This window comes from Jannaschia marina (genome assembly GCF_013404595.1).
GTDB lineage: Bacteria > Pseudomonadota > Alphaproteobacteria > Rhodobacterales > Rhodobacteraceae > Jannaschia > Jannaschia marina.
The window spans coordinates 336,909-449,858 of record NZ_JABVAX010000003.1 but is presented as its reverse complement, the minus strand read 5'-3'; the positions used below and the strand labels follow the sequence as shown (position 1 = coordinate 449,858).

Annotated in this window: 103 protein-coding genes, 1 tRNA gene, 1 pseudogene and 1 riboswitch (2 of these 106 running past the window's edge); of the genes and pseudogenes, 61 read left to right on the top strand and 44 right to left on the bottom strand. The window is 68.9% G+C overall.

Features of this window, described 5'->3' with window-relative positions; genetic code table 11:
* From HSX43_RS08575 to HSX43_RS08565, 3 genes are all read left to right on the top strand, one after another.
* Nucleotides 1–118, top strand: the 3' portion of a protein-coding gene (locus tag HSX43_RS08575) for a nucleotidyltransferase family protein (protein WP_179379685.1). 467 nt of this gene lie to the left of the window's left edge; the window shows 118 of its 585 coding nt (coding positions 468–585); its start codon lies beyond the left edge, outside the window; it ends in the stop codon at nt 116–118.
* 163 nt (nt 119–281) lie between these two features.
* A complete protein-coding gene (locus tag HSX43_RS08570; protein ID WP_179379684.1) occupies nt 282–1,460 on the top strand; it encodes an ammonium transporter in 1,179 nt (392 codons plus the stop codon).
* A 103-nt stretch (nt 1,461–1,563) separates the two neighbouring features.
* Nucleotides 1,564–2,400, top strand: a complete 837-nt coding sequence (locus HSX43_RS08565; RefSeq protein WP_179379683.1) for a hypothetical protein — start codon at nt 1,564–1,566, stop codon at nt 2,398–2,400.
* Here HSX43_RS08565 and lipA read toward each other — a convergent pair.
* On the bottom strand, nt 2,386–3,339 hold the full coding sequence (gene lipA / locus HSX43_RS08560) for a lipoyl synthase (RefSeq protein WP_179379682.1): 954 nt from the start codon (nt 3,337–3,339) through the stop codon (nt 2,386–2,388). The two genes, HSX43_RS08565 and lipA, sit on opposite strands and share 15 nt — an antisense overlap.
* Nucleotides 3,340–3,472: 133 nt before the next feature.
* On the opposite strand from lipA, the gene HSX43_RS08555 reads away from it, so the two are divergent.
* Nucleotides 3,473–3,898 carry an excinuclease ABC subunit B gene (locus HSX43_RS08555; RefSeq protein WP_179379681.1) on the top strand — a complete coding sequence of 142 codons (426 nt, stop codon included), beginning with the start codon at nt 3,473–3,475 and terminating at the stop codon, nt 3,896–3,898.
* A 3-nt stretch (nt 3,899–3,901) separates the two neighbouring features.
* Here the strand turns inward: HSX43_RS08555 and speB are convergent, their stop codons facing one another.
* Entirely contained in the window at nt 3,902–4,864 is a 963-nt protein-coding gene (speB, locus tag HSX43_RS08550; RefSeq protein WP_179379680.1) for an agmatinase, read from the bottom strand.
* Between the two features lie 96 nt (nt 4,865–4,960).
* Between speB and HSX43_RS08545 the strand changes: the two genes are divergently transcribed.
* On the top strand, nt 4,961–5,461 hold the full coding sequence (locus HSX43_RS08545; protein WP_179379679.1) for a flavin reductase family protein: 501 nt from the start codon (nt 4,961–4,963) through the stop codon (nt 5,459–5,461).
* Between the two features lie 47 nt (nt 5,462–5,508).
* Here HSX43_RS08545 and HSX43_RS08540 read toward each other — a convergent pair whose 3' ends face one another.
* The 3 genes from HSX43_RS08540 to cysS all read right to left on the bottom strand — a co-directional run bounded on the left by HSX43_RS08540 (nt 5,509) and on the right by cysS (nt 9,332).
* Nucleotides 5,509–6,264 carry a squalene/phytoene synthase family protein gene (locus HSX43_RS08540; RefSeq protein WP_179379678.1) on the bottom strand — a complete coding sequence of 252 codons (756 nt, stop codon included), beginning with the start codon at nt 6,262–6,264 and terminating at the stop codon, nt 5,509–5,511.
* 10 nt (nt 6,265–6,274) lie between these two features.
* On the bottom strand, nt 6,275–7,876 hold the full coding sequence (gene cimA, locus HSX43_RS08535) for a citramalate synthase (protein WP_179379677.1): 1,602 nt from the start codon (nt 7,874–7,876) through the stop codon (nt 6,275–6,277).
* 100 nt (nt 7,877–7,976) lie between these two features.
* A complete protein-coding gene (gene cysS, locus HSX43_RS08530) occupies nt 7,977–9,332 on the bottom strand; it encodes a cysteine--tRNA ligase (protein ID WP_179379676.1) in 1,356 nt (451 codons plus the stop codon).
* Between the two features lie 209 nt (nt 9,333–9,541).
* Between cysS and HSX43_RS08525 the strand changes: the two genes are divergently transcribed.
* The 4 genes from HSX43_RS08525 to HSX43_RS08510 all read left to right on the top strand — a co-directional run bounded on the left by HSX43_RS08525 (nt 9,542) and on the right by HSX43_RS08510 (nt 14,652).
* Nucleotides 9,542–10,729: a pyridoxal phosphate-dependent aminotransferase gene (locus HSX43_RS08525; RefSeq protein ID WP_179379675.1), complete on the top strand. Its 1,188-nt coding sequence runs from the start codon at nt 9,542–9,544 to the stop codon at nt 10,727–10,729.
* Complete coding sequence (locus HSX43_RS08520) at nt 10,726–11,529, top strand: isocitrate lyase/PEP mutase family protein (protein ID WP_179379674.1); 804 nt, start codon at nt 10,726–10,728, stop codon at nt 11,527–11,529. Before HSX43_RS08525 ends, HSX43_RS08520 begins: the two co-directional genes overlap by 4 nt.
* Complete coding sequence (locus HSX43_RS08515) at nt 11,526–12,908, top strand: pyridoxal phosphate-dependent decarboxylase family protein (RefSeq protein WP_179379673.1); 1,383 nt, start codon at nt 11,526–11,528, stop codon at nt 12,906–12,908. The genes HSX43_RS08520 and HSX43_RS08515 overlap by 4 nt, the downstream gene beginning before the upstream one ends.
* A gap of 217 nt (nt 12,909–13,125) precedes the next feature.
* Nucleotides 13,126–14,652: a trimethylamine methyltransferase family protein gene (locus HSX43_RS08510; RefSeq protein WP_179379672.1), complete on the top strand. Its 1,527-nt coding sequence runs from the start codon at nt 13,126–13,128 to the stop codon at nt 14,650–14,652.
* 99 nt (nt 14,653–14,751) lie between these two features.
* Here HSX43_RS08510 and HSX43_RS08505 read toward each other — a convergent pair whose 3' ends face one another.
* The 3 genes from HSX43_RS08505 to HSX43_RS08495 all read right to left on the bottom strand — a co-directional run bounded on the left by HSX43_RS08505 (nt 14,752) and on the right by HSX43_RS08495 (nt 18,010).
* Entirely contained in the window at nt 14,752–15,381 is a 630-nt protein-coding gene (locus HSX43_RS08505) for a bifunctional 4-hydroxy-2-oxoglutarate aldolase/2-dehydro-3-deoxy-phosphogluconate aldolase (RefSeq protein WP_179379671.1), read from the bottom strand.
* Nucleotides 15,382–15,451: 70 nt separating this feature from the next.
* The gene (gene edd, locus HSX43_RS08500; protein ID WP_179379670.1) at nt 15,452–17,257 is read right to left on the bottom strand and encodes a phosphogluconate dehydratase; all 1,806 of its coding nucleotides are present in this window, start codon (nt 17,255–17,257) and stop codon (nt 15,452–15,454) included.
* Between the two features lie 84 nt (nt 17,258–17,341).
* Nucleotides 17,342–18,010: a TenA family protein gene (locus HSX43_RS08495; protein WP_208454515.1), complete on the bottom strand. Its 669-nt coding sequence runs from the start codon at nt 18,008–18,010 to the stop codon at nt 17,342–17,344.
* 40 nt (nt 18,011–18,050) lie between these two features.
* Nucleotides 18,051–18,145: riboswitch (TPP riboswitch) on the bottom strand.
* Nucleotides 18,146–18,215: 70 nt separating this feature from the next.
* Between HSX43_RS08495 and HSX43_RS08490 the strand changes: the two genes are divergently transcribed.
* Complete coding sequence (locus HSX43_RS08490; RefSeq protein ID WP_179379669.1) at nt 18,216–18,647, top strand: GNAT family N-acetyltransferase; 432 nt, start codon at nt 18,216–18,218, stop codon at nt 18,645–18,647.
* 4 nt (nt 18,648–18,651) lie between these two features.
* Here HSX43_RS08490 and hisI read toward each other — a convergent pair whose 3' ends face one another.
* Nucleotides 18,652–19,011 (bottom strand): phosphoribosyl-AMP cyclohydrolase, encoded by a 360-nt coding sequence (hisI, locus tag HSX43_RS08485; RefSeq protein WP_179379668.1) that lies wholly within the window; start codon nt 19,009–19,011, stop codon nt 18,652–18,654.
* Between the two features lie 67 nt (nt 19,012–19,078).
* Between hisI and HSX43_RS08480 the strand changes: the two genes are divergently transcribed.
* Nucleotides 19,079–19,534, top strand: coding sequence for an iron-sulfur cluster assembly scaffold protein (locus tag HSX43_RS08480; RefSeq protein WP_179379667.1), 456 nt, complete (start codon nt 19,079–19,081; stop codon nt 19,532–19,534).
* Between the two features lie 42 nt (nt 19,535–19,576).
* Complete coding sequence (locus HSX43_RS08475; protein WP_179379666.1) at nt 19,577–20,986, top strand: methyl-accepting chemotaxis protein; 1,410 nt, start codon at nt 19,577–19,579, stop codon at nt 20,984–20,986.
* Nucleotides 20,987–21,190: 204 nt separating this feature from the next.
* Here HSX43_RS08475 and HSX43_RS19805 read toward each other — a convergent pair whose 3' ends face one another.
* The 5 genes from HSX43_RS19805 to sciP form a co-directional block, all read right to left on the bottom strand.
* On the bottom strand, nt 21,191–21,316 hold the full coding sequence (locus tag HSX43_RS19805) for a hypothetical protein (protein ID WP_268884041.1): 126 nt from the start codon (nt 21,314–21,316) through the stop codon (nt 21,191–21,193).
* Nucleotides 21,317–21,417: 101 nt separating this feature from the next.
* A complete protein-coding gene (gene recG, locus HSX43_RS08470; protein WP_179379665.1) occupies nt 21,418–23,502 on the bottom strand; it encodes an ATP-dependent DNA helicase RecG in 2,085 nt (694 codons plus the stop codon).
* Nucleotides 23,499–25,709 (bottom strand): NAD-dependent DNA ligase LigA, encoded by a 2,211-nt coding sequence (gene ligA, locus HSX43_RS08465; protein WP_179379736.1) that lies wholly within the window; start codon nt 25,707–25,709, stop codon nt 23,499–23,501. Before ligA ends, recG begins: the two co-directional genes overlap by 4 nt.
* A gap of 173 nt (nt 25,710–25,882) precedes the next feature.
* Nucleotides 25,883–26,590, bottom strand: coding sequence for a response regulator transcription factor CtrA (ctrA, locus tag HSX43_RS08460; protein WP_179379664.1), 708 nt, complete (start codon nt 26,588–26,590; stop codon nt 25,883–25,885).
* Between the two features lie 92 nt (nt 26,591–26,682).
* Entirely contained in the window at nt 26,683–26,961 is a 279-nt protein-coding gene (gene sciP / locus HSX43_RS08455) for a CtrA inhibitor SciP (protein ID WP_179379663.1), read from the bottom strand.
* A 139-nt stretch (nt 26,962–27,100) separates the two neighbouring features.
* Here sciP and mnmA point away from each other — a divergent pair, with 139 nt between their 5' ends.
* From mnmA to HSX43_RS08425, 6 genes are all read left to right on the top strand, one after another.
* Nucleotides 27,101–28,243, top strand: a complete 1,143-nt coding sequence (mnmA, locus tag HSX43_RS08450) for a tRNA 2-thiouridine(34) synthase MnmA (protein ID WP_179379662.1) — start codon at nt 27,101–27,103, stop codon at nt 28,241–28,243.
* A gap of 125 nt (nt 28,244–28,368) precedes the next feature.
* Nucleotides 28,369–30,243 carry a PhoX family protein gene (locus HSX43_RS08445; RefSeq protein ID WP_179379661.1) on the top strand — a complete coding sequence of 625 codons (1,875 nt, stop codon included), beginning with the start codon at nt 28,369–28,371 and terminating at the stop codon, nt 30,241–30,243.
* A 348-nt stretch (nt 30,244–30,591) separates the two neighbouring features.
* Nucleotides 30,592–31,005 (top strand): hypothetical protein, encoded by a 414-nt coding sequence (locus tag HSX43_RS08440; RefSeq protein ID WP_179379660.1) that lies wholly within the window; start codon nt 30,592–30,594, stop codon nt 31,003–31,005.
* Nucleotides 31,002–31,517, top strand: a complete 516-nt coding sequence (locus HSX43_RS08435) for a Hint domain-containing protein (RefSeq protein WP_179379659.1) — start codon at nt 31,002–31,004, stop codon at nt 31,515–31,517. Before HSX43_RS08440 ends, HSX43_RS08435 begins: the two co-directional genes overlap by 4 nt.
* A 231-nt stretch (nt 31,518–31,748) precedes the next feature.
* Nucleotides 31,749–32,180, top strand: coding sequence for a universal stress protein (locus HSX43_RS08430; RefSeq protein ID WP_179379658.1), 432 nt, complete (start codon nt 31,749–31,751; stop codon nt 32,178–32,180).
* 12 nt (nt 32,181–32,192) lie between these two features.
* Nucleotides 32,193–33,749, top strand: coding sequence for an alanine/glycine:cation symporter family protein (locus HSX43_RS08425; RefSeq protein WP_179379657.1), 1,557 nt, complete (start codon nt 32,193–32,195; stop codon nt 33,747–33,749).
* Nucleotides 33,750–33,796: 47 nt separating this feature from the next.
* On the opposite strand, the gene HSX43_RS08420 is transcribed toward HSX43_RS08425, so the two are convergent.
* Both HSX43_RS08420 and HSX43_RS08415 read right to left on the bottom strand, forming a co-directional pair.
* Nucleotides 33,797–34,126, bottom strand: coding sequence for a DUF6525 family protein (locus HSX43_RS08420; RefSeq protein WP_328795208.1), 330 nt, complete (start codon nt 34,124–34,126; stop codon nt 33,797–33,799).
* Between the two features lie 13 nt (nt 34,127–34,139).
* Nucleotides 34,140–34,782, bottom strand: a pseudogene (locus HSX43_RS08415) (ZinT family metal-binding protein).
* A 303-nt stretch (nt 34,783–35,085) separates the two neighbouring features.
* Between HSX43_RS08415 and HSX43_RS08410 the strand changes: the two are divergent.
* The 3 genes from HSX43_RS08410 to HSX43_RS08400 all read left to right on the top strand — a co-directional run bounded on the left by HSX43_RS08410 (nt 35,086) and on the right by HSX43_RS08400 (nt 37,000).
* Entirely contained in the window at nt 35,086–35,520 is a 435-nt protein-coding gene (locus tag HSX43_RS08410; RefSeq protein WP_179379656.1) for a DUF2852 domain-containing protein, read from the top strand.
* A 62-nt stretch (nt 35,521–35,582) separates the two neighbouring features.
* Nucleotides 35,583–36,041 (top strand): RDD family protein, encoded by a 459-nt coding sequence (locus HSX43_RS08405; protein WP_179379655.1) that lies wholly within the window; start codon nt 35,583–35,585, stop codon nt 36,039–36,041.
* Between the two features lie 125 nt (nt 36,042–36,166).
* Nucleotides 36,167–37,000 (top strand): arginyltransferase, encoded by an 834-nt coding sequence (locus HSX43_RS08400; protein ID WP_179379654.1) that lies wholly within the window; start codon nt 36,167–36,169, stop codon nt 36,998–37,000.
* 122 nt (nt 37,001–37,122) lie between these two features.
* Here the strand turns inward: HSX43_RS08400 and HSX43_RS08395 are convergent, their stop codons facing one another.
* Nucleotides 37,123–38,787: a divergent polysaccharide deacetylase family protein gene (locus HSX43_RS08395; protein ID WP_179379653.1), complete on the bottom strand. Its 1,665-nt coding sequence runs from the start codon at nt 38,785–38,787 to the stop codon at nt 37,123–37,125.
* Nucleotides 38,788–38,917: 130 nt separating this feature from the next.
* Here HSX43_RS08395 and HSX43_RS08390 point away from each other — a divergent pair, with 130 nt between their 5' ends.
* The 6 genes from HSX43_RS08390 to lexA all read left to right on the top strand — a co-directional run bounded on the left by HSX43_RS08390 (nt 38,918) and on the right by lexA (nt 43,771).
* Complete coding sequence (locus HSX43_RS08390; protein WP_179379652.1) at nt 38,918–39,511, top strand: anthranilate synthase component II; 594 nt, start codon at nt 38,918–38,920, stop codon at nt 39,509–39,511.
* Nucleotides 39,508–40,527, top strand: a complete 1,020-nt coding sequence (gene trpD, locus HSX43_RS08385) for an anthranilate phosphoribosyltransferase (protein ID WP_179379651.1) — start codon at nt 39,508–39,510, stop codon at nt 40,525–40,527. The genes HSX43_RS08390 and trpD overlap by 4 nt, the downstream gene beginning before the upstream one ends.
* Nucleotides 40,524–41,333 carry an indole-3-glycerol phosphate synthase TrpC gene (gene trpC, locus HSX43_RS08380; RefSeq protein WP_179379650.1) on the top strand — a complete coding sequence of 270 codons (810 nt, stop codon included), beginning with the start codon at nt 40,524–40,526 and terminating at the stop codon, nt 41,331–41,333. The genes trpD and trpC overlap by 4 nt, the downstream gene beginning before the upstream one ends.
* Nucleotides 41,330–41,812 carry a cyclic pyranopterin monophosphate synthase MoaC gene (gene moaC / locus HSX43_RS08375; protein ID WP_179379649.1) on the top strand — a complete coding sequence of 161 codons (483 nt, stop codon included), beginning with the start codon at nt 41,330–41,332 and terminating at the stop codon, nt 41,810–41,812. The genes trpC and moaC overlap by 4 nt, the downstream gene beginning before the upstream one ends.
* Complete coding sequence (locus HSX43_RS08370) at nt 41,809–42,981, top strand: molybdopterin molybdotransferase MoeA (protein ID WP_179379648.1); 1,173 nt, start codon at nt 41,809–41,811, stop codon at nt 42,979–42,981. The genes moaC and HSX43_RS08370 overlap by 4 nt, the downstream gene beginning before the upstream one ends.
* Nucleotides 42,982–43,072: 91 nt before the next feature.
* Entirely contained in the window at nt 43,073–43,771 is a 699-nt protein-coding gene (gene lexA / locus HSX43_RS08365) for a transcriptional repressor LexA (protein ID WP_179379647.1), read from the top strand.
* Nucleotides 43,772–43,775: 4 nt separating this feature from the next.
* On the opposite strand, the gene HSX43_RS08360 is transcribed toward lexA, so the two are convergent.
* Nucleotides 43,776–45,827: a ComEC/Rec2 family competence protein gene (locus tag HSX43_RS08360; RefSeq protein ID WP_179379646.1), complete on the bottom strand. Its 2,052-nt coding sequence runs from the start codon at nt 45,825–45,827 to the stop codon at nt 43,776–43,778.
* 113 nt (nt 45,828–45,940) lie between these two features.
* Between HSX43_RS08360 and gltX the strand changes: the two genes are divergently transcribed.
* Both gltX and gltA read left to right on the top strand, forming a co-directional pair.
* Nucleotides 45,941–47,341 (top strand): glutamate--tRNA ligase, encoded by a 1,401-nt coding sequence (gene gltX, locus HSX43_RS08355; RefSeq protein ID WP_179379645.1) that lies wholly within the window; start codon nt 45,941–45,943, stop codon nt 47,339–47,341.
* 112 nt (nt 47,342–47,453) lie between these two features.
* Nucleotides 47,454–48,749, top strand: a complete 1,296-nt coding sequence (gltA, locus tag HSX43_RS08350) for a citrate synthase (protein ID WP_179379644.1) — start codon at nt 47,454–47,456, stop codon at nt 48,747–48,749.
* 64 nt (nt 48,750–48,813) lie between these two features.
* Here gltA and HSX43_RS08345 read toward each other — a convergent pair whose 3' ends face one another.
* Nucleotides 48,814–49,911 (bottom strand): DUF6456 domain-containing protein, encoded by a 1,098-nt coding sequence (locus tag HSX43_RS08345; protein WP_179379643.1) that lies wholly within the window; start codon nt 49,909–49,911, stop codon nt 48,814–48,816.
* A gap of 209 nt (nt 49,912–50,120) precedes the next feature.
* On the opposite strand from HSX43_RS08345, the gene HSX43_RS08340 reads away from it, so the two are divergent.
* Nucleotides 50,121–50,408 carry a DUF6477 family protein gene (locus tag HSX43_RS08340; RefSeq protein WP_179379642.1) on the top strand — a complete coding sequence of 96 codons (288 nt, stop codon included), beginning with the start codon at nt 50,121–50,123 and terminating at the stop codon, nt 50,406–50,408.
* Between the two features lie 22 nt (nt 50,409–50,430).
* Here the strand turns inward: HSX43_RS08340 and HSX43_RS08335 are convergent, their stop codons facing one another.
* On the bottom strand, nt 50,431–51,981 hold the full coding sequence (locus tag HSX43_RS08335) for a trimethylamine methyltransferase family protein (RefSeq protein WP_179379641.1): 1,551 nt from the start codon (nt 51,979–51,981) through the stop codon (nt 50,431–50,433).
* A gap of 147 nt (nt 51,982–52,128) precedes the next feature.
* On the opposite strand from HSX43_RS08335, the gene guaA reads away from it, so the two are divergent.
* Nucleotides 52,129–53,694 (top strand): glutamine-hydrolyzing GMP synthase, encoded by a 1,566-nt coding sequence (gene guaA / locus HSX43_RS08330; RefSeq protein ID WP_179379734.1) that lies wholly within the window; start codon nt 52,129–52,131, stop codon nt 53,692–53,694.
* A 128-nt stretch (nt 53,695–53,822) separates the two neighbouring features.
* Here the strand turns inward: guaA and HSX43_RS08325 are convergent, their stop codons facing one another.
* The gene (locus HSX43_RS08325) at nt 53,823–54,308 is read right to left on the bottom strand and encodes a GNAT family N-acetyltransferase (protein WP_179379640.1); all 486 of its coding nucleotides are present in this window, start codon (nt 54,306–54,308) and stop codon (nt 53,823–53,825) included.
* A 76-nt stretch (nt 54,309–54,384) separates the two neighbouring features.
* Nucleotides 54,385–55,941 carry a helicase HerA-like domain-containing protein gene (locus HSX43_RS08320; RefSeq protein WP_179379639.1) on the bottom strand — a complete coding sequence of 519 codons (1,557 nt, stop codon included), beginning with the start codon at nt 55,939–55,941 and terminating at the stop codon, nt 54,385–54,387.
* Between the two features lie 389 nt (nt 55,942–56,330).
* Here HSX43_RS08320 and HSX43_RS08315 point away from each other — a divergent pair, with 389 nt between their 5' ends.
* Together HSX43_RS08315 and HSX43_RS08310 are read left to right on the top strand one after the other, a co-directional pair.
* The gene (locus HSX43_RS08315) at nt 56,331–57,032 is read left to right on the top strand and encodes an invasion associated locus B family protein (protein ID WP_328795203.1); all 702 of its coding nucleotides are present in this window, start codon (nt 56,331–56,333) and stop codon (nt 57,030–57,032) included.
* 198 nt (nt 57,033–57,230) lie between these two features.
* Nucleotides 57,231–57,974 (top strand): leishmanolysin-related zinc metalloendopeptidase, encoded by a 744-nt coding sequence (locus HSX43_RS08310; protein WP_179379638.1) that lies wholly within the window; start codon nt 57,231–57,233, stop codon nt 57,972–57,974.
* 9 nt (nt 57,975–57,983) lie between these two features.
* Here the strand turns inward: HSX43_RS08310 and HSX43_RS08305 are convergent, their stop codons facing one another.
* The 4 genes from HSX43_RS08305 to HSX43_RS08290 are packed head-to-tail and all read right to left on the bottom strand — an operon-like array spanning nt 57,984 to nt 62,067.
* Nucleotides 57,984–59,195, bottom strand: coding sequence for a beta-ketoacyl-[acyl-carrier-protein] synthase family protein (locus HSX43_RS08305; protein WP_179379637.1), 1,212 nt, complete (start codon nt 59,193–59,195; stop codon nt 57,984–57,986).
* Nucleotides 59,192–59,458, bottom strand: a complete 267-nt coding sequence (locus tag HSX43_RS08300) for an acyl carrier protein (protein ID WP_179379636.1) — start codon at nt 59,456–59,458, stop codon at nt 59,192–59,194. Before HSX43_RS08300 ends, HSX43_RS08305 begins: the two co-directional genes overlap by 4 nt.
* Nucleotides 59,448–60,548: a UDP-3-O-(3-hydroxymyristoyl)glucosamine N-acyltransferase gene (locus tag HSX43_RS08295; protein WP_179379635.1), complete on the bottom strand. Its 1,101-nt coding sequence runs from the start codon at nt 60,546–60,548 to the stop codon at nt 59,448–59,450. The genes HSX43_RS08300 and HSX43_RS08295 overlap by 11 nt, the downstream gene beginning before the upstream one ends.
* Before the next feature lie 40 nt (nt 60,549–60,588).
* On the bottom strand, nt 60,589–62,067 hold the full coding sequence (locus HSX43_RS08290) for a L,D-transpeptidase family protein (RefSeq protein ID WP_328795201.1): 1,479 nt from the start codon (nt 62,065–62,067) through the stop codon (nt 60,589–60,591).
* 365 nt (nt 62,068–62,432) lie between these two features.
* Between HSX43_RS08290 and HSX43_RS08285 the strand changes: the two genes are divergently transcribed.
* Nucleotides 62,433–63,014 carry a YcbK family protein gene (locus HSX43_RS08285; protein ID WP_328795200.1) on the top strand — a complete coding sequence of 194 codons (582 nt, stop codon included), beginning with the start codon at nt 62,433–62,435 and terminating at the stop codon, nt 63,012–63,014.
* 162 nt (nt 63,015–63,176) lie between these two features.
* On the opposite strand, the gene HSX43_RS08280 is transcribed toward HSX43_RS08285, so the two are convergent.
* From HSX43_RS08280 to ypfJ, 5 genes are all read right to left on the bottom strand, one after another.
* Complete coding sequence (locus tag HSX43_RS08280; RefSeq protein WP_179379632.1) at nt 63,177–64,250, bottom strand: ABC transporter ATP-binding protein; 1,074 nt, start codon at nt 64,248–64,250, stop codon at nt 63,177–63,179.
* A gap of 60 nt (nt 64,251–64,310) precedes the next feature.
* Nucleotides 64,311–64,742, bottom strand: coding sequence for a hypothetical protein (locus HSX43_RS08275; RefSeq protein WP_179379631.1), 432 nt, complete (start codon nt 64,740–64,742; stop codon nt 64,311–64,313).
* Between the two features lie 126 nt (nt 64,743–64,868).
* Complete coding sequence (locus HSX43_RS19800; RefSeq protein WP_179379630.1) at nt 64,869–69,515, bottom strand: Hint domain-containing protein; 4,647 nt, start codon at nt 69,513–69,515, stop codon at nt 64,869–64,871.
* A gap of 829 nt (nt 69,516–70,344) precedes the next feature.
* Nucleotides 70,345–70,429, bottom strand: a tRNA-Leu gene (locus HSX43_RS08265).
* Between the two features lie 59 nt (nt 70,430–70,488).
* Complete coding sequence (ypfJ, locus tag HSX43_RS08260; protein WP_179379629.1) at nt 70,489–71,337, bottom strand: KPN_02809 family neutral zinc metallopeptidase; 849 nt, start codon at nt 71,335–71,337, stop codon at nt 70,489–70,491.
* Between the two features lie 68 nt (nt 71,338–71,405).
* Between ypfJ and HSX43_RS08255 the strand changes: the two genes are divergently transcribed.
* A complete protein-coding gene (locus HSX43_RS08255) occupies nt 71,406–71,984 on the top strand; it encodes a YqaA family protein (protein ID WP_179379628.1) in 579 nt (192 codons plus the stop codon).
* Nucleotides 71,981–72,457, top strand: a complete 477-nt coding sequence (locus tag HSX43_RS08250; protein WP_235962563.1) for a disulfide bond formation protein B — start codon at nt 71,981–71,983, stop codon at nt 72,455–72,457. Before HSX43_RS08255 ends, HSX43_RS08250 begins: the two co-directional genes overlap by 4 nt.
* A 10-nt stretch (nt 72,458–72,467) precedes the next feature.
* On the opposite strand, the gene HSX43_RS08245 is transcribed toward HSX43_RS08250, so the two are convergent.
* Nucleotides 72,468–72,731: an usg protein gene (locus HSX43_RS08245; RefSeq protein WP_179379626.1), complete on the bottom strand. Its 264-nt coding sequence runs from the start codon at nt 72,729–72,731 to the stop codon at nt 72,468–72,470.
* 203 nt (nt 72,732–72,934) lie between these two features.
* On the opposite strand from HSX43_RS08245, the gene gyrA reads away from it, so the two are divergent.
* The 4 genes from gyrA to gluQRS all read left to right on the top strand — a co-directional run bounded on the left by gyrA (nt 72,935) and on the right by gluQRS (nt 78,982).
* On the top strand, nt 72,935–75,697 hold the full coding sequence (gene gyrA / locus HSX43_RS08240) for a DNA gyrase subunit A (RefSeq protein WP_179379625.1): 2,763 nt from the start codon (nt 72,935–72,937) through the stop codon (nt 75,695–75,697).
* A gap of 172 nt (nt 75,698–75,869) precedes the next feature.
* Nucleotides 75,870–76,724: a LysR family transcriptional regulator gene (locus HSX43_RS08235; protein ID WP_179379624.1), complete on the top strand. Its 855-nt coding sequence runs from the start codon at nt 75,870–75,872 to the stop codon at nt 76,722–76,724.
* Between the two features lie 87 nt (nt 76,725–76,811).
* Complete coding sequence (trmFO, locus tag HSX43_RS08230) at nt 76,812–78,161, top strand: methylenetetrahydrofolate--tRNA-(uracil(54)-C(5))-methyltransferase (FADH(2)-oxidizing) TrmFO (RefSeq protein ID WP_179379623.1); 1,350 nt, start codon at nt 76,812–76,814, stop codon at nt 78,159–78,161.
* On the top strand, nt 78,158–78,982 hold the full coding sequence (gene gluQRS / locus HSX43_RS08225) for a tRNA glutamyl-Q(34) synthetase GluQRS (RefSeq protein ID WP_179379622.1): 825 nt from the start codon (nt 78,158–78,160) through the stop codon (nt 78,980–78,982). Before trmFO ends, gluQRS begins: the two co-directional genes overlap by 4 nt.
* 73 nt (nt 78,983–79,055) lie before the next feature.
* Here the strand turns inward: gluQRS and HSX43_RS08220 are convergent, their stop codons facing one another.
* Complete coding sequence (locus HSX43_RS08220) at nt 79,056–80,216, bottom strand: M20 aminoacylase family protein (RefSeq protein ID WP_179379621.1); 1,161 nt, start codon at nt 80,214–80,216, stop codon at nt 79,056–79,058.
* Nucleotides 80,217–80,272: 56 nt separating this feature from the next.
* Here HSX43_RS08220 and mazG point away from each other — a divergent pair, with 56 nt between their 5' ends.
* From mazG to HSX43_RS08170, 10 genes are all read left to right on the top strand, one after another.
* A complete protein-coding gene (gene mazG / locus HSX43_RS08215) occupies nt 80,273–81,106 on the top strand; it encodes a nucleoside triphosphate pyrophosphohydrolase (protein ID WP_179379620.1) in 834 nt (277 codons plus the stop codon).
* Between the two features lie 191 nt (nt 81,107–81,297).
* Complete coding sequence (locus tag HSX43_RS08210; RefSeq protein ID WP_179379619.1) at nt 81,298–82,236, top strand: nucleoside hydrolase; 939 nt, start codon at nt 81,298–81,300, stop codon at nt 82,234–82,236.
* Nucleotides 82,237–82,257: 21 nt separating this feature from the next.
* Complete coding sequence (locus tag HSX43_RS08205; RefSeq protein WP_179379732.1) at nt 82,258–83,646, top strand: protein adenylyltransferase SelO; 1,389 nt, start codon at nt 82,258–82,260, stop codon at nt 83,644–83,646.
* A 36-nt stretch (nt 83,647–83,682) separates the two neighbouring features.
* Nucleotides 83,683–84,090 (top strand): Fur family transcriptional regulator, encoded by a 408-nt coding sequence (locus HSX43_RS08200; RefSeq protein WP_179379618.1) that lies wholly within the window; start codon nt 83,683–83,685, stop codon nt 84,088–84,090.
* Between the two features lie 75 nt (nt 84,091–84,165).
* Nucleotides 84,166–84,447 carry a PilZ domain-containing protein gene (locus HSX43_RS08195; protein ID WP_179379617.1) on the top strand — a complete coding sequence of 94 codons (282 nt, stop codon included), beginning with the start codon at nt 84,166–84,168 and terminating at the stop codon, nt 84,445–84,447.
* Nucleotides 84,448–84,610: 163 nt separating this feature from the next.
* Entirely contained in the window at nt 84,611–85,489 is an 879-nt protein-coding gene (locus HSX43_RS08190; protein WP_179379616.1) for a DMT family transporter, read from the top strand.
* A 53-nt stretch (nt 85,490–85,542) separates the two neighbouring features.
* Nucleotides 85,543–86,820 (top strand): phosphopyruvate hydratase, encoded by a 1,278-nt coding sequence (gene eno, locus HSX43_RS08185; protein WP_179379615.1) that lies wholly within the window; start codon nt 85,543–85,545, stop codon nt 86,818–86,820.
* An 88-nt stretch (nt 86,821–86,908) separates the two neighbouring features.
* The gene (locus HSX43_RS08180) at nt 86,909–87,763 is read left to right on the top strand and encodes a DMT family transporter (RefSeq protein ID WP_179379614.1); all 855 of its coding nucleotides are present in this window, start codon (nt 86,909–86,911) and stop codon (nt 87,761–87,763) included.
* Nucleotides 87,760–88,188 (top strand): cupin domain-containing protein, encoded by a 429-nt coding sequence (locus HSX43_RS08175; RefSeq protein WP_179379613.1) that lies wholly within the window; start codon nt 87,760–87,762, stop codon nt 88,186–88,188. The genes HSX43_RS08180 and HSX43_RS08175 overlap by 4 nt, the downstream gene beginning before the upstream one ends.
* 7 nt (nt 88,189–88,195) lie before the next feature.
* The gene (locus HSX43_RS08170; protein WP_179379612.1) at nt 88,196–89,119 is read left to right on the top strand and encodes a hypothetical protein; all 924 of its coding nucleotides are present in this window, start codon (nt 88,196–88,198) and stop codon (nt 89,117–89,119) included.
* Here HSX43_RS08170 and HSX43_RS08165 read toward each other — a convergent pair.
* From HSX43_RS08165 to HSX43_RS08145, 5 genes are all read right to left on the bottom strand, one after another.
* A complete protein-coding gene (locus HSX43_RS08165; protein WP_179379611.1) occupies nt 89,092–89,709 on the bottom strand; it encodes an HNH endonuclease in 618 nt (205 codons plus the stop codon). The two genes, HSX43_RS08170 and HSX43_RS08165, sit on opposite strands and share 28 nt — an antisense overlap.
* Nucleotides 89,710–89,890: 181 nt before the next feature.
* The gene (locus tag HSX43_RS08160) at nt 89,891–90,547 is read right to left on the bottom strand and encodes an alpha/beta hydrolase (protein WP_179379610.1); all 657 of its coding nucleotides are present in this window, start codon (nt 90,545–90,547) and stop codon (nt 89,891–89,893) included.
* On the bottom strand, nt 90,544–91,215 hold the full coding sequence (locus HSX43_RS08155; protein WP_179379609.1) for a DNA-3-methyladenine glycosylase family protein: 672 nt from the start codon (nt 91,213–91,215) through the stop codon (nt 90,544–90,546). Before HSX43_RS08155 ends, HSX43_RS08160 begins: the two co-directional genes overlap by 4 nt.
* Entirely contained in the window at nt 91,142–91,861 is a 720-nt protein-coding gene (locus tag HSX43_RS08150; RefSeq protein WP_179379608.1) for a precorrin-6A/cobalt-precorrin-6A reductase, read from the bottom strand. Before HSX43_RS08150 ends, HSX43_RS08155 begins: the two co-directional genes overlap by 74 nt.
* 1 nt (nt 91,862) lies before the next feature.
* A complete protein-coding gene (locus HSX43_RS08145) occupies nt 91,863–92,876 on the bottom strand; it encodes a cobalt-precorrin-5B (C(1))-methyltransferase (RefSeq protein ID WP_179379731.1) in 1,014 nt (337 codons plus the stop codon).
* Between the two features lie 84 nt (nt 92,877–92,960).
* On the opposite strand from HSX43_RS08145, the gene cobA reads away from it, so the two are divergent.
* The 3 genes from cobA to HSX43_RS08130 are packed head-to-tail and all read left to right on the top strand — an operon-like array spanning nt 92,961 to nt 96,399.
* A complete protein-coding gene (cobA, locus tag HSX43_RS08140; RefSeq protein ID WP_179379607.1) occupies nt 92,961–93,815 on the top strand; it encodes a uroporphyrinogen-III C-methyltransferase in 855 nt (284 codons plus the stop codon).
* Nucleotides 93,816–93,857: 42 nt separating this feature from the next.
* Nucleotides 93,858–95,126 carry a cobyrinate a,c-diamide synthase gene (locus HSX43_RS08135; RefSeq protein ID WP_179379606.1) on the top strand — a complete coding sequence of 423 codons (1,269 nt, stop codon included), beginning with the start codon at nt 93,858–93,860 and terminating at the stop codon, nt 95,124–95,126.
* 52 nt (nt 95,127–95,178) lie between these two features.
* Entirely contained in the window at nt 95,179–96,399 is a 1,221-nt protein-coding gene (locus tag HSX43_RS08130; RefSeq protein WP_179379605.1) for an MFS transporter, read from the top strand.
* A gap of 3 nt (nt 96,400–96,402) precedes the next feature.
* Here HSX43_RS08130 and HSX43_RS08125 read toward each other — a convergent pair whose 3' ends face one another.
* Together HSX43_RS08125 and HSX43_RS08120 are read right to left on the bottom strand one after the other, a co-directional pair.
* The gene (locus HSX43_RS08125; protein ID WP_179379604.1) at nt 96,403–97,050 is read right to left on the bottom strand and encodes a LuxR C-terminal-related transcriptional regulator; all 648 of its coding nucleotides are present in this window, start codon (nt 97,048–97,050) and stop codon (nt 96,403–96,405) included.
* A 3-nt stretch (nt 97,051–97,053) separates the two neighbouring features.
* On the bottom strand, nt 97,054–99,240 hold the full coding sequence (locus HSX43_RS08120) for a sensor histidine kinase (RefSeq protein ID WP_179379603.1): 2,187 nt from the start codon (nt 99,238–99,240) through the stop codon (nt 97,054–97,056).
* A gap of 202 nt (nt 99,241–99,442) precedes the next feature.
* Here HSX43_RS08120 and HSX43_RS08115 point away from each other — a divergent pair, with 202 nt between their 5' ends.
* Nucleotides 99,443–100,150: a hypothetical protein gene (locus tag HSX43_RS08115; protein ID WP_179379602.1), complete on the top strand. Its 708-nt coding sequence runs from the start codon at nt 99,443–99,445 to the stop codon at nt 100,148–100,150.
* A gap of 1 nt (nt 100,151) precedes the next feature.
* Complete coding sequence (locus tag HSX43_RS08110; RefSeq protein ID WP_179379601.1) at nt 100,152–101,387, top strand: surface lipoprotein assembly modifier; 1,236 nt, start codon at nt 100,152–100,154, stop codon at nt 101,385–101,387.
* Between the two features lie 53 nt (nt 101,388–101,440).
* Here HSX43_RS08110 and HSX43_RS08105 read toward each other — a convergent pair whose 3' ends face one another.
* The 3 genes from HSX43_RS08105 to HSX43_RS08095 all read right to left on the bottom strand — a co-directional run bounded on the left by HSX43_RS08105 (nt 101,441) and on the right by HSX43_RS08095 (nt 104,600).
* Nucleotides 101,441–102,712 (bottom strand): ABC transporter permease subunit, encoded by a 1,272-nt coding sequence (locus HSX43_RS08105; protein ID WP_179379600.1) that lies wholly within the window; start codon nt 102,710–102,712, stop codon nt 101,441–101,443.
* Nucleotide 102,713: 1 nt separating this feature from the next.
* Complete coding sequence (locus HSX43_RS08100) at nt 102,714–103,517, bottom strand: taurine ABC transporter ATP-binding protein (RefSeq protein WP_179379599.1); 804 nt, start codon at nt 103,515–103,517, stop codon at nt 102,714–102,716.
* Nucleotides 103,518–103,595: 78 nt separating this feature from the next.
* A complete protein-coding gene (locus HSX43_RS08095; protein WP_179379598.1) occupies nt 103,596–104,600 on the bottom strand; it encodes a taurine ABC transporter substrate-binding protein in 1,005 nt (334 codons plus the stop codon).
* Between the two features lie 545 nt (nt 104,601–105,145).
* Between HSX43_RS08095 and HSX43_RS08090 the strand changes: the two genes are divergently transcribed.
* Nucleotides 105,146–106,531 carry an aminotransferase family protein gene (locus HSX43_RS08090; protein ID WP_179379597.1) on the top strand — a complete coding sequence of 462 codons (1,386 nt, stop codon included), beginning with the start codon at nt 105,146–105,148 and terminating at the stop codon, nt 106,529–106,531.
* A gap of 99 nt (nt 106,532–106,630) precedes the next feature.
* Here HSX43_RS08090 and HSX43_RS08085 read toward each other — a convergent pair whose 3' ends face one another.
* A complete protein-coding gene (locus HSX43_RS08085) occupies nt 106,631–107,662 on the bottom strand; it encodes an NADP-dependent oxidoreductase (protein ID WP_179379596.1) in 1,032 nt (343 codons plus the stop codon).
* Between the two features lie 121 nt (nt 107,663–107,783).
* Between HSX43_RS08085 and pdxR the strand changes: the two genes are divergently transcribed.
* From pdxR to HSX43_RS08060, 5 genes are all read left to right on the top strand, one after another.
* Nucleotides 107,784–109,259: a MocR-like pyridoxine biosynthesis transcription factor PdxR gene (gene pdxR, locus HSX43_RS08080; RefSeq protein WP_179379595.1), complete on the top strand. Its 1,476-nt coding sequence runs from the start codon at nt 107,784–107,786 to the stop codon at nt 109,257–109,259.
* A complete protein-coding gene (locus tag HSX43_RS08075) occupies nt 109,256–109,915 on the top strand; it encodes a phosphotransferase (protein WP_179379594.1) in 660 nt (219 codons plus the stop codon). Before pdxR ends, HSX43_RS08075 begins: the two co-directional genes overlap by 4 nt.
* A gap of 117 nt (nt 109,916–110,032) precedes the next feature.
* Nucleotides 110,033–111,811, top strand: coding sequence for a sulfoacetaldehyde acetyltransferase (gene xsc / locus HSX43_RS08070; RefSeq protein ID WP_179379593.1), 1,779 nt, complete (start codon nt 110,033–110,035; stop codon nt 111,809–111,811).
* A gap of 31 nt (nt 111,812–111,842) precedes the next feature.
* Complete coding sequence (gene pta / locus HSX43_RS08065) at nt 111,843–112,829, top strand: phosphate acetyltransferase (protein ID WP_179379592.1); 987 nt, start codon at nt 111,843–111,845, stop codon at nt 112,827–112,829.
* A 48-nt stretch (nt 112,830–112,877) separates the two neighbouring features.
* Nucleotides 112,878–112,950: the 5' portion of a YeiH family protein gene (locus HSX43_RS08060; RefSeq protein ID WP_179379591.1), read on the top strand. 944 nt of this gene lie beyond the right edge of the window; 73 of the gene's 1,017 nt are visible here — the first part of the coding sequence; it begins with the start codon at nt 112,878–112,880; its stop codon lies beyond the right edge, outside the window.

Genomic DNA, 112,950 nt, shown 5'->3' with positions numbered 1-112,950 from the left:
AGCCCTGATCGCGGCGCGGGAGACCGAGGTCTGCCCCCTGCCCGGCCGGGCCGCGACGACCGACCTCGACACGCCCGAGGACTGGGCCGGATGGCGTGCCGCGCGGACCGGACATTAATTTTCGGAACGCCCTCATGATAGGCAAATCATCCGGAAACTGCTCACCCAGAAGGCACTTCATGAAGTGCATTGAAATTATGCAGCGTAATCCGCCCCTGCCGCTTTTCCGCGCAAACGACAGTCGCCACTCCGCCCCCTGACCAACAGGGGAGGGAATCGAAATGGTCGGAGCGGATACCGCCTGGATCCTCGTCGCGACGGCACTCGTGCTGTTCATGACGCTGCCGGGGCTTGCGCTGTTCTACGGAGGGCTCGTGCGATCGCGCAACGTGCTCAGCGTCTTCATGCATTGCTATGCGATCGCCTGCCTGATGAGCGTGCTCTGGCTCGCCGTCGGCTATTCCATCGCCTTCGGCGACGGCAATGCCTACTGGGGCGGCCTCGGCAAGGCCTTCCTCGCCGGCATCGACGGCGAGACGCTCTCGGGCACGATCCCCGAGGTGCTCTTCTTCGCCTTCCAGATGACTTTCGCCGTCATCACGCCCGCGCTGATCGTAGGGGCCTATGTCGAGCGGATCAGCTTCGGTTTCGTCCTCGCCTTCTCGGCCGCATGGATGCTGCTCTGCTATGCGCCGGTCGCGCACTGGATCTGGGGCGGCGGCTTCCTCGCCGACGGCGGGCTCTTCGGCGAGACCGGCGTGCGTGACTTCGCCGGCGGCCTCGTCGTGCACGAGACGGCGGGCATCGCGGCGATCATCGTCTCCGTCTTCCTCGGACCGCGGGGAGACGCGACAAAGCCGCCGCACAACCCGGGCTACGTGATGATCGGCGCCGCGATGCTCTGGGTCGGCTGGTTCGGCTTCAACGGCGGCTCGCAACTCGCGGCCGACGGCGGGGCCGCCATGGCGCTGACCGTGACGCATATCTCGGCCGCCGCCGCCTCGCTCAGCTGGGCCGCATGGGAGAGGATCCGCTTCGGCAAGGCCTCTCTCGTGGGCATCGTGACCGGAACGATCGCGGGTCTCGCCTCGATCACCCCGGCCTCGGGCTTCGTCGGCCCCGTCGAGGCGCTCGTCATCGGCCTCGTCGCCGGTGTTCTCTGTCAGGAAGCGGTCAACGTGATCCGCAACGTCCTCCGGATCGACGATACGCTCGACGTCTTCGCCGTCCACGGCGTCGGCGGGATCTTCGGGTCGATCATGATCGCGGCCTTCGGCGCGGGCAGTTGGGCCGCGCAGCTCGGTGGGCTGGCCATCGTCGGGGTCTTCACCGTGGCGATGACGCTCGCCATCGTGCTCGTCCTGCGGCTCGTCTTCCGGATGCGGGTCGACGCCGACACCGAGCAGGAGGGTCTCGATCTCGCGGTTCACGGCGAGCAGGCCTATCCGTCGCACAGCTGACCGCCGTCGCATCGAGTGACGAAGGGGCACCTTCGCGTGCCCCTTCTGCGTTTCCGCTGCGGGGCAGCTTGTGCCCGCGAAGACCGTCCGCCACCCTGCCCCGATGACCGACCCGACGTTCCAGACCCGCTTCGACGCTCTCAAGACCGACCTCGACGACCCGGATACACGTTTCATCGGCGGCGACATGGTGGAGGCGCTGGAGGCGCTGCTGCCGCTCGCGGGTGACGGAACAGCTGCCGAGACGCGCCTCCGACGGGAGCTGGCCGTACTCGAAGGCAAGCGAGGAGACGTGGCCTGCATCGCCCATGCCGCCCGCGCCGCTGCGCTGAATGCGACCCATGACGTGCTGACCGGGGCCGAGCTCTTCTGGATGCACTACGTGACCGCAGATACGGCCAACATGTGGGGCACCGGGGCGCAGACGCTGGCCCATGCCGCAGGGGCACGGCCCCATCTGGACGCCGCCGAGACCACCGACATGCACCGCGACTCTCTCGATCTCTACGAGGCCTCCGGACGGATCGCGGCGGGAGACGTTGCTGCGGGGCACTCGGCCCTGATGGCTCTGGACACGCGCCTTCTTGCGCGCGACGGGCCGACATATGCCGGGCGGATCACCGTCCTGACGCGCCTGACCGATGCCTGCAACTCGCTGGGAGATCATACGGGGCGGATCGAGGCCGGGCGCACGATCATAGAGACCGCTCTTGCCGCGGGTGACCCCGGACGCGCGACGAGCGGCAGCATCTCCCTCGCGCGCATGTGTCTCGACGCGGGCGACACGGCGGGGGCCAGGGCCGCGACGGAGGGTGCCGCCACATATGCCCAGGCGGCCAGCCCATCGACCCGGACCTGGGCCGCAAAGGAACGTCAGGACCTCCTCGCCGAAATCGCCGCGAGCCGTCCCTGGTGGCGTCGCCTGCTAGGCCTGTCCTAGACGTTGCAACCGGGCTTCGCGCAGGCGCGCGAAATCGTCGCCCGCATGGTAGGAGGAGCGCGTGAGCGGTGTGGCAGAGACCATGAGGAACCCCTTGCCGTAGGCCGCCTTCTCGTAGCCGGCGAATTCCTCGGGTGTCACGAACCGGTCGACGGCGTGGTGCTTCGGCGTCGGTTGCAGGTACTGGCCGATGGTCAGGAAGTCGATGTCGGCCGCGCGCATATCGTCCATCACCTGCACGACCGACTTCCGGTCCTCCCCCAGGCCGACCATGATGCCCGACTTGGTGAACATGCTCGGATCGAGCTCCTTCACGCGCTGCAACAGCCGCAGCGAATGGAAGTAGCGCGCGCCAGGGCGCACCTCGGGGTAGAGGCCGGGCACCGTTTCGAGGTTGTGGTTGAAGACGTCGGGCTTGGCCGCGACGACGACCTCCAAGGCCTCGGGGCCGCACTTGATGAAGTCGGGCGTCAGGATCTCGATGGTCGTCTCGGGGCTGCGCTTGCGGATCGCGCGGATCGTCTGCGCGAAATGCTCGGCCCCGCCGTCCGCCACGTCGTCGCGGTCGACGCTCGTGACGACGACGTGGTTCAACCCAAGCTTCTGCACCGCGTCCGCCACGCGCCCCGGCTCGAAGACGTCGAGCGCCTCGGGCGGCTTCCCAGTGGCGATGTTGCAGAAGGTGCAGGCGCGGGTGCAGACCTCGCCCATGATCATCATCGTGGCGTGGCCCTGGGACCAGCATTCGCCCACGTTCGGGCAGCCCGCCTCCTCGCAGACAGTGACGAGCCGATGCTCGCGCATGATCTTGGCGGTCTGCTTGTAGCCCTCGCCGACGGGGGCCTTAACCCGGATCCACGCGGGCTTCTTCGGCTGCGGGTTGTCCGGCCGGCGGGCTTTCTCGGGGTGGCGCTGCTCCGGGATCTTAAGGTCGCGCATGTCGTTGCCTCCCAAGGCTGTTTCACTTCACCTAGCAACTTGCCCCCCTGCGATCCAGTGCGGCCGCGTCGCGGCATGACGGCCTTGCGGCCCGCGCATGGACCGAAGGACGCGCGCCCGCTAGGTTCGTGCCATGCGCACGCTCGTCCTCTTTCTGCTCTGTCTGCCGCAGGCGGTCGCCGCCTGGACCTTCGCGCCCGAGCCGATCTGCACGGTCGCCGACACGCAGGACGCGGTGACGATCGAGGTGACCTTCGATCCGGCCACGGCGCTCTACGCCATCGCCTTCACCCGCGCCGCGGGCTGGCCCGACACGACGACGCTCGCCCTGCATTTCGATCGGGGGATGGGCGATCTCACGATCACGACCGACCGCCATGTGGTCGAAGGCCCCCGCCTGTCGGTGACGGATCGGGGTTTCGGCAACGTCTTGCGCGGGTTGGAGTTCTTCGGACGCGCGACCCTCCTGATGGACGGGCTGACCCTCGGCTTCGACACCACGCAGGCGGGCGAGCCGGTGCGCGCCTTCCGCGACTGCCCCGCAACGCCCACGGCCTGACCGTCAGCCGCGCCGCGTCCAGCCCCAGAGGCAGATCAGCTCCATCAGCACATGCGCCCCGGCGATGGCCGTCGCCCCGGTCGTGTCATAGGGCGGCGAAACCTCGACCACGTCGCCGCCGACCATGTCGATCCCCGCCAGATCCCGCAGGATCGCCGCTGCCTGCCCCGAGGAGAGCCCGCCCCAGACCGGCGTGCCCGTACCCGGCGCGAAGGCGGGGTCGAGGCAGTCGATGTCGAAGGTCAGATACGCCGGCCTGTCGCCGACGATCGACTTGATCCGCTCGGCCACTTTCCCGGGTGCCGCCTCGTGCACGGCGCGGGCGTCGATGGTGGTCACGCCGAGCGTGTCGGGGTTCACCGTGCGGATGCCGACCTGCACGCTCGTCGCCGGGTCGATCACCCCGCTCTTCACCGCCTTGTAGAACATCGTGCCGTGGTCGATGCGATCCATGTCGTCGTCGGGCCAGGTGTCGGAATGGGCGTCGAACTGGATGAGCGAGAGCGGGCCATGCTTCTCCGCATGGGCCTGCAGGATCGGGAAGCTGACGGAGTGGTCGCCGCCCATGGCAAGGCAGCCCGCGCCCTGCGCGAGGATGCCCGCCACGTGGTCGCGCAGCGCGGCGGGGAAATCCGCGACCTTCGCATAGTCGAAACCCACATCGCCGTAGTCGGCGATCGCGAACTCCTCGAGGGGCGAATAGTCCCAGTAGTAGGGCGGATCGAAGACCTGCAGGCTCGACGCCTCGCGGATGGCGCGCGGCCCGAAGCGGGAGCCGGGCCGATGCGTCACCGCCTGATCGAAGGGCACGCCGGTGATGGCGAGGTCGAAGCCCGTCAGATCCTTGGTATAGCGCCGGCGGAAGGCCGACGTCGCACCGCCGAAGGCATTCTCGAAGTTCAGACCCCGCGCGTCCCGCCGCGTGAAAGCCCCGTCCACCTCGTCACGCGCATCCTGCAATGCCATCGGCCCCTCCCTCTTCGGTCCGGCGCGATAGGATCACGGGACGCGGCCGCGCGAAAGCCCCTCGACACCGGCGACCGATAGGTTACGTGACAGGCCATGTCCGAGACCGACCTGCGCCAGGAATTCATCCACGCCATGAGCCGCGCCGCCGCCACGGTGAGCGTCGTGACGACCGACGGGTCGGCCGGCCGCGCGGGCGTGACCGTTTCGGCCATGACGAGCGTGTCGGCCGACGGCGACGCGCCCACCATCCTTGTCTGCGTGAACGAAGGGGCCTCTGCCGCCGCCCCGATCTTGGAGAACGGGCGCTTCGCGGTGAACGTGCTGTCGTCCGAGCAACAGGAGGTCGCCGACGTCTTCGCCAGTCGCATCGCGGCCCCGGGCGGCGACAAGTTCGCGGTCGGGCACTGGTCGACGCTGGCGACGGGGGCCCCGGTGCTCGACGCTCTGGCGAGTTTCGACTGCGCGGTGCAATCGGCCTCGCTCGTGGGCACGCATCACGTCATCATCGGGGCGGTGCGGGCGGTGCGCGTTTCGGAAGAGGGGTCGCCGCTGATCTACGGGATGCGGTCATATCTCAGGGCGCATCCGGCCTGAGCGCGGCGCGGCTGCTCTGATATTTTTGAGTATTTTCGGCAGGAAGATCAGGCACGCAGGCTGGCCCAGGCCAGGCGCAGACGGCTCATCGCGGGATTGAGCGCCGGCGATTGGCCGGGATGCGCCGCGATGGCGCGGAGTTCTGCGCGCGTGTCGCTGAGCAGGAGCAGGACGGGGCGCGCAGGCGGCTCGATCCGGGCCTGCCCCAGCCGGTCGAGCGCGGCAAGGCCAGCCCGCGCGAGGCGTTCGAGAACGGCGTGAGGCTCTCCGGGCGGGAGCGGGTTTCGCGCCTTTTCAACGAGATCCGGGACGGCCTTCAGATAACTTGCCAGCCCCTGCGCAAGGCCCGCATCGCGGATCGCCGGTGCATCCGTCGCCCCTGCAAGCCGCGCCGCCGTCCAGAGGAGCGTGCCGGAGGTCCGGTCTATATAGCGCAGAAGCGTGTCGTCGTCCGCGGGGGCGGTGCCTTCGATGTCGGCCCGGCGGGCGGCGACGAGATCGTCGAGGTCGCGCGCGCCCTGCGCATCGAGGACGGCGGCGAGCGGGGTCACGACCTCGTGGCGACGGACGCGGCCGCCGCTGGCGATCTCGTCGAGCGCGTCACGCCACCATTGCAGGCGCATTTCCGCGATCATCGGCTCCTTCGTGACCCAGGGCGCGCGCGCGACCTCGAGGTTGAAGGCGTAGAGCGGGAAGAGCATCCGGCGCAGCGCGACGGGCGCCGCCATGACGGCGCGAAAGCGGGCGGGGTCGCCCCGCGCCACGAGGCCCGCGCAGGCCGCGATCTGGTCGTCGATCTCCATGGGAATGAGCCTAGTCCGCCTGACAGAGTTTCCAGCGCACCGCGTCGAGCAGCGCCTCGAAACTCGCATCCACTATGTTGGGCGAAACACCCACGGTCGACCAGCGGCGGCCGGCGTCGTCCTCGTGGTCGATGATGACGCGGGTGACGGCCTCGGTCCCGCCCTGCATGATCCTCACGCGGAAATCCTTGAGCCGCATGTCGGCGATCCGGTCCTGCAGCGGGCCGAGATCCTTCGCCAGCGCCTTCGAGAGCGCGTTGACGGGCCCGCGGTCGCTGCCGGTGTCGTCGAGGCTCTCGGAAACGGAGAGCCGCTTCTCGCCATCGACCTTCACCACGACGACAGCCTCGGAGACGGTGACCATCTCGTTGTACTTGTTCTTTCGCCGCTCGACGGTCACGCGGTAGCGCTTGACCTCGAAGGCCTCGGTCAGCTGGCCGAGCTCCGCCCGCGCGATCAGCTCGAAGCTCGCCGGGGCCATGTCATAGGCGTAGCCCGCGTCCTCCCGCGCCTTGACCACCTCGAGGATGCGCCGCAACTGTGTGTCGTCGGCCGCGAGCCCCAGGTCGCCAAGCCGCTTGCGCAGGTTCGACAGGCCCGCCTGGTTGCTCATCGGCACGATGCGCGCGTTGCCGACGGCCTCGGGCGGGACATGCTCGTAGGTCGTCGGATCCTTCAGGATCGCGCTGGCGTGGAGCCCGGCCTTGTGCGCGAAGGCCGAGGCCCCGACGTAGGCCGCCTCGCGTCGGGGCACACGGTTCAGGATGTCGTCGAGCCGGCGCGAGACCTTCATCAGCTGCGGCAGGGTCTCCCGCGCCACTCCGGTCGTGTAGCGGCTGGCATAGGGCTCCTTGAGGAGGAGCGTCGGGAGGAGCGACGTCAGGTTCGCGTTGCCGCAGCGCTCGCCGAGGCCGTTCAGCGTGCCCTGGATCTGCCGTGCGCCGGCCTCCACGGCAGCGAGGGAGCCAGCGACGGCCTGTTCGGTGTCGTTGTGGGTGTGGATGCCGAGGCGCGCGCCCGGAACGCCGGCGGCGATCACGGCGCGCACGACCTCGGCGATGCGGCCTGGCATTGTGCCGCCGTTCGTGTCGCAGAGCACGACCCACCGCGCGCCCGCATCGAGCGCCGCGCGCGCGCAGGAGACCGCGTAATCCGGGTCTTCGGCGTAGCCGTCGAAGAAATGCTCGCAGTCGAAGAGCGCCTCGCGCCCGCAGGCCACCAGATGCGCGACGCTCTCGCGGATGGCTTCGCGGTTTTCTTCCAGCGTGACACCGAGCGCGGTGCGCACGTGGAAGGGATGGGTCTTGCCGACGAGGCAGACGGCGGGCGTCCCGGCGTTGACGACCCCGGCCAGCACGTCGTCGTTCGCGGCAGAGCGACCGACCCGCTTCGTCATGCCGAAGGCCGTCATCGTGGCGCGGGTCTTCGGGGCGACCGCGAAGAACTCGCTGTCGGTTGGGTTCGCGCCGGGCCAGCCGCCCTCGATATGGTCGAGGCCGAGCGCGTCGAGCATCTGCGCGATCTCGATCTTCTCGGCCGCCGAGAAGAGGACGCCCTGCGTCTGCTGCCCGTCGCGCAAGGTGGTGTCGTAGAGGTAGAGGCGTTCGGTCATAGGTGACCCCGTCCTTGGGTCTGTTTCGCGCCGGGGCGACGGCTGGCAAAAGAGCGCGGCCTGCCTGTGCCTGACGGACGGGAGAAAACGGACGGAACGCTCACACCAGACCCTCCAGCTTCGCGGGGTCGAAGCCCGGTCCGGCCTCCCAGCCCCGCCCCTTGCCGTCGGTCACCACGACGCCCGCGGCCAGAAGCCCGTCGCGCAGGGCATCGGCGCGGCCCCAGTCCTTCGCGGCGCGGGCCTCGATCCGCGCGGAGAGCACGGCCTCGACCAGCGCATCGTCGCCGCTGTCGACCCAGGCCCCCATTTCGTCGCCCAGAAGCCCGAGGAGCGCGGCGGAGGCCTTGAGCGACGCCCCGTCGCCCGCTTTGGCCAGACGGTGCAGCTCGGCGATGGCCCCCGGTGCGTTCAGGTCATCGCGGAGGGCCGCCAGCACCGCCGGATCGGGCGCACCGCCCTCCCCGGCCAGCGCGCGCCACTTGCGCAGCGTGCCCTCGGCCTCCCGCGCCTTGGCCTCGGTCCAGTCCATGGGCTTGGCATAATGGGTCGAGAGGAAGACGAAGCGGATCACCTCGCCCGGGACGCCCTTGTCGAGCAGATCGCGGACGGTGAAGAAATTGCCGAGGGATTTCGACATCTTCCGGCCCTCGACCAGCAACATCTCGTTGTGGAGCCAGACCTGCGCGAAGCCCGCGCCCGGGTCGGCGCAGCAGCTTTGGGCGCGCTCGTTCTCGTGGTGCGGGAACATCAGGTCGTTGCCGCCGCCATGGATGTCGAAGGAGGTGCCGAGAAGCGCCTTCGACATGGCCGAGCATTCGATGTGCCAGCCGGGGCGGCCATGGCCGAAGGGGCTGTCCCAGCCCGGCTCGCCCTCGGCCGAGGGCTTCCAGAGGACGAAGTCCATCGGGTCGCGCTTGAAGGGCGCGACCTCCACGCGGGCCCCGGCGATCATGTCCTCGACCGTCCGGCCCGAGAGTTTGCCGTAGCCCTCGTAGGAGCCGACGGAGAAGAGCGCGTGCCCCTCGGCCACATAGGCGTGTCCCGACGCGACCAGCCCCTCGATCATGGCGATCATGTCGCCGATGTGGTCCGTCGCCCGGGGCATGTGCGTGGGCGCAAGCGTGCCGAGCGCGGCCATGTCGTCGAGATACCATTCGGTCGTCTCTCGGGTGATGTCGCCGATCGCCCGCCCGGTCTCCTCCGCGCGCGCGATGATCTTGTCGTCGACGTCGGTGAAGTTGCGCACGTAGGTCACGCGATCCGCGCCGTAGTCGTGCCGCAGGAGCTGGAACAGCAGATCGAAGAGGATGACGTTGCGCGCGTTGCCGAGGTGGGCGCGGTCGTAGACGGTCGGCCCGCAGAGATAGAGGCGCACGTCCTCGGGGTCGAGCGGCGCGAAATCCTCGACCCGGCGGGTGAGCGAATTGCGAAGGCGGATCGTCGGCGCGGCCATGCGCACGTCTCCTCTCAGGGGCGGACGCGGGGCGGACCGGGCGGACACGGCAAGCCCCGGGGCCCGCCGAAGTCACATCAGCGGGCGGAAGCGATGCAGATAATGCAGATCGTCGTGCCCATGGGCGGGGCCTAGCACGCCGCCCCGGCCCTGCCAAGGGCGGCGCATCGGGGTTTACAGTGCCCCGCGCCCCGTGCCCCATGCGCGCCATGACGTCCCTTTCCGCACGCATCCGCTCCCTTGCGCAGACCGGTGACGGTTGGGCCGTCTACTATCGCGCACGCGCCCTGCGGGAGGCCGGGGCGCAGGTCATCGACCTGACGGTGGGCGAGCCCGACCGAGGCACGGACCCGGCGATCCTCGATGCCTTGGTCTCTGCGGCGCGGAACGGGCAGACGGGCCATGCGCCGCTCACGGGAACGGACGCGCTGCGCGATGCCATCGCCGCCCGCGTGGCAGCGCGCACGGGCGTCGCCACGACCCGCGCCAATGTCGCCGTCACCATGGGCGGACAGTTCGCGCTCTTCGTGGCCTGCATGGCGGTGGCCGACCCGGGCGCGGCGCTGCTTTACCCCGATCCGGCCTACACGAGCTATGCCGCGACGGCCCGGGCCGCCGGCCTCGTGCCCGTCCCGGTTCCCGCACGTCCCGAAGACGGTTTCGCCCCGCGCGCCGCGGACCTGGCGGCGGCGGTCACGCCCGCGACGCGCGCGCTTCTCGTCAATTCGCCCAACAATCCGACGGGCGCGGTCTACGATGCCGACACCCTTGCCGGGGTCGCCGAGGTCGCCACCGCCAACGATCTCTGGGTGATCTCCGACGAGGTCTACGACTCGCAGGTCTGGACCGGGGACCACCTGAGCCCTCGTGCCCTGCCCGGCATGGCCGAGCGTACGCTCGTCGCCGGGTCGCTCTCGAAGAGCCACGCCATGACCGGCAGCCGCCTCGGCTGGCTTATCGGCCCGGAGGCGGCCATCGCCGCCGCCGCCGACCTCTGCAACACCACGACCTACGGACCGGCGGGATACATCCAGAGCGCCGCGCTCCATGCGCTGTCGCTCGGGCCGGCCTTCGAGGCCCGTCTCGCCGCGCCCTTCCGGCGGCGGCGCGACGCCTGCCTCGACCGGCTTGCCGCGCAGCGGATCGTGAGCGTCATCCCGTCGGGCGGGGCGATGTACCTGATGCTCGACATCCGCGCGACCGGCCAGAGCGGCACCGCCTTCGCCCATGCGCTGCTCGACGCCCATCGCATCGCCGTCATGCCGGGCGAGAGCTTCGGGCCGGCGGCGGCGGGCCATGTCCGCCTCGCCCTCACCCGCCCCGATGCAGAGCTTCTCGCCGCGCTCGACACGCTTCTGACCTTTGCCCAGCACCTCTCACAGGAGATGACGCCATGACCGACTTCCGCGCCCTGCACCGCCCCGGCTCGCCCTTCATCCTCGCCAACGCCTGGGACGTGGGCTCCGCCCGGATGCTGCGGGCGCTCGGGGCCGAGGCCATCGCCACCTCCTCGGCAGGCTTCGCCTTCACCCGCGGCTTGCCCGACGGCGGCAAGATCGGCCGGGCGGAGGCCATCGCCCATGCGAAAGACCTGTCCGATCACCTGAACTGCCCCGTCTCTGCCGACCTGGAAGACGGCTACGGCCCCGAACCCGCGGATGCAGCCGACACCGTGGCCGAGGCGGCGCGCGCGGGCCTTGCCGGATGCTGCATCGAGGACGTCGCCCCCGACGGCAGCGCCTATGCGCTCGAGGCCAGCGTCGCCCGCGTGACCGCCGCCGTGGCCGAAGCGCGGCGGGCGAGCCAGGACTTCGTCTTCACCGCCCGCGCCGACGGCGTGATGACCGGGGCCTACGATATCGATGAGGCCATCGCCCGCATCCGCGCCTTCGAGGCGGCCGGGGCCGATGTGCTCTACGTGCCGATGCCCGAGACGATGGAGGGCCTCGCGCGCATCTGCGCCGCCGTCGAGGCGCCGGTGAACGCGCTTGCCGCCGGACAATGGACGCAGACCACGCAGGCCGATTTCGCCGCCGCGGGCGTCGCGCGCATCTCGCTCGGCTCCGCGCTCGCCCGCGCGACGCATCAGCTCATCCGCGACGCCGCGCAGGAGATGTTCGGCGCGGGCAGCTTCCAGAAACTCGGCGGCATCGGCTCGGGCGAGGTGGACGGCTACCTCGACGCAGGCGCGCGGTGAACCACGACGACCTGAACGCCTGGTCGAAGCGCGCCGCCGACTGGGTGACGGCCTATCACCGCGATCTGCGGGACCGGCCCGTGCGGGCCCAGGTCACGCCGGGCGCGTTGCTCGACCGCCTGCCCGCGACCGCCCCCGAGGCGGCCGAGACGCCCGAGGCGATCTTCGCCGATTTCGAGGCGCTGATCCCCGGCGCGCTGACCCATTGGCAGCACCCCCGCTTCTTCGCTTATTTCCCGGCCAACGCCTCTCCGGCCTCGATGCTGGCCGAGCAGCTCGTGAACGGCATCGGAGCGCAGGGGATGCTCTGGCAGACAGCCCCGGCCGCGACCGAGCTGGAGCAAGGGATGATCCGCTGGCTCCTCGCCGCGCTCGACCTGCCCGCGGACTGGACGGGTACGATCCACGACAGCGCCACGACGGCCACGCTCTGCGCCGTGCTGACGATGCGCGAACGGGCGCTCGGGTTCCGCGGCCTGACCGAGGGGCTGCAGGGGCAGCCGCGTCTGCGCGTCTATGCCTCGGCCGAGACCCACTCCTCGGTCGACAAGGCGGTGCGGCTCGCCGGGCTCGGACAGGAGAACCTCGTCAAGATCACGACCCGCGCCGACCTGTCGATGGATCCGGCGCAGCTGCAGGCCGCGATCGAGGCCGACCTCGCCGCCGGCCACCGGCCCGCCGGTGTCGTCTTCTGCGCCGGTGGCACGGGTGTGGGGGCCTTCGACGACATCGCGGCCTGCCTGCCCGTCGCGCAGACGCACGGGCTGATGACCCACGTGGATGCCGCCTGGGCCGGCAGCGCGGGCGTCTGCCCCGAGTTTCGGCCCCTGATGGCCGGTGCAGAGGGTTGCGACAGTTTCGTCTTCAACCCGCACAAGTGGATGGGCGCGCAGTTCGACTGTGCCGTGCAGCTGATGCGCGACCCGCTCGACCAGATCCGCACGCTGGGCCTGCGGCCGGATTACCTTCAGACGCTCGAAGGCGAGGAGGTCACCAATTTCAACGAATGGACGATCCCGCTCGGCCGGCGGATGCGGGCACTGAAGCTGTGGTTCGTCATGCGCGCCTACGGCCTCGACACGATCCGGGCGCGCATCCGCGATCACGTCGCCTGGACGTCGGAGCTCTGCGCGGCGCTCCGGGCGGAACCGGGCCTCGAGATCACGTCAGAGCCGCGCCTCGCGCTCTTCTCCTTCGCGCTTTCGGAGGGGTGCACGGCGACCGAGGCGCTCTTGCAGCGCATCAACGCCGATGGTCGGATCTACCTGACGCAAACGACGCATCGGGGCCGTCTCGTGATCCGCTTCACCTGCGGCACATGGGATGCGACCCGCGCCGACGTGATGGAAACCCTCAACGTCATCAGGGAATTGCGTTAGCGCCGCCCGCCTCGTCCGGCTGCGGATGCCTCTCCCGCGACAAGTCGCAAACAGGCGCGACAGCGTCGCAGGCGCGCGCCACGCTCCTCCCATGGTGCCGAGGACCCATCATCTTCTGACCCTGCGCGTGATCGGTGCGCGGCGCGGGCGTGCGGCCCGGGGGCGGCCGGCGGCGGCCTGAGCCCGCCCCGCACCCGAGACAACCGCAGGACAGACCATGAACCGACCCCTTCGCACCGGAGGACGCGCCGCCCGCAAGGCCGCGCGTGCCACCGCCCTGCCCGACCACCTTCGCCCCGTGCGCCCGGGCCTCCAGGGCGGGCGCTACCGTCCTCTCGCCGACGCCGACGTCACGGCGATCCACGAGGCCGCGCTCACCGCGCTCGAAGAGATCGGCCTCTCCGGCGCTCCGCCCTCGGGCGTCGAGGCCATGACGCGCGTGGGCGTCGTGTTGGGGGACGACGGTCGCCTCCGCTTCCCACGCGCGGTCGTGGCGGAGATGCTGGCCCTCGCGGCCCGCGACATCACCCTGCCGGCGCGCGATCCGGCCTTCGACCTCGACCTGAGCGGGGCGCGCGTGCACTTCGGCACCGCCGGGGCCGCCGTCAGCGTGGTCGATGCGGTGACCGGAGCCTATCGCGACAGCACCCTCGCCGACCTGCACGAGGCCGCCCGGCTCACCGAGGCGCTCGACAACATCCACTTCCTGCAACGCCCCATCGTCGCCCGCGACATCGAGGGCGAGCAGTCGCTCGACCTCAACACGCTGCACGCCTGCCTCACCGGGACGCGCAAGCATGTGGGCACGAGCTTCTGCACGGCCGGGACGGTGCCGATGTGCCTCGACTACCTCTACATGGTGGCCGGCGGCGAGGAGGCATTCCGCGCACGCCCCTTCGTGCTCAACACCAATTGCTTCGTCGTCCCGCCGCTGCGCTTCGCGACCGAAAGCTGCGAGGTGATGGAGGCCTGTATCCGCGGCGGGCTGCCCGTGCTCCTGCTCTCCGCAGGTCAGGCGGGTGCCACGGCGCCCGCGTCGCTTGCCGGGGCGATCATGCAGGCGGTGGCCGAGTGCCTGGCCGGGGTCGTCTACGTCAATTCGATCGCGCCCGGTCACCGGGCGGTCTTCGGCACCTGGCCCTTCGTGTCGGACCTGCGCACCGGCGCGATGTCCGGCGGCTCGGGCGAACAGGCGCTCCTGACGGCGGCCTGCGCGCAGATGGCGCGGTTCTACGGGTTGCCCGGCGGCGCGGCCGCGGGGGTGGCGGACGCCAAGCTGCCGGACATGCAGGCCGGGTGGGAACAGGGCATGTCCGACGTGATGGCGGGCCTCGCCGGGCTCAACATGGTCTACGAGGCGGCGGGGATGCATGGCTCGCTCATGGGCTTCTGCCCCGAGAGCCTGATTCTCGGCGACGACATGATCGGCGCGGCCCTGCGCTGCGTGCGCGGGGTGGAGGTGAACGAGACCACGCTCTCGCTCGACGCGATGCGCGCGGTCTGCCTCGACGGGCCGGGCCACTACCTCGGGACGGAGGAGACGCTGTCGGTCATGCAGTCGGAATACGTCTATCCCGCGCTCGGCTGCCGGGTGAGCCCGAAGGAATGGGCCGAGGCCGGGCAGCCCGACCTCGTGGCGAAGGCCCGCGACCGCCGCGCGCACCTTCTGGCGGGGCCCAACACGGCGGCGTTTCCGGTGGACCTGGAGCGGGCGCTGCGGGATCGATTCGATCTCTTGGTGTGAAGGTTGGCGTCATGGCCGGGCTGGACCCGGCCATCCATGATGGTGCACCGCGCTCGTCCTACGGTGGATCGTAGGGTCAGGCCCGACGATGACGGCGTATCAGTGCGCCGCCTTCGCCAGCGCCTCGATCCCGTCCCAATCCCCGGACTGCATCATCGCCTTCGGAGCAACCCAGCTGCCGCCGACGCAGAGGACGTTCGGGAGCGACAGGTAGTCGGCCTTGTTCTGCGGGCTGACACCGCCCGTCGGGCAGAAGGCGATCTGCGGGATGGGCGCGCCGATGGCCTTGAGGGCGGGCGCGCCGCCCGAGGCTTCGGCGGGGAAAAACTTCAGCATGTCGTAGCCCTTCTCGAGGAGGGCCATGGCCTCCGTCGCGGTCGCCGCGCCGGGCAGGAGCGGCAGGCCCTCGTCGACGCAGGCCTGAACGAGCGTGTCCGTCGCGCCCGGCGAGACGCCGAAGGTGGCCCCTGCTGCCTTGGCAGCCTTCACGTCTGCCGGCGTCAAGAGCGTGCCGGCCCCGACAATCCCGCCCGGCACCTCGGCCATGGCGCGGATGCAGTCGAGCGCCGCGGGCGTGCGCAGCGTCACCTCCAGCGCCGGCAGGCCGCCGGCGACGAGCACCTCGGCCAGCGGTGCGGCGTGGGCGACATCGTCGAGCACGAGAACGGGGATGACGGGAGCACGTCCGGCGATGTCGCGGGCGGCCTTGGACTGGTCTGCTGGGGTCATGGGTGGATCTCTCGGTGGTGTGTCATCCTCGGGCTCGACCCGGGGATCTTAGGCGGGCGCGGCGGTCAAGTCAGACCACCACCCCCGCTCCGGTATCGGCGCGGCCGGCGGTGGCGCGGAACAGGCGGAACATCTCGCGCCCGAGCCCGTGATCGTTGGCCGAGAGGTCGGGCACGGCGACGGTGCGCTCGGCCACGCCCTCGGTCAAGACAGCGAGCGTCCCGGCCGTCGCGTCGACGCGGATCAGGTCGCCGTCCTCCACCTTGCCGATGAGGCCCCCATCGAGCGCCTCGGGGGCGACGTGGATGGCCGCGGGCACCTTGCCCGACGCCCCCGACATCCTCCCGTCGGTCACGAGCGCGACCTTGTGGCCGCGTTGCAGCAGCACCGTCAGGACCGGCGTGAGGCCGTGCAGCTCGGGCATCCCGTTGGCGCGCGGGCCCTGGTAGCGGACGACGACGACGCAGTCTCGGTCAAGCTCGCCGGCCTTGAAGGCATCCTTCACCGCCTGCTGGGTCTGGAACACGCGCGCAGGTGCCTCGACGATGCGGTGCTCCTCGGCGACGGCGGAAATCTTCATCACGCCGAGGCCGAGGTTGCCGCGCACCTGCTTCAAGCCGCCGGTCGTGGCGAAGGCATCGTCCGGCGCGCGCAGGATCCTGTCGTTCTGCGTCTCCGTCGGCCCCGGGGCCCAGGCGATGCGGCCGTCCTCGAGTTTCGGCTCGCTCGCGTAGGCCGAGAGCCCCTGCCCCGCGACGGTCGACACGTCGTCGTGCAGAAGCCCCGCTTCCAGGAGCCGCCCGATCATGTAGGGCAGCCCGCCCGCCGCGTGGAAATGGTTCACGTCGGCAAGCCCGTTCGGATAGACGCGCGCCATCAATGGTGTCGCCTCGGAAATCGCGTCGAAATCGGCGCAGGTCAGCCGCACGCCCGAGGCCCGCGCCATGGCGATCAGATGCAGGACGAGGTTCGTCGACCCGCCCGTCGCCATCAGACCGACGAGACCGTTCACATAGGCCTTCTCGTCGAGGATGTCGCAAACCGGCGTATAGGCGTTGCCGAGGCCGGTGATCTCGGTCGCGCGCACGGCCGCCGCGTCGGTCAGCGCATCGCGCAATGGCGTGCCGGGGTTCACGAAGGAAGCCCCCGGCAGGTGCAGGCCCATGAACTCCATCAGCATCTGGTTGGAATTGGCGGTGCCGTAGAAGGTACAGGTGCCGGGCCCATGGTAGGAGGCCATCTCGGCCTCCATCAGCTTGTCGCGGCCGATCTTGCCTTCGGCGAAGTCGCGGCGGACCTTTGCCTTCTCGTCGTTCGGAAGGCCGCTCGTCATCGGACCGGCGGGCACGAAGATGCCCGGCAGGTAGCCGAAGGTGGAGGCGGCGATGACGAGGCCCGGAACGATCTTGTCGCAGATGCCGAGGTAGAGGGCGCTGTCGAAGGTGTTGTGGCTGAGCGCGACGCCGGTGGCGAGCGCGATCACGTCACGCGAGAAGAGGCTGAGTTCCATCCCCTGCTGCCCCTGCGTGACGCCGTCGCACATGGCGGGCACGCCGCCCGCGACCTGCGCGGTCGCCCCCGCGGCGCGGGCGGCGGCCTTGATGCGGTCGGGGTAGTCCTTGAACGGCTGATGCGCGCTCAGCATGTCGTTGTAGGCGGTAACGATACCGATATTCGGGGCACGGTCCCCCACCAGATCACCCTTCGCCTCGCCCATCGCGGCATAGGCATGGGCCTGGTTGCCGCAGTCGAGATGGGCGCGACGTGGCCCCTGCTGCGCCTGGGCCCGCATCCGAGAGAGGTAGTCGGCGCGACTGTCGCGCGAGCGTTCGCGGATGCGGTCGGTGATGGCGTCGATTCGGCTGTCGAGTGGCATATCGGGCCTCCTTGGGGGACGACATGCACCGTTAGCGCTAACGGTTCAAGGGCCTTCCCCGAGATTTCACCGCATTCGACCGCCTCAGGCCGGCGCGGGCCAGCCTTCGCGGTCGTGCGCGCTCTGCCAGAACATCCACTCGTGCCACGAGGATTGCGCGAAGGCCCGGTGCATCGCCGCGCGCGTCGGCGCATCCGCAGCCGCTCCGAGCCGGTCGGTCAGGTCGAGCATCTTCTGCACCGCCTCGCCGAACTCCTCGCCCGCATAGGTATCGATCCAGGCACGATAGGGATGGTCCGCCGCGGCCTCCGCGTGGATGTGATCGCCGACCACCTTGTAGATCCAGAAACAGGGCAGGAGCGCACAGACGGCCACCGCGAAGGGCGAGACGGCCGCGTGACGGATGAGCGAGCCAACGTAGTGGTCGCAGCTGCGGGACGGCGGCGTGGCGGCGAAGGTCTCGGGGCTGATGCCGTAGAGCGCCATGTATTCGCCGTGCAACTGACGCTCGACGAAGATCGCGCCGCTCGCCGAGCCGGCCAGCTGCGCGATGGTCTCGGGCTCCGGCCCCCGGCTCGCCGAGAGTGCCAGCGCCCGTGCGAACCCTTCGAGGTAGTGCGCATCCTGCACGATGTAGCCCTGGAACACCTCCACGGGCAGGCTGCCGTCGGCAAGGGCACGGTTGAACGGCATATCCAGAATCTTCTGCTGGAGATCCCCCGTTGCCTGCCACAGGTCTTGTGTGAATGTCATCTCGCATCCCTTTGTTTTCACGGGCGGAGACGCGGGCCGGTCCGACCCTTGCGCAACTTCCTCCGCCGGTATGAGCCGGTTCAGGTTCGAAGGGTACCTCTCAACCCGGTCGCCCGGATGCCCCTGTCGCACGGGCTTGGTCCCATGGGGCGGGGGCAAAGTCAAACGGGCTGGACAGCGGCGGCCAACGCGCCGACAGAGGGCCATGGAAATCGCGCCCCTGACATCCGCCGACGCTGCGGCGCTGTTGCCGCTCGTCGAGGCGCTGGCCCGTCACCACGGCGACGCCCATGGGGCCACCGCCGCGACCCTTGCGCGCGATCTCGACGACGGCTGGCTCTGGGGCTTCGGCGCGGGCAACCCGCTCCTTGGCTACATCCTCCTGATGCCGCACGCGCAGGCGCAGTTCGGGCGGCGCGGGGCCGACATACACCACCTCTTCGTCCGGCCGGAAGCCCGCCGCCGGGGCCTCGCACGGGGTCTAATCGAAAGAGCCGAGGCGGATGCGCGCCGGCGCCAATGCAGCTATCTCGTGATCGGGGCACACCGGGGCAACGACGCTGCCCGGGCAACCTACGAGACCGCCGGCTATACCTGGACCGAGCCGACGTTCTGGCGCTTCCGCAAGATGCTCTGAGCGCTCAGATCATCGGCTTCGACAGCTCGACCTCCGCCCCGTCACGCAGGGCCGTGTAGAAGCAGCTCCGCCGGTTGGTGTGGCACGCCGGACCCGTCTGGTCGACGAGCGCCAGCAGGCAGTCGCGGTCGCAGTCGACGCGCAGGTCGATCAGACGCTGGACATGGCCCGAAGTCTCGCCCTTGATCCAGAAGGATTGCCGCGAACGCGACCAATAGGTCACGCGTCCCGTCTCCAGCGTACGCGTCACCGCCTCGGCGGTCATCCAGGCCATCATCAGCACGTCGCCGCTCTCGTGGTCCTGCGCGATGCAGGGGATGAGGCCGGCGGCATCGTATCGCAGGGTTGCAGGGTCGAAGCTCATGTCGCGCACCTTTGCTTTGCGGGGTCGGGTCGCTACCTATGGGGGAGACGCCGACGAGGGAAGCCCGATGTCCGACACCGACCTCATCAAGCTCTACTCGGGCCGTATCCTGGCGCTTGCGGCCGACATGCCCGCGACGGAGCCGCTCGACGATCCGCAGGTGACCGTGCGCAAGCGTTCGCCGCTCTGCGGCTCCACCGTAACGGTGTCGCTCGACATGGAGGACGGGCGGATCGCCCGCTACGCGCAGGACGTGAAGGCCTGTGCCCTGGGGCAGGCGTCGGCCGCCGTTTCGGGAGCCGCGATGATCGGGCGGACGCCCGGAGAGGTCCGGCACGCGCGCGACCAGCTTCACGCGATGCTCAAAACCGAAGGGCCGGTGCCCGACGCGCCCTTCGACGGCCTCGAAGTCCTGACGCCTGCGCGGGACTTCAGGAACCGCCATGCCTCCATCCTCCTCGCCCTCGACGCGACGGTCGAGGCGCTCGAGCAATCGGAGGGTGCCGCATTAACCGGCGGGTAACGGGAATGGGCTAATGCGGTGCAAATCGCCACCAGAGCGCCGATGACCGCCCTGTCCCGCCCACAGCCCGAGAAGGCCGATCCGACCGCGCGCAGCCTGTCGGACGACCTTACGCCGCTGGGCTTTCTTGCCGCAGACCTCGCCGCTTTCGTCGAGGGGATCGACGACAACGCGCAGGGCACGCTCAAGCAGATGGAAGGGTTGGCCCGCGTCTCCGACCGCCTGTCCGGTGGCATCGCAGCGTTGCAGCAGGGCTTCGACGCCCTCGACCAGTCGGCGCGGCAGATCCTCGGGGCCGCCACCGACCGGCTCGACGCAATTCGCGAGAACGGGGCGCGCTACGAACGGCTGACGGCCTGGGGGTCCGCCATGGTTCCGCGGACGGAGGTGCTGGCCGAGGCGCTCGGGGAAGTCGTCGCATCGAACGCGGAGATCTCGCGCATCGCACGGCAGGTGAACATCCTCGCAGTCAACGCCTCGATCGAGGCGGCACGGGCCGGCGAGGCCGGTCGCGGCTTCGCCGTGGTCGCCGAGGCGGTGAACGACCTGTCGCGCAAGACGGCGGCCGCCGCCGGTGGCATCCACACCGCGATCCGTGCGCTCGACGCGGGTCTCGTCGAGATGCGCGACGATGTGCGCAGCCTCGCTCCGGAATTCGCCCTCGGCCTGCAGACGGCGCGCGAAACCCAGGATGCGGTCGCGTCGATCGCCACCGACATCACCGATGCCGCGGCCCGGATCGAGGGAATGACCGGTGCCGTCCGCGAACTCTCGGCCGCCGAAACCGAGGTCGGGACGGTGCGCGACACGATCGCCGGCGGGGCCCGGCAGATCGCCCTCGACGTAGCCGAGGCGCGCGGGCGGACCGTGCGGATGACCGACAGCACCGAACGGCTCCTGCAGCGCGCCGCCGAGGTCGAGGAAAACACAACCGACAGCCCGCTCATCGCCCTGGCGCAGGAGACCGCGGCGAAGGTCGCCGCCGCTTTCGAGGACGGCATCATGCGCGGGGCGATCAATCCCGAAGACCTTTTCGATATCGCGCATGTGCCGATCCCCGGAACCAACCCGCAACAGCACATGTCCCGTCACGCGGCCTTCACCGACATTGTCGTGCCCCCGATCATCGACGCGGCGCTGGCGAGCGATCCGCGACTTCTCTTTCTCTGCCCCTGTGACCGAACGGGTTATGTCGCGGCGCACAATGCCCAATTTTCCCGTCCGCAGTGCGACGATCCGAAGACGAACGCGATATACTCGCGCAACCGGCGCATCTTCGACGATCGCACCGGGCGGCAGGCGGGCGCGAACAGGGCCCCGTTCCTGATGCAGGTCTACCGCAGGGACATGGGCGCGCAGGGCATGGTCGTGATGAAGGACGTCTCCGCCCCGATCCATGTGCAGGACCGCCATTGGGGCGGGCTGCGCCTCGGCTACCGCGGCGATCTCTAGAAAAAACCGCCGCACTCCGTCGGGCGGAGGCGGCGGTCAGGTGCATTCCAGGCCATCGGGCAGAGGCCGTCGTTCGGGGCAGAACGGGACGGTCCGCGCCTCCGGGACGGGGGGAGTGGAGGCGCACGCCGGATGCGCATGGGGAGACGCGAAACCGGCGGAAGAGGTCGGGAATGTAGGCGGGAAACTCGTAAAAAACGGGCGTCAGGCGACAAGGGCCGGGAGGTGAAGCAGGCTCAGCATGAGCGTCACCAGCCAGATACCGCCGAGAATGTCGGTCAGCGGCGCGTTCTCGATCCGGGTCAGTGTCTGCTTGATCTTCTGGGCCATTGTTCAGCCTCCTTACTGCTCTTGTTGCACCTTTGTTCTCATATGGTGAACGCGAAGTAAAGAACTTTTTAAGAACATTTGAGAACAAACTGCGTTTGTTCCTATCCAACGGACAGAAGCCGCAGCGCGCGGTCCTGCTCCGTCATCCAGAGCAGAAGGCGCACGGCCTGGCCGCGCGGGCTATCGAGCGCGGGGTCGGCCTGCACCAGCGCGCGCGCGTCTCGGCTCGCCAGCTCCATGAGGCCAGTCTGCCGCTCGAGGTCGGCCACGCGGAACCGGGGCAGGCCCGATTGCGCCGTGCCGATCACATCGCCCGCACCGCGCAGGGCCAGGTCCTCCTCGGCGATGCGAAAGCCATCCTCGCTCTCGCGCAGGATGCGCAGCCGGGCCTCGGCCGTTTCCGACATCGGGGCCTTGTATATCAGCAGGCAGGTCGAGGCCGCCGCCCCGCGCCCGACCCGGCCGCGCAGCTGGTGGAGCTGCGCGAGGCCGAAGGTCTCGGCCCGCTCGATCACCATGATCGAGGCATTGGGCACGTCGACGCCGACCTCGATCACCGTGGTCGCCACGAGGATGCGCGTGCGCCCTGCGACGAAATCGGCCATGGCGGCGTCCTTCTCGGCGGGCGGCATCTGACCGTGGACGAGGCCGACGACGCCCTCGCCGAGCGCGGCGCGCAGGCTGCGGAAGCGCTCCTCCGCGGAGGTCGTGTCGACGACCTCCGATTCCTCCACGAGCGGGCAGACCCAGTAGGCCTGACGCCCCTCTCCCACGGCCGTGCGCAGCTTCGCGACCACGTCGTCCATGCGCGACACCGGCACCGTCGCCGTCGTGACCGGCGTGCGCCCCGGCGGCTTCTCGTCGAGGATGCTCAGGTCCATGTCGCCGTATTGCGTCAGCGCCAACGAGCGCGGGATGGGCGTCGCCGTCATCACCAGAACGTCGGTCGTCGCCGCCTTCCCGCCCAGAAGCATCCGTTGGCGCACGCCGAACCGATGCTGCTCGTCCACGACGGCGAGACGCAAGTCGGCGAAGGTCACGTCGCGCTGAAACACCGCATGGGTCCCGATCAGGATCTGGATGTCGCCCGCCGCCAGAGCCGCGAGCTTGGCCGCGCGCTCCCGCCCCTTGTCGCGCCCCGTCAGCAGCTCGATCACGACGCCCGCCGCCTCGGCCAGCGGTTTCAGGCCGCTCGCGTGCTGCCGCGCGAGGATCTCGGTCGGGGCCATCAGCACGCCCTGCCCCCCCGCCTCCACCGCCGTCAGCAGCGCCATGAGCGCCACCAGCGTCTTTCCCGCACCGACGTCGCCCTGCAGGAGCCGGTTCATCCGGTGCGGACGGACCATGTCCGCGGCAATCTCCTCGACCGCGCGATGCTGCGCGTCCGTCGGACGATAGGGCAACGCGTCGAGCACGCGGCGGCGCAACCGTCCGTCGCCCTCGGTCACGACGCCCGCGCGCTTGCGCTCGGTGGCCCGCGCCAGCGCCAGCGTCACCTGATGGGCCAGCAGCTCGTCATAGGCCAGCCGCTGCCGCGCGACCGTACCCGGCGCAAGGTCGCCCGGCACCTCGGGCTGATGCGCCTGCCGCAGGGCATCGGCAAACGCGGGCCAGCCCCGCTCGCGCAGAAGCGCTGGGTCGATCCACTCCGCGACGGGCGGCACCCGCGCAAGCGCCCCCTCCACCGCGCGGCGCATCACCTTGCCGGTCAACCCGGCCGTGAGAGGATAGATCGGCTCGAAGGCCGGCAGGCGCTCGCCCTCGACCAGCACGTGATCGGGGTGTGCCATCTGTGCGATCCCGTCGTAGAGCTCCGCCTTGCCCGAGAGCACTCGACGTTCGCCGGTGGGCAGCGTCCGCGCGTGCAACTCGGCCGCGCCCCGAAAATAGACCACCTGAAACGAGGTCTTCGCGTCCTCGACCTCGACGCGATAGGGCCGCCCCCGCGCAGCCGGCGGGATGTGACGGCCCACGGTGACCGGCACGGTCACGACGCCCGGAAGCTCCGCGTCGCGCACCGAGGCCACGGGCGTCCGGTCCACCCCGCCCGTCGGCAGCGTGAAGATCAGGTCCTTCGGCGTGGCGACCGTCAGGTTTGCCATCAGTTTGGCCATCTTCGGCCCGACCCCCGGCAGCGTCTCGAGGCTGGCGAAGAGCGGGTAGAGGACTTCGGGACGCCCGCTCACGGCGCGCCGATCAGCGCGAGCCAGGCGTCCTCGTCCATCGTCTCGACGCCAAGTTCCGCCGCCTTCGTCGCCTTCGAGCCGGCCCCCGGCCCGGCGATCAGGATGTCCGTCTTCTTCGAAACCGACCCCGAGACCTTCGCGCCGAGCGCCTCGGCCCGTGCCTTGGCCTCCGCCCGGGTCATCCGCTCAAGCGTGCCGGTGAAGACGACCGTCTTGCCGGCAACCGGGCTTGCCTCGGCCACGGCCGCCGGCGTCTCGGGCGAAAGCTCCGAGAGGAGCGCGTCGATCGCTCGACGCTCGCCCTCGGCCCCCATCGCGTCGCAGAGGGCGAGCGCCAGCGTCGCGCCGATGCCGTCGATGCCGGTCAACTCCTCCCAGGCGGCGCGCGCGGCCTCGGGCACTTCGGCCCAGATCGGCGTGCGCACATCAGCCAGACGCGCACGGCGGTCCTCCGCGGCAGCGGCGGCGCGTTCTGTGACGACCGCCGCCTCGGCCGCACGGTGGGCCTCGGCCGCGGGCAGCGCCGCGTCGACCGTCTGAACGAGCGCCTCCCAGCTTCCGAAATGCCGGGCCAGATCGCGGCCCGCGACCTCGCCCAGATGACGGATGCCGAGCCCGAAGAGCACGCGGCCCAGCTCCTGCCCACGGGATGCGGCGATGCCGGAGAACAGGTTGCCGGCCGAGGTCTCGCCCCAGCCCTCGAGGTTCGCCACCGTTTTCAGACCGCTGCCATGACGGGCCTCGAGCGTGTAGATGTCGGCCGGCTCCTTGACCCAGCCGAGCGTGTGGAAGCGCTCGACCTCCTTGTCGCCGAGCCCCTCGATGTCCATCGCGCCGCGGGCCACGAAATGCTTGAGCCGCGCGACCCGTTGCGCCGGACAGATCAGGCCGCCGGTGCAGCGCCGCACGCTCTCGCCCGGCTCGCGCACGGCGGGGCTGTCACACTCGGGGCAGCGGTCGGGCATTTCGTAGGGCACCGCGTCGTCGGGCCGTGCCTTCGGGTCCACGTCCCGCACCTTCGGGATGACGTCGCCCGCGCGGTAGATCTCGACCCGGTCGCCCGCGCGCAGGTCGCTGCCGCGGATCGGCTGGCCGGCGTTGTCGACGCCGGCGATATAGTCCTCGTTGTGGAGCGTCGCGTTCGAGACGACGACGCCCCCGACCGTCACCGGCTCCAGCCGCGCCACGGGCGAAAGCGCACCGGTGCGCCCGACCTGGATGTCGATGCCCAGGAGGCGGGTCCAGGCGGTCTCGGCCGGAAACTTGTGCGCGACCGCCCATCTCGGCGTGGTCGAGCGCATCCCGAGACGGGATTGGAACGTCAGGTCGTCGACCTTGTAGACGACACCGTCGATGTCGTAGCCGAGGCCCGCGCGCGCCCGGCCGACCGCCTCGTAGCGCTCCAGCAGGGCCGCGACAGTCTCGCAACACCGCGTCTCGCCGTTGGTGGCGAAGCCGAGCGCTTCGAGCCGCGCGAGCGCCCTCCATTGTGTCTCGGCCAGCGGCTCCGACAATGCGCCCCAAGCATAGGCAAAGAAGCGCAGCGGCCGGGCGCGGGTGATCTCGGGGTCGAGCTGGCGCAGGCTTCCGGCGGCGGCGTTGCGCGGGTTGGCGAAGACCTTGCCGCCGCTCTCCGCCTGCCGTTCGTTCAGGGCCGCGAAATCGGCGTGGGACATATAGACCTCACCGCGCACTTCCAGAATGCGGGGCGCGTCCGCGAGCGTCACGGGGATGTCGTCGATCGTGCGGGCGTTCGCCGTCACGTCCTCGCCCACCGTCCCGTCGCCGCGCGTCGCCGCATGGACGAGCGCGCCGTCCTCGTAGCGCAGCGACAGGCTCAGCCCGTCGATCTTGGGCTCCGCCGTGTAGGCGAGCGGCGCATCGGACGGAAGGTCGAGGTAACGGCGGATGCGGGCATCGAACTCGGCCACGTCCGCAGCGTCGAAGGCGTTGCCGAGCGAGAGCATGCGTTCGGCGTGCCGGATCTTGCCGAAGCCCTCCGCCGGGGCGGCCCCGACCTGGTCGCTGGGGCTGTCGGCGAGCTTGAGGTCGGGGAAGCGAGCCTCGATCGCCGCGTTCCGGCGCTTGAGCGCATCGTAGGTCGCGTCGTCGATCTCGGGCGCGTCTTCGGCGTGGTAGGCTTGGTTCGCGCGGCCGAGCGCGGCGGCGAGACGGTCGAGCTCCGTGCGGGCCTCTGCCTCGGTCAGATCGCCGATATCTTTCTCGGTGGGGTCCGTTTCAGGGGCCACGGGCGCGTCCTTCGTGCATCACTGCGCCTGTGATAGGGCCGGCCCCGGTCCCTTTCCACCGGTTTTCGCGATCCGGTGGCGTCTCTCCCGTGGCAGGTTGAGCCGCCTCTCGGGGGACGGCCTTGCGCGCGTCAGGCGTGCATGAGCCGCTGAGGCGCGCTCGCCTCTGGGTCACGCAGGACATAGCCACGGCCCCAGACCGTTTCGATATGGGTATCGCCCCCCGTCGCCTCCGAAAGCTTCTTGCGCAGCTTGCAGATGAAGACGTCGATGATCTTCAGCTCCGGCTCGTCCATGCCGCCATAGAGATGGTTGAGGAACATCTCCTTCGTCAGCGTCGTGCCCTTGCGCAGGCTCAGAAGCTCCAGCATCTGGTACTCCTTGCCCGTCAGATGCACGGTGCGGCCGTCGACCTCCACCGACTTGGCGTCGAGGTTGACCGACACGCGGCCCGTCCGGATCACCGACTGCGAATGCCCCTTGGAGCGGCGCACGATCGCATGGATGCGGGCGATCAGCTCGTCGCGGTGGAAGGGCTTCGTCATGTAGTCGTCCGCACCGACGCCGAAGCCCTTGATCTTGTTCTCGGTGTCGTCGGAACCCGACAGGATCAGGATCGGCGTTTCGATCCGGCTGAGGCGGAGCTGCTTGAGCACGTCATGGCCGTTGATGTCGGGCAGGTTGAGGTCGAGCAGGATGAGGTCGTAGTCGTAGAGTTTCGCCAGATCTATGCCTTCTTCGCCCATATCGGTGGAATAGACGTTGAGGTTCGCGCTGCCGAGCATCATTTCGATGCTCTTGGAGGTCGTGGGGTCGTCTTCGACGAGCAGGATACGCATCTCTATCTCCAGGACGCTGCGGGATGACCTCATCCTGTCGCCCAATTGGTTAACTTATCGTTACCATTCGGAGAGGAGCATATCCAAACAGCTTAGGATTGTCTGTATTTTTGCAGCAGCGTGGTCTTGAGACCATTCGTCCCATGGGCGGTCATGGCCTGTTCCCAGCCCTCGAGCTCCTCCTCCGACAGGTCGTAGCGGTCGATCGCCTCGCCCCGGTCGATCAATCCGGCCTGCACGCCGCGCACCACCGCCTCCTTGCGGCGCGCGACCCAGCGGGTCGTGCCCGCCGGAGGCAGATCGGCGCGCGACATCTGTGTCCCGTCCGGCAGGGTCACGACACGCGGCCCCGCGCCCTTTCGCAGATACATGGCGAACTCCTTTCCTCTCGCCCGGCCTTCCTGCGCGCAGGGCGTTAATCGAGGGTGAAGCCGCCGCTTGTGAATAGATCGCATTTTCCTATATGTGGCGGGTTCCGATGCCCCCTGCCGGCCCGCAAGGAGAGCCGCGATGCCCCTCGACCAGCCCAAGCTCAACTCGCTCGGCCTGCCCAAGGCTCCCGCCGACACCCGCGTCGTCGTGGCGATGTCCGGCGGCGTCGACAGCTCGGTCGTTGCGGCGCAACTGGCCGAGGAGGGCTACGACGTAGTCGGCGTCACGCTGCAGCTCTATGACCATGGTGCCGCGCTCGCCAAGAAGGGCGCCTGCTGCGCGGGGCGCGACATCCACGATGCCCGCAGGGTCGCGGAAACCATGGGGTTTCCGCATTACGTGCTCGACTACGAGAACATGTTCCGCGAATCGGTGATCGACGAATTCGCCGATGCCTACCTCGGCGGCGCGACCCCGGTCCCCTGCATCCGCTGCAACGAGCGGGTGAAGTTCCGCGACCTGCTGGAGACGGCGAAGGACCTCGACGCCGACTGCATGGCCACGGGCCACTACATCCAGCGCCGGATGGGCCCGGCGAAGGCCGAGTTGCACCGCGCCGCCGACCCGGTGCGCGATCAATCGTACTTCCTCTTCTCCACCACCCAGGATCAGTTGGATTTTCTGCGTTTTCCTCTTGGCCACCTGCCGGACAAGGCGGCGACGCGGGCGCTCGCGGCCAGATACGGCCTGCCGGTGGCCGACAAACCCGACAGCCAGGACATCTGTTTCGTGCCGAACGGCGACTATGCCGCGGTCATCGAGAAGCTGCGGCCCGGCGCGGGCGAACCGGGCGAGATCGTCGATATGGAGGGACGCGTATTGGCGCGCCACGAGGGCGTCATCCACTACACCATCGGGCAGCGCCGGGGCCTCGGCATCGGCGGGCTCTCGGAGCCGCTCTACGTGGTGAAGCTCGACCCCGGGGCACGGCAGGTCGTCGTCGGGCCGAAATCGGCGCTCGCCACCCGCCTCGTGCCGCTGCGCGAGATCAACTGGCTGGGCGATGCACCGCTCGCCTCGCGGCCGGAATGGCATGTCGGCGTCAAGGTCCGCTCCACCCGCCCCCCGCGTGAGGCGATCCTGCGGCCCAAGGCCGACGGGCTGGCCGAGGTCGAGCTTCTGACGCCAGAAGAGGGTGTGAGCCCCGGTCAGGCCTGCGTCTTCTACGATCTCGACAGCCCCCGCGTCCTCGGCGGCGGCTGGATCTGGCGCGGCTACTGACGGCCGCGCCGGCACGTCTGCCAAACTGTCATACTTCCGTTGCCCGAGTGTCATACTGGGGGTCTAGCCGCGGCCGCACGCGAACCGGCCACGGCCGGACGTCTGCCACAGCTACGGAGAGAGCCATGAACGACCTCAGCCACCTCAGCGCCGACGATTGGGACGAGCACCACTTTCCCCGCCCCGAAACCAACGATTTCGACCGCGTGGTCGAGGCCGCGCTGACGCGGCGAGGCTTCCTGCGCGGCGTGCTGGCCGTGGGCTCGGGCGCGGCCGTCATGGGCTCCGGCCTCCTGACCGGCACCTCGGCCCGCGCGCAGGCCGCGGCCACCTTCCCCTTCGAGGGCATCGCCATCCAGACCGACGCCACCATCCACGTGCCCGACGGCTATGAATGGGACGTCGTGGCACGCTGGGGCGATCCGCTCTTCTCGGATGCGGAGCCCTTCAACCCCGCCACGGGTGTCACCCTCGGGTCCTCCGACAAGGTCTTCGGGGAAAACACGGACGGCATGGAGGCTTTCGTCGTCGACGGCAAGCAGCTGATCGCGGTGAACCACGAATACGTCAACGTCGACACCAATCTGCCGCAAAAGGGCGACGCGGCCTTCACCGCCGAGGACGTCCAGATCCTGCAGAACCTGCAGGGCGTGACCGTCATGGAGGTGGCCGAGGGTGCCGACGGCTGGTCGATCGTCGTCGACAGCCCGATGAACCGCCGCATCCATCACAACACGCCGATGACCATCGCGGGCCCGGCCGCCGGGCATGACCTGCTCAAGACGACGGCCGACCCCGAGGGGCGCACCGCGCTCGGCACGCTCAACAACTGCGGCTCGGGCAAGACGCCCTGGGGCACGTATCTGACCTGCGAAGAAAACTTCAACGGATACTTCGGAGCCTCGGACCCGGCGTCGGTCGAGACGCCCGGCTTCCAGCGCTACGGCGTGAAGGCAGAGGGCCGCTATGGCTACGAGCTGCACCAGGACCGCTTCGACGTCACGAAGGAGCCGAACGAGCCGCACCGCTTCGGCTGGATCGTCGAGATCGACCCCGCCGATCCCGACAGCACGCCGGTCAAGCGCACGGCCCTCGGCCGCTTCAAGCACGAGAACGCCGCCGCGGTGGTCGCCGCCTCGGGTCAGGTCGTGGTCTATCTCGGCGACGACGAGCGGGGGGAATACCTCTACAAGTATGTCTCGAACGGCACCTACACCGAGGGCGGCTCGACCGAAGGGCTGCTCGACGACGGCACGCTCTACGTCGCGAAATTCCATGACGACATGACCGGCGAGTGGCTCGCGCTGACGCCCGAGACGACCGGAATGGATGCGGGCGAAATCCTGATCCACACCCGCATGGCCGCCTCCGCGGTCGAAGCGACGACGATGGACCGGCCCGAATGGGTGGCCGTCAACCCGGTCTCGCCCCAGGGCTATGTCGCGCTGACGAACAACAAGAACCGCGGCGTTAAACCCAACGCCGGCGGCGACCCGACCCCTGTGAACGGCCCGAACCCGCGCGCCGAGAACAACTACGGACAGATCGCCCGCTGGATGCCCGACGGCGGCGACCACGCGGCGACGGGCTTCGCCTGGGATCTCTACGTGATGGCGGGCAATCCGATCGTCGGTCAGGGCGACTATGCCGGCTCCGACAACGTGACCGAGGGCAACCTCTTCAACTCGCCCGACGGGATGCAGTTCGACACCACCGGCACGCTCTGGATCCAGACCGACGGGGACGATTCGAACGAGGGGCCGTTCACCGGGATGGGCAACAACCAGATGCTCGCCGGAGACCCCGAGAGCGGCGAGATCCGCCGCTTCCTCACGGGACCCGTCGGCTCGGAGGTGACGGGCCTCACGTGGTCCGACGACCTGGCGACGATGTTCGTCGGCATCCAGCACCCCGACGCCCCCTTCCCCGACGGCGAAGGTGCCCTGCCCCGCTCGTCGATCGTGACGGTGAAGCGCAGCGACGGTGCCACGGTCGGCTGAGGCCCGCGCCGAGAGATCGAAAGGGCGCGCTCCGGCGCGCCTTTTTGCGTTACACGGTGGTTGCCCTGCGCCGTCGAATGATTGCCGAAGGCGGCCGCCGCCAGACAGCGGCACTTGACATCCCGAGGTGGCACTCGCCACCCTGAGTGCCAGACTGCCCCGTTCCTCGTGCTCGCTCATGGAGTAACCACGATGGCCTTCATATCTGAAATTCACTACTAGAATACCTACGCAGCCAACTCCGGCGTTTCGGAGTTCGTCGAGATCACACTCGCGCCCGATGAGATTTCCCGGGCGGGTGAATTCCAGGTCGCGACCTACGACATCGACGGAACGGTCGAACAATCGGTGTCACTCTCTTCGGTTACGCCTGTCGTCGATCCGGATACGGGCTACGCGACCTACGTCGTGCCTGCACTTGTCACCGCGCCCAATGCCGCGACCGAGGCGGAAGCGGTGGCGCTCGTGGACACCGGCACAGGTGGCGGGGTCATCAATTTCTACGATATCGGCGGCGGGGCTTCGAACATCCTGGCGACCGAGGGTCCTGCGGCCGGTGAGACGTCCGAAAACATCCCCGGATCGCCGCTCAACACCTCGATCCAATTCGACGTCTTCGGAAATCGGGTCGATGGCCCCCTGACGACGAACAGCTCCGTGGTCTGTTTCGGCAACGGGATGATGATTGCGACGTCGAAAGGCTCGGTCCCGGTCGAAGACCTGCCGTCGGCGATCGGGTCCGGACGCTGGACGCGGGCTTGAAGCCGATACGATGGATCGGTTCGCGCCGGATCGGCACGACTGAATTGATCGCGAACCGGAACCTCCGTCCAATCGTTTGTCCCGGTCCGAACCCTCTGCGCCTGTCGCGCCAACATCGACTGCTCGTCAGGGGTCGGATCGCGCGACGCATGTTCGGCGAGGACGAAGTGCTCGTGCCTGCAAAGGACCTCGTCGGTCACTGTGGCATCCGGGTGGATCAATCGTGCCGCGCGATCGGTTACTATCACATTCTGCTGGACGCCCATCATATCGTCGATGCGAACGGGATCGCCGCGGAAAGCCTCTACCTCGGAAAGCAGGGACTAGGGGCAATGTCGCCCCTCGCCCTGAAAGAGCTGGAGACCATCCTTCCTCGGATCGCCGACCCCGAGCAATTCGATCCGTCGCCGCTCTGCCGCCCGGAACGGACCGGTCGGCGCGCGAGGAAGCTTGCAGAGAGACACCACAAGAACAGCAGACCGTTGGTCTCGGGCTTCGCCGGGCCGGATTGAGGAGACATCTGTAGATCGGGTCCGGTCGGTGCCTTCTCCACAGGTGACGACTGCGCGCCTCTCTGAGGGTGTCTTGTTGCGGCGTCTTCCCGCAGCCCCGCGTCACGCCCCGTAGACGGACGCGCCCGAATGCCCTAGCGTCACCCGAAGGCCGACCGACCCCCGAGCGCCTTGCACGCGCCGCCGGGCGCGCGGCCCAAAGGCCACCACACCGTCACGGGGGATCTCATCATGAAACTGGTCATCGGCCTCGACGGCCACAGTTCGGGGGAGAGCGCGCTCGCCTTCGCGAAGGATCTCGCGGGGAAGACCCCGCTCTGCGAGCTGATCGTCGTCTACGTGATCGAATGGTCGCCCTTCTCCTTCCAGACGGCCGAGGAAAACGCCCAGCGTCACAAGCGGCGCGAGGAGGAAATCGCCCTCGCGCGCGAGCGGGTGGTCGACCCCGCCGTCGCCGCGCTGCGCGACGCGGGGCTCGAGGCGCGCGCCATCGTCCGCCACGGCGACGTGGCCGACACGATCGACAACATCGCCCATGCGGAAGGGGCGAGCCAGATCATCGTCGCCCGCAACAGCGCGGGCGGCCTCACCTCGCGGCTCTTCGGCAGTTCGACCGCGAACCTCGTGATGACCGCCCGCGTCCCCGTCACCGTCGTCGCCTGAAGGAGTGCGCAGATGAAAACCTCGATCCAGACCCTCTTTGCGGCGGCGCTTCTCCTTGCGGGCACACTTCCGGCGCAGGCGCAGGAGGCAGCCCCCTCCATCGGCGACCGCGTCAACGATGCCTTCGCCACCTTTACCGGCCCATTCGTCAGCTTCATCTTCGCGCCCATCCCCGGCACCGGCTTCCCGTGGATCGTGATGTGGCTCGTCATCGGCGCGACGGTCTTCACCGTCTATTTCTCGGCCGTGCAGTTCCGCTTCTTCGGCCATGCCGTCGCGCTCGTGAAGGGCGACTACTCCGATCCGAACGACGCGGGCGAGGTCAGCCACTTCCAGGCGCTCGCCACGGCGCTCTCGGGCACCGTGGGCCTCGGCAACATCGCGGGCGTCGCGGTGGCCGTGGGCATCGGGGGGCCGGGGGCGACCTTCTGGATGATCCTCGCGGGTCTTCTGGGCATGGCGTCGAAGTTCACCGAATGCACGCTCGGCGTGAAATACCGGAACGAGTACGAGGACGGCACCGTTTCGGGCGGGCCGATGTACTACATCTCCAAGGGCTTCGACGAGCTTGGCCTGCCCGGCGGCAAGATCCTCGCCGTGCTCTTCTCGGTCTTCTGCATCCTCGGGGCCCTGGGGGGCGGCAACATGTTCCAGGCCAATCAGGCGCATGTGCAGATCACCCAGATCACCGGCGACTATCCCGGCCTCATCACCGGCTTCATCTTTGCGGCCGTCGTCTTCCTGGTGATCGTCGGCGGCATCAAGTCCATCGCCCGCGTGACCGAAAAGGTCGTGCCCTTCATGGGGCTGATGTATGTGGGTGCGGCCCTCATCGTCCTCGTCGTCAACTACGACCTGATCGGCTGGGCCTTCGGCCAGATCTTCGCGGGGGCCTTCACCGGCCTCGGCGTCGCAGGCGGCTTCGTGGGCGCACTGATCCAGGGCTTCCGCCGCGCGGCCTTCTCCAACGAGGCGGGCGTCGGCTCGGCGGCCATCGCCCACTCCGCGGTCAAGACGAAGGAGCCGATCACCGAAGGCTTCGTCTCCCTCTTGGAGCCGCTGATCGACACCGTCGTCATCTGCACCATGACCGCGCTCGTCATCATCATCTCCCAGCAGCTGATGATCGACCAGGCGACGGGCAACTACATGCTCAACGAGGCGGGCGACGCCATCGCCACGGTCGACGGCAACTCGGGCGTGGCCCTCACCTCGGCCGCCTTCGGCTCGGCGATCGGCTGGTTCCCCTACGTGCTGTCGCTCGCGGTGGTCCTCTTCGCCTTCTCGACGATGATCTCCTGGTCCTACTACGGCCTGAAGGCCTGGACCTACCTCTTCGGCGAGGGCAAGACGACGGAGCTAATCTTCAAGCTGATCTTCTGCGTCTTCATCGTGATCGGGGCCGCGGCGAGCCTCGGACCGGTCATCGACTTCTCGGATGCGGCGATCTTCGCGATGGCGGTCGTCAACATCTTCTGCCTCTACTTCCTGATGAAGGTGGTGCGCGCGGAGCTGAACAACTACAGCGCGCGCCTGAAGTCGGGCGAGATCCGGAAGTTCTCGCACTAGGGTCGGGGAAAGACCGAAAGAGGCCGCATCGGCGGCCCCTTTCGCATTCAGGTGGGAGCCGACGCTCTCTCGTCCTGTCGCGGGGCGACGACCGCCTTGTCCCGGAGCAGCATCGCGCGTTCGATCCGGTCGAGCCGGTCCCGGGCCGCAACGGGGTCGCCGCCGCACCGGCGCAGGGCGCGCCGCCAGGCCCGGAGGGCCGACCGCGTCGACCACGGCAGCGCCGCCTGCGCCAGCCAGACCCGCAGATCGGGCGGCAGGCGATCGTAGGCGGCCATACCGTCCCCGCGTCCGGGCCGGCCGCGCAGGCTGCTGCGCAGGTTCCTGCGCGGGCTCACCCGCGCCATCGGGTCGGCCCATTCGGCACTGAGAACCACATAACGTTCCGCCTCAATGCGCCATCATCTCGGCGGCGATCTCGTCGCCGGCAAGCTCGGACGGATAGTAGGTCGGCCAGTTCGTCAGCTCCGCGAGCAGCGCTGTCCGGTCGTCGCCCCAGTAGAGATGGTAGTGCCCGGCCTCCTTGGGCGCGATCGCGTGGTCGCTGAACTGGATATAGGCCGGGGCCGCCGCGTCGCCCTCGGCCTTCTCGAAGACATAGCGCACTCCCGCTCTCGTAGGTCAGGATCTCATAGCCGTCCGCCTCGTATCGGCCCTGCGCCGGCGTGCCGTCGGTGTGGAACGTCACGGTGTCGTCCTCGATGACGATCCGGTCGGTCTCGGTCGCGTAGCCGACCTCGTAGTAGGCGCGGTACTCCGCGGCCGTCCTGTCCCCGTCCGCGGCCTTCTGCGCCATCACCGGATCGAGCGTCCCGTCGAGCAGCAGCGGATAGACCGATTGCCAGTCGCCCGCCCAGTCGGAAAGCGCCCGGGCCTCGATCTGATCGTCCTCGAAGTAGCCGTTGTAGATGTCTTCGTCGGAGTGATCGTGGCCGTGATCGGTCTCGCCGCTTTCGGCAAGGGCAGGTGCGGAGAGGCCGACGAGGAGGGCGAGGACGAGCGGAGGGAATTTGGCCGTAGGGGAAGCGAGCATGGGATCCGGATCTCGATTGTTGGATTGAGTGTAATGTTATAACATTACAATCCGCCCATGACGCAATCCCTTCCTGGACGTTCCATCACCTCGGCAACCCATCGCGCATGGCTCTGCCCTCCTGAATAAATCGCATTCAGCCGACCGATCCTGCACCGCAAAAGCCGCATCCGCGCCTGCGAGATTCCCGGATGTAAAAGGTTTTAACTTTTTTCGCCCCACCCCCTTGCAGGCCCCGGCCGGCCTTCCCATCTCCTCTCATGTGAAAAGCATTCACATTCAATCAACCCAAGGAGAGACGAGATGACCCCCGCCCCCGCCTATGCCGGATCGACCGCCGCGCAGTCCTGGTTCACCCGCACGACCGACTGGCTCGACGCCCGTGGCCGGGGTGCCTGGATCGCGGTCATGGTCCTCGGCTTCATCTTCTTCTGGCCCGCAGGCCTCGCCATCCTCGCCTATATGATCTGGAGTAATCGCATGTCGTCCAAGACGTTCCGCACGCCCATGAAAGCCCGCCGCATGGCCCCCGCCCGCTTCCGCAGCTCTGGCAACATGGCCTTCGACAACTACAAGGCCGACATGCTGCGCCGCCTTGAGGAGGAGCAGGAAGCCTTCGAAACCTTCCTGCAGCGCCTGCGCGAAGCCAAGGACAAGGCCGAGTTCGACCAGTTCATGGAGGACCGGGAGAAGCGTGCCAAGGCCGACACCGACGGCGACGACAAGGACGCCGCTTGATCGTCCCCACCTGCCCCGCGCCCGTCGCGCGGGGCCCTTCCCCTTCCACATACAAGAGAGCCATGACCCACTGGATCGACACCCCCCGCGCCACCGCCCTGCCCGACCCGATCGCCGAGCCGCAGTTCTATGACGGCGTGCTCCCGAAGCGGGCCTTCGCCTGGGTCGTCGACGTGGCCATCATCACCTTTCTGACGGTCCTGGCCGGCATCGCGACGCTTACACTTGGCTTCTTCCTCTGGCCGCTCTTCTTTGTCGCGATCGGCGCGCTCTACCGCATCTCGACACTGGCGAACCGCTCCGCCACCTGGGGCATGCGCCTCGTCGGGATCGAGCTGCGCGACCATGATGGCGAACGGTTCGACACGACGCGATCGGCCCTCCACGTCGCCGGCTACTACGTCTCGATGATGTTCGTCCTGCCGATGCTGGCCTCGATCGCGGCCATGCTCGTGACCGACCGCCGGCAGAGCCTCACCGACCTCGTGCTCGGAACGGCGGCGATCAATCGACCGGGCTGACACATCCCGCCTTCGAGACGAATTGTCTCGAAATTCGCACCACATTGGCCCGGCCGGTCTTTTTCATTGACCTGCCGGGCCTTGCGGCTACGGTCGAGCCAGAGCGAGACAGGATCCTTCACCCCATGCGACACAGCCTTCCGCTGACGCCGCAGTTCTATGTGACTGCGCCTCAGGCCTGCCCCTACATCGACGGGCGGCGGGAACGGAAGCTGTTCACCGCGCTCCAGGGGTCGGGGGCGGGCGCGCTCAACGACAAGCTCTCGAAGCAGGGGTTCCGCCGGTCGCAGAACGTGCTCTACCGCCCGAGCTGCGCCGATTGCACCGCATGCCTGTCGGCCCGCATCCGCGTCGCGGGCTTCGCGCCGAACCGCTCGCAGCGCAAGACGGCAAGGCGGAACGAACATCTCCGACGCGAGATCACCTCGCCCTGGGCGACCGAGGATCAATACGCGCTCTTCCGCCGCTACCTCAACGCGCGCCACGCCAACGGCGGCATGGCCGATATGGACATCTTCGAGTTCGCCGCGATGATCGAGGAGACGCCGGTGCGCACCCGCGTCATCGAATACTGGGACGACGGCCCGACGGCGACGGGCGGCACCCCCGTCCTGCGCGCGGTCTGCCTGACGGATGTGCTCGATGACGGGCTCTCGCTCGTCTATTCCTTCTACGACCCGGATCTGCCGCAGGCCTCCTTCGGTACCCATGTGATCCTCGATCACGTCGACATCGCCCGCGAGGCGGGGCTGCCCTTCGTCTACCTCGGCTACTGGGTGCCCGGCTCGCCCAAGATGGGCTACAAGGCCCAGTTCGAGGCACTGGAGATCTTCAAGGGCCGCGACTGGCAGCCCATCGGTGTCCCCGCGGACCACATGTCGGAAACCCACCCGCTCTCGGTCGAGCCCATCGCCGAGCAGGTCGCCCGCATCGAACTCCCGGACATCCCCGGAAGCTGACGCCCCCTCGCGCGCGCGTCGTGGTCGGGCCTGACCCGACCAGCGGAGGCAATGTCGCGCTCCATCGGTTGGAGATCCTCGGGGTGGGCCCGTGGATGACGGGTCGCAAGGCAGCCGGGGCTCTACCCGCCCGTCGGCACCGCGCGCAGCACGGCCGACAGGGGTGCGGGGGCGATCTGCTCCGCGCGGTTGCCCTGCCGCCAGGAGTAGAGCGCCGTGACCGTCTCGGGCGTCGTGCGGCCAACCACCACCGTCGCGCCGTTCTGCGCCGCCTCGAAGGTCGCGCGATCGAGGTAGCGCACGATCCGTGGCGCGCGCTCGCCGTCACTGTCGAGCCGGCGATAGAGCGTCGCCGCCGGCACCCCCTGGGCGCGGGCGGTCGTCACGCCGGAATTCAAACCGTTCGGATAGGCGAGGAAACCCATCCCCGCCTCGTCGAGCACCGGCAGGAGCGCATCGAGCGCGGCACGGTCGCCCGCGATGCCCGCGCTCGCCCGGTCCATCATCCCGATCGCCTGCGGCAGCGACAGGCGCAGCGCGGCCATCGCGACTTCGATGTCCTGCGCCGAGGCCCCCCGCGGCAGCCCGTCGGCCAGCGCGACGACCTCGTGCCCCGCTGCCCGGTAGGCCGCGGCGGCCGCCTTGGCGTCGGGGCGCGTCGGGTCGAGCGCGAAGGTGACGGGGAAGTCGAAGGCCGCAAGGCTCTCGCGATCCACGCCGCCGGCCGGATCGTCGATCAGCACGACGGACATGAGCGGCAGCCCCTCGGGGTTGTCGAACTCGGCCGCGTTCCGGTCGAGCGCCCGGAGCGACGCCAGCGCACGCGGCGGGCCCTCGGTCTCCCCGTCGTCGGTCGCTTCCGCGGCACGTTCGCTGTCGAGGACCAGGCGGCGCGGGAGCGGAGCATCGTCATCGGCTTCGGGGCTTTCGGTCTCGACCTCGGGGGTCGGCACGCGCAGCGGCGTCTCGACCAGGGTGATCTCGCCCTCCCGCGGCAGGGTCGCGGGGGCCCCGGCCGTCTCGGCCCCCTCCGGAGCTTCGGGCGCGGCGGGCGCATCGGCCACCGCCTCGGGGACGGGCGCGTCGTCGGCCTCGGGCTCGACAGACGCGGCAGCCGTCTCCCCGCCACCGGCGATTTCGGTTTCGACCGCGACCTCGTTGTCCTCGGGGGTGGCCGGCTCGTCGGCCTCCTCCGCAGCGGCGTCGGCCGGTCCCTCCGCCTCGACGACGACGTCGTCCTCCAGGCTCTCCGCGATCTCTTCCGACACCGCGCCGAAGGTCTGCGGCGCGCGCTCCGCCGGAGGCACCGGCACCGCCGGCGCGTCGCCCGCCTCCGGAACCGCGCCGAAGCCCGAGATGACGACAGGCGCGGGCTGCCCGGCGCTTTGCGTCTGGGGGGCAGGTGCGGCCGCCGGGGCCGTCGCCCGGGCCAGCCCCTCGCTCGTGCCCGCGCGCGCGACGCGATCGGTCCCGGGAAGGCGCGCCGCGCCATCCTCGGGCGGGCGGTTGAACTGACTGCCCGCCGGCAGCTCGACCCCCTGCCCTACCGTGTCGCTCCGGGTGGTGCGGGCCTCGTCGACCTCGGCGACGGTCGCGCGCGGTGCCGGGGGCTCGGGCACGCGCGGCGTCGCCTCAGCCTGGTCGCGCAGCACGGGGGCCGCCGGCTGCTGCTGCGCGGCGGGGCGGGCGCTTCGCTCGGGCGGCGGCACGATCAATGCGACGGACACGATGAAGAGAGCGGACAGCGCCAGGGCGCTTGCCGACCCGAGAAGAATCCCCTTGAGCATCCCCGATCTCCTTGCCCGTCCGATCCCCGCGGGATCGCTGCCCTGGCCCCTTTTCCCGGGCCTTGCGTCCTGTATAACCCGATGGCCGGGCTTTGATAGCCCCACACATCCGCGACCGGGAGGGACTGGCTTGCTTTTGCTGATCGACAATTACGACAGCTTCACCTGGAACCTCGTCCACTACGTCGCGGAACAGGGGACCGAGGTGAAGGTCGTGCGCAACGACGCCATGGACGTGCAGGCCGCCATGGGGCTCAACCCCGCCGGCGTCCTGCTCTCGCCCGGCCCCTGCACGCCCGATCAGGCCGGCATCTGCCTCGCCATGGTCGAAGCCTGCGCCGAGACGCGCACGCCGCTTCTGGGCGTCTGCCTCGGGCATCAGGCGATCGGTCAAGCCTTCGGCGGCAAGGTGGTGCGCGCGGGCGAGATCGTGCACGGCAAGATGGGCCGGATGGAGAACGACGGTACCGGCGTCTTCACCTGCCTGCCCGCCGCCTTCGAGGCTACCCGCTATCACTCGCTCATCGTGGAGCGCGAGAGCCTGCCGGAGGACCTTGTCGTGAACGCGGAGCTGGCGTCCGGCATGATCATGGGCCTGCGCCACCGGGAGCTGCCGATCCACGGGGTTCAGTTCCACCCCGAGAGCATCGCCTCCGAACACGGCCACGCCCTCATCCGCAACTTCCTCGACCTGATGCCGCAGACGACAGCCGAGCCCGCATGACCGACCTCAAGCCGCTTCTCGATGCCGCCCCCGGGCGGCCGCTCACCCGCGCCGAGGCCGAGACGGCCTTCTCCGCCTTCTTCGACGGGGCCGCCACCCCGGTCGAGATCGCGGGCCTCCTGATGGCGCTGCGCACCCGGGGCGAGACCCCCGAGGAAATCGCCGCCGCCGCCGCCGCCATGCGCGCGCGGATGAACACCGTCGCCGCCCCCGCGGGCGCGATCGACATCGTCGGCACCGGGGGCGACGGCAAGGGCACGCTCAACATCTCCACGGCGACGGCCTTCGTCGTCGCCGGGGCCGGCGTGCCGGTCGCGAAACACGGCAACCGGAACCTGTCGTCGAAATCGGGCGCGGCGGATGTGCTGACGCAGATGGGCGTCGAGGTGATGGTCGGCGCGGAGGTGGCCGAGCGCGCCCTGACCGAGGTCGGCATCTGCTTCATGATGGCCCCGATGCACCACCCCGCCACGCGCCACGTCATGCCTGTGCGCGCCGAGCTCGGCACGCGCACCGTCTTCAACGTGCTGGGCCCGCTCACCAACCCCGCCGGCGTGCGCCGGCAGCTGACGGGAGCCTACGACCCCGCGCTCCTGCGCCCCATGGCCGAGGTGCTGGGCACGCTCGGCTCGGAGGTGGCCTGGCTCGTCCACGGCTCCGACGGCACCGACGAGATCTCGATCGCCGGGCCTACGGCGCTCGCCGAGTTGCGCGACGGTGCCGTGACCGAGCGGCAGATCACGCCGGACGACGCGGGCCTGCCCACGCATCCCTTCGAAGCCATCCTCGGCGGCACGCCCGAGGAGAACGGTACGGCCTTCCGCGCCCTCCTCGACGGAGCGGCCGGGGCCTATCGCGATGCGGTGCTGCTCAATGCCGCGGCGGCGCTTCTTGTCGCCGGCCGCGTGAATGATCTGCCCGAGGGCGTTGAACTCGCGGCGAAATCCATTGATGAAGGAGCGGCGTGGGGCAAGGTCCGCGCGCTGGCGAAGCTCACATCGGAGGCCGCGGCATGAGCGAGACGATCCTCGACAAGATCAAGGCCTACAAGCTGGAAGAAATCGCCGCCCGCAAGGCCGAGCGCGATCAGGCCGCCATCGAGGACGCCGCGCGATCCGCCGACCCGGTCCGCCCCTTCGCGGACACGCTGCAGGCGGCGACGCACGCGGGCTACGGCCTCATCGCCGAAGTGAAGAAGGCAAGCCCGTCGAAGGGCCTGATCCGCGCCGATTTCGACCCCGAGGCGATCGCCACCGCCTATGCCGCCGGCGGCGCGACCTGCCTTTCGGTCCTGACCGACGGCCCGAGTTTCCAGGGGCACGAGGACTACCTCGTGGCCGCCCGCGCCGCCTGCGACCTGCCGGTCCTGCGCAAGGATTTCCTCTACGATCCCTGGCAGGTAGCGGAGAGCCGGGCGCTCGGGGCCGACTGCATCCTCATCATCATGGCCAGCGTCTCCGACGCGCAGGCCGCCGAGATCGAGGACGCGGCGACGGAATGGGGCATGGATGCGCTCGTCGAGGTGCACAATCGCGAAGAACTCGAGCGCGCGGAGGCGCTCTCCTCCCGCCTGCTCGGCATGAACAACCGCGATCTCAACACCTTCGTCACCGACCTCGGCACCAGCCACGATCTGGCCCGGCGCGCGCCCGCCGACCGCATCCTCGTCTCCGAGTCGGGGCTGAACACTCCCGAGGATCTGGCCGCTATGGCGCAATACGGGGCACGCTGCTTCCTGATCGGCGAAAGCCTGATGCGGCAGGACGACATCGAGGCCGCGACGCGCAAACTCCTGGCGAACCCCATGGTTTCGGGCCGGTGAGCGGGCTCAGCCATTTCGACGAGAGCGGCGCGGCGCATATGGTCGACGTCTCGGGCAAGGCGGAAACGACCCGCGTTGCCGTGGCCGAAGGTTGGGTGAAGACCAACCCGGAGACCCTTGAAATCATTCGATCGGGCACCGCGAAGAAGGGTGATGTCATCGGCATTGCCCGCCTCGCCGGCATCATGGGGGCGAAACGGACCGCCGATCTCATCCCGCTCTGCCATCCGCTGCCCATCGCGAAGGTCGCCGTGGACCTCACCGTCGACGAGACCCTGCCGGGTCTGCGCGTGACGGCGACCGTCGGCACCGCCGGGCGCACGGGCGTCGAGATGGAGGCGCTGACCGCCGTGACCACCGCCTGCCTGACGGTCTACGACATGGCCAAGGCGGTCCAGAAGGACATGGAGATCGGCGGCATCCGCCTGCTGTCGAAGACGGGCGGCAAATCGGGGGACTGGACGGCCCCGGCCCCGTGATCTCGGTCGAGACGGCGCTGGCGCACCTCCTCTCGCTCGTGGAGCGCCTGCCCGGCGAGAACGTCGCCCTGCGCGCCGCATCGGGCCGCGCCCCGTCCGCCCCGCTCGCCGCGCGGCACGACCAGCCGCCCTTCGCCGCCTCCGCGATGGACGGCTACGCGATTGCCGGTGACGCGGCCCGGGGCGACAGCTTCGATGTCATCGGAGAGGCCGCCGCCGGCCATCCTTTCGACGGCGCGCTCGCCCCCGGCAAGGCCGTCCGCATCTTCACGGGCGCCCCCCTGCCCGCCGGAGCCACCCGCGTCCTGTTGCAGGAAGACGTCGCGCGCGCGAGCGACCGTGTCACCCTCACGGCCGAGCCCGGCGTGGGCACCCACATCCGCCCGGCCGGCGGCGACTTCACCCTGGGCACCCCGCACCAGCCCGACCGCCTGCTCGGCAGCCGCGATATCGCGCTCCTCGCCGCCATGGGATACGGCACGGTGACCGTCACGCGCCGACCCATCGTCGCGATCCTGATGACAGGTGACGAGCTGCGCCCCCCGGGCGAGCCGCTCCGACCCGGCCAGATAACGGCGTCGAACGGCTACGGCCTCGCCGCCATGGTCGAGGCCGCGGGGGCCGAGGCGCGGCTCCTGCCCATCGCGCGCGACACGGCCGAGAGCCTGCGCCACGCCTTCGACCTGGCGCAAGGTGCCGACCTGCTCGTCACCATCGGCGGGGCCTCGGTCGGCGACCACGACCTGATCGCGCAGGTCGCGGGCGACGCCGGGCTCGACCTGTCCTTCCACAAGGTCGCCATGCGACCGGGCAAGCCGCTGCTCGCCGGCACGCTGTGCGAACAGCCGCTTGTCGGCCTGCCGGGCAACCCGGTGTCGGCCATGGTCTGCGGCGTCGTCTTCCTCCTGCCGATGCTGCGCAGGATGCTCGGCCTGCCCGCCGCCGCGGCACCAGAGCACCTGCCCCTCGCCGCCCCGCTGGCCGCGAACGGCCCGCGACAGCACTACATGCGCGCCACGCTCGGGCCGGGCGGCCTCACCGTCGCGGAGCGGCAGGACAGCAGCCTTCTGACCGTGCTGACCGACGCGACCCACCTCGTCGTGCGTCCCCCGGACGACGCCGCGCGCGACTCGGGCGAGACCGTCGAGGCCCTGCCACTGCCGCCTTGAGTCGGCATTGCATCGGCGTTGACACAAAACAGGAACTTTTATAGAACATATCGTGACAGCCGCCCGTCGCGGCACGATATGAGGGACAGATATGCTCACCCGGAAGCAACGCGACCTTCTCGCCTTCATCCACAAGCGGGTTCAGAGGGACGGCGTGCCGCCCTCCTTCGACGAGATGAAGGACGCGCTCGACCTGCGCTCGAAGTCGGGGATCCATCGGCTCATCACCGCGCTCGAGGAGCGGGGCTTCATCCGCCGCCTCGCCCATCGCGCCCGTGCCATCGAGATCACGCGCCTGCCCGAGGACATGGCCGGCGGTGCCACCTTCGTGCCCCAGGTCATCGACGGCTCCGCCCCGGCCGCGAAACCGCCCGCGCCGGCCCGTGCGATGCCCGTCGAGGTCCACGCGACCGAGCTGCCCGTGATGGGCCGCATCGCCGCCGGTGTGCCCATCGACGCGATCAGCGAGGTCTCGCACCACGTGGCCGTACCGGGCCAGATGCTCGACCGCGGGGGCGAACACTACGCGCTCGAAGTCAAAGGCGACTCGATGATCGACGCGGGCATCAATGACGGCGACGTCGTCGTGATCCGGGATCAGAACACGGCCGACAACGGCGACATCGTCGTCGCCCTCGTCGAAGGCCACGAGGCGACGCTCAAGCGCTACCGCCGCACCAAGGGCATGGTCGCGCTCGAAGCGGCGAACCCTGCTTATGAGACTCGCCTCCTGCGGGAGGATCAGGTGCAGGTGCAGGGCCGTCTCGTCGGCCTTATCCGCAGCTACTGAGCCGTCAACCGCCTCCCGCCCACGGCCGCGCGCCCTGAACGTCGCGCGCGGTCCGCATCTCGACCCGGCCGTCCCGGAGAGAGAGCGCGATCGCCCCCGTCCGTGACAGGCTCTCCGGGTCGATCAGCCGGCATCCGCGCGGCACCGCGTCGGGCGTCACCGCCACCACCAGCCATCCGGGTTCGGCGGCACAGGCTCTCACCGCGTCGTCGAGGCCGCGCTTGCCCGCTGCATGGTGGATCGGCAGGGGCATCGCGACGTCCCGCGCCGCCGCGGCCTCCTGCGAGGCAAGATCGCCGTCGTTCTCCAGCCAGGACGTCGCGACGAACGCGACCCCGCTGTCGCGGCTGAGCCACCGCCCCTCGGGCGTCGCCACTCCGATAAGCCGCGCGTCGTAGGAGATCAGCACGTCGGGCCGCCCGCTCATCCCCCAGACCGTCGCAGCCCCGATCCCGGCGGCCACGGCGACAGCGCGCGCCGCCGCCCCCCGCGCCGCGGCGAAGACGCCGAAGCCCAGCCCAAGGAGCGGGAGCGCCACCCAATGCGGAGCCGGCACCGCGCGCACCGCGCCCGGCAGCGCCGTCACCCGCTCCGCGACCATCAGGATCCACTCGATCCCCCAGCCCGCCACCGCAAGCGGCAGCGCCTCCAGCCCGAGCGGCATCAGAAGCAGGCCAAGGAACAGCAGCGGCATGACCGCCGCGCCCATGACAGGAACGGCCAGGAGGTTCGCGATCAGCCCGAAATGCGCGATCCGGTTGAAGTGGAGCGCCGCGATGGGCGCCGTCGCCAGCCCCGCCACGGCCGAGGACACCACGAGCGCGAAGACGCTCCCGCGCCAACCGCTGCGCCAGGCGGGCCGTTCCATTTGGTTGAGCGCCCCGAAGGCCAGCACGAGCGCGCCGGTCGCCGCAAAGGACATCTGGAACCCCGGACCGGTCAGGCTCTCGGGCCGCCAGAGCAGCACGAGGATCGCCGCGATCGCGACCGACCGGATCGAGAGCGCCCGCCGCCCGAGCACCACCGCGCCCAGCATCACGGCCGCCATGATGAAGGCCCGCTGCGTCGCCACCCCGCCGCCCGACAGGAACAGATAGGCCACCGCGAAGGGAAAGGCAGCAAGCGCGGCCCAGGCCCGCGTCGGCTGCGTGAGCGCCACGCGCGGGATCAGGGCGAAAGCTCCGCGCAACGCCCAGAAGACGAAGCCGACGAGAAGCCCCATGTGCAGCCCCGAGATCGCCAGTAGGTGTGCCAGGTTCGACGCCCGCAGGGTTCCCGTCACCTCGGGCGACAGGCCCGAGCGGTCGCCCGTCGTGATCGCCGCCGCCACCTCCCCCGCCTGCCCCGGCATCCGCGCGCGCAGGGCCGCGGCCACGGCAAGACGGGCGCGCTCGACGGTCGTGGCCCAGCCGGCCTCGCCCGGCCCGGCCAGCAGAACCGGCACGCGGGTATAACCGACAGCCCCGAGCTTCAGAAAGAAGGCGTGGCGCTGAAAGTCGAAGCCGCCGGGCTCCGTCGGGCCGGATGGGGGAAGCAGATGCGCCGTCGTCATGACGCGGGCGCCGGGCTCCAACGGCATTTCGGGCGGCGTCTGCAAGGAAAGGCGCACGCGGCGGGGCGTGCGCTCGGGGGCCATCCGGTCGAGCCGCACCCGGTCGAGCGTCACCCGCACCGCGCCCGAGGCGGACCGGTCGATCGCCACGACCCGGCCTTCGACCGCGCCGTAGTAGCGAAAGCCCAGCACGGGCCCGGCAACGGACATCGTGCGCAGCTGTGCGACGAGCGCGCCCGCGAGAAGGACGGCGAGGAGAAGCGGTACGATCCCGACGCTTGTGCGCAGCCACCACGCAAGCCAGCCGAACATGAGGACGAGCCACCCTCCGGCCATCAGCGTCGCGCGCCCGGGCTCCACCGGCAGCGCGAAATAGGCCCCGACGCCCGCGCCGAAGGCGACGGCAAGCCACGGAAGCCGGTGACCCCGAAGCGCCCGGCAGCCCTCGACCAGCCGCGTCGAGAGGGCCGGGCGGACGAGAGGCGCGGCGTCGGCCTGGTGCATCCTTGCCCTCCTCCGCCGGGCTGAATATCAACCCCACGACCTTGCGGGCCGCGGGGTTTACAAAACGTTAACCCTGCCCTGCAACACCGCCGTCAGCCCCGAGGACCACGCCCATGACCACCCCCGTCGTCACCCGCATCGCCCCTTCGCCCACCGGCACGATGCACATCGGCACGGCGCGCACGGCGCTCTTCAATTGGCTCTTCGCGCGCCGGCACGGGGGGCAGTTCCTCCTCCGGATCGAGGACACCGACCGCGCCCGCTCCACCCCCGAGGCGACCGAGACGATCCTCAAGGGGCTCGAATGGCTCGGCCTCGACCATGACGGCACGCCGGTCAGCCAGTTCGCGCAGGCGGCCCGCCACGCCGAGGTCGCGCAGGCGATGCTGGCGAACGGCACCGCCTACAAGTGTTTCTCCACGCAGGCGGAGATCGAGGCGTTCCGCGAAGAGGCCCGGGCCGCGGGCACCTCGACGCTCTTCCGCTCGCCCTGGCGCGACGCCGACCCTGCAACGCATCCCGATGCGCCCTTCGTCATCCGCCTGAAGGCCCCGCGCGCGGGCGAGACCGTGATCGCCGATGCCGTGCAGGGCGACGTCACCTTCCGCAACGATCAGCTCGACGACATGGTCCTGCTGCGCTCCGACGGCACGCCGACCTACATGCTGGCCGTCGTCGTGGACGACCACGACATGGGCATCACCCACGTCATCCGTGGCGACGACCACCTGAACAACGCCGCCCGACAAGCGCAGATCTTCGACGCCATGGGCTGGGCGCAGCCGGTCTGGGCGCATATTCCGCTCATCCACGGGGCGGACGGCAAGAAGCTCTCGAAGCGCCACGGCGCCACCGGGGTCGAGGAATATGCGGCGATGGGCTTCCCGGCGCGCGCATTGCGCAACTACCTGGCCCGCCTCGGCTGGGCCCATGGCGATGCCGAGTATTTCACCGATGCCGAGGCCCGCGCCTGGTTCGACCTCGAGGGCATCGGTCGCGCCCCCGCCCGCCTCGACCTCAAGAAGCTCGAAAACCTCTCGGGTCAGCACCTGAGCGCGATGGAGGACGCCGAGATACTCGCGGCGGTGCAGGACTGGACCGCACGGACGGGCGCGCCGGCGGTCGAGGCCGACCGGCTTCTGCCCGCGATCGGGATCGTCAAGGAGGCAAGCCGCACCCTGCCCCAGATCGTCGAGCGCGCCCATTTCGCGCTGACCGACCGGCCGGTCACGCCCGATGAGAAGGCTGCAAAGGCGCTCGATACGGTATCCCGTGGCATACTGAAAGAATTGACGCCGCACCTGCAAACTGCTAGCTGGACGCGCGACGTGCTGGAGGGTGTCGTGGGTGATCTGGCCGGCTCCAAGGGACTTGGCCTCGGCAAGCTGGCCGCGCCGCTGCGCGCCGCCCTCGCCGGACGCACCGCCACCCCCAGTGTCTTCGACATGATGCTTGTCCTCGGACGGGATGAAACCCTCGCGCGCCTCGATGACGTCGCGCGCGACGACGGATAGGCCGGCCCCGGAGACGGCGGCCGGCCGATCAGACCCTCGCACCCCGAAAAGGTGCAAAAGACAAACGGTTGCAGCATGATCTTCATGCAGCGACGCTCTCGAAAGGACCGATATGGCTGACACAAAGAAGACCGCGAAATTCACGCTCGACGGTCGGGATTTCGACCTGCCGGTCCACTCGCCCACCGCCGGACCCGACGTCGTCGACATCCGCAAGCTCTACGGCCAGGCGGGCGTCTTCACCTACGACCCGGGCTTCACGTCAACGGCCTCCTGTGACAGCGCGATAACCTTCATCGACGGCGACGCCGGCGTCCTGCTGCACCGCGGCTACCCGATCGACCAACTGGCCAGCGCGTCCCACTATCTCGAGGTCTGCTACCTGCTGCTCTACGGCAATCTGCCGTCCGCCGCGGAGCTCGAGGATTTCGAGACCCGTGTGACCCAGCACACGATGATCCATGAGCAGATGCACAACTTCTTCCGCGGCTTCCGCCGCGACGCGCATCCGATGGCCACGATGGTCGGCGTCGTGGGGGCCATGTCGGCCTTCTACCACGACAGCACCGACATCAACGACCCGTGGCAGCGCGAGGTCGCCTCGATCCGCCTGATCGCGAAGATGCCGACCATTGCCGCGATGGCCTACAAGTACTCGATCGGCCAGCCCTTCGTGTATCCGCGCAACGATCTCGATTACGCGGCGAATTTCCTGCACATGTGCTTCTCCGTGCCGGCAGAGGACTATACGGTCGATCCGATCCTCGCGCGCGCCATGGACCGTATCTTCACGCTCCACGCCGATCACGAGCAGAACGCCTCGACCTCCACGGTGCGCCTCGCGTCGTCGTCGGGCGCGAACCCCTTCGCCTGCATCGCGGCCGGCATCGCCTGCCTCTGGGGCCCGGCCCACGGCGGCGCGAACCAGGCCTGCCTCGAGATGCTCAACGAGATCGGCACGGTCGATCGCATCCCCGAGTTCATCGCCCGCGCGAAGGACAAGGACGATCCGTTCCGCCTGATGGGCTTTGGCCACCGCGTCTACAAGAACTTCGATCCCCGCGCGACGGTGATGAAGGAGAGCGCGGACGAAGTGCTGGAGCTGCTGGGGGTGGAAAACAACCCGATCCTGCAGGTCGCCAAGGAACTCGAGAAGCAGGCCCTCGCCGATCCGTATTTCGCCGAGAAGAAACTCTTCCCGAACGTCGATTTCTATTCGGGCATCATCCTCGAGGCGATGGGCTTCCCCACATCGATGTTCACGCCGATCTTCGCGCTCTCGCGCACTGTCGGCTGGATCTCGCAGTGGAAGGAGCAGCTCTCGGACCCCGCGCTCAAGATCGGCCGTCCGCGTCAGCTCTACACCGGAGAGACGGAGCGCGACTACGTCCCCGTCGAAAAGCGCTAAAGCGCACGGACAACAAAAAAGGCCCGGCCCCCATCGACCGGGCCTTTCGCGTTTCCCGGGCCGCTCAGCGATGCAGCTGCGCGTAGTGAGCCGCGAGCCGCTGCAACGCGATCCGCAGAACGATCTTGCCCGACCGCGCCGCCCAGCCGAGCCGCTTCTCCGCGGCCTCCAGCCCCTCGAGGAAGCAGCACACGCGCAGCACGACATCGGCAAGCCCCGGCCCCAGCTCGCGCAGGGCCCGGCTGACCCGCGCCCGCGCCGCGTCCGAACCGCCGAGCGGATCGCTCGCCCCGAGTTGTCCCCGGTCGCCCGGCGTCAGGAAGCGCTCCCAGTTCTGGCCGACGCGCGGGCCCATCTGGGCGCGCTCGAAATCCTCGCGCAGCCGCTCGCCCGCGGCGACCAGCTCCATCGACAGGAAGGGCTTGCCGTCGCGGTCCTTCTTGCGCGCGAGGCCACCCAGTGGTGACTCGGCCAGGTTCACCCGCAGCGTCTCGCCCCCCGGCTCGACCACCCGCTGCTCCAGCTCCATCTGCTGCGTCAGAAAGGGGCTTGCCGCCTCGGCCATCCCCCGCGCGTCCTGCCGCGCGGCCAGAGTGTCGCTCAGGAGCCGCTTGAGCGCGGCCCGCCCCGCGTCGGTGATGCGATAGCGCGTGATCCGTCCGGCCTTCACGCAAGCCACCCAGTCCTTCAGCACGAAGGCCTGCGCGACGCTGCGCGCGACGGTCGCCGTCCGCGTCGGCGTGTCGCCGGTATCGCGCAACACGGCGGCCTGCGGCATCCCCTGCCCGACCACCAGTTCGGCATCCTTTTCGCAGAGGCGACGCAGGATGCGCCGGGCCTCCCGGCCGAGGGTGTCGTCGTCGATGAGCGTCTCGTGGCGGGGCGTAACGGACATGCTTGGGGTATCCTCAAGGTCTGGGTCGGGGGAGCCTGCGTGCGCAGCCAGCGAGAGCCGCTCGATCATGTCATCGACAAGGGGGTCGTCCCGGCGCTGCTCGATCCGGCGGACCTGCCGCAGGATGGTCGAGGGCGCACAGCCGCTGTCGGCGGCCACCTCCCGCAACGCGCGCCCCTCGACCGCATGGGCTACATAGGCGCGCGCCGAGGACGGCACCCAGGACGGCAGGCGTGTCCGGCTTTGGGAAATCGGTAAGGGGGACATCGGTCGCTCCGAAACGAGTCCTGTTGATAACCTCGCCAGAAGTCTCTCGGATTGGTTACCAAGACGTTAAGATCGGCCAAAGCGTCATCAATCGTTTCGAAACTGTAAACGAAGGGACAACAGCGCGCGCAGCTTTCGATTGTTTCGCAACGGCGCTTTTGCGGACGTCAGGATCAGGACAATTGAAACCGACTCAAGGACGTGCCGCAATGTGCAAGATCACCGCCGAGCTCGACACCCTTCGCCGCCCGCAACTGCTGGTCGAAGCCGCCAATCAGGGCACCACGCAGTATCACCGCCGGCGGGACCTGCGGCGGATGCTGCGCGTCGCCATTCCCTCGACGCCGCGCGCCGCGCTCGAGAAGCTGCTGCCGATCGAGGCCGCCCTCGAGGAACGCCGCGTGACGACCGACAAGAATTACAGCCTCGCCCGCCACGTCGACATCCTCGTCGCGCTCATGGCCGAGGCCCGCGCCTTCCGCGCCGCCCGCGCCTGACGCGCGGCGGCAGCGAGAGACTTCAGATAAAGGCGTCGCTCATCGACGCCTTCTTGCGTTCCACATATTCCAGAAGTGCCGCCCGGATGGCCGGATCGAGCGCAGGCTCCTCGTAGTCAGCCAAGAGCTTCTCGACCCGCGCCGCCGCCAACGCCCGCGTGTCGCGCGCGCCCTCCTCGAACCAGGTTTCAAAAGGCTTGTAGTCCAACAGATCCGACTTCCAGAAGGCCTGGCGGTAGTTCGCCTGCGTATGCGCGCAGCCAAGAAAGTGTCCGCCCGGCCCCACCTCGCGCAGCGCGTCCATCGCCTGCGCGTTCTCGTCCGAGGGCACTCCCGCGGCCATCTTGTGAAGCGTGCCGAGCTGATCGGCGTCCATCACGAACTTCTCGAAATCCGCGACGAGCCCACCTTCGAGCCATCCGCAGGAATGCAGCATGAAGTTCACCCCCGACAGCAGCCCCGCGTTGAGCGAGTTGGCCGTCTCGTAGGCCGCCTGCGCATCGGGCAGTTTCGAGCCGTTGAACGACCCCGCGCTGCGATAGGGCAGCCCCAGTCGCCGCGCGAGTTGCCCGGCCCCATAGGTTATCTGTGCCGCTTCCGGCGTGCCGAAGGTGGGCGCGCCCGAATTCATGTCGATCGAGGAGACGAAGGCCCCGAAGATGACCGGCGCGCCCGGCCGCACGAGTTGCGAATAGGCCACGCCCGCCATCACCTCGGCGAGCACCTGCGTCAATGTGCCGAGGATCGAGACCGGGGCCATCGCCCCGCCCACGATGAAGGGCGAGACGATGCAGGCCTGATTCGCCTCGGCATAGACCTCCAGCGCGCCCATCATGATCGAATCGAAGGTGAGCGGGCTGTTGACGTTGATGAGGCTCACGAGCGCCGTGCGCCCGTCGAGGCCGCGTCCGTCGCCCGCGTCGAAGAGGATATCGCACATCTCGACCGAATCGCGCGCCCGACTCGGCTCGGTCACCGACCCCATGAACGGCTTGTCGGTCAGCGTCATATGCGCCAGCAGCATGTCGTAGTGCCGCTTGTTCACCGGCAGGTCCGTCGGCTCGCAGACGGTGCCGCCCGAATGGTGAAGCCACTTCGACATGTGGCCGAGCTTCACGAACTTGCGGAAGTCCTCGATCGTCGCATAGCGCCGGCCCTCGCCGTCGCGCACGAAGGGCGGCCCGTAGATCGGGGCGAGCACCAGGTTGCGTCCGCCGATCTCCACGTTGCGCTCCGGGTTCCGGGCGATCTGCGTGAAGGACGCGGGGGCCGTCGCGCAGAGCTTGCGGGCGAGGCCCTTCGGGATGTGGACCCGGTCGCCCCGCACCTCCGCGCCTGCCGCCCGCCACCGCTCGAGCGCGGGCTCGTTCTCGGGGAAGGAGACACCGATCTCCTCGAGAACGACCTCGGCGTTCGCCTCGATGATGCCGAGCAATTCCTCGGTCAGCGACTCGTAGTCCGGGATCGCCCGCGAGATGAAGCGCGCCTGGTCGATCCGCGTGCTCGTGCGCTCCGCCCGCCGGGCCGCGCCGCCCCCGCCGCGTCGTCCCCGTGTCCGTGCCCCGTCCGCCATGGCTCGCTCCCTGTACCCGGATGCCTCGTCGCCTCGATAGCCCGCCCGTCACGGCCCGCGCCGACCGTTTGCGCACCCTGCGCGACGAAAGCGACATCGCCCGGCCTTGCCCCGGCACCCCCGGCGGCGTAAGCGGCGGGCATGGACATGCCCGATCACCAGCGCCTTCTCATCGTGGATTTCGGCTCCCAGGTGACACAGCTCATCGCGCGCCGGCTGCGCGAGCTGAACGTCTACTGCGAGATCCATCCCTTCCAGAACGTCACCCCCGCTTTCCTGGCCGAGTTCGCGCCCCGCGCCGTCATCTTCTCTGGCGGCCCGGCCAGCGTCCCCGACGCGGGCTCGCCGCGCCCGCCGGCGGAGATCTTCGAGCTCGGCGTGCCGATCCTCGGCATCTGCTACGGCCAGCAGGTGATGATGCAGATGCTCGGCGGCGAAGTGAAACGCGGCGAGGGCACCGCCGAGTTCGGCCGCGCCTTCGTCACCCCGTCGCAGCCCCTCGACCTGCTGCAGGGCTGGTTCGACGGGCTGGAGGCCACGGGGCGCGAGCAGGTCTGGATGTCCCACGGCGACCACGTCAGCCGCTTGGCCGACGGCTTCGAGGTCTACGCCACCTCGCCCGGCGCCCCCTTCGCCGTCGTCGCCGACCCCGCGCGCCATTTCTACGGGATGCAGTTCCACCCCGAGGTGCACCACACCCCGAAGGGCGCGCAACTCTACGAGAATTTCGTCCGCCTCGCGGGCTTCACCGGCGACTGGACGATGGCCGGCTACCGCGAGCAGGCCGTCGCCGCCATCCGGGAGCAAGTGGGCGACGCGAAGGTCATCTGCGGCCTCTCGGGCGGGGTCGACAGTTCGGTCGCCGCCGTCCTCATCCACGAGGCGATCGGCGATCAACTCACCTGCGTCTTCGTCGACCACGGCCTCCTGCGCCAGGGCGAGGCGGAGGAGGTCGTGACGATGTTCCGCGACCACTACAACATGCCGCTCATCCACGCCGACGAGCAGGAGCTGTTCCTCGGGGCCCTCGAGGGCGAAAGCGACCCCGAAGTGAAGCGTAAGACCATCGGCAAGCTCTTCATCGACGTCTTCCAGAAGCACGCGGGCGAGGTCGGCGGGGCGGAGTTCCTCGCGCAGGGCACGCTCTATCCCGACGTCATCGAGAGCGTCAGCTTTTCCGGCGGCCCCTCGGTCACGATCAAGAGCCACCACAACGTCGGCGGCCTGCCCGAGAAGATGGGCCTGAAACTCGTCGAGCCCCTGCGAGAGCTCTTCAAGGACGAGGTCCGCGCGCTCGGCCGCGAGCTCGGCCTGCCGCCCAGCTTCATCGGCCGCCACCCCTTCCCCGGCCCCGGCCTCGCCATCCGGTGCCCGGGCGAGATCACGCGCGAGAAGCTCGACATCCTGCGCAAGGCCGATGCCGTCTACATCGACCAGATCCGCCGCCACGGCCTCTACGACGAGATCTGGCAGGCCTTCGTCGCCATCCTGCCCGTGCGCACCGTGGGCGTCATGGGCGACGGCCGGACCTACGACTTCGCCTGCGCCCTGCGCGCGGTCACCAGCGTCGACGGCATGACCGCCGACTACTACCCCTTCACCCACGAATTCCTGGGCGAGACGGCGACGCGCATCATCAACGAGGTGCCGGGCATCAACCGCGTGACCTACGACATCACGTCGAAACCCCCCGGAACCATCGAGTGGGAATAGCGATTTCGCCGTCCAGGCGTAAATCGACGGCAGCAGGGTGATATCTCCGCAGGAGATGTCACGGCTGCACAGCGCAGAATCGAGCGCCCCTCCGAAACCCGCGACGCCCCGACCCGAACCGGCGTACCCTACGGCATCCGCCGCTCCAGCATCACGACGTCGCGCCATGCGCCTGCCATCGGACCGTAGGTCATCCGGCCCAGCCGCTCCCGCGTGCCAACCGTACGGAACCCGCAGGCGCGGTGGAGCGCGAGGCTCGCGCGGTTCTCGGGGAAGATCTGCGCGACGAAACTCCACCAGCCCTCCGCCGCCGCCTCGGCGACCAACCGGTCGAGAAGGGCTCGCCCGATGCCGCGCCCCACGGCCTGCGCCCCCACATAGGTGCTGACCTCGCCGACGCCGGCGTAGGTCTCGCGCGCCGACGTGGGCGCAAGCGCGCTCCAGCCGATCACGATCCCCCGCTCCTCGGCCACGAGGGCGAGCGGATGCCCGTCATGGAAATCCTGCCAGTCGGTCGGCGTGTCGCGGAACGAGGCATGGCCGGTCGCCAGGCCCTCGGCCTGGATCGCGGCGATCTCCATCGCGTCGACCGGGCGTGGCGGGCGCAGGATCATCGCAGGGGGGCTTTCGAGGGATGTACAAAACGTCCAGCCGGCCCGGAATTTTTGTACAAAACGTTCATTTCTCGCCTCACCGCCCCCGGAAGAGCCCGCCCAGGACCCCCCGCACGATCGACCGCCCCGCCCGCGTCCCGAGCGAGCGGGCGAAGGACTTGGCAAAGGCCTCGCCCACGCTGTCACCCCGCCGCGACCGGCTGCGCGGCTTCGAGGTCGAGCGGCTCACCCGCTCGCCCGAATACCGGCGCCCGGATTTGTATTCGCGCATCGCGGGCTCGGCGGTGTCCTCCTCGGCCTCCGCTTCCTCGGCCGCCTTCGCCGCGTCTTCGGCCCGCTTGGCCAGCACTTCGAAGGCGCTTTCCCGGTCGATTTCGACCTCGTATTTCCCCGCAATATCAGATGATTGAAGAACATCCTTTCGCTCCCCATCCGTGATCGGACCGAGTTGGGAGGCGGGCGGCCGGATCAGCGTGCGCTCGGCCACGCCGGGGATGCCCTTGCGCTCCAGGAGGGACGTCACCGCCTCGCCCACGCCGACCTCGCGGATCGCGTCCTCGATGTCGAAGGCCGGGTTCTCGCGGTAGTTCTGCGCGGCTTGCCGCAGCGCCTTCCGGTCCTTCGCGGTAAAGGCCCGCAACGCATGCTGCACCCGGTTGCCGAGCTGGCCCAGGATATCCTCGGGAATGTCCTCGGGATTCTGCGTCACGAAGTAGACGCCCACACCCTTCGAGCGAATGAGCCGCGCGACCTGTTCCACCTTGTCGATCAAGGCCTTGGGCGCGTCGTCGAACAGAAGATGCGCCTCGTCGAAGAAGAAGACGAGCTTCGGTTTGTCGGGGTCGCCGACCTCGGGCAGCTGCTCGAAGAGTTCCGAAAGGAGCCACATCAGGAACGTCGCATAGAGCCGCGGCGCGGCCATCAGTCGATCGGCAGCCAGCACGTTCACCCGCCCACGCCCGTCGGGCGCGGTCCGCACCAGATCCTCCAGCTCCAGTGCCGGCTCCCCGAAGAGGTTCACCCCGCCCTGCGTCTCGAGCGTCAGAAGCGCACGCTGGATCGCACCCACGGAGGCGGTGGACACATTGCCGTACTGCGTAGACAGCGTCTTGCGGTTCTCGCCCACCCAGACGAGCAGCGCCTGCAGATCCTTCAGGTCGAGAAGCGCCAATCCCTGTTCGTCGGCCACGCGGAAGGCGATATTGAGGACACCCTCCTGCGCCTCGGTCAGTTCCAGCAGCCGCGCGAGGAGGAGCGGTCCCATCTCCGAGACGGTCGTGCGCACCGGATGGCCATCGGCTCCCCAGAGGTCCCAGAAGGTCACGGGCGCGGCGGCGTAGTCGAGATCGAGCCCGATCTTGCCCGCGCGTTCGAGGAAGGCCCCGTGCAGCTTGTGCTCGGGCGAGCCGGGGCGCGCGAGCCCCGAGAGATCGCCCTTCACGTCCGAGAGGAACACCGGAACGCCCGCATCCGAGAACCCCTGCGTGAGAATCTGGAGCGTCACGGTCTTGCCGGTGCCCGTCGCCCCGGCGATGAGCCCGTGACGGTTCGCGTAGTCGAGCCGCAGATGCTGCGCGGTGCCGTAGTCGGCACCTCCGCCGCCCACGAAGATCCCGCCGTCAGATGTCGCCATTTCGTCCCCCCGGGTTAACACCCGTCCGCCATAGCAGCCGAGGTGCCGCGCGCACAGCCCGCACCGCGTCGCGCGCCATCGGCAGAGCCGGATTCGCGCCCGCCCCGGAGCGAAGCGAAGATTCACGAAACCCGTTCAAAATAGTCTGTTGACGCCTTTAGAATCGCTGCTTAGGGTCTGCATCATCAAGTCGGCCAGTCCGACGGGGAGAGAAAAAATCAACATGAAAAAGGGCCTGCTCACAGGCCCTTTTTCTTATTTCGGACGTTCGGCATCGCGGCCGTTTCGGGGCATCATCTCGCGCCGTGCAGACCGAAACCGATGCCCCCTGCACCTCGACGAAAAGCCGTGCTAGACCCGGCGCAAATCACTTTCGAGGAGTGCATATCGTGATCCATTCGACCCGTTTCCTGCCCGCCGTCGCCTCGGTGCTGGCGCTGTCGCTGATGGCGGCCCCCGGCCTCGCGCAGGAGACCGACACAGAGGACGCCGGGACGGCGACCGAAGCTCCCGAAACCGGCGAGACCGCCGAGACGCCCGAAGCCGGCGAGACGCTCGACGCCGATCAGGCACCGCCTGCTTCGCCCGGTGGCGATCTTTCGACCGGAACGTCGGTCGGCGAGGCGCTGTCGGGCGGGCCGCAGATCTACGTGCGCGAGGAGCATGGTGACTGGGAGGTCCGTTGCCTCGAGGCCCCCGAAGGACAGGACGATCCCTGTCAGCTCTACCAGCGTCTTGCCGATCAGCAGGGCAACCCGACGGCGGACGTGAACTTCTTCGACCTGCCCGACGGGGGCGAGATCGTCGCCGGGGCGACGGTGCTGACCCCGCTGCAGACGCTCCTGACCGCGCAGGTCACGATGACGATCGATGGTGGGCAGCCCCGCCGCTATCCCTACAGCTTCTGCGACCAGACCGGTTGCTACAGCCGGATGGGCTTCACCGCCGCCGACGTGCAGGCCTTCCGTCGCGGTGCGAAGGCCACGCTGGTCGTGGTGCCCGCGCTGGCCCCCGATCAGCAGGCGGAACTGACCATGTCCCTCACGGGCTTCACCGCCGGCCTCGCGGCGGTGGAAGTGGCCAACGAATGATCGCTTCCTTCGGGACGCATCGAGCGGGGCACCTTCGGGTGCCCCGTTGCGTTTCGGATGGAGGCGATGCGGTCCCGGCGGAAGACGGCGGGCGACCGGCAATCGCGGGCCGATTTTGACATGGCGAACCGGGGGGCTGGCATCCCGCGCCGCGGGCCCGTCTTCTGATACCAGCAGACCGAACCGAAAGGACGCCCGATGATCACCCTTCGCTTCATCAGCCCGATCACCGACACGCGCCGCGGCGTCTTCGAACGGGCGGCGACCCGGTGGGACGAGGTGATGGACACGGGCTTTCCGCCAATCGAGGCGGAGGGCGACGTACTGACCGGCCTGCGGATCGACGTCTCGATCAACCGGATCGACGGCCCCGAGGGCGTTCTGGGACAGGCCGGGCCGACCCTCCTGCGCCCCGGTGACGAACGTCCCGTGGCCGGGATCATGGACTTCGACGAAGCCGATGTCGAAACACTGGAACAGGGCGGCCGCTTCGAGGATGTGATCCTGCACGAGATGGCCCATGTGCTGGGCTTCGGCACGCTTTGGGCGCGGCGTGGGCTGATCGAGGGGAGCGGATCGGCCGATCCCCGGTTCACCGGCCCGGCCTCCAACCGCGAGTTCGCCACCCTCGACCCCGATGCCGGAGCGGGCGTTCCTCTTGCCAACACCGGCGGTCCGGGCACGCGCGAGGGTCACTGGAGAGAGCTGATCTTCGGGGACGAACTGCTGACCGGCTTCCTGTCGGGAACGGATCGCCCGCTGAGCCGCCTCTCCATCGCGTCCTTCGAGGATCTGGGCTACACCGTCGACTACGCCCGCGCCGATCCCTACGTCCTGCCGGACTTCCGGGATCTGGCCCTGATGGGGATCACCGAGGCCGTCCGCATCTGCGATCTCTGTCGAATGGGGCGCACGACCCCCTCCGTTCTCCCGGAAGCCTAGGGGCGACTGTCACACCGCCTTGAGCGCCAGAACGGCGTTCATGCCGCCGAAGGCAAAGGCGTTGGAGAGACACGCCGTCACCCGCGCCTCGCGTGCCCTGTTCGGTACGATGTCGAGCGCGCATTCCGGGTCCGGCTCCTGCCAGTTTGCGGTGGGGGCGATGACGCCGTCGCGGAGCGCCATGATGCAGGCCAGAAGCTCGATGGCCCCCGTCGCTCCGATGCAATGGCCATGCATCGACTTGGTGGAGCTGATCGCCAGCCGGTCGGCATCCGCCCCGAAGACATGGGCGACGGCCGCGCTCTCGATCTTGTCGTTCGCCGCCGTCCCGGTGCCGTGGGCGTTGATGTATCCGATGTCGGAGGTCGCCAGCCCCGCCTGCGCAAGCGCGCCGGCCATCGCCCGCTCCGCCCCCTGCCGCGAGGGCATGACGATGTCGGAGGCATCGGAGGTCATGGCGATACCCGCCACCTCGGCCAAGATCTCGGCCCCCCGCGCGCGGGCGTGATCGTAGTCCTCCAACACGAAGACGCCCGCGCCCTCGCCCTGGACCATGCCAGACCGCGTGGCGCAGAAGGGCCGGCAGGTATCACGGGACATCACGCGGAGCCCCTCCCACGCCTTCACCCCGCCGAAGCAGAGCATCGCCTCGGCCCCGCCGGTTACCATCACATCGGCCATGCCAGAGGCGATAAACTGAAACGCCTGCCCGATCGCGTGGTTGGAGCTGGCGCAGGCGGTGGCGACCGTGAAGGACGGGCCCTTCAGGTTGTATTCCATGCTCAGATGCGCGGCCGCCGCGTTGTTCATAAGCTTCGGGACGACGAAGGGATGCACGCGGTTCTTCCCGTCCTCGTAGACGGCCCGGTAGTTCTCGTCCTGCGTGTTGAGCCCGCCGCCCGAGGTGCCGAGGATCACGCCAGAGCGGGCGGCGAGCGCCCCCTCGAAGACGAGCCCCGCCTGTGTGAGCGCCTGACCCGCGGCCAGCAGCGCGAACTGCGTGTAGCGGTCGTAGAGCGCGATCTGCTGGCGGTTGAAATGCGCGCTTTCGTCGTAGCCCGCGACCTGCGCGCCGATGCGGATCATCAGGCGGTCGACGTCGCGGATGTCCAGCTCCCCGATGGCCGAGCGCCCCTCGCGGAGCGCCTCGAGCGTCGCCGGAACGTCGGCCCCGAGCGCGTTGATCGTGCCGGCCCCGGTGATGACGACACGGCGCGTCACGGATGCTGTTCGGCCACGAGACGCTCGACCGCGGCGACGATGGCCCCGACCGAGGAATAGTCGAAGTCCGAGGCCGCGGGTTCGTTCGCGTTGAAGGGAACCTGGATGTCGAAGGCCTCCTCGATGGCGAAGATCGCCTCGACCAGTCCCATCGAATCGATCCCGAGATCGGCGGGCACCGAGGCGTCGGTCACGTCGTCGGTGTCGATCATCGCCTGTTCGGCGACGATCTCGTGGACGCGGGTGCGGATGTCAGTCGTCATGCCCCGCTCCCTGCCCGGCTTTCGTGACGATCTTGCGAAGGTCGCTCAGTTGCTGCAGCGCGCGCGGGAGGCGCCGCTGGGCGCGCTGCATGGCGAGCGACGTCTCCATCTTGACTGCCGGGTTGCCGAGGATCACCTCGCCCGCGCGGACCCGCGTGAAAATCTTGGTGGCCCCGCCCGCGACGACGTGGTCGCCGATGGTGATATTGTCGCTCACCCCGCATTGCCCGCCGAGGACGACCTGATCGCCCACCGTCGAGCCGCCAGCCATCCCCACCTGCCCGCAGATCAGGCAATCCTCGCCGATCCGGTTGTTGTGGCCGATGTGCACGAGGTTATCGATCTTGGTGCCCCGCCCCACGGTCGTGTCGGCGATGGTGCCCTTGTCGATGGCGCTGTTCGCGCCGATCTCCACATCGTCGCCAATGCTGACCGAGCCGAGCGAATGGATCCGCTCCCAGGATTGGCGGACGGGCTCTCCGGGGTCGCCCAGCGTTCGGCGGGAGCGTTCGACGGCGTTCTCGGCTTCTGTCGTGAAGCTGAACCCGTCGGCCCCGATCACGGCGTTCGGATGCACGATGACGCGGTCGCCGAGGGTTACCCCGCTGCCGATGCGGACGCCCTGCATCAACCGCACGTCCGCGCCGAGACGCGCGCCCGCGTCGAGGGTGACATGGGCGGCAATGCGTGCGCGGGCGCCGACCCTGACGTCCGGTCCGATGACGGCATAGGGCCCGATCGCGGCCCCCTCCCCGATCTCGGCTGTCTCGTCGACGAGCGCTGTCGGGTGGACGCCCGGCGCGATCCGCGGCCCGGGGTCGAGTGCGGCGGTGATGCCCGCCATGGCAAGCCGCGCGCGCGGCACCCGAACCGCCCCCTCGAGCCCGAGGGCCTGCCAGTCCGCATCTTCCCAGAGGATCGCGACGCGCGCCCGGCTGTCCTTCAGTGCAGCACCGTAGGCCGGCGACATGGCCAGCGCGAGATCATCCGGGCCGGCCGTGCCCGGCTCTGCGGCACGGCGAAAGGCAAGCGCGCCGTCCCCGTCGACGGGACGCCCGAGGGCGGCGGCAATCTGATCGAGCGTGAACACCGGTCATGACCTCCGGGGCCGGCGTGGCCCCGGGGTCGATTTAGCTGCGCGAGGCGTCCAGTTCCACCCCGGCATCCTGCAGGGCGCGCAGCACCTTCACGTCCCGGCCGTAGGGATCGCCGCGATAGTTCGCGCGCCCCGTCGGCGTCACCCAGGCCGACCAGTAGACGAGATGCACGCCGATCGGATCCTCGAGGTTCACGCGCCGCTCCCGCCCCGTGCGCAGATGCGCGGTGAAGTCGGCCTCCGGCGTCGCCGTCTGCGGCGCAAGCAGGTGATAGGCCAGCTCCAGCGGCTTGCCGACGCGAACGCAACCGTGGCTGAAGGTCCGCAGGTCGCGGTTGAAGAGATCGCGCGACGGCGTGTCGTGCAGGTAGATGTTCCACTGGTTCGGGAACATGAACTTGACCCGCCCGAGCGCGTTGCGCGGCCCCGGCGGCTGCTTGAGCGAAAACGGGAAGTTGCGGGCGTTGTAGCGGCTGAAGTCGATACGGTTCGGGTTCACGCGTCCATTGCGCGAGTAGACCTCCAGATGGCGCGCCCCGCCCCGTCGCAGCGCGGGCAGATACTCGTTCACCGTGATCGAGCGCGGAACGTGCCAGTAGGGGTTGATGACCATGTGGGTCATCGTGTGGCTGAACTCCGGCGTGCGCCGGTCGGGCGTGTCGGCCCCCACGACGACGACGGTGTCGAAGGTCACCTTGCCGTCATCGTAGACGTAGGCGTGTTGCTCGGCCAGGTTGACGAGGATGTGGCGCGGCTCCAGCGGCTTGTTCATCCAGCGCTGCCGTTCGAGCCCTACGATGATCTGGCCCATCCGATCCTCGAGCGAGACGTTGATCGCGGCCAGCGTCGCGCCACCGGCCTCGCCATCGGGTGTGAGCCCGTGGTCGATCTGGAAGGCGCGCACCGCGGCCTCCATCTCCGCGTCATAGGCCGAAACGGCGGAGCGGCGCAGATAACCCATGCGGATCAGTCGGTTGCGCAGGTCGACGACGGCCGGACCCTCGGCTCCGCGTGCCATCGTATCGCCCGACACGGTCGCGCCCCACCCGCCGGCGCGCTGCATCTCCTCGAGGCGCAGCTTCTCGCGCAGGAGGCGCGTGTATTGTGGCGACGTCGGCCAGAGGCCCTGCACGAAGGCATAGGGGTCTTCTTCCGTGAAGCGGGTCATCTGCTCGAGCCAGTCGCGCTTGGGCACGTCTAGCACGATCGTCCGGTCCACCCGCTTCGGATCGACGATGCCGGAGCTCACGTCCTGCGCATAGCGGAGAAACCGCTGCGTCATCGCCACCTCCAGCGCACCGCGCGTGGCGGCATCCGTCGCGCCGGCGAACTCCGCCCGGATCGTCGCGGCATCGTAGCGCGCGGTCGGCAAGCCATGGTCCTTCGCCTGATCGAGCGCCCAGAGGAAGGCCGCGCGACGGTGCTCGGCTCCCTCGCCCATCCAGACGGGTGCGAAATCGCGCGCGCGGTAGAACGCGGCGATGGCCTCGTCCTCCGACGCGGCCTGGGCCACAGCTTGTTGCAAGGGTGTAACGAGAGGCGCGGACTCCGCCGGGCCGGTCAGGCAAAGAAGCGCGGCAAGCAGAAAGGAAGGCGGGCGAAGAAACATTTGGAAATCCGGAAATGAGCAGATGGCGACAGGTTATCTTTTGACAATTCCCTGTCCATTCACGTTTCTCAAAGAAATGCGCTGTAGGCAGTCGGGCAACAGAATCGAAAAGGTTCCGACACATGATCTTGATGCGCAAAAACCCGCTCATGCCACTGCGAAGACTCAAGGCGCTTAGAGAATCGCCGCACTTGTGCCACATCAATCCTGTCACATGGGGATGAGACACCTGAGGCCGCGCAGACGGCCCAAACAAAATGGGGCAAGACGTGAGTGAACAGACAGATGCAGGCGTGCCGGCGTCCCTGACCCGGCGTGGATTGCTGGGCGCATTCGCAGCAACCGCCATCGCAGCCGCACCGACATACTCCAAGGCCGCAGGGTTCCTGCGTGGGGGCGGCGATATCCGAACCATCAAGATGCACAACGCCCGAACCGGCGAGAGCATGGAGTCGGTCTACTGGATCGAGGGTCGTTACGTGCGTGAGGCGCTGGCGGAGATCAACTTCTTCTTCCGCGACTGGCGCCGGAACGAGACCAAGGCCATCGACAATCGCGCGATCGACATCATCGCCGCGACCCATCGCCTGGTCGATTCGCGCGAGCCGTTCTTGCTGCTTTCGGGCTATCGCTCGCCGGCGACGAACGCGATGTTGCGCCGCCGGTCGAGTGGCGTGGCGAAATACTCGCTGCACCTCGAGGGACGGGCCGCCGACATTCGCCTGTCGTCGCGCTCCGTCAGTCAGGTCGCCCGCGCCGCGGCAAGTTGTGGTGCCGGGGGCGTGGGCCGCTACTCGCGCTCGAACTTCGTCCATGTCGATTGTGGCAACGTCCGCACCTGGGGTCGCTGACCCCTCGACGACCTTTCTCGGCTGACCATCCGAGCCCCCGCCCCGGGGATCTGTTGATCTGCGAATCTCACCTCGTTCCCGCTGACGTGATGGTCGATACCGACCGTCTCTCGCACGCCAGTCACGATCCCCGGATTACGCCTGATCCTGCCCCCACACCGCCTAGGCCACGCGCGGGAAGACGAAACAGCGATCCCTGCGGATCGAAAGCCAGAGCACCGTGCCCGGCTTCGGCAGGAAGACCGCCGGCACCGTCGCCGAAACGCGGCTCACGCCATCGTCCATCAGAAACTCGACGAGGCTTTCCTTCCCCATGAACCGGGCGCGCAGCACCGTGCCGCGCGCGGGCGTGCCCTCTGCCGCAGTCGGGCGCGGCCCCTGCCCGGCTCGGTCGAAATCGATGCGCACGTATTGCGGACGGAAGCAGATCTCGACCTCCGTCCCCTCCTCGAGACCCGGTGTCAGGAATTGTCCGAAAGGAGTGTCGCTGAGAGATCCGTGAACATCGCCCCGCAGGATATTGATATCACTGAAAAACGCGGCTGCCGCCCGGTCGACGGGCGCGTTGTAGATGTTGTAGGGCGCGGCCTGTTGCACGATCCGCCCCTCCCGCATGAGCGCGATCTCATCGGCCATCCGCATCGCCTCGTCCGGCTCGTGCGTCACGAGAAGCACGGCCGTGCCCTCCTCCTTCAGAACGGCGAGCGTCGTATCGCGGATACCGTCGCGCAGCCGGTTGTCGAGGCCGGAAAAGGGCTCATCCATCAGCATGATGCCGGGCCGGGGGGCCAGCGCCCGTGCGAGGGCCACGCGCTGCTGCTCCCCACCCGACAGCTCGTGGGGATGCTTCGCGTCATAGCCGGTCAGATCCACCCGCTCCAGAAGCTCGGCGACCCGCGCTGCCGCCTCGGCCCCCTTCGACAGACCGAAAGCCACGTTCTGCGCCACCGTCAGATGCGGGAAAAGCGCAAAATCCTGAAACATGAGACCGACGCCCCGCGCCTCGGCCGGAACGTGATGATGCCCACCCGACACCACCGCACCGTTCAGGCGCACCAGCCCCGCGTCCTGCCGGTCGACACCGGCGATGATCCGCAAGGTCGTGGATTTGCCGCAACCCGATGGCCCGAGCAGACAGGTCACCTGCCCCGCCGCGACCGACAGGGAGATCCCGTCGACCACGTTGCGCCCCCCAAGATGCCGGACCAGTCCCTCGACCTGAAGACGCGGTGCCATCGAAACCCCAGTATTTCAGTCGGGTTGGCCTACCAAGACCGTCGGCGGCGGTAAAGCCGATCAGAGCACCTCGCCCAGCTGCTTTTCGTGCCGGGCATAGAGATAGATGAGGAAGCTGAGCGCAAGCACCAGAGCCGACGTCGCCCAGGCCATCACCGAAGAGCCGACGAGCGAGAGCATCGACGGATCGGCCAGCAGGGTCGCCCAGACGACCAGCACAAGGAGGGTGAAGAAGGAGAAGAACAGCATCCAGACCGCCGGCCGCAGATGCGCCAGCAGGCAGAGCGCACCCACGAGCGCCAGCGTCGCATGCGCCCCCCAGACACCGTGCACCCAGTCCGGCAGCGCCTCGAACCAGGCGATTTGCGCCTCGGAATAGAACTCGAGCCAGGCCTTCTGCAGCCCGTAGGAGATGAGGACGTATTCGGTCATCACGAGCAGGCCGTAGGCCAAGGAAATCAGACCCATGATGTAGAAGTGCAGACGCCGCATCTCGTTCCCCGTCGGTTGTGTCGTCAACGGGTTAGCACGAAACGAGGCGGCGACAAATGGGAACGGGGCGGAGGTATCCCCGCCCCGGTCCTGCAATGCGTGCCTGCCCTGTCGGACAGCGGCCCGTTACTTCAGAAGCAGATCCGCTTCCTGACGCTTGAGCATCCGCCGCGCGGCGGCATAGCCTTCGCGGCCTTCCCGCTCGCGCAGTTCGGGGAAGATCGCGAAGATCTCCTCGCGCTGCGCCCGGCCCAGCCCCTTGAGCGAGTGATCGCCCGGCTGGAAGCTCTCGGTCCAGGCCCCGTCGGAAAGGATGACCTCGTGGTTGTCGAACATGACGTGGATGTAGGTGACATCCTCCGCGTCCATCCGCTCGACGCCCGGCCGACCGACCAGATGCTTGGCCGCCACGAGAACCTCGCGCTCGTCGAAGTAGAGCATGGTCTCGTCGTTGGCGATCAGGACGCGGTGCTGCGGCGAGACGACCATGTCGCGCTCCGGCAGGCCATGGCCCAGAGCCCCCTGGCGGATCATCACGGCGCGCAGCGCCCCGTTCTCCTTCATCTCGGCGGCGCTCAGCTGGCGCGCACCGGTCCAGCGGATGACCTGGATGCCGTTGTCGCGGGTGATGACCCGGTCGCCGACCTGCAGCGTCTCGACCGCAACCTCGCCCTTCGGCGTCGCGATCAGCGTGCCGGGGGTGAAGCACGGGATGACGGCCTCGATGTCCTCGAACTTCGCGGTGGTGCCATCGCGGAAGTTGATGATGCCGTCCTCGCGGTCGGCCGAGGTGTAGTCGATGAAGGCCACGTCGGAGCCGGTCAGGTCGAGCGTGTCGAAATCGTCGCCGCCGGAGCCGCCGTCGATCATGTCACCCTCTTCGGGCGTCGCACCGCCGGTCGCGCCCAGGATCAGATCCCGGTCGTCCCCGCCGTCGATCATGTCGGCCCCGTCGCCACCCGAGAGCGTATCCGCTCCCTGGCCGCCCGAGATCCGGTCGTTGCCGGTGCCGCCCTCGACCACGTCGTCGCCCTTGCCGCCGCGCAGGAAGTCATCCCCCGCGCCGCCGTCCAGCGTGTCGCTGCCGCCCGAGCCGGAGACATCGTCGTCGCCGTCGCCGCCGAACAGCAGGTCGTCGTTCGCCGAGCCCGAGACCGAGTCGTCGCCCGCGCCGCCGTCCAGCGTGTCGTTGCCGCCCTGGCCCGCAAGGGTATCGTCACCCTCGCCGCCGGCGATCAGGTCGTCATCGCGGCCGCCGAGCAGAACATCGTCTCCCTCGCCGCCGTCGATCGTGTCCTCGCCGCCGCCGCCGTCGATGGTGTCGTCGCCCTGACCGCCGCGCAGGCTGTCGTCGCCGGCCCCGCCATCGACCAGGTCGTCGCCCTTGCCGGCGAAGATCGTGTCGTTGCCGTCGTCGCCCGCGATCGTGTCGCTGCCGCCGGCGCCCTGGATGGAATCGGCACCGGATCCGCCGGAGATCAGGTCGTCGTTGGCCGAGCCCGACACCACGTCGTCGCCCTCGCCCCCGTCGAGGGTGTCGTTGCCGCCCCCGCCCGAGATCGTGTCGTCGCCCGAACCGCCGCTGATGACGTCGTCCTCGGCGTTCCCCGAAAGACTGTCGGCGCCCGCGCCACCGTCGATCGTGTCCCGACCGCTGCCACCGTCGATCGTGTCGGCACCGTCGCCGCCGGAGACCAAGTCGTCGCCGGAGCCCGCATCGACCAGATCGTCGCCGTCGCCCGCATCGACTTCATCGTCTCCGAGACCCGCTTCGATCGTGTCGTTGCCGCCACCGGCTTCGATGATGTCGTCGTTGCCGACCTCACCCGGCAGGAGCGCGTCGTTGTTGTCGACGAAGTCGCCGTTCGGATCGCCGTCGTAGTCGACGTCGATCAACTCGCCCTCGTTCGTGCCCGAGACGATACCGTCGCGCTCGTCCACTGCGCCGACGACGGTCTCGATGTTCTCGAAGCTCGCGGTCTCGCCGGTCCGGTTGCCGTCGTCATCGAGGAAGAAGATCGTCCCCGACTCCGTGGCCGGATCGTCGTCGGTATAGACCACCGCGGCATTCGCCCCGGTCAGGTCGAGCGTGTCGAAGTCGTCCCCGCCCTCGCCGCCGTCGATCACGTCGCCGGCGGTCACGTTGACGAAGGTGTCGCGGTCATCGCCACCCGAGAGCGTATCCGCTCCCTGGCCGCCCGAGATCCGGTCGTTGCCGGTGCCGCCCTCGACCACGTCGTCGCCCTTGCCGCCGCGCAGGAAGTCATCCCCCGCGCCGCCGTCCAGCGTGTCGCTGCCGCCCGAGCCGGAGACATCGTCGTCGCCGTCGCCGCCGAACAGCAGGTCGTCGTTCGCCGAGCCCGAGACCGAGTCGTCGCCCGCGCCGCCGTCCAGCGTGTCGTTGCCGCCCTGGCCCGCAAGGGTATCGTCACCCTCGCCGCCGGCGATCAGGTCGTCATCGCGGCCGCCGAGCAGAACATCGTCTCCCTCGCCGCCGTCGATCGTGTCCTCGCCGCCGCCGCCGTCGATGGTGTCGTCGCCCTGACCGCCGCGCAGGCTGTCGTCGCCGGCCCCGCCATCGACCAGGTCGTCGCCCTTGCCGGCGAAGATCGTGTCGTTGCCGTCGTCGCCCGCGATCGTGTCGCTGCCGCCGGCGCCCTGGATGGAATCGGCACCGGATCCGCCGGAGATCAGGTCGTCGTTGGCCGAGCCCGACACCACGTCGTCGCCCTCGCCCCCGTCGAGGGTGTCGTTGCCGCCCCCGCCCGAGATCGTGTCGTCGCCCGAACCGCCGCTGATGACGTCGTCCTCGGCGTTCCCCGAAAGACTGTCGGCGCCCGCGCCACCGTCGATCGTGTCCCGACCGCTGCCACCGTCGATCGTGTCGGCACCGTCGCCGCCGTTCAGGGCGTCGTTGCCCGCACCACCGTCGATGAGGTCATCGCCCGCGCCGGCATCCACGATGTCGTCGCCGTCGCCCGCGTCGATATCATCGTCGCCGAGACCCGACACGACCGTGTCGGCGCCCGCGCCGGCGAGCACGATATCGTCGTCCGGCGCTTCGCCCGGAAGCAGCGCATCGCCGCCGTCGATGACCTCGTCGTCCTCGTCCACGAAGGTGCTGTCGATCAGGTTGTCGTCATCGTCGCCGGTGATGATGCCGTCGCGCTCGGTCACGGCACCGATCACCTGCTCGATGTTGACGAAGCTCGCGGTCTCGCCGGTGCGGTTGCCGTCGTCGTCGAGGAAGAAGATCGTACCCGCCTCCGTCGCGGGGTCGTCGTCCTGATACTCGACGGCCGCGTTCGCGCCCGTCAGGTCCACGGTATCGAAGTCGTCGCCGCCCTCGTTGCCGTCGATCACGTCACCGGCGGTCACGTTGACGAAGGTGTCGCGGTCATCGCCGCCGGACATCTCGTCGGCCCCGGCCCCGCCGTCGATAAGGTCGTTGCCGGCCCCGCCGAGCACGGTGTCTTCGCCCGCGCCGCCGCTCAGCGTATCGTTCGAGCCGTCGTCTTCCTCGACCGCGGTATTTCCGTTGTTGATCGAGACGGCGTCGTAGCCGGTGATGACGTCATTGCCATCCCCGCCGTCGATGACGTCGTCGCCGTTGCGCCCCTCGATGTTGTCGTTGCCCGCACCACCGTCGATGGTGTCGGCACCGTCGCCACCGTAGATCGAATCCGCCCCGGCTCCGCCGTCGATGACGTCGGCCCCCGCACCGCCGTCGATCACGTCGTTGCCGGTGCCGCCGGCGATGGTGTCATCGCCTTCGCCGCCATAGAGCGAGTCGTTGCCCGCGCCGCCGTCGATGAGGTCGTCGTCGCCCTCGCCGAAGATCTTGTCGTTGCCGGCCCCGCCGTCGAGCGTATCGTCGCCGCCCTGGCCGTGCATCCAGTCGTTGCCGTCGCCGCCGTCGAGTACGTCGTTGCCCGAACCGGCCCACATCTCGTCCATGTCGGCCCCGCCGAGCAGCGTATCGTCGCCCGAACCGCCGACGAGCGTGTCCATCCCGTCGCCCCCCTCGAGGACGTCGTTGCCGCCCTCGCCGAAGAGCTTGTCGTCGCCGCCCTCGCCGCGGACGATATCGTCGGCCACGCCCGCATAGACGGTATCGTTGCCGTCTCCGGCCAGCACCAGATCCTCGTCACCGGTCGTACCTTCGACGCCGAGCGCGTCGTTGGCGTCGATGCGATCGCCCTGGGCGTCGACGTAGTTGACGTCGATCAGTTCGCCTTCATCGGTGCCGTTCACCACACCGTCGGGGGCCGGCGGCGTCGTGAACTTGAGGTTGTCGACCGCGCCCGACCCCTTCAGCTCGACCGTCATGTACTTGGCGCAATCGGTGTCGATGTGGACGTCCAGTTGGCCGTTGTCGCCGGTCTTCGCCTCGATCTGGCGAATGAAGTTTCCGTGCTCGTCGTAGAGCTTGATCTTTGCCTTCTCCTCCACGTCGAGAAGCGTGATCGAGTCGACCGTGACCGCTTCGTCGAACTCGAAGACGAAGATGCCGCCACCGGCGTTGTCGTCGGGGTCGGAGCTGTCGCGGTCTTCGGAGAGGATGAGAACGTTGCCGAGGTTGTCGGTCGCGAGATCCGTGTCACCGCCCGTGGGATTGTCGGTGTCGAAGATCATCGGCGGATTGTGGGTGTCGATCGACCAATCCTTGTTCACGCTGTAGATCTTCACGCCCTGCGCGGCGTACTGACCGTTGATGATCGTACCGGCGGACTGGTCTTCGAAATCGATATGGGTCTGATTGGTATTCGTCATGGCAGTCACTCCTTAAGCCGCGCCGTGGCGCGCACGCCGCGCGGCAAACCGGCAGAGATGGGAAAACGAAAGGACCGAGACCACCACGGGGGCGGCATCTTTCTGATACTGATGTGTTGGGGTCGCCATAATCACGGCATCTCCACTCGGTCCAAATCACAGGCCCGGCGAGGAATGATGACACTGACGGAAGAGTGGGCGGCGCACGTTCTGAGCCCGAGCTGCCGCCTATCGTGTACCCAATCGTCCGGCAAAGGACGAAACCGCACCGGCAAACCACTTGACCGGTGCCCGCACATCGCAGGCGGCATCCATTCGGATGCTCACAAGTGCGGCCGCCCCCGTGGCCAGCAGACATCACCCCCCAGTTGGGCGTAGGCAAGTCTTAGCCGATGCGGGTGCTGCGGGAAAGAGGATTGAGGCATAAAACGGAACGTCGCGAACGATTCTGGACAGATTTGAGAGAGATTCGTTCCGACTTTGCCTAAAAGGTCATCACTGGTGTTTCCGGACGCGAAACAGTGCTGAAAGGTCGGCCTGATGACGTAAGGTCAAAAAAATGAGTTTAAATCAGTAAAACATTGTCGAAATTATAATATTTCCTCTCGGGAGAACGTTCGAATTTGTTACGACGCAGTTCGATCGTCGCCGATCCAGAACCGAAATGTGGCACTTTCCAGACCACCCGAAAATGCTCTGTTTCGGCCTGCGCGACGATGCATTCCTACAACGGTCCACAAATTCGACACAAAAACGACACAAGAGGCGAATCGTGCAAATGCCGATCCAGGGCCCTCTCGGGCGGGAATCCGCGACAGTCGAAGATACCTGGTACCCGTGGCCGGACTCGAACCGGCAAGCCTTGCGGCGGCGGATTTTGAATCCGCTGCGTCTACCAATTCCGCCACACGGGCCCGTCCAGCAGGTAGTGGGATGGCCCTAGCCGCGCGCTCCGCCGAGGTCAATCGCGCGCTCAGAGGCGGTCGGCCGAAAAGGTGTCGCAGTCGCGCAGATCGCCGCTGTCGTAGCCGCGCGCGAACCAGCGCACCCGCTGTTCCGAGGTGCCGTGGGTGAAGGTATGCGGCATGGGCACCCGACCCTGGCTGCGCTGGATCCGGTCGTCGCCGATCTGGCGCGCGGCGTTCACCGCCTCCTCGAGGTCGCCGCGCTCCAGACTGCCGAACCGCTCCTGCGCGGCGCGCGCCCAGATACCGGAGTAGCAGTCGGCCTGAAGCTCGATGCGCACCGAGATGGCGTTGGATCGCTCCTGAGAGGACTGCATGCGGATCTGGTTGGCCTGCCCGAGGATACCCAGCTCGTTCTGGACGTGGTGGGCCACCTCATGGGCGACGACATAGGCCGCCGCGAAATCGCCCCCGGCCCCGAGCTGCCGCTCCATCGTCGTGAAGAACGCCGTGTCGAGGTAGGCCTTGCGATCCGCCGGGCAGTAGAACGGTCCCGTCGCCCCCGACGCCCCGCCGCAGGGGCTTTGCGTCACCCCGGAAAAGAGCACGAGCGTCGGTGGGCGATAGGCCTCGCCGACCTGACGGCGGAAGATGTCGCTCCAGACCTCCTCGGTGTCGGCCAGCACGACCGAGACGAACTGAGCTTCCCGCTCCTCCTGGGCGGTGATCGCGCGGTCCTGCGGGGCCCCGCCGCCGCCGCCCGACAGAAGCGGCGAGACGTCGATCCCGAAGACCCAGCCGAAGACCAGAACGATCAGAAGCCCGCCGATGCCGAGACCGCCGACCCCGGCACCGCCGCCGCGGCGGCCGCGACGGTCTTCGATGTTGCGGCTTCCCCGACGTCCCTGCCAGCGCATCATGGCCTCCCTTGGCGGTTGCACCCGAACCCGCTTGACCCTGCGACGGTTCCATGGGACCGGCAAGCATGATCCGCAGCCTCTACGACTGGACACTTTCCTGGGCCGCCCATCCCCGCGCCATCTGGGTGCTGGCCTTCGTGAGCTTCGTGGAGAGTTCGATCTTCCCGATCCCCCCCGATATCATGCTCATCCCCATGGTCCTCGCTGCTCCGACGCGCGCCTGGTGGATCGCTTTGGTCTGCACCGTCTCGAGCGTCGCGGGGGGGCTGGCGGGCTATGCGATCGGCTACTTCGCCTTCGAGACGATCGGGGAGCCCGTCCTGACCGCGCTCGGCAAGGCCGACAGCTTCGCCGACTTCAGCGGGCACTACAACGACTGGGGGGCGTGGGCGGTGCTGATCGCCGGTGTCACGCCCTTCCCCTACAAGGTCATCACCATCCTTTCGGGCACGACACAGCTCTCGCTTCCGGTCTTCATTGTCTCGAGCATCGTGGCGCGCGGCCTCCGCTTCTTCGTCGTCGCCGGGCTGCTATGGGCGTTCGGCGCGCCGATCCGCGATTTCATCGAACGGCGGCTGGGGCTCGTCTTCTCGGTCTTCATCGTCGCGCTCGTCGGCAGTTTCGCCTTGCTGAGGCTCATATGAAGCGGATCCTGTCGCGTCCTCTGATCGCGCTGGCCACCGCCGGGCATATCGGCCTGCTGGGCGGAGCCTTCCTCTTCCAGCTCGCAGGCTACGCGCCCTGCGCGATGTGCCTCTGGCAGCGTTGGCCCCACGGGGCGGCCATCGTGCTTGGCGTGATCGCGCTTTCGGGTGTGACACCGCGGCTGCTGGCGCTCGGTGCGGGCCTCGCCGCCCTCGTGACGAGCGGCCTCGGCTTCTTTCACGCAGGTGTGGAACAGGGTTGGTGGCAGGGTCCGAGCTCCTGCTCGGGCGATGGCGGCGGGCTTGCCGGGCTCTCGGGAGCGGATCTGCTCTCGACCGAGGTGACCGATACGGTGGTCATGTGCGACGATATCGTCTGGCAGTTCGGGCTGACAATGGCGGGCTGGAACGGCGTGCTGTCGCTCGGTCTCGCGGTCCTCTGGGTCGTGGCTGCCCGCCGACCCGAAGCCTGAGCCGGGGGGCTCAGTTCAGACGCAATTCACCCACGACGTTGCGCCATTCGCCAGCGGCGATCTGGCGGCGGTGGGTGAAACGGACGGAATGGAGGGGGCCGTCGATCTCGCGCTGCCAGAACTCGATGAAACCGAAGAGCTTCGGGTGATCGGGTGCGATGTCGTACCCCTGCCAGATGTAGCTGTTGAGCACGTGGGGATGGTCGGGCATGTGGTAGAACATCTCGGCCAGCGTGAGGCCGTAGCCGCGGAGCATCATGTCGGTCTCGGTCATCGTCGCGCACCTCCTGCTCCAAGCCTGCGCTACAAATCCGAAGATTCAATTAAAACAGCCTGTTGGCACTCGCACCCGTGGCTGCAAGGCGTTTGGGCAACACCCGCGGCCGATGCGCCGGAACATCGGCGTTGAGGCCATATGCGGGGGATGATAGACAGTCGGGCAACCAGATATAGATCCGAGCAAGGGCGCAGAATCGCATGAACGACGAGCCGCAAACCCCTGAGAACGAAGACGAAGAGCCCAAGCGCGAGGTGATGGCACACGATGGGCCGCAGGTGAGCATCATCGACGAGATGCGCACGTCCTTCCTCGACTACGCGATGTCGGTCATCATCTCCCGCGCGATCCCCGACCTGCGGGACGGATTGAAGCCGGTGCACCGGCGCATCCTCTACGCAATGCACGAGACGGGGAACACGCACGAAAAGGCATACCGAAAGTCTGCGCGCCCCGTCGGCGACGTCATGGGCAAGTACCACCCCCACGGGGACTCTGCGATCTACGAGGCGCTCGTGCGCATGGCGCAGGATTTCTCCATGTCGCTTCCGCTTCTCGACGGTCAGGGCAACTTCGGCTCGATGGACGGCGATAACGCGGCGGCGATGCGCTATACCGAAGTGCGGATGGACAAGCCCGCGGCCTTCCTCCTTTCGGATATCGAGAAAGACACCGTCGACATGGTGCCCAACTACGACGGCAAGGACATGGAGCCCTCCGTCCTGCCGGCGCGCTTCCCGAACATGCTGGTCAACGGTGCGGGCGGCATCGCCGTCGGCATGGCCACGAACATCCCGCCCCACAACCTGGGCGAGGTGGTCGATGCCTGCCTGCACCTGATCGAGGAGCCGGACGCCAGCGACGAGGCGCTGATGGAGATCGTGCCCGGCCCGGACTTCCCGACGGGCGGGATGGTCCTGGGGCGGTCGGGCATCCGCAAGGCTTACCTCGAGGGCCGGGGCAGCGTCATCATGCGCGCCCGCACCCGCGTCGAGGAGATCCGCAAGGACCGCTATGCGATCGTCATCGACGAGATCCCCTACCAGGTGAACAAGGCCACGATGATCGAGAAGATCGCCGAGGCCGCAAAGGAGAAGCGTATCGAGGGCATCGCCCACGTCCAAGACGAGAGCGACCGCGTCGGCGTGCGCGTCGTCGTCGAGCTGAAACGCGACGCGACCGCCGAGGTTGTGCTAAACCAGCTGTTCCGCTTCACGCCGATGCAGACGAGCTTTGCCTGCAATATGCTGGCGCTGAACGGGGGCCGCCCCGAGCAGCTGACCCTGCGCCGGTTCCTGACGGCCTTCCTGCAGTTCCGCGAGGAGGTTATCGCGCGGCGCACCGCCCACGACCTGCGCAAGGCCCGGGAACGCAGCCACGTGCTCTGCGGCCTGGCGGTCGCCGTGTCGAACGTCGACGAAGTCGTGCGCACGATCCGGGCGAGCGCGGATGCGGCCGAGGCGCGCGAGAAGCTGATGTCCCGTCGCTGGCCTGCCGAGGAGATCGCGCCCTTCATCCGCCTGATCGACGATCCAACCCATACGATGAACGACGACGGCACCTACAACCTCTCGGAGACGCAGGCGCGCGCCATCCTCGAGCTGCGGCTGCAGCGACTGACGCAGATCGGGGTGAAGGAGGTCACCGACGAGCTGGAGGAGCTGGCGGGCAAGATCAAGGATTTCCTCGAAATCCTCGGAAGCCGGGCGCGCATCCTCGAGATCATCTCGACCGAGCTGCGCGAGGTTCGGGAGCAGTTCGCCGTGCCGCGGCGCACCGAGATCACCGAGTGGTCCGGCGACATGGAGGACGAGGACCTCATCGAGCGCGAGGACATGGTCGTGACGATCACCTCCTCGGGCTACGCCAAGCGCACGCCGCTGGCCGACTTCCGCGCGCAGAAGCGCGGCGGCAAGGGCACGGCCGGCATGGCCACGAAGGAAGAGGACGTGGTCACCACGCTCTTCGTGGCGAACACGCATACGCCGCTTCTCTTCTTCACGACCGACGGGATGGTCTACAAGCTCAAGACCTGGCGGCTGCCGCAGGGCGGGCGCACGGCCAAGGGCAAACCGCTGGTGCAGCTTCTGCCGATCGACCTCGGAACCGGCATCGCCGCGATCATGCCGGTCGACCGGGACGAGAAGGATTGGGACGAGTTGCAGGTCGTCTTCGCAACCGACCGGGGCACGGTGCGGCGCAACAAGCTCAGCGATTTCGCCAACGTCATGCGCAACGGCAAGATCGCCATGAAGTTCGAGGGCGAGACCGAGGGCTGGAAGCTCATCAACGCGCGCATCGCCTCGAACGACGACGACGTGATGCTGGTCAGCCGCTCCGGCCGCGCAATCCGCTTCCCCGCGACCGACGTGCGGGTCTTCAACTCGCGGGCGTCGACGGGGGTGCGGGGCATCAGGCTGGGCGAGGACGACGCCGTCGTCTCGATGGCCGTGATCCGCCATTTCGACGCGACGAGCGACGAGCGCGCGGCCTATCTCAAGATGCGCCGTGCGATGGCCGGTCTGGCGGACGACGCCGAGGTGGATACCGACGAGGAAGGCGACGCCAATGCTGCCCTGCCGCAGGAGCGCTACGCCGAGATGTCGGCCGCCGAAGACCTGATCGTGACGATCACCGAGGGCGGCACCGGCAAGCTCTCCTCCAGTCACGACTATCCGGTGCGCGGACGTGGCGGCATGGGTGTCGGCGCGCAGGACAAGGGGGCCCGCGGCGGCCCCATCGCGGCGGCCTTCCCCGTGGAGATGGACGACCAGATCATGCTCGCGACGAGCACTGGCCAATCCATCCGCTGCCCGGTCGACGGCATTTCCTTCCGCTCGCGCAGCGCGGGCGGCGTCCGTGTCTTCAACACGAAGGCCGGCGAGAAGGTCGTGACCGTGGCCCGCGTCGCCGACCGGCAGGACGACGGGCCGGAGGAGCCCATGCCGACGGACGAAAGCTAGGCCTGCCCTCGTCCCGCGCCTTCCTTCGCCACCCGGCGCGGGACCGCACCTCATTCGCGCCAAGACGGCTTTGCCCAAATGCAACTTTAGGGTGGAAGTTGGGCCTGTTTTCGCGCTATGGTGGTCCCAGATGTCGTCCCGTGGCGGGGAACGGGGCGATACGGAGGTACACATGACTCTCGACAATTGGGACGATCTTAAGTTCGTTCTGGCCATGACACGGCACGGAACGATGTCCGCTGCCGCACGCTATCTCGACACGAACGTCGCGACGGTTTCACGACGGCTCGACCGGCTGAGCCAGGATCTCGGCCTTGCGCTCTTCGAAAAGCGGGGAACCGGCTTCGTCGCCACCCGCGCCGCGGAGCGCCTGTCCGTCGTGGCCGAGGATCTCGACCAGAAGCTGCGCGCCGAGATTTCGGGCATGACCGCCGGCCACGAGGGGGCGTCCGTCCCGATCGAGATCGCCGCGCCGCCCGCCGTCCACAAGCATTTCGTCCTGCCGCGGACGGGTGAGTTGGCCGAGTATCTGCCGCAAGTGCTGTTGACGCTGACGGATAAGGTGTTTTCCCAGGGTCTGGGAGAAGCTGACATCCAGGTCCGCATCGGACGCCCCGAAGGTGGGCGGCTCAAAGCACGGAAGTTCTGCGACTACGCCCTCCGGGTCTACCACGGCAAGAACCACAAGATGAACGGGGACTGGATCGGTCTGTCGCAACGCTACCCCGACGCCGATCTCGCCCGCGAGATCTACACCGACGCCCATGTCCGCCCGCGCTACCGCGTGGAGGAGATGCCGATGGCGCTCGACATGATCTGCGAAACGGGGCTTCCGGGGCTCCTGCCCGATTTCATGGTACAGCCGCACCACGAGCTGGTGCTGGCCGACCTGCCCGGCAACGAACGCGTGGGCGAACTCTGGATCACCTACCACGAGACCCGGCACAGCGACACGACCCTGCGGTCGGTCGTGGACTGGTTCTGCAATTCGTCGAACAACAACGTCCTGAAGATGGCGAGCGAATAGGCCGCCATCCATCCGCGACGTCAAGCCGCCGCCCGATGCCCGGACGGCGATTTGCTTTCGGAGGTGCGCGCGGCCTATGAGAGCGGCATGACAGAGACACTTCACATCATCGGTGGCGGCATGGCCGGATCCGAAGCGGCGTGGCAGGCGGCCAACGCAGGCGTGCGCGTCGTCATCCACGAGATGCGGCCCACCGTCGAGACCTTTGCGCACCGAACCGGGAGCCTGGCCGAGATGGTCTGCTCCAACTCCTTCCGCTCGGACGACGACAAACAGAATGCCGTGGGGCTCCTCCATTGGGAGATGCGCGCCGCCGGCGGCCTCATCATGGAGATGGCCGATCGCCATCGCCTGCCGGCCGGCGGCGCGCTTGCCGTCGACCGCGACCCCTTCGCCGAGGCCGTGACCGAGCGCCTGCGCGCGCATCCGCTGGTCGAGATCGTGGAAGAGGAGGTCACCGCCCTGCCCCGGGACGGCCATTGGATCGTGGCGACCGGACCGCTGACCGGGTCCGGGCTGGCGGAGGCCATCGCGGCGGAGGCGGGGCAGGAGAGCCTGGCCTTCTTCGACGCCATCGCCCCAATCGTCCACGCCGACACGATCGACATGGAAACGGCTTGGCGACAGTCGCGCTACGACAAGGGCGAGACGGAGGACGAGCGCACCGCCTACATCAACTGCCCGATGACCAAGGATCAGTACGAGGCCTTCATCGACGCGCTGCTCGCCGCCGATAAGACCGAGTTCAAGCCCGGCGAAACGGCGGGCTACTTCGACGGCTGCCTGCCCATCGAGGTCATGGCCGAGCGTGGGCGCGAGACGCTGCGCTTCGGGCCGATGAAGCCTGTGGGCCTCACGAACCCCCACGCGCCCAAAGAGAAGCCCTACGCCGTGGTGCAGCTGCGCCGGGACAACGCGCTCGGCACGCTATACAATATCGTGGGCTTCCAGACCAAGATGAAGTACGGCGCGCAGAAGTCTGTTTTTGCTATGATTCCGGGCTTGCAGGAGGCCGCCTTCGCGCGTCTCGGCGGGATCCATCGCAACACCTTCATCAATTCGCCCACGCTCCTCGACGCGGATATGCGGCTCCGCTCGAAGCCGCATATCCGCTTCGCCGGTCAGATCACCGGGGTCGAGGGCTACGTCGAAAGTGCCGCCATGGGTCTGCTCGCCGGGCGCATGGCTGCAGCCGAGATCGAGGGCGGTCAGCTGCCACCCGTGCCCGAGACGACGGCCATGGGCGCGCTCGTCACTCACATCACGGGCGGAGCGGATGCGAAGACGTTCCAGCCGATGAACGTGAATTTCGGGCTCTTCCCCCCGGTCGATGCGCGCGGCGGGCGCAAGGGGCGGCAGGTGCGCTACAAGATGTATACCGACCGCGCCAAGGCCGACTGGGCCGACTGGCTGGGGCACCGCGCCGCCGCCGAATGAGGACGCGCTTCGCGCCTTCGCCGACGGGACCGCTGCACCTGGGGCACGCCTGGGCCGCGCTCATGGCGCATGAGTCGGGTGAGATGCGGCTCCGGATCGAGGACATCGACCAGAGCCGGGCCCGCCCGGACTGGGAGGCGGCGATCTACGATGACCTGCGCTGGCTCGGGCTGGACTGGTGCGCGCCCGTCCTGCGCCAATCGGAGCGGATGGCGGCCTATGCGTCGGCGCTCGACCGGCTCTGGGCGATGGGCGTTCTCTATCCCTGTCATTGCAATCGGCGCGACATCCTCGCGGCGGCGTCGGCACCACAGGAAGGTGCGCCGCTGACCGGGCCGGATGGCGTGATCTATCCCGGCACCTGCCGGGACCGGTCGCGGACCGGTCCGCGACCGGCGGGCACCGCGCTCCGGCTGGATTCAGATGCCATCTGCGATCTCATCTGGACCGAAGCCGGTCTGACGAAGGAGATGCCGGCCACGACCTACAGGGACGGCATCGGGGACGTCGTCGTCGCCCGCCGCGACATGGGCACCTCCTATCATCTCGCGGTCGTTGTCGACGACGCGGCGCAGGGGATCGACCTCGTCACGCGAGGCGAGGATCTGGCCGAGGCCACGCCCATACATGTCGCGTTGCAGGGCCTGCTCGGACTGCCCGTCCCGGCGTTCCGCCACCACGACCTCGTGCGGGACGGTGCCGGCAAGCGGCTGGCGAAGCGCGACGACGCACGCTCGATCGCCAGCTACCGGGAGACGGGATGGACTGCGGACACGCTGATCGCCCGGCTCCGGCAGAGCCGGATCGCGCCGGAGGTCTGACGCACGCCGTCATCCCGGACCTGATCCGGGATCTCTTCGCGGCCGGCGACCCCGGATCAGGTCCGGGGTCGCCCTACAACGGCTGCGCCGTCTCCACCACGCGGGCGAAGAAGCTTGCGCCGAGCGGTGCGATGGCGTCGTTGAAATCGTACTCAGGGTGGTGGAGCACCGGCCCCTCGCCCGCCCCGAGGAAGAGATAGGCCCCCGGCCGCGCCTGCAGCATGTAGGAGAAGTCCTCCGCGCCCATCTCCTTGCCCGTCTCTGGCGTGACATGCGCCTCGCCCACCACATCGGCGGCCACGCGGGCGGCGAAGGCGGCCTTCTCCGCGTCGTTCACCGTCGCCGGGTAGCCCCGCTCGTAGCGACAGGTCGCCTCCACGTCGTAGCTCGCCGCCTGCCCGGCGACGATCTGCTTGAGGCGACGTTCGACCATATCCTGCACCTTCGGGTCGAAGGTGCGCACCGTCCCTTCGAGGTAGGCCGTGCCGGGAATGATGTTGTCGGCCGTGCCGGTGTGGATCTGGGTCAGCGAAACGACGAGTTCGTCGAGAGCGTAGTGGTTGCGCGAAACGATCGTCTGGATCGCCTGCCCGATCCCGAGCGCGGCGACGACCGGATCCTTCGTATCATGCGGCATCGCCCCGTGGCCGCCGCGCCCGGTGATGTCGATGTGAAAGGTGTCGACCGCCGCCATGATCGGCCCGGGCGCGGTGAAGAACTCGCCTTCGGCGAAGTTCGGGGCGTTGTGGATGCCGTAGACCTCGGCGATGTCGAAGCGGTCCATCACCCCTTCCTTAACCATGACGTCGGCCCCGCCGCCGCCCTCCTCGGCGGGTTGGAAGAGGAGCGCCACGCGGCCTTTGAAGTTGCGCGTCTCGGCCAGATACTTCGCCGCGCCGAGGAGCATCGTGGTGTGGCCGTCATGGCCGCAGGCGTGCATCTTTCCCGGGGTCTCGGAAGCATGTGCCACGCCCGAGGCCTCCTCGATCGGAAGGGCATCCATGTCGGCGCGCAACCCGATCGTCGGCCCCTCCCCCTGCCCCTCGATGATGGCGACGATACCGGTCTCGGCGATGCCCTCGTGGATCTCCTCGATGCCGAATTCGCGCAGCTTCCCGGCGACGAACCCGGCCGTCTTGGGAAGGTCGAACTGCAGCTCGGGGTTGCGGTGCAGCCACTGGCGCCACGCGCGCATCTCGGGCTCCATCGCGGCGATCGAGTTGATGACGGGCATGGGCTGTCCTTTTCGCTGGGCTGCTGCCAGACAACACCCGGAACGGAGGAATGTGAATGGCCGATACGCGCAAAGACGAGATCTGCACGACACCGGGCGGCGGGCTGCCACGCCTCCTCGCCATCATGGCGCGGCTCCGAGACCCCGAGACGGGCTGCCCTTGGGACATCGAGCAGGACTTCGCGTCGATCGCCCCCTACACGATCGAGGAAGCCTACGAGGTGGCCGACGCGATAGAGCGCGGGGCCTGGGACGAGCTGGAGGGCGAGTTGGGCGATCTGCTCCTGCAGGTCGTCTATCACGCGCAGATGGGCGCGGAGGGCGGACGCTTCGACTTCCACTCCGTCGCCGAGCGCGTGGCGCAGAAGATGATCGACCGCCATCCGCATATCTGGGGCGACGCCAGCCGGGAGAAATCCGCCGCCGAGCAGGTCGCGGACTGGGAGGCGGTGAAGGCGCAGGAGCGCAAGGGGCGCACGCTTGACGGAGTGGCGCTCGGTCTGCCGGCGCTTCTCCGGGCGGTGAAGTTGCAGAACCGCGCCGCGCGCGTGGGCTTCGACTGGCCCGAGACGGCTCAGGTGCTCGACAAGCTGCAGGAAGAGGCGCGGGAACTGGTCGAGGCGCGCGATCGGCTCACCGCCGCGGAGGTCGAGGAGGAGATGGGCGATCTGCTCTTCGTCGTCGCCAACCTCGCCCGCCATCTCGGTGTCGACCCCGAAGGGGCTCTCCGGGGTGCCAACGCGAAATTCACGCGACGCTTCGAGGCCATCGAGGACGCGCTCGCCGACGAGGGCCGCACGCCCGCGCAGTCCGATCTCGCCGAGATGGATGCGCTCTGGGAAGCCGCGAAGGCTGGCGAAAAATTGCCCGATTCAAAAAGTCGGGATTGACCCCGGATTTCCAATCGGATTTCAGTCGCCGCGTCGGACCTTATCCCCTGGCGGAGCCCGCACCCGTGGACTCCGTCCCGACATCTGCGGCACCCGGACATTCCGGGTGTCGCGCCATTGAAGCGAAGGTCATTCGATCAAGTCCGCGCCGCGCTCTGGACATTCCGGGGCGCGGTGCTTTTCTGTGAGCCATGGCGCGCAAGATCATCATCGACACCGATCCGGGGCAGGACGACGCCGTCGCGATCCTGCTTGCCCTCGCCTCGCCGGAGCTCGACGTGCTCGGGGTCACCGCGGTCGCGGGCAATGTGCCGCTGGAGCTGACGGCTAAGAACGCGCGCATCGTCTGCGAACTGGCCGGGCGGCCGGACGTCAAGGTCTTCGCCGGCTGCGACCGCCCCCTCGCGCGCGATCTGGTGACGGCGGAGCATGTCCACGGCAAGACCGGGCTCGACGGCCCGGTCATGGCCGACCCGACGATGCCACTGCAGGCCGAGCACGGCGTCGACTTCATCATCGAGACGCTGCGCCGCGAACCCGCGGACAGCGTCACGCTCTGCCCGCTCGGGCCGCTGACGAACATCGCCACCGCCTTCGAGCGCGCGCCCGACGTCGTGTCGCGCGTCGCGCGTATCGTTCTGATGGGCGGGGCCTATTTCGAGGTGGGCAACATTACACCCGCCGCCGAGTTCAACATCTACGTCGACCCGGAGGCGGCCCGCGTCGTCTTCGGGTCGGGCGTACCGCTCACCGTGCTGCCGCTTGACGCGACGCACAAGGCGCTGACGACGGCCGACCGCGTCGCCGCCTTCCGCGATCTCGGCACGGAGGTCGGGCGGATGGTCGCGGAGTGGACCGATTTCTTCGAACGTTTCGACAAGGAGAAATACGGCTCCGCCGGCGCGCCGCTGCACGACCCCTGCGTGATTGCCTGGCTCTTGCGCCCGGAGCTCTTCTCGGGGCGCGAGATCAATGTGGAAATCGAGGTCGACAGCCCGCTCACCCGCGGCATGACCGTGGCCGACTGGTGGCGCGTGACCGACCGTCCGGCGAATGCGCTGTTTATCGGGGATGTGGACGCGGGCGGGTTTTTCGATTTGTTGACGGAACGATTGGCCCGGCTCGGCTAGCGGGCTTTGGAGACCGAAGAGATGTTCGCTTTCGACAATTCCTACGGGCGTCTGCCCGACCGGTTCTACACGCGCATGGCCCCGACGCCGGTGGCGAAACCCGGCTGGGTCGCGTTGAACGAGGGGCTGGCGCGGTATCTGGGGCTCGATCCGGCGGCCCTGCGCGGATCGCTCGACATCTTTGCGGGCAACCGCGTGCCCGAGGGAGCCGACCCGCTGGCACAGCTCTACGCGGGGCATCAGTTCGGCGGCTGGTCACCGCAGCTGGGCGACGGCCGCGCGATCCTGCTGGGCGAGCACGTGACCGACGGTCGACGCGTCGACGTGCAGCTCAAGGGCTCGGGCCCGACACCCTATTCCCGCATGGGCGACGGGCGGTCGGCGCTCGGGCCTGTGCTGCGGGAATACATCGTCTCGGAAGCCGTGCATGCCCTCGGCGTGCCGACCACCCGCGCCCTCGCCGCCGTGACCACCGGAGAGACCGTCCTGCGGCAGGAGGGGCCGATGCCGGGCGGCATCCTGACCCGGATCGCCGCGAGCCATATCCGCGTCGGGACGTTTCAGGTCTTTGCGAGCCGCGACGACGTGGAGGGGCTCCGGGCCCTTCTCGACCACGCCATCGCCCGCCATGCGCCGGAAGCCGAAGGCCCGATGGGCCTTCTGCGCCACGTCATGGCGGCGCAGGCGCGGCTCGTCGCGACCTGGATGGGCCTCGGTTTCGTCCATGGGGTGATGAACACCGACAACATGACGCTTTCGGGCGAGACGATCGACTACGGCCCCTGTGCCTTCATGGAAGCCTATCATCCCGAGACCGTTTTCAGCTCGATCGACCAGTTCGGGCGGTACGCGTGGAAGAACCAGCCGGACATCGCACTCTGGAACCTCGCGCAGCTGGCAACCGCGCTCCTGCCGCTGATGAGCGACCGGGCCACTGCGGTAACGGAAGCGACCGAGGTGCTCGAGGGGTTCCGTGACCTCTATGCGGCGGAGTGGACACGGGTCATGGCAGCGAAGATCGGCGTGGATGACATGAACCTCGCCATGGAACTCCTTGATATCATGTCGGAGGGACAGGAGGACTTCACCAATACCTTCCGCGCGCTCACCGACGCGCCCGAGACGGCGCGCGATGAGATGACGAACCGCGAGCGCTTCGACGGCTGGCTCGCCCGCTGGCAGGCCACCGGCCCGGATCGCGCGGGAATGGCCCGGGCGAACCCTGTCGTGATCCCGCGCAATCATCGGGTCGAGGCGGCGATCGCCGCGGGCTACGCGGGCGACTTCGCACCCTTCGAGGCGCTGAACGCCGTGCTCGCCGCGCCCTACGAGGCCACCGAGGCCAACGCCCCCTACCGCCGACCGGCCACCGACGGCGAGCGCGTGACACGCACCTTCTGCGGGACGTGATTGCCCCGCGCGCCCGCGGGGGCTAGGGACGACAGCATGACGACGACGATCCTCGACCGTTGCGAAGCCCGCGGGCTGCGCGTGACCGGCCAACGCCGGACCATCGCTCAGGTGCTCGAAGACGCGGAGGATCACCCGGACGTGGAGACGATCCATGCGCGGGCCAGCGCCCTCGATCCGAACATCTCGGTCGCCACGGTCTATCGGACGGTGAAGCTCTTCGAGGAGGCGGGCATTCTCGAGCGGCGGGAGTTCGGCGACGGGCGCGCGCGCTACGAGGACGCGGAGCGGGAGCATCACGACCATCTCATCGACCTTCAGACCGGCGAGGTGATCGAATTCGTCGATCCCGAGATCGAAGCCCTGCAAGAGCGGATCGCCGCGCGCCTCGGCTACGAGCTCAAAGGCCATCGGCTGGAGCTCTTCGGGACGCGGCGGCGGTGAGTTTCGCGACGCGGCTCAACGGTTTCTTAGGGTTTCTCAGGTCAGGCTGGCGATGCCGCAAACCGGAGAATCGCCATGCAGTACCGTGCTCGCCGTATCCTGTCCGAGTCGCAGATCACCGTGGAGATCGCGGGAACGCGGCGCAGCGTCTGGCTCCTCGATGTGTCGGAGACGGGGATGAAGATCGCATTGGCCGGAAGCCTCCCGCCCGGCACGCCGTTGAAGGTGGAGGCGGCGCGTATATCTCTGGCCGCCGTCGTGCGCTGGTCGGACGAGCGGGCGGTGGGCGTCGAACTCGACCGCGGCCTGAGCACCGGCGAAGTCGCGGAGTTGAGCGGACTGGCCTGGGCCGTCTGACAACGATATCGGCCTGCCGCCTCGTTTCGACGCGGGAGCAGGACATTCGAACCGGAACACCTGCTGCGCGGTCGACCACCGACCGGAACGCCGCCATCGCGCCGGGCGGACGACCGGCCATGTCGGTCCCGAACGCCCCGACCGACCGGCCGGGATTGCACGGATGACCGAAACCGCCCGGGGCGCGATGATGATGATCGCCGCGATGGCCTGCTTCGCGGTGGAGGACGCCTTCATCAAGGGGCTCGCCGGGGTCTTCTCGCCCGCGCAGATCATCTGGATGCTCGGCCTCGGCGGCACGCTCGCGTTCGCGGTCTGGCTCGCGCTGTCCGGCAAGGGGGCCTGGTCACCGCTCTATCTGCATCGCCGCGTACTGCTTCGATCGGTCTTCGAGGTCTTCGGCACGCTCTGCTTCGTCTCGGCCTTGGCCGCGATCCCGCTTGCCCTCGCATCGGCGGTGATCCAGGCGACGCCGCTCGTGGTCGCCATGGGGGCCGCGCTCTTCCTCCGGGCGCGCGTGGGCTGGCGGCGGTGGCTCGCCATCCTGATCGGCTTCGGCGGTGTCCTCGTCATCCTGCGGCCCGGAGGCGCGTCCTTCGACCAGGCGACGCTCCTGGCGGTCGGCGGGATGCTCGGCCTCGCCGCCCGCGACCTCGCCACCCGGACGATGCCGGCCGAAATCTCGGGCGCGCGGCTTTCGCTCCATGCCTTCGCGGCGCTCGTTCCCGCGGGCCTGATCCTCCAGGCGCTGAGCGGCGCGCCCGTCGTGGTGCCGAACGCGCTGCAGGCGGGCATCCTCGCGCTCTGCGTCGGCATCGGGATGCTGGGCTACCTGACGATCGTGGCCGCCACGCGCCTCGGCGACATCAGCGTCGTCTCCTCCTTCCGGTACTCGCGGATGCTCTTCGCGCTGATCGTCGGCGGCCTGGCCTTCGGCGAGCGGCCCGACCTCTGGACACTGGTTGGCGTCGGAATTGTTATCGCTACCGGCCTTTATACATTGATCCGCGAAGCCCGCCTGCGCGACGCTTCCCATGGGTGAACAGACGGGGTAGAGGGTCTGCGACAACCGCAGCCAGCCGACCCGGAGGCCCCATGTTCACCATCACCGATATCCACGCGCGCGAAATCCTCGACAGCCGCGGCAACCCCACGGTCGAGGTGGACGTCTTCCTCGAAGATGGCACGATGGGCCGGGCGGCCGTACCCTCGGGGGCCTCGACCGGTGCCTACGAGGCGGTGGAAAAGCGTGACAGCGACAAGGCGCGCTACAAGGGCAAGGGCGTGCTGCAGGCGGTGGAAGCGGTGAACGGCGAGATCGCCGATACGATCGCCGGCTTCGACGCGACCGAACAGGAGGCCATCGACGCCGCGATGATCGAACTCGACGGCACCGACAACAAGGGGCGTCTGGGCGCGAATGCGATCCTCGGCGTCTCGATGGCGGTGGCGAAGGCCGCCGCCGATGCCAGCGCCCTGCCCTTCTTCCGCTACGTCGGCGGCACGGCGGCGCGTGTCCTGCCGGTGCCGATGATGAACATCATCAACGGGGGCGAGCACGCCGACAACCCGATCGACATCCAGGAATTCATGATCATGCCCGTCTCGGCCACGACGGTCGCCGACGCCGTGCGCATGGGGAGCGAGGTGTTCCACACGCTCAAGGGCGAGCTTTCGGCGGCGGGCCTGTCGACCGGGCTCGGCGACGAAGGCGGCTTCGCGCCCGATCTGCCCTCCACGCGCGAGGCACTGGATTTCGTTCTGAAATCCATCGAGAATGCTGGCTATACGCCTGGCGATGACATGATGCTCGCCCTCGACTGCGCGGCGACCGAATACTTCAAGGACGGCAAATACATCCTCGCCGGCGAGGGCAAGACGCTGACGTCCGAGGAAAACGTTGCCTATCTCTCCGACCTCGTGAAGGACTACCCGATCCTGTCGATCGAGGACGGCATGTCGGAGGACGACTGGGACGGCTGGGTCGCCCTGACCGAGGCGTTGGGCGACAAGGTGCAGCTCGTCGGCGACGACCTGTTCGTGACGAACCCCGCACGGCTCGCCGATGGCATCGCCAGGAAGGCCGCGAATTCGCTCCTGGTGAAGGTCAACCAGATCGGCACGCTGTCGGAAACGATGGAGGCGGTCAGCCTCGCCCATCGCAACCGCATGACCTGCGTCATGTCCCACCGTTCGGGCGAGACCGAGGACGCGACCATTGCCGACCTCGCCGTCGCCACGAATTGCGGGCAGATCAAGACCGGCTCGCTCGCCCGCTCCGACCGGCTCGCGAAGTATAACCAGCTCATCCGCATCGAGGAGATGCTGGGCGAGACCGCCGTCTACGCCGGCCGCTCCATCCTCCGCGGGTGAGCCGGCACGCCCATCCGTGACCCGGCCCGCGCCCGCAGCGCAGCCCCCGGCGCCGGCCGCTCCCCTCACGGATCGGCCGGTTCTGGGCATGGCCCTGATGCTGGGCTTCTGCGCGCTGGCCCCGCTCAGCGACGCGACGGCCAAGGTGCTGGCTGCGGAGTTCCCGATCCTGCAACTCGTGGCAGTGCGCTTTGCGGTGCAGGCCGCCGTCCTCATCCCGCTCGTCACGCTCACGGGCCGCAGCTGGCGCATGTCGCGGCTCGGGTGGCAACTCGCGGGCCTGCGGACGCTGCTCCAAGTCAGCGGCATCTGGCTGATGACGAAGGCGCTCACCTTCCTGCCGCTCGCCGATGCGATCGCCATCGCCTTCGTGATGCCCTTCATACTGCTATTGATGGGACATTTCATCCTAGGCGAGGACGTCGGACCGCGCCGCCTCTGGGCCTGTGCCATCGGCTTCTGCGGGACGCTCATGGTGATGCAGCCAAGTTTCGCCGCCGTCGGCTGGGCCGTTCTCTATCCGCTCGGCGTCGCCGTCGTCTTCGCCGCTTTCATGCTGGTGACCCGGCGCATCGCGGGCGAAGCCGATCCGATCGCGATGCAGGGCGCGTCGGGCGGCATGGCGGTCGTGGGCCTCGGCCTTCTCTACGTGCTCGGCCCCGAGATCGGGCCGCTCGCGCTCGTGGTGCCCGGGGCCGATGCCTTGCCCCTCCTGCTGGCGATGGGTCTTCTGGGGACGGTCGCGCATCTGCTGATGACATGGTCGCTGCGCTTCGCCCCCGCCTCGACCCTCGCACCGATGCAATACCTCGAAATCCCGGTCGCCGCGCTCATCGGCCTCGCGCTCTTCGGCGACTTTCCGAACCCGCTCGCCATGGCGGGCATTGCCGTGACGATCGGCACGGGGCTCTATATCCTCTGGCGCGAACGGGAGGGCACATGACGACCGCGGAGGACATCATCGAGCGGCTGGCGCTCGCACCGCATCCCGAAGGCGGCTTCTACCGCCAGACCTTCGTGTCGGAGGCCGCCCCGGGCGCACGACCGGCGGGCACGGCGATCCTGTTCCTCCTGCGGGACGGCGAGGGCAGCCACTGGCACCGGGTCGACGCGGACGAGCTGTGGTTCTGGCATGCGGGCGCGCCCCTCGTCCTCAGCGTATCGCCCGACGACGCGGGACCGGCGGTCGAGCATCTGCTTGGCCCCGACATGGCGCGGATGGCGTTTCAGGGGATCGTGCCGAAGGATCATTGGCAGGCGGCGCGCACGACGGGCGACTGGACGCTGATCAGCTGCACCGTCTCGCCCGGCTTCGACTTCGCGGGGTTCACGCTCGCACCGCCCGATTTCGACATTCCCCGCGGATGAGGCCGATATGCTGAAACCCCTTGCCCTCCTCCTGGCCCTCGCTGGCCCCGCCGTCGCGGAGGACTTCGAAACCGCCCTCGACATGTGGCTCGCGGGTGAGGACATGGCCGCGCTCGAGAGCTTCCGCACCCTCGCCGAGGCCGGGGACGTCGACGCGCAGCTCTTCCTCGGCCAGATCGCCACGCAAGCCGCCCACTGGCCCCCCGAGGTTTCCGCCCTGCCCCGCCGGGAACGCAACGCGCTGCTGCGCGCGCCGGGCGGCCTCTCGGGAAAGAGCTGGACCGCCGTCGCCGCGGAAACGGACGCCCGCGCCGCCGCGTTCGACGGGGCGACGCGACCAATCGGCAAGGGGCAGGCGCTGCTTGCTCTTCTGGAGATGGGCGAAGTGGCGACGGTCGAGGCGGCATGGCCCGGCTATATTTCTTCCGGCGACTGGACAGGCGCGCTTGCCGTGGCCACCCATCCGCAGGCCGGCGCGCGGCTCGCGGCGGCCGCGCCGGGATTGCGGCAGTTGATCGAAAACGAGATCGCAAATGTCGACCTGGATGCGCGCCGGACCGACCTCTACCCGCCCGACGCCGCCGCCGATCCCGATCGCATGGTGTCGGAAGGCGCGCGGCTCGCCGACTTGCCCGAAGTCGCGCCCTTCGTGACCTTCTGCCGCAGTGCCTGCGGCGAAACCGAAATCCCGGCCTGCGTCGGCGCGATCTTCGCCTCCGCGACGACCGATCCGGTGCAGCTTGCCCGCTCGCCCGTCGCGGGGCTGCTCGCGCCCGAACGTTACAGCGGGAGCCCGCGCGCCATGGCGGATGCCGCACGGGCCATCGACCTCACGAAGTACCTCTGGGACCAGACGGAGGAGCCCGCCATCGCGCGCCTCTCGTCCTGCGCCTGGGCGGGCGCTCAGGCCTCCAGCTCTGCATCCCAGTAGAGGAAGTCCATCCAGCTCTCGTGCAGGTAGTTCGGCGGGAACTTCCGCCCGAGGTTCATCAGCTGCGCCGCGCCAGGGCGGCAAGGTGTCTTGCGCAGGGTGAAGCCGACCTGCTTAAGCGACTTCGAGCCCTTCCGCAGATTGCAGCGCCCGCAGGCCGCGACGACGTTTTCCCAGCTGGTGACGCCTCCGCGCGCGCGGGGGACGACATGATCGAAGGTCAAATCGCCCTTGGAGCCGCAGTACTGGCAGGCGAATTCGTCGCGCAGGAAGAGGTTGAAGCGCGTGAAGGCCACGCGCCGCTGGGGGGCCACGTAATCCTTGAGGACGACGACGGAGGGGATGCGGATCTCGGTCGTGGGCGAGCGCACGACCTCCTCGTATTCCGACACGATGGTGACGCGTTCGAGGAAGGCCGCCTTAACCGCATCCTGCCAGGGCCAGAGCGAGAGCGGATAGTAGGACAGCGGGCGGTAGTCCGCGTTCAGGACGAGCGCGGGGAAGTGTTTCAGGCCCGCGGGATCGCGGGTGAATTCGGTCCTGAAGTCGGGGCCGGACCCGGTCGAGGCCCCCTGCAACAGAGCGGTCATTCCACGCCCTCCTGATTGGGGGGCGACGCGCCCGGATCTCGGGCACGCGGCCCCTGTTGCGACGACTATATCTGGGGATCGAAACCAGACAAGCCTCTATATGGGGGCCGGATAGCAAGGGGCTGTGACGGTTTTCTGACGGCGCAGCCAAGCCCGGGCCGCCGGCGCGCCGGTGCGTGCCCTACTCGATCCCGAACACGTCCCGCATGAAGGCGAGCGCGACCTGTAGTCCGTCGGGCGCGATGCCGTGCGCCGTGCCCTTCATCACATGGGCATAGACCCGCTCGAAGCCCGCCGCCTCGAGCGCCTCGGCCGCCTCGGGGAGCGACTGGATCGGGACGACGTCGTCCATGTCCCCGTGGACGAGGAGAACCGGCGGCTTCGACCTCGCGTCCTCCGCCAGATCCTCGGGCTTCAGGAGCCGTCCCGAGAAGCCGACGATGCCGGCAAAGCTCTCGGTGCGCCGGGGTCCGACGTGGAGCGCCATCATCGTGCCCTGGCTGAACCCGAAGAGGATCACCTGCTCGGGGCCAACGCCCTCGGCGGCCATCACATCGGCGAGCCAGGCGTCGAGTTCCTCGACCGCGCGCTCCATCCCGGCCATCGCGTCCTCCTCGGAGGAGCCGTCGATCCAGGGGATCGGGAACCACTGGAACCCCATGGGCGCCCCGGCGCAGGCTTCGGGCGCGTCGGGCGACAGGAAGGCGGTGGCGGGCATATGCGGCATCAGGGGGTCGGCCAGGCCGATCAGGTCGGCCGCGTTCGCCCCGTAGCCATGCAGGAAGATGACCAGCCGTTCCGGCGCATCCGGCCCCCGGCGTTCGTGGCGCAGTGTCATCGGATGCCCTCCCGCTTCTTCATCAGGGCGTAGTAGGCAAAGAGCAGCCGTGCCGCAACCGCACGCCAGGGGGCCCAGGCCTCGGCGAGCGCGCGCAGCTCCTTTTCCTTCGGGCGCTCGGGCAGATTGAGGATGTCGCGTGCGGCCTCCTGCAGGGCAAGGTCGTTCGGAGCGAAGACGTCGGCGTGACCGAGCGAGAACATCGCGTAGATCTCCGCCGTCCAGCGGCCCACGCCGGCGACCTGCGTGAGCGTGGCGATCACCTCGTCCGTCGGTGCATGGCGGAGGGCGTCGAAGTCGATCCGTGCTTCGGCGAGAGAGCGGATGTAGCGGATCTTCTGGCGCGAGAGGCCGCAGGCGCGCATGTCGTCGTCGCTCGCCGCGCGAACGATCGCCGGGTCGCAGAGCCCGCCGGCCTCGCAGCGGGCGACGATGGCATTGGCGGAGGCGACCGAGACCTGCTGGCTCACGATCGCGCCGAGAAGCGCCGCATACCCGTCGGGCCGGCGGCGCAGCGGTGGCGTGCCCGTGCGCGCGAGCGCGGCGGCGAGGCGCGGGTCTTCCCGCGCGAGCCAGGCCGCCCCCTCGGCGACGTCAGCCTCGGTCTCGATGATCCGCCAATTGCCGGGCGTGGGCGTGGACGAAGACGATGGCGCGGTCGATGTCATGGGTTTCCTCTCCGCCCGGGTTCGGGGGCCGGTCGATCATGTGAATGGCAAGCCCAAGGGCGCGGGCGGCGTCGAGCTTGGATGCGTCGCCACCCGCGTTCTTGGTGACGAGATGGGTGATCCCTAGGCGCGCGAAAAGCGCGCGCTCCGCGGGTTCGGCAAAGGGCGGGCGGCCGATGATCCAGTCCACGCCGTCCTGCGGCGGAGCCGGGTCGATGCGTCGGCAGAAGAGAGTGAGACCACGGTTCAGGAAGGGGTCGAGCGACCCCGGGCCTGTTGCCAGAAAGACGCGCGCCCCCGGCGGCAGGGCCGTGGCCGTGGCCGCGGCGGCGGCATCCGCGTGGCGAATCCAGTCGCCCGTCCACGCAGGGCGGGTTAGGCGCAGGTAGGGGACGCCCGCCTCGGCGCAAATGCGGACGGTTCGCGCGGTGATCCGGGCGGCGAAGGGATGCGTCGCGTCGAGGACGGCGGAGACGCCATCGAGCGCCGCGCGAAACCCCGCGTCGCCGCCGAAGCCACCCCGGCGCGTCGGCACGCCGAGGTCGAGGGGGCACGCCGTCGCCCCGGCGAGCGAGGCCAGGACGTCGTGGTGTGCGCAGGCATCGCAGACCGCCCGTGCCTCGGCCGTCCCGGCGAGGATCAGCACCCTACCCCTCACGGGCCAGCACCTCCCCCGACCGGTCGATGACCACCGTATCGACCCGCGCGTCGATCATCGTCTCGACCTGCGCCCGCGCCCGCTTCGCCACGACGCCTGCCAACGCCGGCACCCGAGTCACGGCCTCGAGCGCGGTGTTGCAACCGGTCAGGTCCGCGCCCACCCAATCGGATAGAGCCATGAAATCCACCTGGCTGCGGCCCGAGTGCAGATCCATCGCCCCCTGCGCCAGCTTCGCCATCTTGCCGATGCCTCCGCCCACCGTCACCCGGTCGATCGGATGGCGGCGCAGGTATTTCAGCATCCCGCCCGCGAAGTCGCCCATGTCGAGCATCGCGTGATCCGGCAACCCGTGGAGCGCCTGCACCACCCGCTCCGACGTCGCCCCGGTGCAGCCCGCCACATGACTCAGCCCGTCGGCCCGCGCCACGTCGATGCCCCGATGGATCGAGGCGATCCAGGCCGCGCAGGAGAAGGGCCGCACGATGCCCGTCGTCCCGAGGATCGACAGGCCGCCGGCGATACCGAGCCGGGGGTTCCACGTCTTCGCCGCCAGCGCCGCGCCCCCCGGGACGGAGACGGTGATTTCCACATCCGGCGCGCGCCCGTAGTCGGCGGCGAGCTCCGCTACGACCTCGTCCATCATGGCGCGGGGCACCGGGTTGATCGCCGGCTCCCCCACCGCGATCGGCAGGCCCGGCTTCGTGACCGTCCCGACCCCCTCGCCCGCGCGAAAGACGACGCCGCCGCCCGAGGGCGCGACCGACACCCGGATCTCGGCCCCGTGGGTCACGTCCGGATCGTCGCCCGCGTCCTTCAGGACACCCGCCGTCGCGGGCCCGGGGTTCACGATTTCGAATGTCGGCGTCTCGCCCTTCGGCAGGCGGATCGTCACCCGCGCCGGCACCGCGCCGCCCCACAGCCCCTGCAACGCCGCCTTGCAGGCCGCCGTGGCGCAGGCCCCGGTCGTCCAGCCGCGGCGCAGTTTGGGCGTGTCGTCCATCCGCCCCTGATGCCATGCCGCCCCGGCCCCGCCAATGGTCGCGGAGCGGCTTTTCGCGACGGCCACGGCGGGCCATAAGGAGGCATGGACGACCGACTCCCCCTTCCCGCGGGCCACGCGTGGCCCGAGCTGGAGCCCGGCTGGGTCTGGCTCTGCGGGGCCGGTCCCGGTGATCCGGGGCTTCTGACGCTGCACGCGATCAACGCGATGCGGCAGGCGGACGTGATCGTCTATGATGCGCTTGTGGCCGAGGGCATCCTCGATTGGGCCCCGCAGGCCGAGAAGATCTACGCCGGGAAACGCGGCGGCAAGCCCTCCGCCAAGCAGCGCGACATCTCGCTCCACCTCGTCGAACTGGCGCGTGCGGGCAAGCGGGTGCTGCGGCTCAAGGGCGGCGATCCCTTCGTTTTCGGGCGCGGCGGGGAGGAAGCGCAGACACTCGTGCAGCACGGCATCCCGATCCGCATCGTGCCCGGCATCACCGCGGGAATCGCGGGCCTCGCCTATGCCGGGATCCCCGTCACCCACCGCGACGTGAACCAGTCGGTCACCTTCGTGACGGGCCACGACCGCAGGGGTGACACGCCGACCGCGCTCGACTGGGCCGGGATCGCGCGCGGCAGCCAGGTAATCGTGATCTACATGGGCATGAAGCACATCGAGGAGATCGCCGCGAAGCTCATCGCCGCCGGCCGTGCGCCTTCGGAGCCCGTCGCCGTCACGACGACGGCCACGCTGGAGGAGCAGCGCACGATCGAGACGACGCTCGGTCGCGTCGAGGCCGATATTGCGGCCGCCGGGCTAGAGCCGCCAGCGATCATCTGCATCGGGATGGCCGTGGCCCTGCGGCAGGCGCTCGACTGGCGGGCGCAGGCCGCGGGCGAAGCGCCGCGCAACCTCGACCCGCTCGACCTGCGCCGCCCGGCCGAAGCGGGCTGAGGCGGCGTCCCTGCTTCCAGAACACTCATATCGCGCCGCCCGATGCTGGGCCTGATCCTCGCCGCGCCCGCCTCCGGCAGCGGCAAGACCACCGTGACGCTCGGCCTCCTGCGCGCGCTCCGGAATCGGGGCATGGCCGTGCGGGGCGCGAAATCGGGGCCGGACTACATCGACCCGCGCTTCCACGCGGCGGCCTGCGGACGGTCCTGCCTCAACCTCGATGCATGGGCGATGCCGCCCGAGATGATCGCGGGGCTCGCGGCGGGCGACGGCCTGCTGCTGATCGAAGGCGCGATGGGCCTTTTCGACGGCGCGCCGCCCGACGGGCGCGGTGCCGTGGCCGACCTCGCGCGGCAACTTCACCTGCCGGTCGTCCTCGTGATCGACGCGGCGCGCATGGCGCAATCGCTCGCACCGCTCGTCGCGGGGTTCGCGGCCCATGACCCGCAGGTCCGCATCGTCGGCGTCATCCTGAACCGGGTCGGCAGCGACCGGCATGCCGCCATGCTGCGCCGCGCCTGCCCCCTGCCCGTTCTGGGTGTCGTGCCGCGCGACGCGGCGCTCGCCACGCCGTCGCGCCACCTCGGCCTCGTGCAGGCCGGGGAGCATCCGGACCTCGCCGCCTTCCTCGATCATGCGGGCCGGGTCGTGGGCGGGGCCGTCGACCTCGACGCGCTCTGCGCCCTCGCTACGCCGCTCCCCGATGCAGGCCGCGTGCCCCTGCCGCCGCCAGCCCAGCGGATCGCCCTCGCCAGCGACGCGGCCTTCGCCTTCGCCTATCCGCATCTGGCCGAGGGCTGGCACGCGGCGGGGGCGGAGATCGTCACCTTCTCGCCGCTGGCCGACGAGGCCGCTCCGCCGGCCGACCTCGTCATCCTGCCGGGCGGCTACCCCGAGCTGCACGCCGGCCGGCTTGCCGCCAACCGTCGATTTCTCGGCTCGCTGACGGACCGGGCCGTCTACGGCGAATGCGGCGGATACATGGTTATGGGCGATGGTCTCGTCGATGCGGAGGGCAGGCGCCACGCGATGGCCGGGCTCTTGCGGCTCGAGACCAGCTTTGCCACGCGCCGGCTCCACCTCGGCTACAGGCACCTCGACGCGTCCCACGGACCTTTTCCCGGGACCTCGCTCGGGCACGAGTTCCACTACGCGACGACCCTGCGCGCGGAGGGCACACCGCTCTTCAAGGCCCGGGATGCGGAAGGCACGGCACTGCCGCCCATGGGTCTGCGCGACGGAGCGGCCTGCGGCTCCTTCGCCCATGTGATCGCGCCGGGCGACCCGGCTGCGCGTAGAGGTCGCACGTAAGGGTACAATCCGGCGCTGGCCCTGCCCCCGGACGGGGCCTAGGGTGCCGCCCATGACCGACGCTGCCGCCTCCGCCCTGCCCGACGACACCCGTGCCAAGCGCAACGTGGCCGTGCTCGTCGTGGCGCAGGCCTTCCTCGGCTCGCAACTCGGGATCATCTTCACCGTCGCGGGGCTCGTGGGCATGACCATCGCGCCGACGCCGCTCCTCGCGACCATGCCGATCAGCCTGATCGTCTTCGGTTCGATGACGACGGCCCCCTGGATCTCGCCCCTGATGCAGCGGCGCGGCCGGCGCTTCGGCTTCATGCTGGGCGCGGGGGCCGGGGCGTCGGGGGCCGCGCTCTCGATGCTGGCGCTGGTGACGGGGCAGTTCTGGCTCTTCCTGGCGGGCGCGTACCTGACCGGGATCTACATGTCGACGCTGGGTTTCTACCGCTTCGCGGCGACCGACACCGCCTCGGACAGCTTCCGCCCGAAGGCGATCAGCTACGTCATGGCCGGCGGGCTCGTCTCGGCCTTCATCGCGCGCATGGTCGTCACCTCGACCGAGAGCGCGATGCTCGTTCCCTTCCTCGCCACCTATGCGGCGATCTTCGCGATGAATGCCGTCGGCATGTGGATCTTCCTGCTGCTCGACATCCCGAAACCGCCGCCGCCGGCCGAGGGCGCGGCGCGGGGCCGGACACGGGGCGAGTTGCTGCGGACGCCCGCGATCCTCGTGTCGATCATCTGCGGCATGGTCGCCTATGCGCTGATGAACCTCGTGATGACCTCGACGCCACTCGCCGTGGTGGGCTGCGGCTTCGCGGTGACGGACGCGTCGAACATCGTGATGTTCCACGTGATCGCCATGTACGGGCCGAGCTTCTTCACCGGTCATCTCATCAACCGTTTCGGGACGACCCGTGTCATCACACTTGGCCTGCTCCTTCTCGGAGCGGCCGGGGGGATGGCGCTTTCGGGGGTGGAGCTCGCCAATTTCTACGGCGCATTGATCCTGCTGGGGATCGGCTGGAACTTCGGCTTCATCGGCGCGACGACCATGCTGACCGAAAACCACGCGCCCCACGAGCGCGGGACCGTTCAGGGGCTGAACGATACGCTCGTCTACGGAATGGTGACGCTCGCCTCCTTCTCCTCGGGCGGGCTCATGGGGTCGGCCGTCGACGCCGAGACGGGGTGGGCCGCGGTGAACTACGCTATGGTGCCGTTCCTGGTGCTGGCGCTCGGGGCGCTTCTGTGGCTCCGGACGGCGCGGCCCACGGCCTGACCCTCACATCTTGCGCGGCGGGATCGTGTGCAGCCCCATGCGCGTCGCGTGCCAGGCCGCTTCGGCGCGGCTGGAGATGCCGAGCTTGCGATAGACGGCCTTGATGTAGCCCGCGACCGTCGTTTCCGCGAGGCCGAGCTCGCTCGCCACCTCTCCGTTGCGCAGCCCCCGCGCGATAAGGGCGAGCACCTCCCGCTCCCGATCGGTCAGACGCGCCTCCTCGGCCACCGGGCCGGTCAGGCGGAAATGATCCATGATGCGCCGTGCGATCGACGGCGAGAGCGCCGGCATCCCGTGACTGATCTGCTTGAGCTGCCGCGAAAGGACGCCGGCCGTGTTCTCCTTCAGGAGATAGCCGTCCGCGCCCGCCGAGAGCGCGGAGACGACGGTGGAATCCTCGGCCATGACGGTGGTGACGACGCAGAGCATCCCGGGCTGCGAGCGCTTGATCTCGCGCAGCAGGTCAAGGCCGCTGCCGTCGGGCAGGTTCAGGTCGATTAGGCCGAGATCGAAGGTCTGCCCCAGCGTGTGGCGGGCGTGGGCGAGCGTCGGGGCCTCCACGACCTCGACGCCGGGCCAGGCCTGCACGACGAGGCCCGAGAGCCAGCCCCGCGTCTCGGAGATATCCTCGACGATGAGCGCCCGCCGCATCGGTCAGCGCCCCGCCATGGCGAGCGGCGTGGGCCGCAGGATCGGCAGTTCGATGGCGAGGCGCGTCCCGCCCTCCGCCCGCGGCTCCAGCGCGAACGCGCCGCCGAGCGCCTCGGCCCGGTGCTTGAGGTTGTCGAGCCCGTTGCCGCGGGGTGCATCGGCGGCGATCCCCCGGCCATCGTCCGCCACCGAGAGCGACAGCATCGTCTCGCCCGGAGCCGCGATGACGACCGACAGGCGCGACGCGCCGGCGTGGCGCAGCGCGTTGCCCGTGGCCTCCCGCAGGATCGCTCGGAGCGCGCCAGCGTAGGTGGCCGACAGCTCCACCTGCGGCAGGTCGTTGTCGGACCAATCGAGCGCGACCTCGGCGCTGTCGCAAAGCTCCGACACCTCGGCGCGCAGGTCGGCGACGACCTCGACCAGGGGCGCGTCCGCAGATTTCACGTTCGAGACGATCTCCCGCAGGTCGGTCAGCGTCTGCCGGATCAGCGCGTTCTTGCGGTCGGCGTCGGCCGAATGGAGCGCGCCGAGAAGCTGCACGCCGATGTTGTCGTGGACGTCGCGGTTGATGCGCGTGCGCTCCGCCTGCACGGCGGCGTCGTGGTCGCGCGCAAGTTCCGAGAGCCGGGCGATGGTCTCCTGTAGACGCGCGGCGCGCGCGCGGTCGCGGGGCGCGAAGAGCTTGCGTCCTCCCCCTGTCCACAGCATCCGCAGGCTTGGCTCTCCGGGGTGGACGGGCATGTCCATCGCCACGCCTTCGTCGACGAGCGCGGGCTCCTGCACGGGGGCCGGCGCTCGTTCGATCTCGAGCGGATCGAAGACGCGCTGCAGGAGGTTGCGCATCGTCTCTTCCCGTGCGGCGGGCGTGGTGGCGAGAGCCACGGCACCCGTCGCATCGCCGAGGTCGATCTCCGAGACGCGCGGGCGCAGGCGCGTGCGCAGGAAATCCCGCGCCGGCAGGTAGAGTACGACCACGAGAAGGAGCGCCGCGCTGAACGCCGGCCCGGCGTCCAGGGCGAAGATAGAGATGAGCGCCGCGTCGATGGCGAAGAGGAGGATCACGCCGATCCCGTAGTAGAGCAGTTTGAAAGACCAGTTTCCGAGGTCGAACATCCGGTAGCGGGCCACCCCGATCGTGAGCCCCAGATAGACGAAGAGGAAGAGCAGGAAGGCGTGCCCCTGCCGGATCGTCGGCTCCAGCCCCATGGCGCCCGGTACGGCCATCAGCGCGATGAAGCCGCCGCAGCCGAAGACGACCGAGGCCCCGAACCATCGCACGATGGCCCGATCCTTCGGATCCTTGCGGGTGACCCAGAACTGCGCGGCGAGACCCAGGAGGATGAGCAGCATCTCGATCGCCGTCGACAGGTGCCCGCCCGTGGCCCGACCCTCCCAGACCCCGAGCGGATTGCCGAGGAACCACAGGAAGAAGACCGCGGGCGCGACCCAGATCGCCCAGAGCGGGACGATCCGCCGCGGATAGATCAGGAAGAGAGACGTCATGCAGGCCCCGAAGAGGAGCGAGCCGAAGAGGTTCATGTTCGACCCGATCTGGAACACCGGCCCGGCCAGCGCGAGGTCGCGGGTCGAGTAGACCCCCGCCGGCAGCGCCACGAAGGTAAGGCCCAGACCGGCGAACATGAAGAGCCAGGCGGCCGGGTCGCGGGGCCGCAGGCTGACGACCCAACCGCCGAGCAGGAGGGGCGCGAGGCCGACGAGCATCTGGATCCAGAAGACGCCCGGCAGGCTGGCGAGCGGACGCGTGGGCGCGGCCGTCACCTCGAAGGCCCCGGAATCGGTCGTCAGCGTGACGGGCCCCGCGCGCAGGGCGTCATGCACCTGCCCCTGCCGGGCGTAGAGCGCCAGCATGTCGTCGCGCGTCGGCAGGACGTCGGGCTCCTCGAGGGCATCCGCCTCGGTCAATTCGATGATACCGCCCGATCCTTCGACCGACAGGATCCGGGTTCCCGCGATGTCGGCCGCCGGTCCGCCCGGGTCGGTTCCGAGGATCGCGACGCCGGGGCCCTCCGCGCCGATCGCCTTCTCCAGACCAAGCCACGGCTGCGCGAGCGCCGTCCAAAGGGCGAACCCGAAGGCCGCCACGGCGATCGCCGCCACACCGGCAAACATCGCCTTCGGCCCCATCGCCCCGCCGCCGGTGCCGTCGATCGCGGCCTCGCTGTCACTCATTCCAACACGTCCCGTTCCGTTTTGGGCAATGTGGCGTCAATCCCGGCCCGCCGGTCAAGTCTTTCGCGCGGATCCCGCCTTCAGCCTCCCCCCGAAACAGGGGGTCGCACCCCTTTCGGTTTTAGGCGCTTCCTTCCGGCGGGTGTCGACGGACGGGAACGGTCCGCGGCGAAGCCCGGTTCTGTAACGAGGAGTTTCCACGATGTTGACGACCTTTTGCCGCCTCGGTGCGGCCACGGCAGCGCTGACCCTTCTGGCGGCCTGCAACACCAGCAGCGGCGGCGGAGCCGGCGGCCCGGGCGGCGGGCCTGGCGGCGGCATGGGGACGAGCGACCCGACGCACAACGCCGCCTTCACGGCCGAGAGCCGCGACGGGGCGACGGCTTCGATGCCAACGAGCTTCAGCGGCACCTTCAACGGATCGGTTCAGGCGCAGCTGCGCAGCACCGACGGCTCGAACAGCCCGCTCGGGCACGCGACCGGCGACCTGCAACTCACCGCCGACTGGACCGACGGCCAGGCCGGGCCGGCCTTCACCGGCACCGCGTCGAACTTTGAGGGCGAGGTCGAGGGCACCGCGACCGCCTGGGACGGCACGCTCAACGTCGACCAGACGGCCGGCGTGAACAACATCCTGCGTTCGGCCACCTGCGGCACGCCCGGGCTGCCGACCTGCGGCACGAACGGCACGACATCCTCCCAGCGGATCGGTGCGGTAACCGTGCCGCTCTCGGGCAACCTGCAGGTCGCGGGCGGGACCGCCGGCGGCAACAGCAACCTGCTCCTCGCCGGGAGTGTCTCCGACGATGAGGACGGCATGTTCGGCGGCACCGGCGGCCGGTTCATCCTGCCCGATGGCACGATTGCCGCCGTCGCGGGCGAGGACAGCACCTGGTACGTGGAACGCTGACGTGACCCGCTTGCGATCCGCCCCGGTGGCCCCGCGCCGCCGGGGCGGGTCTCCGCTCCGCCGCTGGCTCGCCGCGGCGCTCCTTGTCCTGACACTCGCCGATCCGGTAGCGGCGCAGGGCGTGGATGCGCGCCTGAGCGACGCCGCCGCCCGCGTCGAGGCGGGCGACCTCGCCGGCGCGCTCCCGCTGCTGGAGGAGGCCGTGCGCGCCGATCCGGGCAATACCGTCGCGCGGCTCGAGCTGGCCAGCGTGCTTCTGCAACTCGGTCAGGGAGCGCGGGTGCGTTACCATTTCGCGCTCGCCCGGGGCGGCCGCCTCTCCCCCGAGACACGGGCCGTCGTCGACGGGCTTCTGGCCGGGCTGCCCCTGCGCCCCGGGTGGCAGGGATCGCTCGGCTTCGCCCTCGCGCCCGAGAGCAACCCGGCGCGCGGCTCCACCGGTTTCCTGATCGTCAACGGCATCCCGATCGAGATCGGAGCCGCCGGCGCGGGCGAGTCGGGCAAGGCATTCCGCGTACAGGCAAGCCTCGACCGGCAGCAGCCGCTTTCGGCACGCACGGCGCTCGTGTTCGGGGCCAGCCTCGGCGCGGAGTTCAACACCGGTCGCCTTGCCGATGTCGTCACGCTTCGCCCCCGTGCCCGGCTGCGGCTTATCCGGGGGGCGAGCCGGACGGACATCGGCCTGCGCTGGACGGAGCAATGGGCCGACGGCACCGGGCTGGCCTCCGGGCCGGGGCTCACGCTCGCGCATAGCCGACCGCTCGGGCGGCGCGGCACGCTCGTCTTCAATGGCACCGCCGACGATCTGACCTACGGCGCGAACCCCGGGCTCGACGGCGTGAATGCGACGGGCACCCTGCGCTACATCCACGCGCTCTCGCCCGCCACGCGGCTTTCGGTCGGAATGTCGGTCACGCGGCGCAACGCCGCCTCTGCCGCGTCGAGCTTCACGGCCGTGCGGCACTCGGCCGGTGTTTTCCACAGCTTCGCAGGCGGTCTGACACTCGGGCTGACGGGTGCGCGCACGCGGACCTGGCGCGACGCGCCCATGCCGCTCTTCGGGATCGTGCAGCGCGACACGCGCGACGAGGTCTCGCTCACGGTTAGCCACTCGCGACTGGCGGTGCGGGGCTTCGCGCCCACCCTGACAGTCGGGCACGAGACGCAGGCGAGCTCGATCGCGCTCAATGACTACGACAACAACCGCCTCTCCCTCGGGCTGACGCGGCGGTTCTGAAACGAAGAAGGGCGGCCCGTAGGCCGCCCCTTTCGTCCATCGACGCTCCGCCGTCAGCTGCGGCCCTTCCAGGGCACGAGCCAGTTTTCGAGCTTGCGCATCAGGATGTCGATGCCGAAGCCGATGATCCCGATCAGGATGATCCCCATGACCACGATATAGGTCTGCTGAAACTTCGAGGCCGTGGTGATCATCATGCCCGCGCCGACGTTCGCCGCCACCAGTTCGGCGGCGACCACCGTGCCCCAGCAGACGCCCATCGCGACGCGCGCCGCAGTGAAGATCTCCGGCAGGGAGTTCGGGATGATGACGTGGCGCAGGATCTGCCACTTGGAGGCCCCGAGCGAATAGGCCGCGTGGACCTTGGTGATGTTCACGCCAGAGACCCCGGCCCTCGCCCCGATCGCCATGATCCAGAGCGCGGCGAGGAAGAGGAGCACCACCTTGCCGGTCTCGTCGATCCCGAACCAGATGATGACGAGCGGAATGAGCGCCAGCGGCGGCACGGGACGCATGAACTCCACGATCGGGTCGAACCAGCCGCGGAACCAGTCGCTGAGGCCCATCGCATAGCCGAGCGGGATTCCGATGATGGCCCCCACGATGAAGCCCGCGAGCACGCGGAAGAGAGACCAGCCCAGGTGCTCGACCAGGGTGAAGTTGCGGTAGCCCTCGCTCGCCACCTCGGTCAGCGCCTCGACCACGCGCTCCGGCGACGGCAGGTAGAGAGGCTGCATCTGGAAGCCCTGATAGGGGACGAAGTTGAGGCTGCCGCGGTCATTCATCGTGATCCGGCCGTCGGCGACGCTCACGCTCTGGTTCGGGCCGATGGGCTGACCGTCGATGGCGACGATCTGGTAGCCGTCGGCATCCCCGCCCTCGTCGTTGCGCTCGGGGCGCACGATCTTGGAGCGGTAGATGCCCACCCGGTCGGCATCGTTCCGGGCGAAGCCGTCGCCCTCCTCGACCTCCGGATCCTCGACGTCGGCCCCGACCTCGTGCACCCGCACGGTGACGGTGGCGTCGTCGGTCTCTCCGGCGGCGTTCTGCGCGGTATAGGTGAAGCTCGTGTCGCCCTTGAAGGGGCCGGGAACGTGGAGGGGCGAGATGACCGAACCGGTGAACGCCCCCCAGATGAGGAAGAGCACGACCACCGAGATGACGGAGGCCCAGCGGTTCGGGCGCACCGCGCTCTCGTCCCCGAAGGTGACGGTCTTGAGCGAGGTGAAATCCTTCGGCTTCGACTTGGCGGTGATCAGGTTGACCACGAACATCGAGCCGACGAAGAGCGCGGCATAGACCGCGACGATCAGAAGTCCGGTCATGTCAGGCGTCCTCCGTCCGGCCCATGATTTCTTCCTCCATCTCCCAGATCATCGACAGGATCTCTTCGCGGGTGGTGGCGAATTCGGGATGTTTCTTCACGTCGCGCAGATCCTGGTTCACGCCCAGTTCCGCGAACGGCAGGCGATATTCCTTGTGGATGCGCCCGGGTCGCGGCGCCATGACCAGAAGCCGCTCGCCCAGGAGCAGGGCCTCCTCGACGGAGTGGGTGATGAGGATGATCGTCTTGCCCGTCTCCTTCCAGAGCTTCAGAACGAGGCCCTGCATCTTTTCGCGGGTCAGCGCATCGAGTGCGCCGAGCGGCTCGTCCATCAGGATGACGTCGGGCTCGTTGGCGAGGCAGCGGGCCAGCGCCACGCGCTGCTGCATCCCGCCCGAAAGCTCGTAGATTGCCTTGTCCTTGAAGTCCTTGAGACCCGTGATCTCCAGCAGATGGTCGGCGCTCTGCCGCCGCTCGGAGACGGGCGTGCCCTTCATCCGGGGGCCGAACTCCACGTTCTCGCGCACGCTCATCCACTCGAAAAGCGCGCCCTGCTGGAACACCATGCCACGTTCGGCGTCGGGGCCGGTAACCTTGTGACCGTTCAGCACGATCTGGCCTTCCGTGGGCGCGAGGAAGCCGGCGACGATGTTGAGGAGCGTGGTCTTGCCACAGCCCGAAGGCCCGAGCACCGACATCAGTTCGCCGTTCTTGAGGTCAAGAGAGACGTCCTTGAGCGCCTGCACGAACGAGCCGTTGGGCAGGTCGAAGCGCATCGAGACGTTGTCGATCGTCAATCCGGTCATTCATGTCCCTTCCGGGCCGTCTCGTGCGCGGCCCTGGTAACGTGTCGGGGGCGGCCCCTTGGCCGCCCCCCGTTTCGCTTACATGTTGCTCGCTTCGGTGAGCGGGCCGGTGTTGATGACGTCCTCGTAGCTGTCGAGCGCCGACGGGATCGACCCGGCCTCGACGAAGACGTCCGCCACGCCCTTCATGAAGGTGGCCGCGTTGCCGCCGAACCACGTCTCCGAGAGCTGTTCCTCGATCGTCGGGAAGGCGAAGGTCGAGATGTTGCCGCGCGCGGCCTCGAGCTCCTGGCCCGATTCTTGGGCGATGATCTCGAGCATGGCCTCGTCCTGGGTCTCGGCCCATTCGGCGTTGGCGTCGGCCGTCACCTTCAGGAACTTGGCGACGAGCTCCGGGTTCTCGGCCACGAACTCGGCCGGCGCGGAGGTCACGTCGAACACGAGGATGCCGAGCTCTTCCTTCTCGGCCCCGGTCAGGAGGACATTGCCATGCTCCTTCATGGTGTTCAGACCGCCGCCGAAGCCGCAGGCCCAGTCGACCGCACCCTGCGCGAGCGCCGCGGCACCCTCCGGCGGAGCCATGTCGACGACCTCGAGCGAGGCGAGGTCGATGCCGAAGTGGTCGACCTGGCGCAGGAAGCCGTAGTGCGCCGCGGTGCCGAGCGGCACGGCCACCTTTGTGCCCGACAGGTCGCCCGCGTTCTCCTTGGTCACGTCGAGGGCAGCCCCGGCGACGCAGTTGTCGTTCTCCGAGTAGCTGACCGCCACGTCGACGACCTGCAGGTCCTGACCGGCGGAGGCGGCGACGACGAAGGGCGGCACGCCCTGGCTCACGGCCAGCTGCACGTCGCCGGCGGCCATGGCGGCCGACATCGCGGTCCCGGTGTCGAAGCTCACCCAGTTGACCGTGACGCCGAGTTCCTCGTCATAGGTGCCGCGGTTCTTGGCGGCGAGCATGGGCATCGGCCACTCGAGGAAATAGGCGACCGTGATCTCCTCGAGGTGACCGTCGGCCAGCGCCGCCGGACCCGTCGACATCAACGCCGCGGCCGCGGTCATCGTGGCGAAGGTAAGCTTTTTCATTCGTGGTACTCCCAGTTGGTGTCGGGACGGTTCGCCCGCCCGATCGTTTTCCCGCCCTCGCGGACAGGTATGGACGCGGGGAACAGCCCGCATGTCGCGCGCCGCAATCTCTCTCCCCGCCAGAAACTCTGGCACCGGGGTCGGCGAAAGGCCAGCCCCGCCCCGCGGCTCCGCATCCCGGAGACCGACGGCTCGAATTTGGCGACCGGATCCAGACCCGATGACCGCACCCCAGCCGAAGGACCGGACGCGCGCCGGGCGGAGTGCTCCGTGGTCCGACCGAGCGTTCCGCCCAAGGCTGCAAGGGATACGGCGTGGTTCAAGGCGTCTCCGGCATGTCCTTCCGTCGCAACGACAGCGACGTCAAAAACCATGCGGTGGGATTCGGCACACGGCAACAGGCGCGACAATCTGGCTATAGGACTGCATCCGCACTGGCCCTATCGTGAGCCGAGAAAGCATGGATTCTGGGCAGGAGTGCAACAGAAGCACCCCTTCTTTCTAAAGACTGCCTGCCAGCGTCCCATCCCGGGAGGATGAACCCAATGGACAACATGACCCCCAACGACATGACCGCCATCGTCGAGGCCGATCGCGCCCACGTCTGGCATCACCTTCTGCCCCACAAGCCGCTCGAGACCAACGACCCCCGCATCATCGTCGAGGGCAAGGGGATGCGCGTCTGGGACCAGAAGGGCAAGGAGCATCTCGATGCCGTCTCGGGCGGTGTCTGGACGGTGAACGTGGGCTACGGCCGCGTGGAGATCGCCGACGCCGTACGCGACCAGCTCGTCAAGATGAACTACTTCGCGCAGTCGGCGGGCTCGATCCCCGGCTCGCGCTTCGCCGAACGCCTCATCTCCAAAATGCCGGGCCTCACCCGCGTCTTCTATGCGAACTCCGGCTCGGAGGCGAACGAGAAGGCCTTCAAGATGGTCCGCCAGATCTCGGCGCGCCACCACGGCGGCAAGAAGCACAAGATCCTCTTCCGGCACCGTGACTACCACGGCACCACGATCACCACGCTCTCGGCCGGCGGCCAGGAGCATCGCAACGCCCAGTACGGGCCCTATACGCCGGGCTTCGTCTCGGTGCCGCACTGCCTGGAGTATCGCGCCCACGAACAGGGCCTGGAGGGCGACGACTACGGCGTGAAGGCGGCCGACGCCATCGAGGAGGTCATCCTGCGCGAAGGCCCCGACACGATCGGCGCGCTCTGCCTCGAGCCGATCACGGCGGGCGGCGGCGTGATCGTGCCCCCCAAGGGCTACTGGGAGCGGGTGCAGGAGATCTGCGCCAAGTACGACATCCTGCTGCACATCGACGAGGTCGTCTGCGGCGTGGGCCGCACCGGCACCTGGTTCGGCTACCAGCACTACGGGGTGAAGCCCGATTTCGTGACCATGGCCAAGGGCGTCGCATCGGGCTATGCGGCGATTTCGTGCTGCGTGACCTCCGAGCGCGTCTTCGAGATGTTCAAGGACGATCCGAACGATCCGCTCCACTACTTCCGCGACATCTCGACCTTCGGGGGCTGCGCCGCCGGTCCGGCCGCCGCGCTCGCCAACATGACGATCATCGAGGACGAGGGCCTGCTGGAAAACACCACGGCCATGGGCGACTACATGCTCGACCAGCTTTCGGCGCTTCAGGACAAGCACGCCGTCATCGGCCAGGTGCGCGGCAAGGGCCTCTTCCTCGGCGCGGAACTCGTGCAGGACCGGACCACCAAGGCGCCCGCGGACGAGAAGCACGTGCAGGCCGTCGTCGCCGACTGCATGCAGCAGGGTACGATCATCGGGGCTACGAACCGCTCGATCCCCGGCTACAACAACACGCTCTGCTTCAGCCCCGCGCTGATCGCCACGAAGGACGACATCGACGAGATCATCGCCTCCGTCGACGGAGCCCTGGGGCGCGTGTTCGCCTGAGCGCTGCAGCCCCCTCTTCCGCCCGGAAGGGGGGCACTTACCTTGAATGTGCCGTCTCCCCCTCCGACCCGGAGGGGGATCGAGGGGGAGGGCTCCCCCTCAACCCACCCGCACCACCATCTTCCCGAAGTTGCGCCCCTCGAGCAGGTCGAGCAGCGCATCCGGCGCGGCCTCCAACCCCTCGACCACCTGTTCGCGATACCGGACCTTCCCCTCCTGCAGCCAGCCGGTCATGTCCTTCAGGAACGCGGCATGTTCCGTCGGGCCGAAGGTGTCGAAGATGATGAAGCCCTGCATCTTCACCTTCTGGCGCAGGAGCGTGCCGAGGATCTGGGGGCCGCGGTCGGGGCCGTCGGGCAGAGTGCTCAGGTTGTACCACGCCACCATCCCGCAGACGGGGACGCGGGCGAAGGGATTGAGAAGCGGCAGCACGGCATAGAGCGTGCGCCCGCCGACGTTCTCGAAGTAGACGTCGATGCCCTCCGGGCAGGCGGCGGCAAGCTGGGCCTCGAAGTCGTCGGACCGGTGGTCGATGCAGGCGTCGAAGCCCAGCACCTCGACCGCATGCGCGCATTTCTCCGCACCGCCCGCCACGCCGACGGCGCGACAGCCCCTGATCTTCGCGATCTGCCCCACGGTCGCGCCCACGGGCCCTGTCGCCGCGGCGACCACGACCGTCTCGCCGGGCTTCGGCTCCCCGATGTTCAGAAGCCCCGCGTGCGCGGTGAAGCCGGGCATCCCGAGGATGCCGAGGTGCCAGGACGGATGGGCCGGATCGCGCCCGAGGTTCATGACCTGGCTGCCGTCCAAGACGGCCCAGTCCTGCCAGCCGCTGCCGGCAAGCACATGGTCGCCCGGCGCGAAGCCGTCGACGTCGGAAGTGACGACCTCGGCCACCACCTGCCCCGTCATCACCCCGCCCAGCTCCACCGGCGCAGCGTAGGATTTCGCGTCGTCCATCCGGCCCCGCATGTAGGGGTCGAGCGAGAGCCAGACAGTCCGCAGCAGCATCTCCCCTGCCCCGGCTTTGGGCACCGGCCCGGTCTCGAGGCGCAGGCTATCGTCGTCGGGCCTCCCCTTCGGACGGTTGGCCAGGACGATGCGGCGGTTCGTGTCTCGGGTCTGGGGCATGGGATCCTCGGGGTCGTCGGGTGTGTCCATTTCCCACCTTAAGGCGCGGTTCGCCACCGCCAAGCCCCGGCCCGACGATCGCGACTTCTAAGTCCAGCGCGCGACCGCTATAGGTCCAGCCATGGCCATCGCCGTCGAACAGTTCTTCCTCGACCCGAACTACCGGGGCACGCTCCAGCGGCAGCTGCAGGAGATCGTGACCGGCGCGATCCTGGCCGGCCGCTTCCGCCCCGGCGAGCGGATGCCCTCGTCCCGGGGCCTGGCCCGACACCTCGGCATCAGCCGGATCACCGTCACCCTCGCCTATACCGACCTCGTGGCGAACGACTATCTCTCGGCGCGCGGGCGCTCGGGCTACTTCGTGTCGGAAGGGGCCCCGCGCCCGCCGAGCTTCCCGACGCCCGCCCGCCGCGAATCCCGCGTCGACTGGTCCCGCGCCATCGGGCAGCGCATTCCGCCGTCGGCCGCCCTTCGCCGCCCGGACGACTGGCGCGGCTATCGCTATCCCTTCATCTACGGCCAGACGGACGCGCGTCTCTTCGATCATCAGAACTGGCGCAAATGCGCGCTGCAGGCCCTCGGGGCCCGCGATTTCGCCACGCTGACCGAAGACAGCTACGGCCGCGACGACCCGCAGCTCGTGGATCAGATCATCCGCCATATCCTGCCGCGCCGGGGCATCGTGGCGGACCCGTCGGAGGTGCTGGTGACGATGGGCGCGCAGAACGCGCTCTGGATGCTGGCGCAGGTTCTCCTGACGCAGCGGCGGACGGCGGTAATGGAGTTTCCCTGCTACCCCGCCCTGCGCGAGATCCTCGAACAGGCGCGGTGCAGCACCCGCGACGTGCCCGTCGATGCCGAGGGCCTCCCCCCCGAGGCCGTGCCGGCGGAGGCCGATGTCGTCTTCGTCACCCCCTCGCACCATTGCCCGACCTCGGCGACGATGCCGGTCTCGCGCCGCCGTGCCCTCCTGGAGCGGGCCGAGCGTGACGACTTCCTGATCGTCGAGGACGACTACGAATTCGAGCTGGCCTTCACCAGTTCGCCCTCGCCCGCGCTCAAGTCGCTCGACGAGGCGGGGCGCGTGGCCTACCTCGGCAGTTTCGCCAAGTCGCTCTTCCCCGGCCTGCGGCTCGGCTATGTGGTGGCCCCCGAGCCGCTCGTTCGGGAATTGCGGGCGCTGCGCTCGCTCATCGTGCGCCACGTCCCGGGCCACATCCAGCGCGCGACGGCCTATTTCCTCGCGCAGGGCCACTATGACGCGCAGGTCCACAAGATGGCGCGCGCCTACCGCGAACGCCGCGCCGTCACCGAAGTCGCCATCGGGGCACAGGGCCTGACCCTTGCCGGTGCCAGCAGCTTCGGCGGCTCGTCGTTCTGGATGCGTGCGCCCGAGGGCGTGGCGGCGGCGACGCTGGCCGACCGTCTGCGCGCGCGCCAGGTGCTGATTGAGCCCGCGGGCCCCTTCTTCGGCGAAGGCCGCGACCCCGGCACGCATTACCGGCTCGCCTATTCCTCGATCCCGGTCGCGGACATCCCCGAAGGCATCCGCCGTATCGCCGAGGAGGGCGCTGGCCTCGCGCGCGCCACCGCTTGACCCCCGATCTGTCCGACTGGGGCGCGGTGACGGCGTTGCAGCCCATCGCAGGCGGGGCGCGGCGATCGGTCTGGCGCGGCAGGCTCAACGGCCGGGAGATCGTCGCGAAGTCTCCCGCCCTCCCCGAGCCCTCCCTGTGCTGGCAACTCCGGGTCGAGACGCTCGCGCGGCGCGCGGGGTTCGACACGCCCGGCCTCTTGCCGACACGGTCCGGTGCCCTCGCGTCCGCCGGCTGGACGGTCGAGCCGTTCCTCGCGGGCGCGCCCCTGTCGCCGACGGCGATCCCGCCGCTCCTGCTCGTCCGCTTCCACGCGGCCTGCGCGGGCGTTCCCCGGCGTCCGGGACGCCGGGCGCGCCGCCTGCCCGGTCGATGGGATCGGCTCGCCGCGCCGAGACGGCCCGCGGGACCGGTCGGGGTGATCCACGGCGACCTCCATGCCGGGAATCTGTTGCGCCGTCCGTCCGGGCGCATCGCGCTTCTCGACTGGGAGGAGGCCCGGATCGGCCCGCGTCTCCTCGACCTCGCGGCCTGCAAACCCGGTTTGCCACGGGCGCTTGCGGCGCAGATGCGCAGCGAGCTCGCGGCCTGTGCTACATCGGAGCCGCACCATGCAAAGCGTCTCGCCCGCGCCCTTCTGGCCCGGAACTGGCCTTAGGCCACAAGGGGCGCTGGACCTAACGCAGACTTGACTTGAGCCGTATCCTTCAGGCAAGTGGATACCAAATCGAGACTATAAGTCTCATTTTCGACCATCACCGGGAGGAGAGACCCCATGAAGATGACGACCGAAGAAGCCTTCGTCAAAACCCTGCAAGCCCATGGCATCCGGCATGCTTTCGGGATCATCGGCTCCGCCATGATGCCGATTTCCGACATTTTCCCGGCCGCGGGAATCACGTTCTGGGATTGCGCGCACGAGGGTTCGGCCGGCTTCATGGCCGACGGCTACACCCGTGCGACCGGTGAAATGTCGATGATGATCGCCCAGAACGGCCCCGGCATCACGAACTTCGTGACCGCCGTGAAGACCGCCTACTGGAACCACACACCCTGCCTGCTCGTCACGCCGCAGGCCGCCAACAAGACCATCGGTCAGGGCGGCTTCCAGGAGATGGAGCAGATGAACCTCTTCGCCGATTGCGTCGCCTATCAGGAAGAGGTCCGCGACCCCACGCGCATCGCCGAGGTCCTGACCCGCGTGATCGCCAAGGCCCACCGCCTCTCGGGCCCCGCGCAGATCAACATCCCGCGCGATTTCTGGACGCAGGTCGTCGACATCGAGATCCCCGAGCCGATCGTCTTCGAGGCCTCGCCGGGCGGCGAGAACTCGGTCAAGAAGGCGGCGGAGCTTCTGTCGTCGGCCAAGAACCCGGTCATCCTGAACGGGGCCGGCGTCGTCCTCTCGGAAGGCGGCATCGCGGCGTCCATGGCGCTTGCCGAGAAGCTCGATGCGCCGGTCTGCGTCGGCTACCAGCACAACGACGCCTTCCCGGGCAACCACCCGCTCTTCGCCGGCCCGCTGGGCTACAACGGCTCGAAGGCGGGCATGGAGCTCATCAAGGAGGCCGACGTCGTCCTCTGCCTGGGCACGCGCCTCAACCCCTTCTCCACCCTGCCGGGCTACGGCATGGACTACTGGCCGAAGGACGCCAAGATCATCCAGGTCGACATCAACCCCGACCGCATCGGCCTGACCAAGAAGGTCTCCGTCGGCATCGTGGGCGACGCGGCCAAGGTCGCCACGGGCATCCTCAACGGTCTTGCCGATGACGCGGGCGACGCGGGCCGCGAGGATCGCAAGGCCAAGATCGCGCAGACGAAATCGGCCTGGAAGCAGGAGCTGTCGTCGCTCGACCACGAGCAGGACGATCCAGGCACCACCTGGAACGAGCGCGCCCGTGAATCGCGCCCCGACTGGATGTCCCCGCGTCAGGCCTGGCGCGCCATCCAGGCCGCCCTGCCGCGCGAGGCGATCATCTCGTCCGACATCGGCAACAACTGCGCCATCGGCAACGCCTACCCGGATTTCGACGAGGGGCGTAAGTATCTGGCCCCCGGCCTCTTCGGCCCCTGCGGCTACGGACTGCCGTCGATCGTGGGTGCCAAGATCGGTCAGCCGGACGTTCCCGTCGTGGGCTTCGCCGGTGACGGTGCCTTCGGCATCGCCGTCAACGAACTGACGGCGATCGGCCGCAGCGAATGGCCCGCGATCACCCAGATCGTCTTCCGCAACTACCAGTGGGGTGCGGAGAAGCGGAACTCCACGCTCTGGTTCGACGACAACTTCGTCGGCACCGAGCTCGACATGCAGGTGTCCTATGCCGGCATCGCCGAGGCCTGTGGCCTGATCGGCAAGCAGGCCAAGACCATGGACGAGCTGACCGAGATCCTGAACCAGGCGATCAAGGACCAGATGGAGAACAACAAGACCACCCTGATCGAGGTTATCCTCAACCAGGAGCTGGGCGAGCCCTTCCGCCGCGACGCCATGAAGAAGCCCGTGCGCGTGGCCGGCATCTCCAAGGGCGACATGAACGTCGCAGCGGAGTGATCTGTTCTCAAACGATAATCGGAGCGGCGGCATGAGCTCGCCGCTCCAGACTCTGCGGGAGCGTGCCAAGCGCTCCCGCCATCACATTGTCCTGCCGGAGGGCACCGACCCTCGCGTGCAGGAGGCCGCGGGCCGCGCCGTCGCCGAAGGGCTCGCCAGCGTGACGCTCCTCGCGCCCGGGGGCACGGCTGCGCCGGATGGCGTTACTGTCGTGGACCCCGAAACCAGCGACGACCGTCCTGCCCTCGTCGCCGCCTTCATGGAGGCCCGCGCCAAGCGGTCCCCCACCGGGGAGCAGGCCGCAGAGGCTGTCTCCGATCCGCTGGCCCACGCCGCGCTCATGGTGCGCGCCGGTCTCGCCGACGGCACCATCGGCGGCGCGGTCGCCACGACTTCCGACACGGTGCGCGCCGCGCTCCAGATGATCGGCACCGCCCCCGGCGCGCCGCTCGTCTCGAGTTTCTTCCTGATGGTCCTGCCCGAACACCACCCGACGCGGCCCGGCGCAGGCCTCGTCTTCTCGGACTGCGGCCTCGTGATCGACCCCGCGCCCGAGGAACTCGCCGCCATCGCCACGCAGGCCGCCGGCTCCGCCCGCGCGCTCCTCGGAACCGAGCCGAAGGTGGCGCTCCTGTCCTTCTCGACCATGGGCAGCGCGCGTCACGCCAATGTCGCCAAGGTCACGGATGCGCTCGCCCTCCTGCGGGAGACAGCCGACTTCGCCATCGACGGGGAGCTGCAGTTCGACGCGGCGTTCGACGCGGACGTCGGTGCCTCCAAGGCGTCCGGCAGCGATGTCGCGGGAGAAGCCGACGTCATGGTCTTCCCGAACCTCGATGCGGGCAACATCGGCTACAAGATCGCACAGCGCATCGGAGGAGCGACGGCGATCGGGCCGGTCCTGCAAGGGTTGGCGAAGCCGGCCAACGATCTCAGCCGCGGCTGCACCGCCGACGACATCCTCGACATGATCGCCGTTACCAGCGCCCAGATCGACGCCGGCCGCGCCACCGGATGATGCCGCGCACCCCCATCTCCTCCCCCTACGGCCGGAGGCGCTGACGACATGGTCGCGCTGCCCTCCGCCGATGCCCTGCGCGCGCGGGTCGGGACACTGGCACCCGGCGTGCTGGTCGCCG

What these genes read in the sequence shown, in the direction of transcription:
- HSX43_RS08570 (WP_179379684.1), top strand. Translation starts at nt 282, where the DNA reads ATGGTCGGAGCGGATACCGCCTGGATCCTCGTCGCGACGGCACTCGTG.
- HSX43_RS08565 (WP_179379683.1), top strand. Translation starts at nt 1,564, where the DNA reads ATGACCGACCCGACGTTCCAGACCCGCTTCGACGCTCTCAAGACCGAC.
- lipA (WP_179379682.1), bottom strand. Translation starts at nt 3,339, where the DNA reads ATGCGCGACCTTAAGATCCCGGAGCAGCGCCACCCCGAGAAAGCCCGC.
- HSX43_RS08555 (WP_179379681.1), top strand. Translation starts at nt 3,473, where the DNA reads ATGCGCACGCTCGTCCTCTTTCTGCTCTGTCTGCCGCAGGCGGTCGCC.
- speB (WP_179379680.1), bottom strand. Translation starts at nt 4,864, where the DNA reads ATGGCATTGCAGGATGCGCGTGACGAGGTGGACGGGGCTTTCACGCGG.
- HSX43_RS08545 (WP_179379679.1), top strand. Translation starts at nt 4,961, where the DNA reads ATGTCCGAGACCGACCTGCGCCAGGAATTCATCCACGCCATGAGCCGC.
- HSX43_RS08540 (WP_179379678.1), bottom strand. Translation starts at nt 6,264, where the DNA reads ATGGAGATCGACGACCAGATCGCGGCCTGCGCGGGCCTCGTGGCGCGG.
- cimA (WP_179379677.1), bottom strand. Translation starts at nt 7,876, where the DNA reads ATGACCGAACGCCTCTACCTCTACGACACCACCTTGCGCGACGGGCAG.
- cysS (WP_179379676.1), bottom strand. Translation starts at nt 9,332, where the DNA reads ATGGCCGCGCCGACGATCCGCCTTCGCAATTCGCTCACCCGCCGGGTC.
- HSX43_RS08525 (WP_179379675.1), top strand. Translation starts at nt 9,542, where the DNA reads ATGACGTCCCTTTCCGCACGCATCCGCTCCCTTGCGCAGACCGGTGAC.
- HSX43_RS08520 (WP_179379674.1), top strand. Translation starts at nt 10,726, where the DNA reads ATGACCGACTTCCGCGCCCTGCACCGCCCCGGCTCGCCCTTCATCCTC.
- HSX43_RS08510 (WP_179379672.1), top strand. Translation starts at nt 13,126, where the DNA reads ATGAACCGACCCCTTCGCACCGGAGGACGCGCCGCCCGCAAGGCCGCG.
- HSX43_RS08505 (WP_179379671.1), bottom strand. Translation starts at nt 15,381, where the DNA reads ATGACCCCAGCAGACCAGTCCAAGGCCGCCCGCGACATCGCCGGACGT.
- edd (WP_179379670.1), bottom strand. Translation starts at nt 17,257, where the DNA reads ATGCCACTCGACAGCCGAATCGACGCCATCACCGACCGCATCCGCGAA.
- HSX43_RS08495 (WP_208454515.1), bottom strand. Translation starts at nt 18,010, where the DNA reads ATGACATTCACACAAGACCTGTGGCAGGCAACGGGGGATCTCCAGCAG.
- HSX43_RS08490 (WP_179379669.1), top strand. Translation starts at nt 18,216, where the DNA reads ATGGAAATCGCGCCCCTGACATCCGCCGACGCTGCGGCGCTGTTGCCG.
- hisI (WP_179379668.1), bottom strand. Translation starts at nt 19,011, where the DNA reads ATGAGCTTCGACCCTGCAACCCTGCGATACGATGCCGCCGGCCTCATC.
- HSX43_RS08480 (WP_179379667.1), top strand. Translation starts at nt 19,079, where the DNA reads ATGTCCGACACCGACCTCATCAAGCTCTACTCGGGCCGTATCCTGGCG.
- HSX43_RS08475 (WP_179379666.1), top strand. Translation starts at nt 19,577, where the DNA reads ATGACCGCCCTGTCCCGCCCACAGCCCGAGAAGGCCGATCCGACCGCG.
- HSX43_RS19805 (WP_268884041.1), bottom strand. Translation starts at nt 21,316, where the DNA reads ATGGCCCAGAAGATCAAGCAGACACTGACCCGGATCGAGAACGCGCCG.
- ctrA (WP_179379664.1), bottom strand. Translation starts at nt 26,590, where the DNA reads ATGCGTATCCTGCTCGTCGAAGACGACCCCACGACCTCCAAGAGCATC.
- sciP (WP_179379663.1), bottom strand. Translation starts at nt 26,961, where the DNA reads ATGTATCTGCGAAAGGGCGCGGGGCCGCGTGTCGTGACCCTGCCGGAC.
- mnmA (WP_179379662.1), top strand. Translation starts at nt 27,101, where the DNA reads ATGCCCCTCGACCAGCCCAAGCTCAACTCGCTCGGCCTGCCCAAGGCT.
- HSX43_RS08445 (WP_179379661.1), top strand. Translation starts at nt 28,369, where the DNA reads ATGAACGACCTCAGCCACCTCAGCGCCGACGATTGGGACGAGCACCAC.
- HSX43_RS08430 (WP_179379658.1), top strand. Translation starts at nt 31,749, where the DNA reads ATGAAACTGGTCATCGGCCTCGACGGCCACAGTTCGGGGGAGAGCGCG.
- HSX43_RS08425 (WP_179379657.1), top strand. Translation starts at nt 32,193, where the DNA reads ATGAAAACCTCGATCCAGACCCTCTTTGCGGCGGCGCTTCTCCTTGCG.
- HSX43_RS08410 (WP_179379656.1), top strand. Translation starts at nt 35,086, where the DNA reads ATGACCCCCGCCCCCGCCTATGCCGGATCGACCGCCGCGCAGTCCTGG.
- HSX43_RS08405 (WP_179379655.1), top strand. Translation starts at nt 35,583, where the DNA reads ATGACCCACTGGATCGACACCCCCCGCGCCACCGCCCTGCCCGACCCG.
- HSX43_RS08400 (WP_179379654.1), top strand. Translation starts at nt 36,167, where the DNA reads ATGCGACACAGCCTTCCGCTGACGCCGCAGTTCTATGTGACTGCGCCT.
- HSX43_RS08395 (WP_179379653.1), bottom strand. Translation starts at nt 38,787, where the DNA reads ATGCTCAAGGGGATTCTTCTCGGGTCGGCAAGCGCCCTGGCGCTGTCC.
- trpD (WP_179379651.1), top strand. Translation starts at nt 39,508, where the DNA reads ATGACCGACCTCAAGCCGCTTCTCGATGCCGCCCCCGGGCGGCCGCTC.
- trpC (WP_179379650.1), top strand. Translation starts at nt 40,524, where the DNA reads ATGAGCGAGACGATCCTCGACAAGATCAAGGCCTACAAGCTGGAAGAA.
- lexA (WP_179379647.1), top strand. Translation starts at nt 43,073, where the DNA reads ATGCTCACCCGGAAGCAACGCGACCTTCTCGCCTTCATCCACAAGCGG.
- HSX43_RS08360 (WP_179379646.1), bottom strand. Translation starts at nt 45,827, where the DNA reads ATGCACCAGGCCGACGCCGCGCCTCTCGTCCGCCCGGCCCTCTCGACG.
- gltX (WP_179379645.1), top strand. Translation starts at nt 45,941, where the DNA reads ATGACCACCCCCGTCGTCACCCGCATCGCCCCTTCGCCCACCGGCACG.
- gltA (WP_179379644.1), top strand. Translation starts at nt 47,454, where the DNA reads ATGGCTGACACAAAGAAGACCGCGAAATTCACGCTCGACGGTCGGGAT.
- HSX43_RS08345 (WP_179379643.1), bottom strand. Translation starts at nt 49,911, where the DNA reads ATGTCCCCCTTACCGATTTCCCAAAGCCGGACACGCCTGCCGTCCTGG.
- HSX43_RS08340 (WP_179379642.1), top strand. Translation starts at nt 50,121, where the DNA reads ATGTGCAAGATCACCGCCGAGCTCGACACCCTTCGCCGCCCGCAACTG.
- HSX43_RS08335 (WP_179379641.1), bottom strand. Translation starts at nt 51,981, where the DNA reads ATGGCGGACGGGGCACGGACACGGGGACGACGCGGCGGGGGCGGCGCG.
- guaA (WP_179379734.1), top strand. Translation starts at nt 52,129, where the DNA reads ATGCCCGATCACCAGCGCCTTCTCATCGTGGATTTCGGCTCCCAGGTG.
- HSX43_RS08325 (WP_179379640.1), bottom strand. Translation starts at nt 54,308, where the DNA reads ATGATCCTGCGCCCGCCACGCCCGGTCGACGCGATGGAGATCGCCGCG.
- HSX43_RS08320 (WP_179379639.1), bottom strand. Translation starts at nt 55,941, where the DNA reads ATGGCGACATCTGACGGCGGGATCTTCGTGGGCGGCGGAGGTGCCGAC.
- HSX43_RS08310 (WP_179379638.1), top strand. Translation starts at nt 57,231, where the DNA reads ATGATCACCCTTCGCTTCATCAGCCCGATCACCGACACGCGCCGCGGC.
- HSX43_RS08300 (WP_179379636.1), bottom strand. Translation starts at nt 59,458, where the DNA reads ATGACGACTGACATCCGCACCCGCGTCCACGAGATCGTCGCCGAACAG.
- HSX43_RS08280 (WP_179379632.1), bottom strand. Translation starts at nt 64,250, where the DNA reads ATGGCACCGCGTCTTCAGGTCGAGGGACTGGTCCGGCATCTTGGGGGG.
- HSX43_RS08275 (WP_179379631.1), bottom strand. Translation starts at nt 64,742, where the DNA reads ATGCGGCGTCTGCACTTCTACATCATGGGTCTGATTTCCTTGGCCTAC.
- HSX43_RS19800 (WP_179379630.1), bottom strand. Translation starts at nt 69,515, where the DNA reads ATGACGAATACCAATCAGACCCATATCGATTTCGAAGACCAGTCCGCC.
- ypfJ (WP_179379629.1), bottom strand. Translation starts at nt 71,337, where the DNA reads ATGCGCTGGCAGGGACGTCGGGGAAGCCGCAACATCGAAGACCGTCGC.
- HSX43_RS08255 (WP_179379628.1), top strand. Translation starts at nt 71,406, where the DNA reads ATGATCCGCAGCCTCTACGACTGGACACTTTCCTGGGCCGCCCATCCC.
- HSX43_RS08250 (WP_235962563.1), top strand. Translation starts at nt 71,981, where the DNA reads ATGAAGCGGATCCTGTCGCGTCCTCTGATCGCGCTGGCCACCGCCGGG.
- HSX43_RS08245 (WP_179379626.1), bottom strand. Translation starts at nt 72,731, where the DNA reads ATGACCGAGACCGACATGATGCTCCGCGGCTACGGCCTCACGCTGGCC.
- gyrA (WP_179379625.1), top strand. Translation starts at nt 72,935, where the DNA reads ATGAACGACGAGCCGCAAACCCCTGAGAACGAAGACGAAGAGCCCAAG.
- HSX43_RS08235 (WP_179379624.1), top strand. Translation starts at nt 75,870, where the DNA reads ATGACTCTCGACAATTGGGACGATCTTAAGTTCGTTCTGGCCATGACA.
- trmFO (WP_179379623.1), top strand. Translation starts at nt 76,812, where the DNA reads ATGACAGAGACACTTCACATCATCGGTGGCGGCATGGCCGGATCCGAA.
- gluQRS (WP_179379622.1), top strand. Translation starts at nt 78,158, where the DNA reads ATGAGGACGCGCTTCGCGCCTTCGCCGACGGGACCGCTGCACCTGGGG.
- HSX43_RS08220 (WP_179379621.1), bottom strand. Translation starts at nt 80,216, where the DNA reads ATGCCCGTCATCAACTCGATCGCCGCGATGGAGCCCGAGATGCGCGCG.
- mazG (WP_179379620.1), top strand. Translation starts at nt 80,273, where the DNA reads ATGGCCGATACGCGCAAAGACGAGATCTGCACGACACCGGGCGGCGGG.
- HSX43_RS08210 (WP_179379619.1), top strand. Translation starts at nt 81,298, where the DNA reads ATGGCGCGCAAGATCATCATCGACACCGATCCGGGGCAGGACGACGCC.
- HSX43_RS08205 (WP_179379732.1), top strand. Translation starts at nt 82,258, where the DNA reads ATGTTCGCTTTCGACAATTCCTACGGGCGTCTGCCCGACCGGTTCTAC.
- HSX43_RS08200 (WP_179379618.1), top strand. Translation starts at nt 83,683, where the DNA reads ATGACGACGACGATCCTCGACCGTTGCGAAGCCCGCGGGCTGCGCGTG.
- HSX43_RS08195 (WP_179379617.1), top strand. Translation starts at nt 84,166, where the DNA reads ATGCAGTACCGTGCTCGCCGTATCCTGTCCGAGTCGCAGATCACCGTG.
- HSX43_RS08190 (WP_179379616.1), top strand. Translation starts at nt 84,611, where the DNA reads ATGACCGAAACCGCCCGGGGCGCGATGATGATGATCGCCGCGATGGCC.
- eno (WP_179379615.1), top strand. Translation starts at nt 85,543, where the DNA reads ATGTTCACCATCACCGATATCCACGCGCGCGAAATCCTCGACAGCCGC.
- HSX43_RS08180 (WP_179379614.1), top strand. Translation starts at nt 86,909, where the DNA reads ATGGCCCTGATGCTGGGCTTCTGCGCGCTGGCCCCGCTCAGCGACGCG.
- HSX43_RS08175 (WP_179379613.1), top strand. Translation starts at nt 87,760, where the DNA reads ATGACGACCGCGGAGGACATCATCGAGCGGCTGGCGCTCGCACCGCAT.
- HSX43_RS08170 (WP_179379612.1), top strand. Translation starts at nt 88,196, where the DNA reads ATGCTGAAACCCCTTGCCCTCCTCCTGGCCCTCGCTGGCCCCGCCGTC.
- HSX43_RS08165 (WP_179379611.1), bottom strand. Translation starts at nt 89,709, where the DNA reads ATGACCGCTCTGTTGCAGGGGGCCTCGACCGGGTCCGGCCCCGACTTC.
- HSX43_RS08160 (WP_179379610.1), bottom strand. Translation starts at nt 90,547, where the DNA reads ATGACACTGCGCCACGAACGCCGGGGGCCGGATGCGCCGGAACGGCTG.
- HSX43_RS08155 (WP_179379609.1), bottom strand. Translation starts at nt 91,215, where the DNA reads ATGACATCGACCGCGCCATCGTCTTCGTCCACGCCCACGCCCGGCAAT.
- HSX43_RS08145 (WP_179379731.1), bottom strand. Translation starts at nt 92,876, where the DNA reads ATGGACGACACGCCCAAACTGCGCCGCGGCTGGACGACCGGGGCCTGC.
- cobA (WP_179379607.1), top strand. Translation starts at nt 92,961, where the DNA reads ATGGACGACCGACTCCCCCTTCCCGCGGGCCACGCGTGGCCCGAGCTG.
- HSX43_RS08135 (WP_179379606.1), top strand. Translation starts at nt 93,858, where the DNA reads ATGCTGGGCCTGATCCTCGCCGCGCCCGCCTCCGGCAGCGGCAAGACC.
- HSX43_RS08130 (WP_179379605.1), top strand. Translation starts at nt 95,179, where the DNA reads ATGACCGACGCTGCCGCCTCCGCCCTGCCCGACGACACCCGTGCCAAG.
- HSX43_RS08125 (WP_179379604.1), bottom strand. Translation starts at nt 97,050, where the DNA reads ATGCGGCGGGCGCTCATCGTCGAGGATATCTCCGAGACGCGGGGCTGG.
- HSX43_RS08120 (WP_179379603.1), bottom strand. Translation starts at nt 99,240, where the DNA reads ATGAGTGACAGCGAGGCCGCGATCGACGGCACCGGCGGCGGGGCGATG.
- HSX43_RS08115 (WP_179379602.1), top strand. Translation starts at nt 99,443, where the DNA reads ATGTTGACGACCTTTTGCCGCCTCGGTGCGGCCACGGCAGCGCTGACC.
- HSX43_RS08105 (WP_179379600.1), bottom strand. Translation starts at nt 102,712, where the DNA reads ATGACCGGACTTCTGATCGTCGCGGTCTATGCCGCGCTCTTCGTCGGC.
- HSX43_RS08100 (WP_179379599.1), bottom strand. Translation starts at nt 103,517, where the DNA reads ATGACCGGATTGACGATCGACAACGTCTCGATGCGCTTCGACCTGCCC.
- HSX43_RS08095 (WP_179379598.1), bottom strand. Translation starts at nt 104,600, where the DNA reads ATGAAAAAGCTTACCTTCGCCACGATGACCGCGGCCGCGGCGTTGATG.
- HSX43_RS08090 (WP_179379597.1), top strand. Translation starts at nt 105,146, where the DNA reads ATGGACAACATGACCCCCAACGACATGACCGCCATCGTCGAGGCCGAT.
- HSX43_RS08085 (WP_179379596.1), bottom strand. Translation starts at nt 107,662, where the DNA reads ATGCCCCAGACCCGAGACACGAACCGCCGCATCGTCCTGGCCAACCGT.
- pdxR (WP_179379595.1), top strand. Translation starts at nt 107,784, where the DNA reads ATGGCCATCGCCGTCGAACAGTTCTTCCTCGACCCGAACTACCGGGGC.
- xsc (WP_179379593.1), top strand. Translation starts at nt 110,033, where the DNA reads ATGAAGATGACGACCGAAGAAGCCTTCGTCAAAACCCTGCAAGCCCAT.
- pta (WP_179379592.1), top strand. Translation starts at nt 111,843, where the DNA reads ATGAGCTCGCCGCTCCAGACTCTGCGGGAGCGTGCCAAGCGCTCCCGC.